The following is a 114526-nucleotide window of genomic DNA, read 5'->3' as shown; positions in this document are numbered from 1 at the left end:
AGTCGTAGTCACGGACGTAGGAAGAGAAGTTGTTCCCCACGATCCCGTCAATGCGCTCGCCGGTCTGTTTGTCGATGATGGTCGTCTGGAGGATTTCGATCAGCGGAAAGGCGTCGTCGCGCTCCGAGCCAAGGCTCATCTCGACCGTGACGATCTGAAGCTCCAGCGCATAGCGATCGCCCCTCGGATTGTCGTGGTGGGCCAAGGAGTTGAAGCGATTGTCGATCATCCGCAGAGTATTGCGCAGATTGTCCCGTCGGCTGTCGCCTCGCGCAAGGTTGGCGAAATTGGTGGTGATCCGCGTCTTCTCGGCGGGACGATAGTCTTCGTCGAGCGCAGTCCGCTTTATCCTGAAGGTGAAGTCGCTGCTCGCCATGGTCTCTGCCGTTGATGCTGTGGCGAGACAGCGGACAGGGGCGCGCGACCGCTCGCGCGCAGTCGTCCCGTCGCGGCGTTCATGCGACCTGACCGGACACCCCGCCGGAGGACGTTATCTGTCGGGGCAGGTCTCCTGGCTCACGGGTCACGGCTTCGGGCCCGGCCTTCCCAACGTCCGAAGACGTCAGTGACACGAAATGGACCTTCGGCTCGCCGCTCACAGTTGCGGGGGCAGCGCCGGCATCACACCGGCTTCCCTCTTAGCTCCGCATCGCCGGGAGGCGACGCGCAGAACCTCGACCTGTTCATGAGGCGCGCACCCGGCGCCGAAGTCAAGAAACACATAAGGATATCCTTATGGCTTCTGTCGGCTTCTACCATCGCTCATGCTGTTCAGCTTTCCGGGGTCATGGCTGCACGAGCCCAGCAAACAGTGAACAGCATCTCTTTTGATCTCGGTCTGCCACAGACGCCGCGGGAATTTCGTCGTCCGACAATACTGAGGCTGCGCGAAGGCACGGGCGAAGCGCACGAGTTGCTAGCTTATGCGCTGATAACGATAACGAATCCTCGACGGTTTGTTGGAGATTAGGCGCCTTAATTCGAGGAGGTTCTGTCAAGCCCGCAGATCGCGCTAGCTCAATCACTTAGGGGCTTGAACCCTCTGGGCGGCGCCCATCGGGCGCGCTGCGCATTGTCCCGACGATGAAGAAGCCTTTCCGATACCCTACGACTCCAGACGTCCGCTACTTCGTGGTGCGAGGCCGGCTTTGGCGATGCGCCAATCCTGCCTTGTCGGCTGCGGCGAGGGACGAACTGGTGCATGATCTGATGTCGGCGCGCCGGGCGGTGCGGACGGCCTTGGCGGCTAAGGATTCAGATGCCCTGGCCGCATCGCGGCGGAGCGTGGACAAGGCCAAGGTGGGACTGGGCGAGCGGGGGGCCGTGTGGTGGAGCGACGACTCACCGGATGTCAATGGGCGCATGGTGCGAAACACTCCGTATGCGGACTGGTTCGCCGGTTCGTCCGAGACGCGCGAATGATGACAGCATTCCATCGTTTTGTTGTGGGTTAGGCCATGCGTACGATACGGCCACGGCCGAAATAGCCGCCGCACAAAGAGATCCTGCGACCTGCTTTTTTAGGGCGGTTCCGTCGCGCTGACGGCTGAAACGACCGGGGGGTACCAGACCGGGCGCAACTCTCGGCCGGCCTTGGGGTTGAGCCAGGATGAAATCGTCACCTGCCGACACCGATCTTTCCGCCACGGGCCAACAGGTCCTCGTTGGAGGGCCAGCGCCCGAGCAGGACGACGGCAAGCGTTGGAAGATGCCGGCGGCGGCTGTGGCGGCCGGACTTGCCGAGATGAAAACAAAGCGATCGCAGGCGGTGGTGTTCATAGCCACCAGCGAACGCCGCGCCGATGAGATTGCGGCGGCGCTCTCACCGATGGTGAAGGACGCCGAGGTGATGGTTCTGCCGCCCTGGGACTGCCTGCCCTACGACCGCGCCGCGCCTTCGCGAGAAAGCATGGGGCGGCGGATGGCCGTCTTAGCCGCCCTGAACGAAGCCAGCGCAAGGCCTGTGTTCTTGGTCGCCTCGCCCGATGCGATCGTGCAACGGACGCCGTCGCGCGAACGGATCAAGGCCCGCTTGTCGCTAGCGGCGGGCGAAGCGCTGGATCGCGAAGCCTTGGAGTCGTTTCTGAAAGATTCGGGCTATGCGGCGGATGAGCGGGTCGATGAACCTGGCGAGTACGCTCTGCTTGGCGCGGTGGTCGACGTCTTCCCGCCCGCGTCTGCCACGCCTTATCGCATCGCCCTGGATGAGGCGGACCGGATCATCGAGATCCACGCCTTCGATCCCGTATCGCAACGCCGGGGCGCCGAGATTGAGACGATCTGTCTGACCCCGGCGGCTGAGTGGAGTGACCGGTCTTCCGAGGATGACGAGGCCGATCATCAGGATACGGGCCCGTCGATCGATGTTGAGACGTCGACGACCCTGTTTGATTTCCTCGACGAGCCGATGATCCTGACCGACGTGGGCGTCGAGGACCGGTTCGAACGCATTCGCGCGCATGTGGCCGAAGCCTATGACACGCGCCTGCGGTTCAGCGAGGGCGCGCGTCCTCCGAAACCCGGCAGCCTCTATTTGACGGAAAAGGACGTTCGGCAGGCGTTGAAAGGCGCCAAACCCCTGAGCGTCGAGGGTTGGGCGCCGACGCCGGCCTTTGCGCTGGAGAAGTCGCCGGGGCGGGCCCTGAAACAGTTCGTTGCTGAGCGGCGCGAGGCGGGCGATCGCATCGTCCTGACGGGATTGCCTCATGAGCACAGGATCATTCTGCGCCTGCTGCGCCGACACGGTATCGATGCGCCCGTGGTGCTGGAGAGCTGGAGCGCGATCGCGACTCTGCAGCACGGGCAGATCGCCGTCGTAACCGCCGATCTGGACACAGGCTTCCGACAGGCGGCCGCCGGTCTAGTCGTCCTGACGCCCTCGGACATTTTCGGCGGCCGGATCGCGCGAGGATCCGGCGATACGATCGATGCGTTCGGAGAGACTGAACTGCGGCTGGACGATGTGGTCATCCATGAAGACCACGGTCTGGGCGTCCTGAAGGCGTTGGAGCGGTTCGCTGCCGATGGTGTGGAGCGCGACGTTCTGCGCATCGAATATCATGGCGGTGGGACCATTCTCGCGCCGATCGAGGAGTTTAGCAAAATCTGGCGTTATGGCTCGGAGCCAGACGCGGTGTCGCTGGATCGGCTGAATACACAGGGATGGCTGAAGCGTCGCGCCAAGGTCAGCACGCAGATCGACGAGGCCGCAGCGGCCTTGTCCGCCCGGGCCGAAGCGCGCGCAGCGCTGAGGACCGAGCCGATCGCCGCGCCGCGTCAGGCGCTGGCCCGGTTCGCCGCCGGGTTCGCCTTCCCCGAAACGGCCGATCAGGCGCGCGCCATCGAGGCGGTCCTGTCGGACCTGGGATCCGGCAAGCCCATGAACCGGCTCGTCTGCGGTGATGTCGGTTTCGGCAAGACCGAGGTCGCCCTGCGCGCTGCGGCGGCCGTGGCCCTTGCCGGCAAACAGGTCATCGTCGTCGCCCCGACCACCGTCCTGGCGCGTCAGCATTTCGAGGTCTTCAAGAGACGGTTCAAGGATACTGACATTCAAATCGGCCACCTGTCGCGCGCCGCAGACAGCGCGGAGGCGCGGGCGGTCAAGGCAGGGCTGGCGGACGGCTCCATGCGCGTCGTGGTGGGCACGCAGGCGCTGGCGTCGAAAGGGTTAGCGTTTTCCAGTCTTGGGCTTGTCATCATCGATGAGGAACACCGCTTCGGCGCGCAGATGAAATCTGCCTTGGCAGAGAAGGCGCCGCATCTGTTGTCGATGTCGGCCACCCCCATCCCGAGGACTCTTCAAAGCGCCATGGTCGGCATTCAGGACGTCAGCCTGATCGCCAGTCCGCCTGCGCGACGTCGGCCAATCCGAACCTTCATGAGCCCGTTCGACGCCGGGGCGGTTCGCCTGTCGCTGATGCGCGAGAAGGCGCGGGGAGGGCAGAGTTTCGTGGTCGTGCCGCGGATCGAGGATATGGAACCCTTGGCGGAACGCCTGAAGACCCTGACGCCCGAGCTGTCGGTGGTCTCGGCGCACGGTGACATGTCCCCATCCGCGATCGACGAGATTATGAGCCGGTTCTCCGACGGCGAGGGGGACGTGCTTTTGGCCACGAACATCATCGAGACCGGCCTGGATGTGCCGAGCGCCAATACGATGTTGATCTGGCGGCCGGACCGGTTCGGCCTGGCGCAGTTGCATCAGCTGCGGGGGCGTGTCGGCCGGGGGCGGCGACAGGGGTTCACCTATCTGCTTTCCGATCCCGAAGCGCCGATGGCGGCGGCGACGGAGGCCCGACTGCAGACGCTGGAGGCGCTGGACCGACTGGGGGCGGGCTTCGCGATCAGCGGGCGCGATCTGGACCTGCGCGGCGGCGGCGATCTGGTGGGCGAGGAACAGGCCGGGCATGTCAGGCTGATCGGCTCGGCCCTTTACCAGGCCGTCCTGGCTCGGGCGCTCGCGGCTGCAAAAGGCGATCCCGATCCAGACAAGGTCTCTCCCAATCTGAACGTCGGCGCGACAGGGCATCTGCCGGCGGACTACATTCCCGACGAAACCGTGCGCATCAATCTGTACGCCCGGTTGGCGCGCGCGGCCACGGCGGAAGATGTCGACGCCCTGCGAGATGAAGCCGAAGATCGGTTCGGTCCCTTACCTGACCTAGCAGAGGATCTGTTCACCGGCCGCCGCCTGGCGGCGCTCGCCCGTGATGCCGGCGTCACGGAAATCGTATCGGGACCGAAGGCGACGGCGTTGCGGATCGCAGCGGCGCGTCGGCCCGGCATGGAAGCGTCCTTGCCGTTGCGCGATGATCGACGCTGGTCCGAGGATCGCATGATCGTCGATGCCGCCAACGATCAACCGCACGACACGGCCTTCATCGAGAAGCTTCTGACCGAATTGGCGGCGGCCTGAGGACAGGGCGTGTTCGAGCCGGTTTCGACGTCCGGTATCTGTTTTGTTGGGAGCAATTCCGCCGCTGGCGCGCTGATCGACGACCGCCGACCGATCACGGCGGAGCCTCGCGTCTTCGCTTTCTAAAAAGCCCCTGCATGCCCACAGACACCCGCCTTACTGTCGTCTTCCTTCATTCCCTGGGCTCGAGCCGCCACGATTGGGACGCGGTGATCGACCGGCTTGGCGATGAGGTGGTGACCGTCGCGATCGATCTTCCAGGGTTCGGGGACAGGGCGGGGGAAGGCTATGGCGATGTCCAAGTCGTGCTCGACGACCTGATCCGCCGCCTTACCGATCTCCATCTCCCGCGCTGGATCCTTGTCGGCCATAGCATGGGCGGCAAGTTTGCGACCTTAATCGCCGCGCGGGCGCGTGACGGGGCGGCGGGCTTGAGCGGGTTGCTGGGCGTGGTGCTGGTCGCCGGATCGCCACCCTCGCCGGAGCCGATGGACGAGAACAGGCGCGCGGATATGCTGACCTGGTTCGACGATTCGGCGAGGATCGAGGATCGGGGGCGCCAGTTCATCGACGCCAATACCGCCGCCGGTCTGCCGCAAGCCGCCTTCGATCAGGCGCTGGCCGATTTCACCCGAACCAGCCCCGACGCCTGGCGCGGATGGCTGGCCGAAGGATCGCGCGAGGACTGGTCCGATCAAGTCGCCGTCCTGCCTTTCCCCGCCCTGATCATCGCCGGCGCAGAGGATGGCGATCTGGGCGAGGGGGCGCAGCGGCGTTTCAACGCCCCCCACTATCGCGCGGCTGACGTGGTGGTCGTGTCGGATGCGGCGCACCTGATCCCTCAGGAACAGCCAGACCGTCTCGCCGGCCTGGTTCTGGAGTTCGTCGAGAAGCTCGGTTCATCTGCGCTGCCTCCACCCTTCGTGGATCTGATGGCGTCCGATCGCGTGTCGGATCGGACGCGACGCGCAATGCTGGATCGTCACTTCGGTCCCACCCAAGCCGAGGGCGGCGTCCTGAACCCGTCCCAGAGCGCCGTCCTGTCGGCGATGATCGCGCGCATTCTGTCTGATGCAGGCGATCCGGATGATCTGACGCGGCGTCTGGATGTGGGGCTCGCCAGCGGACAGGGCGACGGGTGGCGGTTCGCCGATCTTCCCTCGGACGCCGAGGCCTGGCGACGCGGGCTGGATGAGATCGCCGCCACGGCGCCGGAGTTCGCAACCCTGGCCCCCGATCGCCAAGACCACATCCTGCGAACCATTTCACAGGGCGAATGGCCCGAGCCGGGCCGGCTTTCGGCGCACGCCATGAGGCTGTGGTTCGAGGACGTCGTGTCCGAGGCCGCGCGCCTGTGGATGTCGCTGCCGGCCACCTGGGCTCAGATCGGTTACGACGGCTTCGCCACGGGCGGCGAAGGCCGGTTTCAGGGCTACGATCAGACGGCGGCGGACCACACCGAACCTTGGCGTCTGCCGATGGAGGGCGTGGGTTGAGCGCGCCTGCAAGGACGGCCGGCGAAACCGATGTCGTCATCATCGGCAGCGGGGCCGGCGGTGCTCCGATCGCGGCCAGGCTGGCGAAGGCCGGGCTTTCGGTCACGGTGTTGGAGGCAGGGCGGGCTTTCGATCCGGCGGAGCATACGCCCGACGAAACGACGGCCGATCTCTATTGGATGGAGGAGCGCCTGAGCGGAGGGCGCGACCCAACCGCCCTTGGGGCCAACAACTCCGGCCAGGGCGTCGGCGGCTCGCTCCTGCACTGGGGCGCCTTTTGCCCACGACCCGATCCCCGTGATCTGACGCTGGCCTCGGAGACGGGTCGCGGGCGGGACTGGCCGTTCGGCTGGGACGAACTGAAATCCTATGTCGAGACCGTAGAGACGGTGATCGGGGTCTCAGGCCCGGCCGACTATCCGTGGGGCGGGCGACAGTTCGCCTATCCGCCTGTCCCGCGCAACGCCCCGGCGGATGCGATGGCCCGTGGCGCGACGGCCGTCGGGCTGACCGTTACGGATGCGCCGGCAGCCGTTCTGTCCCGCGATCGCGAGGCGGGGGCGACGCCCCACCGCATGGCCTGCGTCAACTGCGGCGCCTGCCATCAGGGATGCAGAACCGGCGCCAAGGGCGGCGCGGACAACAGCTTTCTGCCGATGGCCGCAGCCAATGGCGCCATGATCATCGCCAACGCTCGGGCCATAGGCGTGGAGCGTGACGCCAGCGGGCGGATCAAGTCGGTGATCTATCGTCGCGACGGGCAGGATCATCGACTGAACTGTCGAGCGCTGTTCCTTTGTGCGGGCGGTGTCGAGACGCCGCGCCTGCTGCTGAACTGGGAACTAGGCAACGCCGGCGGCGAGGTCGGCCGCAACTTCATGACGCATGTGGCGACCCAGGTCTGGGGGCGGTTCGACGCCGACATGTCGATGAACCGCGGCTATCCGTCTTCCCTGATCAGCGAAGACATGGTGCGTCCGTCGGACGCGAACTTCGCCGGCGGCTATCTAATCCAAAGCCTTGGCGTCATGCCGGTCACCCTGGCGGGTGGGTTCGCGCGCGGCGCCGGCCTGTGGGGCGCGCCGCTGGTCGATACGCTGCGCAACTATCGCCGGCTCGCCGGGATCGGCATCAATGGAGAGTGTCTGCCGGACGACGACAACCGCCTGACCCTGTCCGATGAGGTCGACGCCGTCGGGCTGCGCAAGGCGCGGATCGACTTCAGCTATGGCGAGAACGAGCGGCAGCTGGACGCCCATGCCCGGCGCGTGATGACGGAGCTTTGGACGGCAGCGGGCGCCGAGGACATCTTCGCGGTGGCCCGGTCGGCGCACACCATCGGCGGCTGCCGGATGGGAGACAAGGCGGACGGGGCGGTCGTCGATGGCGACGGGTGCAGCGTCGAGATCGACAATCTGTACGTCTGCGACAACTCCGTCTTCCCCAGCGCGCTTTCGGCCAACCCGGCCTTGACCCTCATGGCCGTCGCTCTGCGCACGGCCGATCGCTTCCTCGAACGTCAACGAACAGGAGATTTGTGATGGACCTCGGGATCAAGGGGCGTATCGCCCTCATTTCCGGCGCCGATTCCGGCATGGGCAAGGAGACGGCGCGGCTGCTGCTGGAAGCCGGCGTACGGGTCGCCCTGACCGACAAGCCGGACGGCACGCTGGATGAAGCCGTCCAGGAGCTTTCCGCCTTGGGCGAATGCATCGGCGTGACCGGCGACGTGACCAAGGCCGACGATGTCGAAAGACTGTGGTCGGAGGTCCGAGACCGCATGGGCGATCCGGACATCTATGTGAACGCAGCGGGCGTGACCGGCGCGACCGGCGATTTCCTGGATGTCGATGACGCCGGTTGGCTGGAGACGCTCGACATCAATCTGATGGGCGCGGTGAGGATGTGCCGCCAGGCCATTCCGGCCATGCGGCGTTCGGGCTGGGGCCGCATCGTCCTGTTCGCTTCGGAAGATGCGGTCCAGCCCTACGTCGATGAACTGGCCTATTGCGCCTCGAAAGCTGGCATTCTCAGCCTGGCGAAGGGTCTGTCCAAGGCCTACGGCTGCGACAATGTGCTGGTGAACACGGTCTCGCCCGCCTTCATCGCCACCCCGATGACCGACGCCATGATGAAGAAGCGCGCCGAGGAACGCGGCGAAACTTTCGAGGATGCGATCAAGAGCTTCCTGAAAGAAGAACGCCCCGGCATGACCCTGGATCGCCGAGGTAAGGCTGAAGAGGTCGCGGCTGCCGTCGCCTTCCTGTGTTCTGAACGCGCCAGCTTTATCAACGGCGCGGGCATCCGGGTGGATTCCGGCTCCGTCGCCACCATCGCCGGCTAGTCGCCCGGCAGAACGAGAGAGACCGGCGGTGGGACGATCCCGCCGCCGGTTTTTTCTTGTCAGGCGACGCCCATGCCGCCGGTGACGCCGAAAACTTCGCCCGTGATGTAGCTGCCTTCCTGCGAGGCCAGCAGCACATAGACCGGGGCGATCTCGACAGGCTGGCCCGGACGACCCAGCGGCACCTGCTCGCCGAACTTCATCACGGCTTCCTGCGGCTGTCCGCCGGACGACTGCAGCGGCGTCCAGAAGGGGCCGGGCGCCACGACATTGGCGCGTATGCCCTTTTCGATCAGCTGCTTGGACAGGGCCTTCGTATAGGCGACGATCCCGGCCTTGGTGGTGGCGTAGTCCAGCAGGATGGCGGAAGGCTCATAGGCCTGGATCGAGGCGGTGGTGATGACCGAGGCGCCAGCCGGCAGATGCGGGACGGCCGCCTGGGCGATCCAGTGCATGGCATAGAGGTTGGTCTTCAAGGTCTTGTCGAAGTCTTCCGACGTCACCTGAGAGATGTCCTCGCGATACTGTTGGCGGCCGGCGTTGATGACCAGGATGTCCAGTCCGCCCAGCTCCGACACGGCCTGTTCAACCATCTGCCGGCACCAGTTTTCATCGGTGATGTCGCCGGGAAGGTCGATGGCCTTGCGGCCCTCAGCCTCGATCAGGGCGATGACTTCGGCGGCGTCCTTACGCTCGGACGGCAGATAGGACAGCGCCACATCGGCGCCTTCCCGGGCGTAGGCGATGGCGGCCGCCCGGCCGATGCCGCTGTCTGCGCCGGTGATCAGGGCCTTGCGTCCTTTCAGCTTGCCGGAACCCTGATAGCTGTCCTCGCCATGATCGGGTTTGGGGTCCATCTCGCGCGCTTCTCCGGGCACGGGCTGCGGTTGGCGCGGGAAGGGCGGCTTTGGATATTGCTCGCGCGGATCCTGAAGGGTCAGGCGATCAGTCATGGAACGTCTCCGTTTCGGGCTGGGGGGAAGAGGTCTGCGCCTTGCCGACGGCGGTCAGGGCGGTCAGATGCGCGAGGTGGCTGAGCCCCTGCGGCATGTTGCCGAGGTAGGCCCCGGTGTCCGGGTCGATCATCTCGGTCAGCATGCCCCAACGGCCGCTGAGGGCTTCGCGCAGGGCGTCGATGCGGGCGCGCGCCTTGTCCGCTTCGCCTAGCGTCGCCCAGGCTTCGGCGATCCAGAAGGAACAGGCGATGAAACAGCCTTCCTCGTCCTGCATGCCGGAATAGCGATAGTGGAAGACGCCGGCGCCGAGATGGCGGTCGAGCGCCTCAAGGGTTGCGCGTAGCCGCTCTTCGCCATCGAACCGGAACCGCACGGCCAAGGCCAGGGCGGCGTCCAGCTTGTCGCTGCCCGGATACATGACGAAGGCCTGAAGGCTGTCGGACCAGCAATGCGTCTCGACCCAGTCGAAAATCCGGTCGCGCTCGCGCCGCCAGCGATCCCGGCACGTCGTCGGCAGTTGTCCCGCGTCGGCCAGCTCGACCGCACGGGCCAAGGCCTGCCAGCAGCTGATCTTGGACATGGTGTAGTACTGCTGATCCTCCAGCTCCCACATGCCCGCGTCCGGCTGTCTCCAGGCGTCGGCGCACTGGTCCGCCAGTTCCGACAACTGCTGGGCGCTGGCGCTGTCGAGGATGTTGCCGCAGCCGACGAAACGTGAGGCGGTCTCAAAGATGTCGCCGAACACGCCGTGCTGCGCCTGGTCGGCGGCCCGGTTTCCGGTGACCACAGGACGCGAGCCTTTATAGCCCGGCATGTCCCAGTGCGTTTCCGGCGGCACGAATGCGCCGTCCAGGCTGTAGCAGACCTTGGCGCCATGGCGCTTCAGCTGCATCAGCAGCCAGCTGAAAGCGGCCTTGGCCTCCGCCTGCGCGCCGGCCGCCAAAAAGGCTTCGATCGTATAGCCGGCGTCGCGCAGCCAGGCGTAGCGATAGTCCCAGTTCTTGTCGCCGCCCAGACGCTCGGGCAGGGACGTCGTGGCCGCCGCGGCGATGGCGCCCGACGGGGAGTACAGCAGCAACTTCAACGCCAGGGCGCTGCGGATGAAGTCGTCGCGATACAGGCCGGGGCAGTTCAGGCGCGCCGCCCAGTCCCGCCATTCCTGATCCGACAGGTCGATGCGGGCGTCGATCTCTTCGATGGAGGGTACGACCAGCGGCTCGTCCCGCCCGGCGACGATGGCCACCGTGCGCCGCTCGCCTGCGCCGACCACAATGGTTCCGACAATGCCTTCATCGGACCATTCGCATGAGATGCGCGGATCGTGGACGAACAGGCCGAGCACCCGCTCGACGTGGAAGACCGTGTGTTCGCCGATCTTGGAATGATACGGATTGGCCGTGTCGCCCCGACGGCCCAGACGCATGTGCAGGGCGAAGGTCACTTCGCCCACGAGGCCATCGATACGGCGGGCCAGTTCGCACCAGGGCAAACGACCGGCCGTGCCGCTGTTAAGGCTCTCGGTCAGGCGCGCGCGTCCGCTGGCGGTGGTGAACTCCGTCTCCAGCACATTGCTGTCGGGGCGATAGCGGCGGGTCGCCATGAAGGCCTCGGTCGGCGTGATCGAAAACCGGCCGCCCGCCGGATCCAGCAGCCGGTCGAAAAGGGGCGGCGCATCGATCGCCGGGACGCACCACCAATCGATGCCGCCATCCAGCGCTGACAGGGCCACCGTCCGGCCCTCGCCCAGAACGCCATAGTCTTCGAGGGCGACGTATCCGTCGGGACGGAGTGCTTGCGACGAGCGCGCCGGATGGGGCGTGAAGGTCGTCTCGGTCATCGTTTGGGCGATCCGATCGCAAGGCCAGCCGTTACGGCAAGGCCCGCGAGCACGCCGACCGCCGCGACCTTGAGCGCCGCGATCTGGCGGCTGGACACGAAACCGATCAACGGTCTGATCACCCGTTCGGTGTCCGGGCCGTCGATCGCCGCCGGACCGTCTTCGGGTTGATCGAGATTGCCGAGACGCGGCAGTTGCGGGTCGCCCTGTTGTGCCGCGATCATCTTGGCGGCCTGGCGATCCGCCAGCGCCGGTGCGAACTGTTGCGCCAGCGCCATCAGCCATGTCGTGCGACCCACGAAGACCTTGCGGCTGGGCCGCTCCACGGCCGACCAGACGGCGTCTGCACACAGGCGGGGATCGAACAGAGGATCTGGAATGACCTGCGCCCGGTCTGTCCGGTTGCGTGACCACAAAGGCTGGGGCGTGTTGACGGCCGGCAGATAGACGGTGGTCAGGGTGACGTTGGAGGATGAGGCGATCAGTTCGGCCCGAATGGCCTCCGTGAACCCGTCGACGGCCGCCTTGGCGCCGCAGTAGGCGGCCTGCAGCGGGGCAGGGCGCAGCGCCAATCCCGAGGAAATCTGGATCACCGCCCCTTTGTCCGCCGGCCGCATGACCCGAAGCGCCGCGCGCGTTCCGTAGACCTGAGACAGATAGGTCGTCTCGACGACGCGTCGGTAGTCGGCGTCGGTCAGATCTTCATCGCGCCCGATGACCGTGGACATGGCGTTGTTGACCCAGACATCGATGCCGCCGAAAGCGTCCATGACATCGCGGCCCGCCTGCTCGACGAAGGCCGGATCGGACACATCACCCGCCATGCCGATCACTCTGCCGCCCGAACGATTCAGCTGTTCGACGGCGTTGAAAAGCCGCTCAGCCTGTCTGGCGATAACCACGACCTGCCATCCGGCTTGGGCGAACCGCTCGGCGATCGCGAGACCGATGCCGGCGCTGGCGCCTGTGACGACGATGACCGGCATGGCGATCCTTCTGATTTCGATTGCGGAATGACGTTCGCGGTTGCGGCCGAAGGGGAGGAGGCTCTGACAACGACACGTCCGGAGGAAGGTTGCCGTCTTTCCGGCGGCCGACGCTTAAGTCGCTAGTCAGCATTTTGATGCTGGCGCAAAGCTTCGCCCATAGAGATGGACGGGCACGAGCATGCAGGACGGCGGCAAAGACTGTGCAACGTCATTCGCTGTCGTGCGGTGCGGAGCCGCTGGACCAAGCGGCTTAGCTTCGGATAGTTTCTCTCTGCTGAAGGCGGGGTGAAACGATGCGTGCAGCTTGGATCGGTTCGGTTGCTGTCGGCATTTTGGCCGGAACAGCGCCGAACGCCCTTGCGGCGGTCTCCCAAGTCCAGGCCGCGCCCCAGGAGGCGGCCCAGGGCGACGCTATAGTCGCTCTGACCTATGCGGCTGCTCAGCAACGTGTTCGCTCCAACTCCAGTCTCGGTCGCGCTGCGGGCTATGGGATGCAGGCCGCCAGGGCCCAGGCGGATGTGGCTGCCGGGCTAAATCGGCCAACCGTAGCGCTCGATGCTCAGTTGATCCGTTATCGCAAGACATTCGATCTCTCGCTGGGCGACACGCTGGACCGCGCACAGGCCGAGCTCGGCGCCGCCATTCCCGGGCTCATCGCGGACTTGCCCGGTGTGCCGGGTGACGTGTTGCAGAGTGTCGGTCAGCGGCTGGAAGCGGCGCTTCCGGAAATTTTCGCCGCCTTGCCGCAAGACGTCCGACTGCAGGTCAATGACACGACCTTTCGCCCCACGGTGACGGCGTTTCAACCGATCTATACCGGCGGTGCGATTCCAGCTCTCCGACGAGCGGCGGCGGCCAATGTGGATCTGGCGCAGGCGAAGCAGCAGGAAGCTATCAGTCTGGAGGACGTAAATCTGGCGCGGGCTTATTTTGGCCAGGTGCTGGCAGCCGAAGCGCTGAAGATCGCACACGAGACCCGTGACGGCTTTGATCTGCATTTGCGCAATGCTCGACTGTTGGAATCGCAAGGCGTGCTCAGCCACGCCCAGACGCTTCAGGTCGAAGTGGCCCGCGATGCGGCGCAGCGGCAGGTCAACAGGGCCGAACTGGAGCACGACAACGCCGTGGCGTCCCTCGCCAGGGTTGTTGACACCAATGGCGCCGTCGTTCCAACCACGCCCCTATTCGTAAACCGTGACCCAATCGGTCCAGCCGGCGTTTTTCTTGACCAGGCAAGTCAGTCGAATGCTCGCCTTGCGCAGGCTCAAGCCGGGCGCGATCTTGCCGAGGCGGGTGCCGATCTTGCGGCGTCACGAATGAAGCCGTCCGTCTATGCATTTGGAACCTACAATCTGAATCCAGACGACGCTCTGCCGACCGAGCCGGATTGGGCGGTCGGGGTCGGCGCCCGCTACACTCTGATAGCGACGGTGGATCGACGACGCATGCTGGGCGCAGCGCGCGCTCAGGCCTCGGCTGCTGCGGAGGTGGAACGACAGGCCCGAGACGACGCCCGATTGCTGGTCACGCGAGCCTATAATCAGGCGGAGTTGGCGCGCCGTCAGTTTCTGAGCATGGACAGCAGCCTGGAGGCCGCCAGCGAGAATCTTAGAGTTCAGGAGGTTGGGTTCCGTGAAGGCGAGGCCACAGCCGCCTCCGTCGTGGACGCCCGCAATCTTCTGGGGGCCGCGCGTTTGCAACGCGCAGCAGCAGCTTACGAATATGATCTCAGCCTGGCCGCCTTGCTGGCGGCGTCGGGAAGCGATCTGACCTTGAACGACTATCTGCAACGCGAAGACCGGATAAGCGCGCCATGAGCGAGACGCCTCCCTTTGCCGATGCCTCGACAAACGGTGCGCCGACCATCGCGGCCAGTCGTACGTCTGCACGGCGACGTATTCTGCCTGTGATCGTGGGCGTCGGCCTCGTGCTGCTGATCGGCTTCATCATCGTGGGCCTCTTCCTCGCGGCCCGTCCTGTAAGGGATCAGGTTCAGGGCATGGTCGAGGCGGAGACCTTCACTGTTGCGACCAAGGTGCCTAGTCGCGTGGAGCGCTACCTCGCGTCAGAGGGCGATCAGGTGAAGGCAGGTCAAGAGTTGGCTCTGATGAGCAGCCCGGAGGTTGCAGCAAAGGACGCTCAGGCCCGCGCCTTGCTCCAGTCGAGCCAAGCCATTCAGTCAATGAGCCGCGAAGGCGCTCGGCGCGAAGATGTGCAGTCGGTCGAGTCCATCTGGCGCGCCGCCCAGGCGACGGCTCGTTTGGCGGACCAAACTGCGCGGCGGGCGGAGAACCTGTTCGCCGAAGGCGTGATTTCCGCCCAGCGCCGTGACGAAGCCGTGGCCGCTCGCGCTGCTACAGCCTCGCAGACCGAAGCCGCCCGTCAGCAGTACCTGAAGGCATTGGCAGGGACACGGCCACAGGAAAAATCTGTTGCCGACGCCAATGTGCAAGGCGCGCAGGCCGCCGTCGCTGAGGTCCAAAGCCTGCAAGGCGAGACACGACTGCTCGCTCCAAATGACGGCGAGGTTGCGGAGCGTTTCGCCAATGTCGGCGAGCTCGTGCTTACGGGCGTGCCAGTCTTCACAATCGTGGACATCGGCGACCCGTGGGTTACGTTCAGTGTGCGCGAGGATCAGTTTCGCGATCTGAAAATCGGCGCGATCGTGCGTGGCGACGTGCCCGCACTCGGCCTCGCTGACGTGGCCTTCCGGATCACCGCCATCAATCCTCAGGGCGAGTTCGCCACCTGGCGCTCAACCCGGCAGTCCAGCGGCTATGACGTGCGAAGTTTTCAGGTCAAGGCCAAGCCTGTTCGACCTGTCAGCGGCCTGAGGCCTGGCATGAGCGTGCTGTTCGATTGGTCCGCACGGTGAGACGCCTCGCGGCCGTCTTCGTATCGGCCGTTCGGGACGAGGCGCGTGTCCTGATGACCCGACGGTGGGATGCGTTCGTCGCCTTTGGCCTGCCGCTGATCCTGCTGATGGTCATCGCGGCGATGCTGGCCCCTGGAGTGATCCGTCAGGCCCCGGTCGCCGTGGTCGATCAAGACAATTCGGCCTTCAGCCGCGCCGCTATTCGCAACATGGAGGCGAGCGCCGGTGTTCGCGTGACCCATGCTCCGGCGACGATGACGGAGGCCATGGCCTTGATGCGACGGGGCGAGATTTACAGCGTCGCTCATTTTCCAGCAGATTTTTCGGACGGGGCGTTTCGTCGGCCGGAACAGGTGACCGTGTCGTTTAATGGCGCCTTCCAGACGGTCGGCGCCTTGTCGGCCTTGGGGCAGAGCGCGGCCATCGCATCAGCGGCCGGCCAGCAGTTGCAAGAACGCGCGCGCCAGAGAGGATTGCCCGAAACCGCATTGCAACTCCCCGCTGTCCAGGTGTCGATCGTCGGCAATCCGCAGCTCAGCTTCGAGTTTTTTCTCGGCGGACTCCTGGCGCCGGGGGTCCTTCATCTGCTGGCGGCTTGTTCCGCGGTGTTGGCGGTTGGTCGGCAAATGCAGGGCGGCTCCTTCAAACGCTTCGAGGCCGAGACGGGCGGCTTCACGACGACAGCTCTGATCGGGCGACTCATTCCGCACTTCGTGATCTTCAGCCTGTGGGGGTTGGCCTGGATCGCTTGGCTCAGCGGCGTCCGGGGCTGGGGTGTAGCAGGCTCGCTCCCTCTTCTGATCCTTGGCATACTCGCCTTGATGGCGGTGAGCGTTGTCTTGTCGGCTTTTCTGGTCGCCGCGCTTGGCGAGGTGGATATGGCGTTCTCGGCCACCGCCATCTATGCGGGTGCGGCTATCGCCTTTTCCAATGGCACTCTCCCGCTGGACCATGGGCCGCGCTTCGCCCGGATCTGGAGCGATATCCTTCCCTATACGCACTATCTGCGGCTACAGACCGGCCAGCTAGTCACGAGTGCGACTTCCGCATCGGCATGGCGAGACTTGATGATCCTGAGCGGCGTCGCCGTCGTTGGTTTTCTTCTAATGGCGCTTTTCATCCGAGTACGAGCGCGTCTTGTCCCAAAGCCGGAGAATTTGAACTTTCCGCTCCCGCAACAGGGCGTTATCGCCGCCTTCGCCGCGACGTTCCGGAACCTGCCGCGTGCGCGGCCGGTCAGCAGTCTGCTGATCCTGGCCGTCGTCCTTTACGCCTTTTACTATCCGGCCGCCTATGCCGGACAGGCCGCGACGGGACTGCCCATCGCCATAGCGACACCGACGCAGACATCGCTGACGCGCACTCTTGTCGAAGACCTGAATGCGTCGCGCGAGATCGAGGTCGCCGCCGTGATTTCATCCCCTGCTGAGGGCTTTGAACTGATGCGGCGCGGCGTGGTCGACGGGGTCGTCGTCCTGCCTAAGCGTTTTGCGGCCGATCTGTTGAGGGGGGCGCCGACGGGCGTGGCCATCTGGCTGAACGGCGGCTATCTGGTTCGTGTCACGGCTGTCGGCAGAGCCGTCGCCGCCGCAACAGCGCAGGTCGCCGAGGCGCAGTTGAAAGGGCTGCCTGATATCGCCCGCGCCGTCAGATTGGCGCCGACCCTGAAGCAGGTTTCCCTCTTCAACCCGACGGAGGGCTACGGCGGTTACGCCGTGCCGGCGGTTAGTTTGATCATCCTGCAGCAGACGCTATTGCTGGGAGCCGGCGTGATCACAGCCGTGCGTCGAGAAACCGGCGCACCTAGGCTGAAACGCAGCGCGCGCCTGGGTTTGTGGCTGGCGCTTACGGCGATTGGGACAGCCTCCAGCCTCTTCTATTTCGGTTTCGTGTTCTGGTTTCAGGACTATCCCCGCGCAGGCAATCTGATCGGCGTCCTACTGCTGGCGCCCATATTTTCAGCAGCGGTGGCCGCTGTGGGTCTGCTTCTAGGCGCGCTTTTCGATCGCCATGAGCGGGTCCTTCAGGTTCTGGTCGGCACTTCTGCGCCCTTGTTCTTCCTATCCGGTGCTGCGTGGCCCCATTTCATGATGCCTCAAGGCCTCGTTTGGCTCGCGCATATTTCACCATCCACCGCTGCTGTTCAGGCCTTTGTTCGCTTGAACGCCATGGGCGCCAGCCTTTCGGAAGTCTCAGGTTTGGCAGCTATTTTGACAGGCCTCGCCGTCGTCTATGGCGGCTTGTGGGTGGTGCGCGGCTCTCTGCGCGTGACGGCGGGAGCGTCTTCTTCGCAAAGCGCATTGGGAGATTAAGGAGCAATCGAAGCGCAGGGGTGGGTTTGGCTACCGCGGCGTCCACCTCAGCGTCAGGCCGATCGTGCGAGGACGCAAAGGCGTGATGGCCTGGGCGTCGGGGAGGCGGAAAGGGTCGCTGTAGGCGAAGGTGTTGGCTTCGGTGTCGAACAGATTGTCCACGAAGACGGTGGCGGTCCATGCCGACGCCTCGACGCCCAAGGCCAGTCTTCCCGTGCCGTAGTCGCCCATTCGATATTGCTGGCGTCCGTCGAAGGTCAGGCGCGACGCGCCGACGTAGGACAGGCCGCCGTCGGCCAAAAGTTCAAGACGCTCGCTTAGCGGACGCCGCCAGCTGAAGCCGACATTCGCAGAAGCCCGAGGCACCCCAGGCAAGCTCGCGTCGCGACGGGAATCAAACCGCGCGCTGGGCGAGGTGATGCGCGGGTCGGCGACAAGCCCGTTGGCGAACAGCTCAAGCGTCTCGGTGGGACGCCAGTTGGCCTCGACCTCGAAGCCCTTGTCGGCCCCGTCGCCGACGTTGACGACATAGGCCAGGCCGCTGGGCAGAAACTGGTCGCTCTGCACATTACGCCAGCGCGCGGCGTAGACGGCGGCGCGCAGGCGGGTGCGACCGTCCGCCGATCGGTACTTGGCCCCCAACTCGGCGTTCCACAGGCTGTCCGGCTTGTACTGGCGTGCCGGGGAATCGGACAGGCCGCTGAAGTCCTGACCGATGACGCCGGCGGTGTTGAAGCCGCCGGCGCGGTGGCCCTGGCTGATCAGTGCGGACAGGTTCAGGCGATCGCTGGGCTGCCAGGCGAGGGCGATCTTGGGCGTGATGCCGGTGGATTCACCGCGCCCATCGAAGGATCGTGATCGGGTGAACTGTCGAACCAGGGAGGTGGTGTCGTATTCAAGGGCGTAGTAGCGGGCCCCGGCGGTCAGGGTCAGGTCGTGGGGCAGGTCCAGCGACGCCTCGCCGTAGATCGCGGCCTCGTTCAGCCGGTCGCGTCGCGCCTCGGAATAGATGGCGCGAGGCTCGGGCGTCAGGGCGGACAGGACGGGATTGGTGCGTGTGGTGTTGGACGACACCAGACCGCCGGCCAGCCAACGCCAGCGACCAATATCGGGAGAGGCGAAGTTGGCCTCGCCGACGACCAGATGGATGTCCTTGCCTTCGTCCAGCGCGCCGATGCGCCAGCCCGATCCGAAGCGACGAAGGGCGCTGGAGGCGTCATAGCGGCTCTTGAAACCATGCTCGACGACCGAGATCGAGGCGTTCAGCCGGCCCCAGGCGCCGCGACCCTCGATGGAGGCCGAGCCTTGGTCGAAGCGGTTCTGATGGGGTTCGCGAACCAGATTGGCGCGCCTCAGCGGGCCGAGGCCGCGATAGACGTAGTGGGTGTCCTCGGTGACGATGGACTGGTGAACGACGCCGGCGCGCGCCGTCCAGCCGGGCGCAATCTCCAGCGCGGCGGACAGCCGGCCGCCGCGCCGCGTGCCGTCATTGACCCGTCGCAGGTTCAGTTCGACGTCGTTGATATAGCCGCTGTAGGTCTCGCCATAGAGGGCGGCGCGGATCGCGGCGCGGTCGCCGGCGATCGGCAGGTTGGCGACCAGACCATAGTCGGAGTTCCAGCCGCCGCCGTCAGTGCGCGACCGGGTCGCAGAGAGCGACAGGGATTCTTCGCCCATCGCCGGAGCTCGCGTGACGATACGCACGACGCCGCCGATGGGGCCGGTGCCGTACAGCGTGCCTTGCGGTCCGCGCAGCACCTCGACCCGGTCGATGTCGATCAGCTTCAGATCCGGGTCCGGGGCGGCGTATGTCACCGGCGTCAGGTCGAGGTACAGGCCGACCGTCGATTGGGTCAGACCGGTGAAGACGCCGTCCGATATGCCGCGCAGCAGGATCTTGTTCCGGCCGGGGCCGAGATTGGTCACCGTCATGCCGGAGACGAGGCTGTCCAGTCCCTGCATGCCCGTGACCCCAGCACGGGTGATGCGGTCGGCGCCGACCGCCGTCATTGCCGATGACGAAGACTGGATCAGTTCGGGTCGGCGCGGGGCGGTCACGACGACTTCGCTGACTTGAGCCACGTCTTCTGGCGGCGTCACATGAGCGGCCGGGCGTGGGGCGATCAGTCGAACGGGAGCGGGCGCCGCGCTCATTTGCCTGCTGATGATCACAGCGCCGTCCTGGCGGATGGCGTAGCGACATCCGCTGCCCGCCAGCAATCGTGTAAGGGCAGCGTCCAGCGACATCCGGCCGCTGATCGCGGGGCTGACGCCGGCGCACGACGTCAGGCTGCCGCCCAGCGAAACGCGGGCCTGAAGCGCCAGGTCGAGAAGGGCGTCGTCTACGGACTGGCGCGGGATGTAGATGTCGAGCAGGCGCGCATCCGCCTGCGCCGGCGAGCTCAGGGCCGTCGTAGCGAAGAGAAAGAGACTGGGAAGAAGGGCGGCGGCGTGTGGCTTGGACAGGGCGAGGCGTTGGGGCCGCCCGCCCTTAACCGGCCTCACGGGCGTTGACGCGGACTTCGCGCGTCGAGGCGTCCACGCGGACGGGGGCGAAATCCTGCAACTGCTTCAACATCACGGCCTCATCGCCAATGCGAAGGGCGCCGGTGAAACGCAGCGCCCGAGCCGATCTCGATAGCATGACCGGCTTGTCGAGATAACGCGAAAGATCGTCCGCGACATCGGTCATCGGTCGGTTGCGATAAACGAGAACGCCTTGTCGCCAAGGCGAAGTCTGGTCCGGAGACACTTGCGACAGGGCCGGGGTCTGCTCGCCGCTCTGCGCCAGCGCCTGACCGGCGACCAGTCGGACCTTGGGTGCGTTGGCGGGGGTGACGGCGACGACGCCCCGTTCGACGGCGACGGCGAAACGGTCGCCGTGGTTCAAGACGTTAAAGGCAGTGCCTAGCACCTCGACCTGATGATCGCCCGCGGCGACGATGAAAGGGTGGGCCGGGTCGTGAGCGATGTCGAAGGCGGCTTCGCCCGCAGGCAACGACACCGAGCGGTTGTCGCCGTCGAACCGGACGTCCAAGGTGGAATGGCGATTCAGATAGACGTGCGATCCATCTTCCAGCGCGACCGTCAGGGGCGCGTCGGTCGTGGCGTAGATCTGCGAGCCCGGCGTCAGCCACATGAACAGGCCGACCGCCAGCGTCACGCTAGCGGCAATGCCGATCGCCGCGCCCAGCCAGGGCGAACGCGTCTTGGCGAGGCGTGCACGCGCGGCGGCGAGGTCGATGACCGGGGCCTCTGTCAGTGCGGAGGCGGCATGGTCATCCAGATCGACCCACAGGCGCTCGACGGCGTCATAGGCGACGGCGTGGGTCGGCGACGCCTCCAGCCAGTCCTGGAATTCCAGCCAGGCGGATTCGGGCGCCTCGTCGTCACGCAGGACGACGAACCAGTGCAGCGCCTTTTCCTCGATGTCGGTTTGTGCGGTCATCCGATCCCAGCCTGGAGGAACGCCGTGCAACGCGCCTCCTGATAGCAAGACGGCGCCGCCAAGCTTTCACCTTCAGACAAATTCCCCCAGAGCGTGAAAAGAATCGGCATCACGGTTGAACCTTGCGGGAGAGAACGCGAAGCGCGTCCATCATGTGTTTCTCGACGGAACTGCGCGAAATGCCCATTTGGACGGCGACGTCGGCATAGCTGACCCCATCGAACTTGTGCAGACGAAAGACTGTCTGCGTCCTGGGCGGCAGGGTCTCGAGAGCGGTGAGAAGGCGCGCCAGCTTCTCGCGCCCGGCCACGACCGCCTCGGCCGAAGGGGCCGCGTCCAAGTCTTCGGCGGCGCCGGTCTCATGGTTCAGTTGTCGCCATTGGGCGTCGCGGTTCGCCGACCGTTGCCCGGATCGCCAGCGGTCCATCAGCAGGTTGGAGGTCAGGCGAAATAGAAAGGCGCGAGGATTGTCCGGCGGCGGGTCAGGGTCGAGCGTCGAGACCTTCAGATAGATGTCCTGCAGCACGTCATCGACGTCGCCAGACGCGCCGCCCAGCCGCGCGCGGCAAAACCGGGCCAGATCCTCGCGCTGCGCAAGATAGGCGGCGATCAGGGGATGCGCGGCAGGCGCGGTCAAACGGGCGAAGTCCTCTCGTGCAGCCAGACGGGCCAAGACCTTCAATGCCGTGACGATTTTGATGAGGCAAGGGTTGGTCGGCGGCGTCCTTGTCATGAAGGCGCCGTGTCGCGGCGACGAGCAGGACCCAGATGCGCGCGTTTGCAGGACATGACGGCACGACGGCCCCGGTTCTTTCGGTCGGCTAGGGCGTCGTCGTGTTCGATCTCTGGCGCTCGGGCTTTATCCGCCGTCCCTTAAGCAGCTTCATTGACCATGAGCCGCGCGCGGACGAGATCGTCTGGCTGCCAGACTGCGGACCGCATGCCTATGTCGCGGACCCGTTCGGGATCACGCGCGACGGGGTGCTGACCGTCTTCGTCGAGGCGTTCGACTATCACGTGCGCCGCGGCGAGATTCACTATCGCCAGTATGACGCCGACGACCGGCTGGTGGGGCAGGGCGTGGCCCTGTCCGAGCCCTGGCACCTGTCCTATCCGACCCTGATCGATGACGGCGGCGAACTCTACATGCTGCCGGAAGGCTACAAGAGCGGCGGGCTGATCCTGTATCGCTGTGTCCGTTTCCCGGATCAGTGGGAGGCGGTGGCCCGCATCGGCGAGGCGGCTGCGATCGATGCGACGGTGGTCAAGCACGACGGCCGTTGGTGGATGTTCCACGCCCTGCCCGGACCGGACGACCGGGCGATGCGCGAACTGCACATCGCCTGGGCCGACAGCCTGACGGGGCCTTGGACACCGCATCCGGCCAATCCGGTGCTGAGCGGTTTTCAGACCTCGCGTCCGGGCGGCTCGGCGTTCCTGCACGACGGCGCGCTTCATCTGCCGGTGCAGGACTGCGCTGTGACCTATGGCGCGGCGATCAATCTGCTGCGGATCGATGGGTTGTCGCCGGACGCGTTTTCGGCGGTGGTCGTGAAACGGTTTGAGCCGGGGCATCTGCTGGGCGGGTACGGCGACGGCTTGCACACTCTGTCGGGGCACGGCGACGTCACCTTCATCGATGTGAAGGGCATCCGCCAGTCGTCGGCGGAGCCATGGCTGAAGGCCGGCTTCAAGGCGCGTCGGCTGCTGGGCCTGAACGGGCCGCGCGGTCGTCGCGCCACCGGCGCCGCCGTCCATCCCAAGATTTTCGAGACCGCTTCCGTTCGGAAGGAAGGCTAGACCATGCGTATCGCCGTCGTTCTGCCGCGGGGCTGCACCTTTTGTCCGGACAAGACCAACTCGATGGAGACAGTGGTGCGCACGCTGTCGGCGCACAACCGTTTGAACCGGCTGGTGACGCTGATCGCCGATGCCGGCGGGCCGACGCCGGCGGGCGTGCAGATGGTGACGGTGCCGGCCGGGCTGGGCCGCAAGGCGCGAAATGCGGCGGTGATGGACGTTCTGAAGAAACTGTCGCCGGACATCGTGGAATATCATCAACAGCTGAAGGCGGCCTCGGAGTTGGCGAGACAACTGCCTGACGCGATCCACGTTCTTTATCGCCACACGCGGATCAAGCCGTCGCGCAATTTGATCGAACGTCTGCGATATGGTCGACGCCTCGCGCGGTTCGACCGGCTGGTGTTCGTCAGCCGGGCGGCGGGTGAAGAGTTCGCAACGGATTATCCGCGTCTGGCCGGGCGCGTCTCGTCGGTTTGCAATCCGATCGAAAGCGACGCCTGGCGCGCATCGCCCGAGCAGCGCGAGAACCTGATCCTGTTTTCGGGACGGGCGATGAGGGACAAGGGGCTGGACCTGTTCTGCGCAGCCCTGGCCGAGACGTTGGATCGTCATCCCGACTGGCGCGGCGCACTGATGCTGGGCGACTGGGACAAGCATCAGGATTGGGCTGCGCCACAGGTGCGGATGCTGGAGCGGTTCGGCGACCGGGTCGAAATCCACAAGTCGGCGTCGCTGGACACGGTGCGGGCGATGACGCAGCGCGCCGCCATCGCGGTCACGCCGTCGCGCGTGCGCGAAGCCCTAGGTCTGGCCGCGCTGGAGGCCCATGCGGCGGGCGCGGCGCTGATCTCGTCGGGCCGCGGCGGCTTGCGCGAAGCCAGCGGCGAATATGCGCTGTATGTCGATGTCGAGGAGGCCGGCTCTCTGACAAGCGCCATGATGCGTCTGGTCGAAAATCCCGATGAACGTCTGGCCCTGGCGCGTGGCGGGCAGGCCTATGTCGAGCGTGTGCATTCGCCGGCCGCGCGCGCCGCCGAGCTGGACGCCTTGCGCGAGGCCTTGGTCGACAATGCGTTTGTCACGCCGAAGCCGACGCTGCGGAGGCGTCCTCTGTTGGGGCCGGCGGCGTCGCTGACCCGGCTTCAGGGCTAGGCTTCAGCCTCTTCGGATAAAGCTGTCGTAAACGTGGGTGACCGCGTCGAACCGCACGCGCGTCGGCTGATCGCCCAAGGCGGCAGCCTGGAAGTAGAGATCAATGAATCCTGCGGCGACGGGATCGGCGATCTTGTCGGTGTTCCAGCCCAGCAGAAGGCGACCGCCCGGGCGCAGGATGGCCGCCAGAGCCTTCAAGGCGCGCTGCTGCTGGTCGGGACTGTCGACGCCATAACCCAGCACGCCATTGCAGACGACGGCGTCGAAGGTCAGGTCCGAGAACAGCCGATCCGCCTCGCAAACGTCGCCGGTGCGATGACGCCCCTCGCGGCCCCAGCGTGCGGCCGCCGGATCGATGTCTGTGGTCCAGACCTCGCCGCCCTGCGCCTCCAGCAAGGCGTAGTCGTCCAGAGTATACTCGCGGCAACCGACCCACAGGATGCGCCCGCCGTCGGCCGCCAACGCTGGAACATAGCTGTCGGCCATGACCTTGCGATCGGGCAGGGCGCGGATTCGCGCCGCCTTGGCGGATCGTCGCCTGCGGTCGGCGTCCTTGCCTAAGATCAGACCCCTGACAAGCGTCCCCAGACCCACGTGCATCCCCCTCGGACCGTTCGATACGGTTGTTATCGAGGGGGCGGCGATCTGTCTCGCGCTTTTCCGTGCGTTTCCGGCCGCCGGGCTTTGATGTGGCGGAACGACCGCCTACTGACGGCGCATGATCCAGGACGTTCCTCCCCCCGTCACGCCCACCGCCCTGCCCGAGATCGTCGTCACCGCAGCGCGTCTGCCGCCGGCGGCGGCGGACGCCGCGTTTTCCGTTGTGAGGATCGATGAGGCGGTGCTGTCCCGATCGTCGCGTCTCGACGAGGCGTTGCGGTCCGTGCCGGCGGTGTCGCTGTTTCGACGCACCAGCAGCGCGGCGGCCAATCCGACGACCCAAGGGATTTCACTGAGGGCCATCGCGCCGTCTGGAGCGGGGCGGACGCTGGTGCTGCTGGACGGCGTGCCGCTGAACGATCCGTTCGGGGGCTGGGTCATCTGGTCCCAAGCGACGCCGGAATCTCTGGAGAGCCTGGATGTGATCCGGGGGGCGGGCTCGGGCCCCTATGGCGCGGGCGCGCTGACGGGCACGATCACCCTGCGCGAACGCGGGAAAGGCGGCGCGCTGGATGTCTCCGCGTCCGAGCGGGGCGGGTTACGGGCGGCGGGGGCGGCGTCCACGCGCGTGGGGCTGGTAGCGGTGACGTTGATCGGGTTGCGCGAAGTCAGCGACGGCTATGTGCCCGTGCGCGGGCCGGCGGCAGGCGCGGCGGACACGCCGCTGGATCTCGACAGCCGAAGTGCAGCGCTGCGCGTCGATACGGCCTTGGGACAGGCGAACCTGTCCGTCAGGGCGGCGACCTGGGAAGAGGATCGCGGATCGGGGCTGGCCGGAACGCGCGCCAACGCCAGCGGGCACAGCCTGAGCGCCACGGCGGCGCAGACGCCGTTGGCCGACGGCTATGGCTGGCGGCTGCAGACGTGGCGGATCGACAGCAATCTGGCCAATAGCTCGGCCTCGGTGTCGGCCGATCGATCAACCACGACGCCCGCGAACGATCAGTTCAAGACGCCCGCGACGGGATGGGGACTGAATGCGGCGCTGCGCCGACGCATGGCGGATTTCGCGGGTGGACGGCTGGAGTGGGAGCTTGGCGCGGATGCGCGCTTCAACGACGGCGAGACCAACGAACTCTTCAGTAATCCCACGGGCGCGGGTTTCACCCGTATTCGGCGTGCGGGCGGGGAGACGGCTGTGGCCGGCGCCTATGTCGATGCGTCCTGGACCGCGGCCGAATGGCTGGTGGCCGGCGGACTGCGGGTGGATCGATGGGAGAATACCGGCGGATTCCGTCAGGAGAACACGCTGGCGACCGGCGCCGTCCTGCTGAATGAAAGCGATCCGGATCGGTCGGGCGAGGTGGTCAGCGCGCGCCTGGCCGTGCGGCGTGATCTGGGCGGCGGCTATGCGGCGCGGGCGGCGGCCTATTCCGGGTTCAGGCCCGCCACGTTGAACGAACTGCATAGGCCATTCCGCGTCGGCAACGACATCACCGAGGCCAACGCCGCCCTGACGCCGGAAACGTTGAAGGGCGTGGAAACGGGATTGGCCTTCGACCGCGAGGGCGTGCGTTGGGGCGCGTCTGTGTTCTGGAACCAGATCGAGGACGCCATCGTCAATGTGACGCTCGGGTCCGGGCCGGCGACCTTCCCGCGCGCCGGGTTCGTGCCGGCGGGCGGGGTACTGCGCCAGCGCCAGAACGCCGGGACCATCGACGCCTGGGGCGTGGAACTCACGGGGGCGCTGGACCTGTCGTCAGCCGTGTCGCTGAACGCCGCTGCGTCCTGGACCGACGCCGAGATCGACGGCGGATCGTCCGCTGCGCAGCTGACCGGCTTGCGCCCCGCACAGGCGCCGGAGTGGAGCGCCACGGCCGGGCTGGATTGGCGCGCGACCGATCGACTGACCCTGGCCCTGGCGGCACGATATGAATCGAGCCGGTTCGACGACGACCTGAACAGCCGGGTGCTGGACGCCGCCGTGACGCTGGATGTGCGAGCAGAGTGGGCCTTCACGCCAAACGCGACCCTCTGGATGGCGGCGGACAATCTGTTCGACGAGGATGTCGAGGTGTCGGAAACGGGCGCGGGCGTCGCCGGATACGGCCCGCCGCGAACGCTCAGCGTCGGTTTGCGGTTGAGCTATTGAGGGCGCTGACCGGCAGCCTTTTCGACCAAGTTTTTGCGCGACGCACAGATTTCGTCCGCCTGACGGGTGAAAATGACCTTCAACGCTGTTGCGCGAGGCCGCTGGCGCGCTAAGCGCTAAAGGCGGTCGATCCACGGCCGCAGATCCCAACGACGAGCCTGTCATGTCCGAAGAATTCTACCGCATGAAGCGGTTGCCGCCCTATGTCATCGCCGAGACCAATGCGATGCGCGCGGCGGCCCGTGCGGCGGGCGAGGACGTGATCGATCTTGGGATGGGCAACCCCGACCTGCCACCGCCCCAGCATGTGATCGACAAATTGATCGAGGTGGCCAGGAAGCCTGACGCCCACGGCTATTCAGCGTCACGCGGCATCCCCGGCCTGCGCCGCGCCCAGGCCAACTATTACGGCCGCCGCTTCGGCGTCGATGTGGATCCCGAGACCGAGGTGATCGTCACCATGGGCTCCAAGGAGGGGCTGGCCAGCCTGGCCACCGCCATCACCGAGCCGGGCGATGTGATCCTGGCGCCCAATCCGTCCTATCCGATCCATACCTTCGGCTTCATCATCGCCGGCGCCGCGATCCGCAGCGTGCCGACCACGCCGGACGAGAAATATTTCGAGGCGCTGGAGCGGGCCATGGCCTTCACCGTGCCGCGGCCCAAGATCCTGGTGATGAACTATCCGTCGAACCCGACGGCGGAGACGGTCGATCTGGCCTTCTACGAACGCGTCGTGGACTTCGCCAAGGCGAACGATCTGTGGATCATCAGCGATCTGGCCTATTCGGAGCTCTATTACGACGGCAAGCCGACGGTCTCGATCCTGCAGGTGCCGGGGGCCAAGGACGTGGCGATCGAGTTCACCTCTCTGTCGAAGACCTACAGCATGGCGGGCTGGCGCATGGGGTTTGCGGTCGGCAATAAGACGCTGATCGCGGCGATGACGCGGGTGAAATCCTACCTCGACTACGGCGCCTTCACGCCGATCCAGGCGGCGGCGTGCGCCGCGCTGAACGGGCCGCAGGACATCGTCGAGCAAAACCGCAAACTCTATCACCGCCGGCGTGACGTGCTGGTCGAGAGCTTCGGCCGCGCGGGCTGGGAGATTCCCAAACCCGCCGCCTCCATGTTTGCCTGGGCGCCCTTGCCGCCGGCGCTGAAGCACCTGGGCAGTCTGGAGTTCTCCAAGCAGTTGCTGACCCACGCAAAGGTCGCGGTGGCGGCGGGCGTCGGCTATGGCGAGAACGGCGAGGGCTTCGTGCGCATCGCCATGGTCGAGAACGAGCAGCGCATCCGCCAGGCCGCGCGCAACATCAAATCCTATCTGAAATCGCAGGGCGTCAATGTGCCGCCCAGCCGGGAAGACTGACTATGCCGTCTGGACTGATCGCGCTGCTGGACGACGTCGCCGGCATCGCAAAGCTGGCGGCCGCGTCGCTGGATGACGTGGGCGCGGCGGCGGGCAAGGCCTCGACCAAGGCCGCAGGCGTGGTGGTGGACGATGCGGCGGTGACGCCGCGATACGTCATGGGCCTGTCGCCCAGCCGCGAACTGCCGATCATCAGCAAGATCGCGCTCGGGTCGTTTCGCAACAAGCTGATCTTCATCCTGCCGGTGGCCCTGGTGCTCAGCACCTTCGCGCCTTGGGCCATCACCCCGATCCTGATGTGCGGCGGGACCTATCTGTGTTTCGAGGGGGCGGAAAAGCTGCTGGAGGCGATGGGGCATGGCGGGCATGAGGATGCCGCGCCGGTCGCGCGCGATGCAGCGGCGCTGGAGAAGACGACGGTGTCGGGCGCGGTGCGCACCGATTTGATCCTGTCTGCCGAGATTATGGCCATCGCCCTGGCCGATGTCGCGGCGCAGCCGATCCTGACCCAGGCCGCTGTGCTGGCTGTGGTCGGCATCGCCATGACCGTCGTCGTCTATGGCGCGGTCGGATTGATCGTGAAGATGGACGACATCGGCCTGCATCTGGCTCAACGGCCCAATGGCGGGGTGCGCGCTTTGGGGCGGGGTCTGGTCAAGGGCATGCCGATGGTGATGAGCGCCCTGTCGGCGATCGGCACGGCGGCCATGCTGTGGGTCGGCGGCGGCATTCTGCTGCATGGTTCCCATACGCTGGGGCTGCACTGGCCGGCGGTACCGGTCGAGCATCTGTCGCATGCCGTCGGCGAACTGTTCGGGCCCTTGGCCGGCGTGATGAGCTGGCTGACGACGGCCGTGGCCTCGGCCGTGATCGGGCTGATCGTCGGCGGGGTGGTGGTGCTGGTCCTGCATCAGGTCGCGCGCCTGCGGTCCAAGGAATCGCACTAGGAGCGAGCCGGGCTGTCACGCGGGCGCCATCCGCAACAGCTAGAGGCCGCACGGCTGTTCTTGGAGTTGTTCATGTCCTTGTCGCGTCACGTTGCCACCGCGTGTCTGGCCGCCTTGTCGATCGCGGGCGCTGCCTGTGCGGGCGCGCCGGTCGCCCAGCCGCCGGTTCAGGCTGCCGCGCCTCAGGCATCGGCTGCGGCCCTGACGCCGCCCAAACTGCTCGTGACCATCGTGGTGGATCAGTACAGCGCCAACCTCTTTAACCAGTATCGCAGCCGCTACAGCGGCGGCCTGCGCCGGTTGGCTGATCAGGGGCTGGTGTCGATCAACGGCTATCAGACCCACGGTCTGACCGAGACCTGCCCGGGCCACTCCACCGTTCTGACCGGTATGCACCCGGCCGAAACCGGCATTCCCGCCAACGACTGGATCGACGGCAAGACCGGCAAGGAGGTCTATTGTCTGGCCGCGCCGCAGAACCATCTGGCGCACGGGCGCGACGACACCGACAACGGGCCGGTGGGGCCGGATCAGCTGCGTGCGACGACGCTGGGCGATTGGCTGAAGGCCGTCAGTCCGGACAGCAAGGTCATGGCGGTGTCCGGCAAGGATCGCGGGGCGATCAATCTGGCCGGTCATCAGGGGCAGGCCTTCTGGTTCACTGACGGGTTTGGACTGACCACCTATGTCGAGCCGGGACAGACGGCCGAGGCGAAGCTGGCGCCAGTTGCGGCGTTCAACAGCGACTTCAACGCCTGGACGGCGGCGACGCCGACAGCCTGGGACTATCAGAACGCGGACTGCCGGGCGCTGGCGGGCGACTGGACCATTCGCGGCCAGACCTTCCATTCGGTGCTGCCGCCGGCGGGGCTGAAGTTCGACACCTCGCCATTGCTGGACGAGCAGACGCTGAAGGCGGCGGAATATCTGCTGGACAGCCAGAAGCTGGGGCAGGGGACGGCGACCGACATGCTGGGCGTCAGTCTGTCGGCCACCGACCGGATCGGCCATATGTACGGCACCCAGGGGCCGGAGATGTGCGAGCAGATGAACCGGCTGGACGCGGCGCTGGGCGCCTTCCTGGACAAGCTGGCCCAGGTTCCCGGCGGCGCGCTGGTGGTGTTGACGGCCGATCACGGCGGTTCGGACTTCGTCGAGCGGCTGCATGAGAATGGCTATCCGCAGGCGCACCGCGCCGACACCGATGCGATCAAGGGCGTCAACGCCGCGCTGAAGGCGCGCTTCAACCTGGACGCCGATCCGCTGCAGTCCGGCGGAAGCGGCTGGATGGTCGCCGGTGCGGATCACAGGTCGCTGCCCGATCCGTTGCGGACACAGGTGGCGGAGGCGGCGGTCGAGATGCTGCGCGCCCTACCGGACGTGGCCTTCGCCGAGACGCGCGACCGGCTGCTGGCAGAGCCTCTGCCGGACAGCCGTCAGCCGGAGATGATGACGGTGCGCGAGCGGATGCGGCTGTCGACCGTCGCCGAGCGATCGCCCGACATCCAGTTCGCCTGGACCCAGAACACCACCTCGGGCGGCCGCGTGGGCTCGACCCTGGCCGGACACGGAACGCCGTGGGAATATGACCGCCGCGTGCCGATCATCTTCTGGTGGCCAGGCGCCAAGGCCGAGGAGCGGTTCCTGCCGATCCGCACCGTCGATATCGCCCCCACGCTTGCCCATGTGATCGGCGTCGCCGCGCCGCAGGTGGAGGGCCGGTGCATCGATCTGAACGGGTTTGCCGTGGCGACTTGCGGGGCGGCGGCCAGATAAACTCCTGTTTCCGGCCGTCAACTCGTGTTTCCTGAGGGGAAGGCGGCCTTACGCAGCGCGGGTTTCGTTGGCAGAAGAGGGCGAAATCGCCCAGGCGGCCCCGTTTTGCCGTCCGAGAGAGCCAACAGGAAACGTCATGAACCGAGCCCGTCGCGCGCGCATCGTCGCCACCCTGGGACCCGCCAGCCGTGCGCCCAGCACCGTCAAGGCGCTGGCCCAGGCGGGGGTGGACGTCTTCCGCCTGAACTTCAGCCACGGTTCGCATGAGGATCACGCCGCCGCGTTGAAGGCGGTGCGCGGCGCCGAAATGGCCCTGCAGCGTCCGCTGGGCGTGTTGGCCGACCTTCAAGGGCCGAAGCTGCGTTTGGGCCGGTTCAAGGACGTCGAGATCTCGGTCAAGCCGGGCCACACCATGCGTTTCGATCTGGACCCGACGCCCGGCGACGAGACGCGGGTGCAGATGCCGCATCCCGAAATCTTCAAGGCGCTGCGCAAAGGCATGCTGCTGCTGCTGGACGACGGACGGGTGCGGCTGCGTGTGGGCGAGCGGACCGACGAGTGGGCCGATGTGACGGTCGAGAGCGGCTCGAAACTGTCGGACCGCAAGGGCGTGGCGGTGCCGGAGGCGGTGATCCCGGTTTCGGCCCTGACGCCCAAAGACCGCGAGGATCTGGCCTTCGCCCTGCGGATGGGCGTGGACTGGGTGGCGCTCAGCTTCGTGCAGAAGCCCGAGGACATGGCCGAGCTGAAGCGGATCGTGAACGGGCAGGCGGCCTGTCTGGCCAAGATCGAGAAGCCGGCGGCCCTGGCCGATCTCGAAGCCATCCTCGACTATTGCGACGGGGTGATGGTGGCGCGCGGCGATCTGGGCGTCGAACTGGATCCCGAGGACGTGCCTGTGGCGCAAAAGCAGATCGTGCGCGCGGCCCGCAATCGCGGGGTGCCGGTGATCGTGGCGACCCAGATGCTGGAATCCATGACCAGCGCGCCGGCTCCGACACGCGCCGAGGCGACCGATGTGGCCAATGCGGTCTATGAGGGCGCGGACGCCCTGATGCTGTCGGCCGAGACGGCGTCGGGCGACTATCCGCTGGAATCCGTCGGCATCATGAGCCGGATCATCGAGCGGGTCGAACGCGATCCGATGTGGCCCAGCCTGATGGGCGCCGAACACGCCGGCATGGACGAGCATGATGTGGACGCCCTGGTCGGGGCGGCGCGGATGGCGGCGAATGCGCCCTCGACCGGCTGTCTGGTGGTGTTCACGACCCTGGGCGGCACGGCGCGGCGGATGGCGCGCGAGCGGCCGCTGAAGCCGATCCTGGTGCTGACGCCCAATCCCAACACCGCGCGCCGACTGGCCCTGGTCTGGGGGCTGGAGCCGCGTCTGGGCGAGCAGCCGGACTCGCTGGAGGCCGTGACGGACGACGCCGTCAACAGCGCGGTCAAATATGGTCTGGCCGAGCCGGGCCAGCGCATCCTGATCCTGGCGGGCACGCCATTCGGTGCGCCGGGCGCGGCCAATCTGCTGCGATTGGCTCACGCGCCTGCAGCGACGTCGAAGGGCCGCAAGAAGAGCTAGAGCGCGATCTCGCGCCGCTCCGCCCCGCTGCGCAGACCGGCGTCGAGGATGCGCATGACGGTCAAGGCCTGGTCGGCCGGGACAGGCGGCGGGCCCTTGCCGAGGATCGCATCGCGCATGGCGGCGTAGAAGGCGGGATAGTCGCCGCGCTCGGGCGTCGGCGTGATGCAGACGGTTTCGCCATCAATCTGTTTCGTCAGTTCGCCGGGCGAAGGATCGACGCCCCAGTCGGCGTCGCCGGGACGCAGGCCGGCCTTGGACTGGCTCTCCTGGGCGTCGAGGCCGTGTTTGATGAAGCTGCCGCCCGTGCCGTGGACGGCGTAGCGGAGACTGGCCTCGGCGGCGAGGTGGCTCATGTTCAGGATGACCCGCAGACGGTCATAGCGCAGCAGAACGTGGGCGTAGTCGATGGCCGTGGCGCCGAAACGTTGGGCCTGGAGGTCGGCATAGATGGCCAGCGGCGGGCCGAACAGCTGGACCGCCTGGTCGATCAGATGCGGACCCAGGTCGGCCCAGACCCCGCCGTCACGTTTGTCCTTCCAGCGGTCGGTGACGGTCGGACGGAAGCGGTCGTAGTGGCTTTCGAACACGGCGACGTCGCCGAGTTCGCCCTGGTCGATCAGGCCGCGCAAAGTCAGGAAGTCGGCGTCCCAACGGCGGTTCTGGAAGACGCTGAAGACGCCCGGCGATGACGCTGCAACGGCGGCGACGCTTTCCGCGTCAGCCAGGGTCGCCGCGAAGGGTTTGTCCACCACCACCGACTTGCCGGCCCTCAGCGCGGCGATCGACTGTTCGGCGTGCAGGGCGTCGGGGGTGGCGACGACGATCAGGCCGATGTCCTCGCGGGCGAGGGCAGCCTCCAGATCGGGGAGGACCTCGACGTCGGGCAGGTCGGCGTGGACCGCTTCGGGCCGGGACGAGACGACGGCGGCCAGGTGCAGGCCGGGGGTCGCCGCGATCAGGGGGGCGTGGAAGGTCTGGCCCGCCAGGCCGTAGCCGACGACGGCGACGCCGATGGGTGCGTGTGAGGTCATGCCCCGATCAATAGCGGTCGGGGCGCGGGCCATCCAGCACATAGGGCACCACGCCGCGCTCATTCTCCGGCACGTGCAGGGTCCTGTCCAAGGGCGGGAAGGCGCGCTGGGTGCAGTCGGTGCGCTCGCAGATGCGGCAGCTGACGCCGATCCGGGCGGCGGGGCCGTTCAGGTCCAGACCGGCGGCATAGACCAGGGCGCCCGCATGTTCGACCTCGCATCCCAACGACAGGGCGTAGCGTCGGTCGTTGGCGAGGTAGGAGCCGCTGGGCTTGGACACGCTGCGGGCGATGGAGATGTAGCGCGATCCGTCGGGCATCTCGGCCAGCTGCACCCCTATCCGGTCGGGCGCCGCGAAGGCTTCGTGGACGTTCCACAGCGGGCAGGCGCCGCCAAAGCGAGCGAACTGGAAGCGGGTGGCGCTGTGGCGCTTGGTGATGTTGCCGGCCATATCCACGCGAGCGAAATAGAAGGGCACGCCGCGCCAGCCGGGCCGTTGCAGGGTCGAGAGCCGGTGGCAGACCTGTTCGAAACTGACCTGGAAACGGGTGCGCAGCCGATCGATGTCGTGCTTTTCCTCGCGCGCGGCCTCGAGGAAGGCGCGATAGGGCAGCAGCAGGGCGCCGGCCGCATAGTTGGCCAGACCGACCCGGGCCACGTCGCGTGCGGCGTCCGTGCGGAACGCGGCCTGATCCAGCTCGGCCTCAATCAAATCGCGGAAGGACAGCAGGGCCAGCTGGTGCGCCAGCTGGAACGACCGCGTCGCGCCGGGCTGCCAGGCGTCCAGCGTCAGGACGCGGCTGGCGGGATCGTAGCGACGCAGGGCCTCCTGACCGGCGACATAGGCGACGCGGACGCCGTGCGACTGGCTCAGCGCCGCCTCCAGCGCCCGCTCGATCTGGCCGTCCTGCACCAGCGTCGTCGCCAGCGCCTCGGCCGCCGTGTCCAGCGTGTCGATGTAGTTGTCGCGATAGTGGAAGAAGTCGCGCACCTCTTCGTAGGGCAAAAGGGCGACACTGGCGCCGTGTTCGTCCCGGCCCAGGGTGTCGTCCAGCGCCTTCACCCGCTCGTCCAGACGGCGGAAGGTCTGGTGCAGGGCCAGGAATTGACGGGCCAGACGCGGGGTGTTGGCGACGGCCTGTTTCAGCTCGGCGGCCGTGGGCGGTTCGGCCTGACCCGCAATGTCGGTGGTCGCCTCGCGCAAATCGGCGATCAGGCGGGCGTCGCCCTCCAGATCGAACAGACTGGCGTCCACATGAAAGGCGCGGGTCAGGGCGATCAGGACGCGCGCGGTCGCCGGGCGCTGGTTGGTCTCGATCTGCGACAGATAGGACGGCGACAGGCCCAGCCGCTCGGCGCAGGCCTCCAGCGTCCAGCCGCGCGCCTCGCGCAGCTTGCGCAGTTTGGCGCCCAGGAAAAGCTTCTCAGCCATTCGCAACTTTGCAGATCATATCTCTATCCTTTGCAAGCTCGCGCAGTTCCACACTTTTTGCAAAGTTGCGTTTGCCATTTTGCGATGAAGGCGCCACGCGTTCTTTGAACGAGAGGCGAAGATCCATCATGACTCAAGCCATCCTTGAAGAACTGGAGCGCCGTCGCGCCGCCGCCAAACTGGGCGGTGGGGAAAAGCGTATCGCCGCCCAGCACGCCAAGGGCAAGCTGACGGCGCGCGAACGCATCGACGTGCTGCTGGACGAGGGCTCCTTCGAGGAGACCGACATGTTCGTCGAGCACCGCAGCCACGACTTCGGCATGCAGGACCAGCGCATCCCCGGCGACGGGGTGGTGACGGGGCGCGGCACGATTGGCGGACGGCTGGTCTATGTCTTTTCCAAGGACTTCACCGTCTTCGGCGGCAGCCTGTCGGGCGCCCATGCGGCCAAAATCGTCAAGCTGCAGAAGATGGCCCTGACCACCGGGGCGCCGATCGTCGGTCTGTTCGACGCAGGCGGCGCGCGGATCCAGGAAGGCGTGGAAAGTCTGGCGGGTTACGCCGACATCTTCCTGCAGAATACGCTTGCCAGCGGCGTCATTCCCCAGATCAGCGTGATCATGGGGCCGTGCGCGGGCGGCGACGTCTATTCACCGGCCATCACCGACTTCATCTTCATGGTGAAGGACACGAGCTACATGTACGTGACCGGACCCGACGTGGTGAAGACGGTCACCAATGAGGTGGTCAGCCACGAGGACCTGGGCGGCGCGCGGGTCCATGCGGGCAAGTCTGGCGTGGCGGACGGGGCGTTCGAGAACGACCTTGAGGCTCTGTCGGAGGTGCGCCGCCTGATCGGCTTCCTGCCGCTGTCGAACCGTGAAAAGCCGCCGGTGCGCGAAAGCTATGACGAGCCGGAGCGGGACGAGCCGTCGCTGGACACCCTGATCCCGGCCAATCCGAACCAGCCTTACGACATGAAGGAGCTGATCCTGAAGGTGGTGGACGAGGCTGACTTCTTCGAGATCGGGGCCGACTTCGCCAAGAACATCATCACCGGCTTCGGGCGTCTGGACGGCCAGACGGTCGGGATCGTCGCCAACCAGCCCCAGGTGCTGGCGGGCGTGCTGGACATCGATTCAAGCCGCAAGGCCGCGCGGTTCGTGCGCTTCTGCGACGCCTTCGACATTCCGCTGGTGACCTTGGTGGATGTGCCGGGCTTCATGCCTGGGACCAAGCAGGAGTACGGCGCCCTGATCAAACACGGGGCCAAGCTGCTGTTCGCCTATGCTGAGGCAACCGTGCCGAAACTGACCCTGATCACGCGCAAGGCCTATGGCGGCGCCTATGATGTGATGAGTTCCAAACACCTGCGCGGCGACGTCAACTACGCCTGGCCCACCGCCGAGATCGCGGTCATGGGCGCCAAGGGGGCGGTCGAGATCATCTTCCGCAAGGAGGCCGGCGATCCGGCCGCCCTGGCCGCGCGCGAGGCCGAGTACAAGGACCGGTTCGCCAATCCGTTCGTGGCGGCGGGCTTGGGCTATATCGACGACGTCATCATGCCGCACGGTACGCGGCGGCGTCTGGTGAAGGCCCTGCGGACGCTGAAGAACAAGGTCCAGGAGAACCCCTGGAAGAAGCACGACAACATTCCGCTGTAGGCTCAGACATGTTCTCCAAAATCCTCATCGCCAACCGGGGCGAGATCGCGGTTCGGATCATCAAGACCTGCCGCAAGATGGGCATCCAGACGGTGCAGGTCTATTCGGAGGCCGACGCCGGATCGCTGGCGATCGAGATGGCCGACGAGGCGGTGCTGATCGGGCCGGCGCCGGCGGCGCAGTCGTATCTGCTGGCGGACAAGATCGTCGAGGCGGTGCGCCAGACGGGGGCCCAGGCCGTGCATCCGGGCTTTGGCTTCCTGAGCGAGAACGCCGGGTTCGCGCGGCGGCTGAGGGACGAGGGTATCGCCTTCATCGGCCCGAACCCCGAGGCCATCGAGGCTATGGGCGACAAGATCAGCTCCAAGAAGCTGGCGGCCGAGGCGGGGGTCTCGACCGTGCCGGGCCATATGGGGCTGATCGAGACGCCGGACGAGGCGGTCAGGATCGCCAACGAGATCGGCTATCCGATCATGATCAAGGCCTCGGCCGGCGGCGGCGGCAAGGGCATCCGCGTGGCCCATTCGGACGCCGACATGGCCGAGGGGTTTGCGGCGGTGAAGGCCGAGGCGCTGAACGCCTTCGGCGACGACCGCGTCTTCCTCGAAAAGTTCATCGTCGATCCGCGCCATATCGAGATCCAGGTGCTCGGCGACAAGCACGGCCATGTGGTCCATCTGTTCGAGCGCGAATGCTCGATCCAGCGCCGCAACCAGAAGGTCATCGAGGAGGCGCCGAGCCCCTTGCTTGACGAGGCCACCCGCGCCGCCATGGGGGCGCAGGCCGTCGCCCTGGCCCAGGCGGTGAATTATGACTCGGCCGGCACGGTCGAGTTCGTCGCCGGTCAGGACAAGAGCTTCTACTTCCTGGAGATGAACACCCGGCTGCAGGTCGAGCATCCGGTGACGGAGCTGATTACGGGCGTCGATCTGGTCGAACAGATGATCCGTTCGGCCTGGGGTGAGACGCTGGCCTTTGAGCAGAAGGACCTGAAGATCGACGGCTGGGCGATCGAAAGCCGCATTTACGCCGAGGATCCGTATCGCGGCTTCCTGCCGTCCATCGGCAGGCTGGTTCGCTACGAGCAACCCGAAGAAGGCGATCAGGGGGATTATACGGTCAGGAACGATTCCGGTGTCCGCGAGGGCGACGAGATCAGCATGTACTACGATCCCATGATCGCCAAACTGTGCGCCTGGGGCGAGACGCGCGACGCGGCGGTCGAGGGCATGGCCCGCGCGCTGGAGGACACCCACCTGTCGGGCCTGGGCCACAATGTGCCCTTCCTGGCGGCGGTGATGGATCAGGACCGGTTCAAGTCGGGCGAACTGTCGACCAGCTATATCAAGGACGAATTCCCGGACGGCTTTAACGGTCTGAAGCCGACGCAGACACAGGAGCGCATCCTGATCGCCTCGGCCCTGGCCATGCACGAGGTCATCGCCGAACAGGACGGCGATCCGTCGGACCGCACCGACTGGATCGTGATGATCGACAAGACGCCGCACGGCGTCGGCCTGTCCTATGACGAGGACGAGGAGATGATCCTGACCCTGACGGGCAGGGCCGACATCCGCCTGTCGGACATCGACTGGCGGCCGGGTCTGGCCCAGTTCAAGGCCGATCTGGACGGCGAGCCCTTCACCGCCGAGGTCAAACGCGTCGCCGACGGCTTCGACATCCGCCACCGTGCGGCCAAGGCGCGGGTGCGGGTGCTGCGGCCCCACGTCGCCGAACTGTATGCGCGCCTGCCGGAGAAGGTCGCGGCGGACACCTCCAAGATGGTGCTGTCGCCGATGCCGGGTCTGGTGGTCTCGATCCCGGTGGTCGTGGGTCAGGAGGTCAAGACCGGCGAGACGGTGGCCATCATCGAGGCCATGAAGATGCAGAACATCCTGAAGGCGGAGCGCGACGGGGTGGTGAAGGCGGTGGGGGCCAAGGACGGCGATCCGGTGGCGGCGGACGATGTGCTGGTGGAGTTCGGGTGATGCGGCAGAGCCCCTCCGTCTCGCCGCTGCGCGTCGATCCACCTCCCCATTTCATGGGGAGGAGACAGGACGGTGATGCGTCTCCTCCCCGCGAGGCGGGGAGGGGGACCGCGAAGCGGTGGAGGGGCTCTTCACGCCGCACCGGCGGGGAGGGGCTCGCATGAGCTTTCCCATCCCCACTCCCCTCGAATGGCGCGAGGCGGCCCAGAAGGCGCTGAAGGATCGGCCAATCGAGGCGCTGATGCATCTCGACGCCGACCAACTGGTGACGCGGCCGCTGTACGCGGGCGCGACGGGCGTGCAGCCGATCTTCGCCCCGCGCCCGTCCGACTCCGAAGGCCGGGCCTGGGATCTGCGGACGCTGGTGGAGGGCGACGATGCCGAGGCGGTCAACGCCGCCGTCCTGACCGATCTGGAGAACGGCGCGGCCTCGGTGGTGCTAAAGGGCAGGGTGCTGTCGGATTCCGCGCCGCTCAGCCGGGCGCTGGAAGGCGTGGCGCTGGAGCTGGCGCCCGTCGCGCTGGACGCCGGGATCGACGGGCCGGATGCGGCCAACGCCCTGGCGGTCGTCGCCAAGGGCTCGCCGCGCGCCCAGCTGCGGTTTCATATGGACCCGGTCTCGGCCTTCGCCGAGGCGGGCGGCGCCCCGCGTTCTGTGGAAGAGCATCTGAGCCTGGCGGCCAATACGGCGGCGCGTCATGCGGGCGCCTATCCCGACGCGACCTTCTTCCTGGCCAGCGGCCGGGTCGCACACGAGGCGGGTGGATCGGCGGCGCAGGAGCTGGCCTTTGCGGCGTCCAGCGTCGTGGCCCATGCGAAGGCGGCGGTGGAGGCCGGGATGTCGGTCGAGGCGGCTTTGCGCGGCACCGTCGTCGGCCTGTCGGTCGATGCGGAATATTTCGACAGCCTGGTCAAGGTTCGGGCCATGCGGCTGATCTGGGCCAGCCTGGCGAAGGCGTTCGACGTGGACGTTCCGGCTGTGATCGAGGCGCGCTCGTCGCGGCGGATGCTGTCGGCGCGCGATCCCTGGCCCAATCTGCTGCGGCTGACGGCGGCCGGCTTCGCCGGCGCGGTCGGCGGGGCGGACGTGGTGGTGCTGGATGGCTTCACCCGCGCCTCCGGAACGTCAGACGCCTTTGCGCGGCGACAGGCGCGGAACACCCAGCTGGTGTTGATGGAGGAGGCCAATCTGGGCCGGGTCGACGATCCGGCCGCTGGCTCCTGGTATCTGGACGCCCGGACGCGGGACCTGGCGGAGGCCGGCTGGGCCGAGTTCCAGATGATCGAGGCCGAGGGCGGTCTGGTCGAAGCGCTCAAGGGCTCGATCATCCAGCCCCGCATCGCCCGCGCCCGCAAGATCCGCGAGGCCGCGCTGACGAACGGCGCGGCGCAGATCATCGGCGTGACCAAATATGTCGATGCGGACGTGCGGCCGGCGCCGGTCGAGGCGGGCGATGAGGCGGCCGTGGCGGTCGAACGGGTCTGCGAGCCACTAACGCCGATCCGGTTTGCCGCAGCCTTCGAGGAGGCGGCTCAATGACTTTCCCCGACTTCAGCAAGATCGCCCTGAACCTCGATGCGACCGGGCAGGGGCCGACGCGCGATCCTTGGCTGACGCCCGAGGGGCTGACGGTCGAGACCGCATATGGTCCCGACAGCACGGACGCGCTGGATCACCCGCACGGCCTGCCGGGGTTCGCGCCGTTCGTGCGCGGTCCGTATCCGACCATGTATGCGGGCAATCCGTGGACCATCCGGCAATACGCCGGCTTCTCGACCGCCGAGGAGTCCAACGCCTTCTATCGCCGCAACTTGGCGGCCGGTCAGAAGGGGCTGAGCATCGCCTTCGACCTGGCGACGCACCGGGGCTATGACTCGGACCACCCCCGGGTGAAGGGCGACGTCGGCATGGCGGGCGTGGCCATCGACAGCATCTACGACATGCGGACCCTGTTCGACGGGATTCCGCTGGACCAGATGTCGGTGTCGATGACGATGAACGGGGCGGTGCTGCCGATCCTGGCGCTGTATGTCGTCGCGGCGGAAGAACAGGGCGTGCCGCACGCCAAGCTGACCGGGACCATTCAGAACGACATTCTGAAGGAGTTCATGGTTCGCAACACCTACATCTATCCGCCCGAGCCCTCGATGCGGATCATCGCGGACATCTTCGCCTGGACGGCGCAGGAGACGCCGAAGTTCAACTCGATCTCCATCAGCGGCTACCACATGCAGGAGGCGGGAGCCTCGGCGGATATCGAGCTGGCCTACACCCTGGCGGACGGGATCGAGTATCTGCGCGCGGGCGTCGCGGCGGGGATGCCGATCGACCGGTTCGCGCCGCGCCTGAGCTTCTTCTGGGCGATCGGCATGAACTATTTCATGGAGGTGGCCAAGATGCGGGCCGGCCGCCTGCTGTGGGCCGAGGCGGTCAGGAAAGAGGGCGGGGTCGATCCCAAGTCGCTGTCCTTACGCGCCCACTGCCAGACCTCGGGGTGGAGCCTCGCCGCGCAGGACGTGTTCAACAATGTGCCCCGCACCATGGTCGAGGCCATGGCGGCGGCGGGCGGCCAGACGCAGAGCCTGCACACCAATGCGCTGGACGAGGCCCTGGCCCTGCCCACCGACTTCTCGGCACGTATCGCGCGCAACACCCAGATCCTGTTGCAGCAGGAGACGGGGCTGACGCGCGTCATCGACCCCTGGGGCGGCAGCTTCTATGTCGAACGGCTGACGCACGAGCTGGCCGAGCGCGCCCGCGCCCATATGGCCGAGGTCGAGGCCTTGGGCGGCATGGCCAAGGCGATCGAAGCCGGCATCCCCAAGCTGCGGATCGAGGAGTCCGCCGCAAAGACCCAGGCCCGGATCGACACCGGCCAGCAGACGGTGGTGGGGGTGAACAAATATCTGAACCCCGTCGTCGACGACATTCCGATGCTGAAGGTCGACAATGCGGCGGTGCTGGCCGCCCAGATCGACAAGCTGAAGCGCCTGCGCGCCGAGCGGGATCAGGCGGCGACCGATGCGGCGCTGAACGCCCTGACCGAGGGGGCGCGCGGGAATGCCAACCTGCTGGAACTGGCGGTTCAGGCCGCCCGCGCCAAGGCGACGGTAGGTGAAATCTCCGACGCGCTGGAGGCCGCCTTCGGCCGCCACGTGGCGACGGTCCAGACCGTGTCGGGCGTATACGCCAAGGAGGCGGGGGCAGACGCCCGCTTCGCCCGCGCCCGCGAGATGGTGGCGACCTTCGTCGAGAATGACGGCGGGCCGCCGCGCATCCTGATCGCCAAACTGGGGCAGGACGGGCACGACCGGGGCCAGAAGGTCGTCGCGACCGGATACGGCGATCTGGGCTTCGACGTCACGGCCGGCAGCCTGTTCCAGACGCCGTCCGAGGCTGCTCAGGAAGCGGTCGAGAAGGGCGTTCACGCGGTCGGCGCATCATCGCTGGCGGCCGGGCATCTGACGCTGGTGCCCGAGCTGAAGGCCGAGTTGGAGAAACTGGGCCGGCCCGACATCATGATCGTGGTCGGCGGGGTGATCCCGCCGTCCGACGTCCAGCCCCTGCTCGATATGGGCGCGGCCGCCGTCTATCCGCCCGGTTCGGCCATCGCCGATACGGCGGTGGACCTGATCGAGAAGCTGAACCAGCGTCTGGGTTACGCCCAGCCCGCCCCTGACGAGGACAAGTCATGATCGGCGCCCTGAACCACGTCGGCGTCGCCACGCCGTCCATCGCCGACTCGATCAAACTGTATCGCGATATCCTCGGCGCGACGAAGATCGGCGAGCCGTTCGACCTGCCGGCGCAAGGTGTGAAGGTCTGTTTCGTGGATACGCCGACGGCCCAGATCGAGCTGATCGAACCCTATGACGAGACCAGCCCCATCGTCGGCTTCCTGGCCAGGAATCCTAAGGGCGGCCAGCACCACGTCTGTTTCGAGGTCGCCGACATCCAGGCCGCCGTCGCTGAGATGCGGGCCAAGGGCGTGACAATCCTAGGCACGGGCGAGCCGCGCATCGGGGCGCACGGGACGCCGGTCGTCTTCATGCATCCGCGTGACATGGGCGGCGTATTGATCGAGCTGATGGAGACGCCAAAAGCGGGGCATTAAGCGGAGCCTTTGGTCACGTTGGGCCGTTGAAGGCGAAACCAGAGGACATGACATGATGTCGCACCGCCTGACCGCATTCGTTGCCATCGCCGCCCTGACAGGTGCCGCAGCCTGCTCTCGCACCGAGCCGGAACAGCCCGCCGCGCCGGTCGAGCCAGCGGCTGCGCCTGCATCCAATGCGCCCTCGGTCGGCTATGCCTGCGAAAGCGCCGCGACGCTTCAGGTCCAGTACATCGACAGCGACAACGCAAAGCTGACCCATCAGAACCAGACCTATGCCTTGCGTTCGGTGCAGGCCGCCAGCGGCGCGCGCTATGTCGGCGGCGGGGTGGAATGGTGGACGGCGACGCGTGATGGACAGGAGAGCGGCACGCTGAGCCGACTGGGGCCGGACGGCACGACCAGCGTCGCGGTTCTGGAGCGCTGCTCGCGACCGATCCCCGGCGTTGATGCGACGCCCGGACCGCTGCCGACGCCGGGTCAGACGCCGACTGAGGTGACCGGTGGGGTCTTGCCGGCTGCGCTGCCCTGCAAGGGGCCGCAACTGACGCTGGCGGCAGGCGACGGCGATGCGGGTGCGGGAAATCGGGTCAGCAACTTCAGTCTTCAGAATATCGGAACCCAGGCCTGCAGCCTGACCGGCTACCCCACCGTGACCTTACAGGACGCGCGCGGACGCACCTTGTCGTCCATCCGCGCCGAACAGAGTCCCGGAAGCTATTTCCGCCAAGGTCAGACCCCGACGCCCGTCGAGCTGGCACCCCGGGCGAAGGCCTATTTCGAAATGGCCTGGAGCGTCGTGCCCAACGAAGCCATGCAAAAGACCTGTCCCGACGCGGCCACGATAAAGGTCACGGCGCCCAGCGACACCGCCGCCGTCAGCCTGCCGTTCTCGTTCAGCCCCTGCGGCGGCCGCATCCGCGTCAGTCCGATCCGGGCCGAGGCCAACCCGGCACCGGCGACCTGAGGCGGGTGGAAACCGATCGAAAATCGGCGTAGGTCGCGGCTCATGACCCAGAGCTTCTACGACCGCGTCGCCGGCGAACTGTCCGAGATCGACGCCCAGGGCCTGACCAAGCCCGAACGCATCATCGCCTCGCGCCAGGGGCCTGTGATCCAGGTCGCCGGACGCGACGTGCTGAACTTCTGCGCCAACAATTATCTTGGCCTGGCCGGCGACGAGCGCGTCACGCAGGCCGGGATCGCGGCGCAACAGAAGTGGGGGGCGGGTACGGCCTCTGTCCGCTTCATCTGCGGCACGCTGGAGATTCATAAGGAACTGGAAGCGGCCATCGCCAGCTATCTCGGTTTCGAGGACGCCATCCTGTTCGCCGCCGCCTTCGACGCAAACGGCGGTCTGTTCGAGCCGCTGCTGGGCGAGAACGACGCCATCGTCTCCGACAGCCTGAACCACGCCTCGATCATCGACGGGGTGCGGCTGTGCAAGGCCAAACGCTATCGCTTCGCCAACTCCGACATGGACGAGCTGGAGAGCCGTCTGAAGGAGGCCCGCGCGGCGGGCGCGCGCGACATCGTCATCGCCACCGACGGCGCCTTCTCGATGGACGGCTACATCGCCAAGCTGGATGAGATCCGGGCGCTGGCCGACAAATACGACGCCCTGATCATGGTGGACGATTGCCACGCGACGGGCTTCCTGGGCCCGCAAGGCAAGGGCTCGTTCGCCCATCACGGTGTCGAGGTGGATTTCGTCACCGGCACCTTCGGCAAGGCCCTGGGCGGCGCCATGGGCGGCTTCATCTGCGCCAAGAAGTCGGTGGTCGAACTGCTGAAACAGCGGGCGCGGCCCTACCTGTTCTCCAACGCCCTGGCGCCGGCCGTGTGCGGGTCTAGCCTGGAGGCCATCCGCATCGCCCAAGGGTCGGAGGGCGACGCCCTGCGCACCCGCCTGTCGGCCAACGCCCATCGCTATCGCGGGGCCATGTCTGACGCGGGCTTCACCTTGCTGGACGGCGAACATCCGATCATCCCGGTCATGCTGGGCGACGCCAAGCTGGCGCAGGATTTCGCGGCGCGGGCGCTGGAGCTGGGCGTCTATGTGATCGGGTTCTCGTTCCCCGTCGTGCCGCGTGGCCAGGCCCGCATCCGCACACAGATGTCGGCGGCGCATAGCTTCGATCAGATCGACCGGACGGTTGAAGTGTTCACTCAGGCGGGCCGGGAACTGGGCGTCATTTAGCCCCTTTCGCCCGCCATCGACGAAGACCAAGCGGCGAGGAGGCGTGGGGCCTCAGCCGCAGGTTTCGGGATGAACCCGAGGCCACGATTTCAGGGAGTTGAGACTATGACCGACACGATGAAGGCTCTGGCCAAGACCGCGCCCGGCGTCGGCCTGGAACTGATCGACGCCCCGATCCCTGAAGCGGGGCCGGAAGATGTGCTGATCCGCGTCCATCGCACGGCCGTCTGCGGCACCGACATCCACATCTGGAACTGGGACGAATGGTCCCAGAAGAACGTCCCGACCCCGATGATCACCGGCCACGAGTTCGCCGGGGAGATCGTCGCCATCGGCAAGGACGTGGATCGGCCGCTGAAGATCGGCCAGCGCGTCTCGGCCGAGGGCCACGTCATCGACCTGAACTCGGAAGCCGCCCGCGCCGGCCATTTCCACCTGGACCCCAAGACGCGCGGCATTGGCGTGAACCGTCAGGGCGCCTTCGCCGAGTTCGTGGTGGCCCCGGCCTTCAACGTCATCGAGCTGCCGGACGATGTGCCCTATGAGATCGGCTCGATCCTCGATCCGTTCGGCAATGCGGTTCACACGGCCCAGCAGTTCGACCTGCTGGGCGAGGATGTGCTGGTCACCGGCGCCGGCCCGATCGGTATGATGGCCGCCGCTGTTGCCCGCCACGCGGGCGCGCGCACCGTGGTCCTGACCGACATCAACGACTTCCGGCTGGAGCTGGCGCAGAAGGTCGCGCCGGGCGTTCGCACCGTGAATACGACCAAGGAAGACATCCACGATGTCATGAAGGAACTGGGCCTGAAGGTTGGCTTCGACGTGGCGCTGGAGATGTCGGGCTCGCCCATCGCCTTCAAACAGTGCGTCGACACCCTGATCATGGGCGGCGGCATGGCGCTGCTGGGCATTCCCGGCAAGCCGATGGAAACCGACTGGGGCGCGATCATTCTGAAGGCCCTGACCATCAAGGGCGTCTATGGCCGCGAGATGTTCACCACCTGGCGCAAGATGCTGGGCCTGCTGAAAGCCGGCCTGGACCTCAGCCCGCTGATCACGCACCGCCTGGGCTACGCCGACTACCGCGAAGGCTTCGAAGCCATGAAGTCGGGCCAATCGGGCAAGGTCGTGCTGGACTGGGATAAAGCGGCCTGAGAGACGAGTACCGCTGATCAAACAGCGAGCAACTGTTTGATCAGCGCCTTTTCGAACCCCTTGGTTTCCGATCCCGGCAAGGCCCTGCCGATTTCACCGCTTTCGAACAGGGCGAAGACCTTGGGGTGGACGTAAGAGGCGCGGCAGACGGTGGGGGTGTTGCCCAAGAGGCCGGCGACAGCCTTGACGCAGACGGTGATCTTTCGCTTGGCGTCGGTGGGCGAGGTCGGGGCCTCGGTGTCGCGCAGCGCCCGCGCCGCCGAGACGGTGCCGGCCCAGGTGCGGAAGTCCTTGGCCGAGAACTGCTCGCCCATCGCCTCGCGGATGTAGGCGTTCACGTCGTCGGAATCGACCGGGCACAGCGCGCCGTCGGCCGCGCGGTATTTGAAGAGTTGCTGGCCGGGCAGACCTTCCAGCTGCCGCACGACCTTGGCTAGGCGCCGGTCTTTGACGCTGACGCTGTGATCCTTGCCGCTCTTGCCGCGAAACTCAAACGTCAGGGCCGCGCCGTCGACATCAATGTGGCGCTTGTGCAGGGTCGTCAGGCCGTAGCTGCGGTTCTGTTTGGCGTAGATGGAATTGCCGACGCGGATCAGGGTGATCTCCAGCAGGCGTACGGCGGTCGCCAGCACCTTGTCGCGACAGACGCCGCGAAGAGCCAGATCATGTTCGACCTTCTCCCGCAGTTTCGGCAGGTTGCGCGAGAAGGCCGGCAGCTTGTCGAACTTATTCTCGGAGCGGGCCGTGCTCCAGTCGTTGTGATAGCGGTATTGTTTGCGGCCCTTCAAGTCCCGGCCGGTCGCCTGGATATGGCCGTTGGCCTTGGGACAGATCCAGACATCGGTCCAGGCGGGCGGAATGGCCAGGGCGCGAATGCGGGCCAGGGTCTTGGCGTCCGTAACGGTCTTGCCCTTGGCGTCGCGATACGACCAACCCTTGCCGGCGCGGCGCCGGGTCAGGCCCGCGAACTCGTCGCTGCAATAGCTGAGGCCTTGAGGGACTTCGGCGGCGATGTCGAAGGCGTGCGATCCGTCGGCCATCACCCGTTCGCCTTTTCGAGACGGTCATGCAGCCGTTTGATCCAGCGCTCGGCCGGATCGCCACCCCACAGCAGCCAGGCGATATAGCCGGCCGAAGGATCGGTGCGGCTGCCCCAGCCCTTGCCGTCCTTGTCCACGGTGTGGCGGGCGAAGTAGCTGTAGATGTCCTTGATGTCCTTGTCCGAGACGGGCTTCTGATCCGCCAACTGATGGGCGCGGCGCACGCCGACCTCGGTGCCGCCCCGGTCGTGCTTGTCGCGCAGGTCGAGACCACGCTTGGCCTGGGTCGCGACCCCCTTGGGCGGCTTGCGTTGCGCGTCGGTGAGGGTGGTTTTGGCGGCCATCGCATCTTTCCGTACAAGGACTTGGGCCGAACGCCGTGTCTGGCGCGCGAGTTCCGCTTGACCGCGCGGGCCGGGCGCGAGACGAGGCGGCATGAACTATCGCCACAGCTTTCACGCCGGAAACTTCGCCGACCTGGTCAAGCACGCCTTGGTGCTGTGGTTGGTGAAAGCGCGGCAGGCGGCCGGGCCGCTGACGGTCTTCGACACCCATGCTGGGGCGGGGCTGTACGATCTGTCGGGCGACGGCGCGCGGTCCAAGGAGGCCGAGGCCGGCGTGGCGCGGCTGATGTCCGCCGGGGGGCGGACGCCGCTGATGGACGCGCTGGCGGCCGAGGTGGCGGCGCTGAACCCCGATGGGGGCGCGCGGTTCTATCCGGGGTCGCCGTTGCTGATCGCGGACGCGCTGACCCCCGGCGGTCGCTATGTCGGGTTCGAGCTGAACCCGCCGGTTCGGGCCTTGCTGGCTGAGGCGCTGGCGGGGCGAGCGAACGCCGAGGCGCGCGAGGGCGACGGCTATGCGGCAGTGACTGCGGAGGCGGCTAAGGCGCGCGGGCCGCTGGTCCTGATCGACCCGCCGTTCGAAAAGCCCGACGACTATATTCGCTCGGCCGAGACCGCGATTTCGGTGGTGAGGCGCGATCTAACGGCGACGGTGGCCATCTGGACGCCGCTGAAGGATCTGGAGACCTTCGACGGCTTTATCCGGCGGCTGCAGGGCAAGGCGGGGGCGACCCTGGTCGCCGAAGCGCGGCTGAGGCCGCTGACCAATCCCATGAAGATGAACGGCTGCGCCATGGTGGTGGTCAATCCGCCGGCGGGCGCGGAAGCGGCCGCGACCGAGATTTGCGGCTGGGTCGCCGGGGCGCTTGGCGAGGCGGGCGGACGGGCCGAGGTCTGGACCTTCTGACCGCAGTCACTAGGTTGGTGGCATGACGCGCATCGCCATTTTGGAAACCGGGCACCCGCCGGAGCATCTGAAGGACGATTTCGACGACTATCCGGCGCGGTTCCGGGCCCTGCTGGGCGAGGGCGTGCCGACGACGCGGTTCGACGTGCAGTCGGGGCAACTGCCCGAGGATCCGACCGTCTTCCAAGGGGCCATCGTCACGGGGTCGGCGGCGGGGGTCTATGATGACCTGCCGTGGATCCCGCAGCTGATCGACTGGCTGCGGGCGGCGCGAGGGCGGACGCGGCTGGTCGGCATCTGTTTCGGGCATCAGGCGCTGGCCCATGCGTTCGGCGGGGTGGTGGAGAAGTCGCACAAGGGCTGGGGCGTGGGGCTGCACCGCTATGACGTGCGTGAGGATGCGCCGTGGATGCATCCGCGGGCGCGAACGATCGCCATTCCTGTGTCGCACCAGGATCAGGTCGTCGCGGTTTCGGACGACGCGCGGGTGATCGCGTCCAGCGGGTTCACGCCCTACGCCGGCCTGGCCTGGGGCGACGATGCGATCTCGTTCCAGTGCCATCCGGAGTTTCAGCCGGACTATGCGGCGGCCCTGATCGAGGGACGGCGCGGGGCGCGCATCCCGCACGATGTGGCGGATCAGGCGATCGACAGTCTGAAGCGGCCCAACGACCGGGCCGTGCTGACGGCCTGGATCCGCGCCTTCCTGCTGCTGACCCCGCCGCCGGTCGAGGACTACGGCAGCGGGATCTAGAGGCCCAGCAGCCGGATCAGCAGCAGCGCCAGCACCACCAGGGCGCCCAGCGATAGGATGACGGCGGCGACGACGCGGCCGCCGGCACGGGCGACGGCGCGGATGTCGGTCTGCAGACCCAGGGCGGCCATGGCCACGACGGTCAGCAGGCTGGAGGCGGCGGCCATGGGCGCCAGCGCGGCCTGCGGGATCAGGTCAAACGAACGCAGGCCGATCATCAACAGGAAGCCGATGATGAACCAGGGGAGCAGGCGCGACAGCCCGGGCTTTGCGGCGCCGGGCGTGCGGTCGCGGAAGATCAGCGACAGGGCGAGGATGACGGCGCCCAGCATCAGCACCCGCACCAGCTTGACCACCGTGCCGGTTTGAGTGGCCACCGCGCCAAAGGGCGCGGCGGCGGCCAGAACCTGCGGCACCGCATAGACGGTCAGACCGGCCAGGGCGCCGTATTGCAGGCCGTTCAGATGGATCAAGCCGCCCAGCAGGGGCAGGGCCAGAACAACGATCACGCCGAGCACGGCGGTAAAGGCGATGGAGGCGGCGACTTCCTTCCCGTCGGCGTCGATGACGGGGGCGACGGCGGCGATGGCGGAGTTGCCGCAGATGGCGTTGCCGCAGGCGACCAGCAGGGCCATGCGTGGGTTCAGGCCCAGGGCGCGACCGACGCCGAAACTGACGACGATGGCAAGCGCGACCAGGGCGAAGATGCCCAGGACGAAGCCAACGCCGAGCGACGACAGGGTGGCGGCGCTGACCGAGGCGCCGAGCAGCACCACCGCCACCTCCAGCAGGGTCTTCGCGGAGAAGTCGATCCCGGCCTTGAACCGCGCATCGGGCGTCCAGGCGGTGCGGACGGCGGCGCCCAGCAGGATCGCCAGCACCAGCGGCTCCAGCCAGACATGGCCGATCGCGTCGCGCTCGATGCTTGTCAGGCCGATGGCGGCGAGAGTGACCAGCAGGCACAGCATGACGCCGGGCCGGATCGTGCGCCCGAACGCCGTCACCGACGCCAAAGTGGGCGCGTGGAGGGGAGCGGGCAGGGCGGCGGACTTCATCGTCAAGCGTGATGCGCCTGCCCTCGACGGCGGTCCAACGGATAGTTATGGTCGTTTCAATCCGATTTGGAGATCAATCGTGACCTTGGAACGCCTGCGTATCTTCGTCGCTGTCGCCGAGCGTGACCATGTGACGGCGGCGGCGAGGGCTCTGAACCTGACGCAGTCGGCGGTGTCGAACGCTCTGGCAGCTCTGGAAGCCGAGCATGACGTGCGGCTGTTCGACCGGGTCGGGCGTGGCGTGGTGCTGAACGAGACCGGCCGCGCCTTCCTGCCCGAGGCCAAGGCGGTGCTGGCGCGGGCTGCGGCGGCCGAGGCGGCGCTGGCGGACATGAGCGCCCTGCGGCGCGGGCGTCTGGCGGTGTTCGCCAGCCAGACCATCGCCAGCTACTGGCTGCCGCGCCGGCTGGTGGATTTCCACACGGCCTATCCTGGTGTCGAACTGGCCGTCGAGATCGGCAACACGCGCGAGGCGGCTCAGGCGGTGCTGAGCGGCGCCGCCGAGATCGGCCTGGTCGAGGGGGCCGTGGACGAGCCGGCCCTGTCGCAGATCCAGGTGGGGTCGGATCGGCTGGCCGTGCTGGTGACGCCGGACCATCCGTGGGCGACGCGACGTCGGCTGGAGGCGAAGGATCTGGCGGGCCAGCCGTGGGTATTGCGGGAAGTCGGCTCGGGCACGCGATCGACGCTGGAGGCGGCGGTGCGGGACATTGGGGTCGATCCTGCGACGCTGTCGGTATCGATGACCCTGCCGTCGAACGAAGCCGTGCTGGCGGCGGCCGAGGCGGGGGCGGGAGCGACGGCGCTGTCGGAAAGCGTGGCCTATGCGTCGGTGGCGGCCGGACGGCTGGTGACGGCGCCCTTCACCCTGCCCGAGCGGCCGTTCCGCCTGTTACGACACCGCGAACGGTATCGCAGCCGGGCCGGCGACGTGTTCGTCGAGGCGATGGGCTAGGGCCACTTCACCACCGGCGGCATGGACGACAGAATCGAGTCGACGTTGCCTCCCGTCTTCAGCCCGAACATGGTGCCGCGGTCGTAGAGCAGGTTGAACTCAACGTAGCGGCCCCGGCGGATCAACTGTTCCTCGCGCTCCTCGGCCGTCCAGGGCTCGGCCATGCGGCCGGCGACGATGCGGGGATAGACGTCCAGGAAGGCCAGGCCGATGTCGCGGGTGAAGGCGAAGTCGCGGTCATAGTCGCCGCTGTCGTGATGGTCGTAGAAGACGCCGCCGGTGCCGCGCGGCTCCTTGCGGTGGGGCAGATAGAAATACTCGTCGCACCACGCCTTGTATTTGGCGTGCCAGGTCGGGTCGTGGGCGTCGCAGGCGGCCTGCATGGCCGCGTGGAAGGCGACGGTGTCGGGGTGATCCTGACGACGATCCGCCATCAGCACGGGCGTCAGGTCGCCGCCGCCGCCGAACCAGCTCTTGGTCGTGGCGATGAAGCGGGTGTTCATATGCACGGCTGGAATGCGCGGGCTGACGGGGTGGCAGATCAGGCTGATCCCCGTCGCGAAGAAGCGCGGATCGACGTCGGCGCCAGGCACGGTCCTGGCGTAGTCGGGGGGAAAGGCGCCATGCACCGTCGAGACGTGTGCGCCGACCTTTTCGAACAGGCGACCGTGCATCATGCCCATGACGCCGCCGCCGCCCTCGGGCCGCTCCCATGCGGTGCGGACGAAGCGACCGGGCTCGCCAGGGAACAGGTCGGCGGGGGCGGCATCCTCCAACGCCTCGAAGGCGGCATGGATGCGGTCGCGCAGATGTTCGAACCAGGCGCGGGTCTCGACCTTCTTCAGGTCGAGCGGATCGGAGAAGACGGCGTCGCTCATGGCGCGCTTGAACCACGTCGCGGCGGCGGCGTCATCCGGACAGGTTGTCATAAGCAGAATCGCGGGCGCTAATGGCTGTCTGCCGTTTTCAGGAAGCCCGTCCATGATCCGCCGTCTCGTTTCCGTCGCCGTCGCCTCGCTCGCGCTCGGAGGGGCGGCCCACGCTCAGGACGCCGACGAGGCGCGAGTGATGGAGATACTGAAGACCACGCCGCTGATCGACGGGCACAACGACCTGCCGTGGGCGCTGCGACAGCAGTATGGGAATGACGTTTACGCCGTTGATCTGGCGAAGAATCTGGCGGCGTCGACCAAACTGCATACCGATATCGCGCGCCTGCGGGCCGGGGGCGTCGGAGGGCAGTTCTGGTCCGTCTATGTGCCTGCCAGCCTGACGCCGCTGGAGGCGGTCGAGGAAACCTTCGAGCAGATCGACACGGCCAAACGCATCATCGCCGCCCATCCCGACACCTTCGGCCTGGCGACCACGGCGGACGAGGTGGATGCGGTGTTCAAATCGGGCCGGATCGCCAGCCTGATCGGGATGGAGGGCGGCTATTCGATCGACGATTCCCTGGCCCTGTTGCGGGAGTTCTACCGAGCCGGCGCGCGCTACATGACCCTGACCCACTCCAAGACCACGACCTGGGCCGACAGCGCGACGGACGCGCCGAAATGGGGCGGGCTCAGCCCGTTTGGCGAGGCGGTGGTCAAGGAGATGAATCGGCTGGGCATGATGGTCGACCTCAGCCACGTCTCCGAGGAGACGATGCTGGACGCCATGCGCGTGTCCGATGCGCCGGTGATCTTCTCTCATTCGTCGGCGCGGGCGGTCACCGATCATCCGCGCAACGTGCCCGATCGGGTGCTGCGAATGATGCCGCAGGACGGCGGCATCGTGATGATCAACTTGGCGCCCGGTTTCGTGTCCGAGGCGGTGCGGGCCTGGAACGGGGCCAAGGCGGGCGAGGAGGCGCGGCTGAAGACCCTGAACCCCGGCGATCCCGGCGCTGTGGAGGCCGGTCTGACCGCCTGGACCGCCGCCAATCCGACGCCTCAGGCGACTCTGGCCGACGTGGTGGCGCATATTCAGCACGTGCGCGAAGTGGCGGGCATCGACCACGTCGGCCTGGGCGCCGACTTCGACGGCATCGGCAGCCTGCCGGAAGGCATGGGCGGGGTGGACGCCTATCCACGGATCCTGGCGGCCCTGATGGACGCGGGCTGGACCGAGGCCGACATCCGCAAGATCGCCGGCGAGAACCTGCTGCGGGTCATGCGGTCGGTCGAGGCCGTCGCGGCGTCAAAGGCCGGCGAGCGGCCGTCGATGGCGCGGCTGGAGCCCGCGCCGGCTCAGAACTGACCGACCCTGCCGGTCTGGCGCAGGCCTTCCCACAGGGCGATGCCGGCCGTGACTGACAGGTTCAGCGAACGGGCCTCCGGACGCAGCGGCACGACGACACGCGCGTCGGCGGCGGCGTGGACATAGTCGGGGGCGCCGGCGCTTTCCTTGCCGAACAGCAGGGTATCGTCGGGCCGGAAGACGAAATCGGGCAGGGGAGTGGCGCCCTTGGTCGTAAGCAGCACCAGCCGCCCGGCCGGACGATCCGCCTGGAAGGCCTCCCAGTCGGCGTGGCGGGTCATGTGGGACAGAGGGCCGTAGTCGAGGGCCGCGCGCTTCATGGCGCGGTCGTCGAAACGGAAGCCCGTCGGCTCGATCACATGCAGATCGACGCCGAAACAGGCCGACAATCGGATGCAGGCTCCGACGTTCTGAGGAATGTCCGGTTGAAAAAGGGCGAGACGCATTCTAAGGCCTGACATACGCGCGGCGAGGGGGTTTGTCGCGGTCTGTTTGCGAGCGTTTCGCAAGAAACGTCAGCAGCTTGCGTCCAATGCGGCGCAAGTCACGGGCCGTCGGGGATTCCCGGCGTCTTTTGTTGGTTCGTGCCGTGGCTGGGGACGCCCTTGGGGGTCTTCTGCGGCGTTCGAGAGGTGGAAACGTGGCCGAATCGGTCGTGCATACGGAAGACCGTCACAGCCCTGATGGCGGTGATCCCAATCGTCGGGACTTTATCTACATTGCGGCGGGCGCCGCAGCGGTCGGCGCGGGCGCCATGATCGCCTGGCCGCTGATCAACCAGATGAATCCGGCGGCCGATACGCTGGCGCTGGCGTCGATCGAGTTCGACCTGACCAAGGTTCAGGAAGGCCAGCAGGTCGTCATCAAATGGCAGGGCAAGCCGGTGTTCGTGCGTTACCGCACCCCGGCCGAGCTGCAGAAGGTCATCGCGGACGATCACGCCCCGGACCTGAAGCAGCCCCAGACCGACGCCGAGCGCACCAAGCCGGGTCACGAGAAATATCTGGTCGTCATCGGTTCGTGCACGCACCTGGGCTGCGTGCCGACCTTCGGCGCGGGCGATTACGGCGGCTGGTTCTGCCCCTGCCACGGCTCGCACTACGACGCCTCCGGCCGCATTCGTAAGGGGCCGGCACCTCTGAACCTGGTGGTGCCGGAATACGATTATCTGTCCGACACCCGCGTCAAGATCGGCTGAGGACCAAGGGGGAATCATGAGCGATCACGAGAGCACCTACGTCCCGAAGACGGGCGTCGAGAAGTGGCTGGACACCCGGCTGCCGATCATCCGTTTCGGCGCGGACTACATGTCCCTGCCGACGCCGCGGAACCTGAACTACTGGTGGACCTTCGGCGGCATCCTGGCCCTGTGCCTGATGACGCAGATCGTCACCGGCATCGTTCTGGCCATGCATTATACGCCGAACGTCGACCTGGCCTTCGCCTCCGTCGAGCGCATCATGCGCGACGTGAACGGCGGCTGGCTGATCCGTTATGTCCACGCCAACGGCGCGTCGATGTTCTTCATCGCCGTCTATCTGCACATGCTGCGCGGCCTCTACTACGGCTCGTACAAGGCGCCGCGCGAGATGATCTGGATCATCGGCTGCGTGATCTTCTTCCTGATGATCGCCACTGCCTTCCTGGGCTACGTCCTGCCTTGGGGCCAGATGTCGTTCTGGGGTGCGGAGGTCATCACCAACCTGATCGGCGCCATCCCCGTGCTGGGCGAGCCGATCCTGATCTGGCTGCGCGGCGGCCCGGCGATCGACAATGCGACGTTGAACCGCTTCTTCTCGCTGCACTATCTGCTGCCGTTCGCCATCCTGGGCTGCGTCGTGCTGCACCTTTGGGCGCTGCACTCGGCCGGTCAGAACAACCCGGTCGGCATCCTGATCCCGAAGGATCGGGAGAAAAAGGACACGCTGCCCTTCCACCCGTATTTCACGGTCAAGGACGGCTTTGCGATCATCCTGTTCCTGATCCTGTTCGCCATCTTCGTCTTCTATCAGCCGAACGCGCTGGGCCACGCCGACAACTACATCCCGGCCAACCCGCTGCAGACGCCGGCGCACATCGTGCCAGAGTGGTACATGCTTCCCTTCTACGCGATCCTGCGCGCCATCCCGGACAAGTTCGGCGGCGTGGTGGCGATGTTCAGCGCCATCGGCGTGCTGTTCGTCCTGCCCTGGCTGGATACGTCCAAGGTGCGCTCGATGCGCTATCGCCCGACGATGCGGACCTTCTTCATCATCTTCCTGGTGGTGGGCGTGGGCCTGGGCTGGTGCGGTGGTCAGCTGCCTGACGCGCCGGTGATCGGGTCGTTCAAGACCTTCACCCTGATCGACGGCGACCTGAACTCCTACCTGTGGCTGACGCGGGTCTTCACACTCTATTACTTCGTCTTCTTCCTGATCATCATGCCGCTGGTCGGGTTGAAGGAGCAGCCGCTGCCGATCCCGGCGACGATCTCCGAGCCGGTCCTGACCGGCGCCGGCGCCGTCGAGCACAAGGTCTGAAAATCATGACGATTGGAATGAAGACCGTGTCGTTCAAGACGATCATCACCTCGGCCGCGATTGCGCTGGGTCTGTTGAGCGCCGCCGCTCCCGCCATGGCGGCGGGCGCCGCCGCCCATCTGCGCTCGGGCGGGTTCAGCTTCGAAGGGCCGTTCGGCACCTATGACCAGGGCCAGCTGCAACGCGGGTACAAGGTCTATCACGAGGTCTGCGCCGCCTGTCACAGCATGAACCTGATGCACTATCGGAACCTGGGGGACCGTCATGGGCCGTTCTGGAATCCGAAGTACCCGAACCCGAACGACAACCCTGTCGTGAAGGCTCTGGCCAAGGAAAACCAGGTCGGCGACATCGACAGCGAGACCGGCGAGGCGATCCAGCGCGACGCCACGCCCGCCGACAAGTTCCGCGCCCCCTATCCGAACGCTACGGCGGCGGCGGCTGGCAACGGCGGCGCTGCGCCGCCCGACCTTTCGGTCATGGCCAAGGCCCGTCACGACGGCGCCAACTACATCTACTCGCTGCTGTCGGGCTACAAGGCGGCTCCGGCCGGCCTGCAGATCCGCGAGGGTCAGCACTACAACCCCTATATGGCCGGCGACCTGACGCCGTTCTGGACGGGCGACCACAAGGACGTTCCGCCCGGCGGCTTCATCGCCATGCCGCCGCCGCTTCAGAACGGTCAGGTGACCTATGACGACGGCTCGCCTCAGACGGTCGATCAATACGCCAAGGACGTCGCGGCCTTCATCGCCTGGACGTCCGAGCCGAAGATGGTCGAGCGCAAGCAGGCCGGTCTGGGCGTGATGATCTATCTGCTGCTGTTCGCCGGCATCACCTATGTCGCCTACCGCCGCATCTGGAAGGGCGTCGCCCACTAAGGGCATCGCCGCCGGATCGAAATCGTAGGCCTGCCGAGGTTCGCCTCGGCGGGCTTTTTCGTTTGCGGATCATGTTTGGTACGGCCCTAAGCCGTTTTGTGCACTGTCTGAAGTTGATTTTCATCGCCTTGAGGTAGCGCGTGTTTGCAACCTGTGTCTAAATCGCTGACGAACTTCGGGAGGTGACAATGCTTACAACCGTTCTCGGCTTGGCGATGACAGTTTCCGCCGCGCAGCCGACCACCACACCAAGTCCCTCGAACTCTCAGGTCATCTACGCGGTCGGCGGCCTTGCGCGTTTTGAAGACAACGACCGTCGCCTGATTGTCGAAAACGAGCGGCGTGACCAAATCCAGCGTTGGCGGCAGGTGGTCATCAACCAGCGCTTCGAGCTGGCTGACAAACTCGACCGTTTGATCGCCAGCGGCGATTGCGAAGCTGCGAGGAATCTGGCCGTCCGTGGTCGTTATGCCGACATTCGGGAGGCCGTGACAAAAACCTGCGACGCTCGCGAGAGCCCCGTTGCACGCTAACGGAAGGCTCGTTTGTGTCGACAGCTGGATGATCGCCCCCTAGGGTCGCACATCGTTTCCGGCTGTGGGGCCTTCAGTTCATGCGTCTTGTCTCTTCTTTCGCCGCCGTGTTGTTGGCGAGCGCCGCCTTGTCCGCCTGCGCCACGGCGTCCAATCCCGCTGCGGTTCACGCGGTCCCAACTTTCGATGCGGCGCGGATCTCGCAGGACATCAAGACGCTGTCGGACGACAGCTTCGAGGGCAGGGGCATCGCCACGCCGGCCGAGGAAAAGGTCATCCGCTATCTGAGCGAAGGCTACGCTGCCGCCGGGTTCGAGCCGGGCGGGCCGAACGGTCAATGGACGCAGGACGTGATCCTGAACCGCTTCACCCAGTCCAATGTGCGCGCTTCGCTGAAGCTGGGCGACTGGACCCTGCCGATGACGCAAGGGCGCGAGGTCGCCATCTCGACCCGCCGCCCGGCTGAACACGTCAGCCTGAAGGACGCCCCGCTGGTCTTCGTCGGCTATGGCATCAATGCGCCCGAGCGGCAGTGGAACGACTTCAAGGGCCAGGACCTGCGAGGCAAGATCCTGGTCGTGCTGGTCAATGACGCCGACTTCGAGGAGCCAGCGCTGAACACCTTCGGCGGCAAGGCCATGACCTATTACGGCCGCTGGACCTACAAATACGAAGAGGCGGCCAAACAGGGCGCGGCGGGCGTGCTGATCGTGCACGAGACGGCGCCGGCGTCTTACGGCTGGCAGACGGTCGCCAACTCCTGGGGCGTGTCGCAGTTCGACATCCTGCGCCAAAATGCGGCGTCGGAGCGCGTGCCGATGGAGGGCTGGATCCAGCGTGACGTGGCGGTCGACCTGTTCCGTCGCGCGGGTCTGGATTTCGACGCGCTGAAGGTCCAGGCGCGCAGCCGTGACTTCCAGCCGGTCGCCTTGCCCGGCGCATCCTTCTCGACCGAGTTCGACGTGGCCACCAATCAGGTCACCAGCCACAACGTCATCGCCCGCCTGCCGGGCACAACTCATCCGGACGAGACGATCCTCTATACCGCCCACTGGGATCACATCGGCATGGGCGAGCCGGATGCGACCGGTGACCGCATCTTCAACGGGGCGGTGGACAATGCCTCGGGCACGGCGGGTCTGCTGGAGCTGGCGCGCATGTTCGGTCGCGCGCCGCGCACCGAGCGCTCGATCGTGATGATCAGCTTCACCGGCGAGGAAAGCGGCCTGCTGGGCTCGGAATACTATGCGGTGAACCCGGTCTATCCGTTGGCCAAGACGGTGGGCGGGTTCAACATGGACTCCATGAACGTCTATGGCCGCGTCACCGGTCTGGGCGTCACCGGATATGGCCAGTCGGACTTCGACGAACGTCTGGCGGCGGCGGTTCAGCCGCAAGGGCGGTCGCTGGTGCCGGACTACGAGAATGCGGCCGGCACCTATTACCGTTCGGACCACTTCCCGCTGGCCAAGCGCGGCGTACCGATGGCCTACGCCGGCAGCCGGGGCGAATTCCGCGACGAACCGATCGCCGCGCGCGAGGCGGCGCGGTCGGAATACGGCGCCAAACGCTATCACCAGGCGGCGGATGAATGGTCGCCCGACTGGGACTACAGCGGCATGATTGAGGATCTGACGGTCTTCTACGATGTCGGTCGCGCCCTGGCGAACGGTCGCGACTGGCCGCAGTGGAAGTCGGGTTCGGAGTTCGCGCCGGTGCGCGCCACGACCGCGTCCGAACGCCGCTAGTCTTTTCACACATCAAGATGGGGCGGGGAGGAATCTCCGCCCCTTTGCCATTTCGCCTGTCGAGTCAGTTCAATGATCCATCGCCGTTCACCCCTCATCGCCCTTGCGGCGCTTGCGCTCACCGCCTGCGCGACGACGCCGGTCGCATCGCCGGCGCCCAAGCTGGACGCCTTCGCCGTCGCCTCGGCCGCGACGCCTCAGTTCAGCGCCCAGCGCCTGTCGGACCACATCAAATATCTGGCGTCGGACGAGTTAGAGGGACGGTTTCCCGGCCTGATCGGCGAACGGCTGACCCTGGCCTATCTGCAGGCGCAGTATGAGGCGATGGGGCTGGAGCCGGGCGGACGCGACGGATCGTGGCTGCAGCCCGTCGATCTGGTGCGCTTCACGCCGGAGCGGACGCCGACGGCGTCCTGGACCGGGGCGGACGGCGTGTCGCATCCGCTGGTTTCCGGGACGGACATCACCCTGCGCGCCGGGTCGGCGGAACCGGTCGTGACGGCCGAGGCGCCGCTGGTTTTCGGCGGTTACGGCATTTCGGGGCCGACCTGGGACGACTATGGCAATGCGGACCTGACCGGCAAGGTCGTGGTCATTCTGCGCGGCCAGCCGACGGTGATGGGCGAGGATCCCAACTTCTACGGCTCGACCACGCACAAGACCCAGGAGGCGCTGAAGCGCGGAGCCGTGGGCGTCATCACGCTTCAGGACCAGGACAACCGCTGGCGTCGCGCCGTGGGCGGGGCGACCCGGCCGCAGATGACGGTCAAGGGCGCGCAGGACCCGCGGTTCAGCGGATCCATCAACATGGCCACGGCGACAGCGATCGGCGGCGCGCCCCTGGAAGCCGCCGTCGAGCGGGCGAAGACGACCGCTTTGGGGGGCGTTCTGGATCTGGGCGCGCGTCTCAGCGTTGATATCGTCGAGACCACCGAGGTCATCCACTCCAACAACCTGCTGGCCAAGATCCCCGGCACCGAGCGGCCTGACGAATACGTCTTCTATTCCGCCCACTGGGATCACGTCGGCAAGGCCCGGACGCCCAATGCCGAGGGCGACGACATCTTCAACGGCGCCTGGGACAATGCGTCGGGGACGGCCGGTCTGATCGAGATGGCGCGGGCGTTCAAGGCTGGACCGGCGCCGAAGCGCACCGTGGTCTTCCTGCACGTCACGGCCGAGGAGCAGGGGCTGCTGGGGTCGGAGGCCTATGCGGCCGATCCGGTCTATCCGCTGGCCAAGACGGCGGCGGACATCAACATCGACATGCTGCCTTTTACGCCCGCAACGCGTGACGTGGCGGTGTTCGGCGTCGGCAAGTCTGAGCTGGAGGATATTCTGGGCCGGTTTGCGGCCGTGCAGAGGCGGGTGGTGACGGGCGACGGCTATCCGGAGGAAGGTTTCTACTACCGCTCCGACCACTTCAACTTCGCGGCCGGAGGGGTGCCGGCCCTGATGCCGTGGACGGGCCGCGATTTCGTGGAGGGCGGAATCGAGGCGGGCAAGCCCTATTACGAGGGCGCGATGGCCAAATATTATCACAAGCTGACCGACGAATGGCGGGCCGACTATGACTTCACGGCCGCCTTGCAGAACCTGGATCTGCTGTATCGGCTGGGGCTGACGGTGGCCGACAGCGAGAGCTGGCCTGCGTGGAAGCCGACGGCCGAGTTCAACGCCATCCGCGACCGCACGGCCGATCAGAGGCGCTAGACCTCAGGCCGCGCCGAACGGATAGGGGCTGACGGACTTGGACCAGTCATCGACCGCAAGCGGGCGGTCGATGGGGGCGGCGGCGCGTTCGGCGCACGGGTGGCGGTGGCACAGGCGGCAGGCCGGGCCGATGGGCGTGACCTCGGGGTTCTGCAGGTCGATGCCGTGAGCGTAGGCCAGACGATGCGCATGACGCAGTTCGCAGCCCAGGCCGACGGCCAGGTCGTGGCGCTCGCCATAGCCGTCGTGGCCTTGCCGCTCGACCGTGCGAGCGAAGGTGAACCAGCGGCCGCCGTCTGGAGTCTCGATGATCTGGGTGACGATGCGGCCGGGCGTGCGGAAGGCCGAATGCAGCCGCCAGCGCGGGCAGGCGCCGCCGAAACGCGAGAAGGGAAAGGCGCCCGCCGCATAGCGTTTGGAGATGTTGCCCGCCTGATCGACCCGCATCAGGAAGAAGGGCACGCCGCGCGCGGTGGGGCGTGACAGGGTGGTCAGGCGGTGCGCGGCCTGTTCGTAGCTGACGCCGAACCGGGCCTGGAGCCGAGCCAAGTCATAGCGCGTCTCTTCCGCCGCCCGCTGGAAGGCGGCGTAGGGCATCAGGGTCGCGGCGGCGAGGGTGTTGGTCAGGGCGACCTGCAGCAGGGAGCGAGTCGGCCCGTCCGGGGCGCCGGCGGCCTCTGCCAGCGCGTTGAGCGCCGGCCCTTGCTCGGCCAGGGCCAGTTGGTAGGCGATGGCGAAGGCGCGCGAGGACGGCCCCAGGGTTTCTGACAGCAGCAGACGGCGGCGGTGCAGGTCGTAGCGGCGGGTCCATTCCACCATGACCTCGGCCGGCAGGGTGCGGACGCCCAGATCGTGCCTGGCCGCCAGCCGATGACGGGCGGCGGGTTCGAAGCCGTCGGCGTGGGCGGGCGCCTCGGCGGACAGGGCGTCGGACAGGGCCTCGCCCATCTGGTCCAGTTCAGGGAAATGGTTGCCGCGCGACTGGATGTATTCGCGCACCCATTCGGCCGGGCTGGTCTCGATCGGGCTTTCGCCCGTCTCGGCGGCGGCGCGGGCGCGCGTGCGGCCGTCGTCGAAGGCCTGATAGAGGCGCAGCAGGGCGTCGGCGACACCGGGCGCCTCTTCCAGCAGTTGCACCAGTTCGTGCCGGGGCGCGGATAGACCCTTGAATAGGGGATCGGTCAGGATTTCCGTGAGACGCGCCTCGTCCGCCGCGCCGCCCTGATTCAGCGCGCGCAAATCCACGTCATAGGTGTCCGCCAGTCGCAGCAGGAGCTGGGCAGAAACCGGGCGTTGGTTACGCTCTATGTGATTGAGATAGCTTGGAGAAACGTCCAGATCGGCGGCCATGGCGGTCTGGGTCAGCCCCAGATCGCGCCGCAGCCGCTTGAGCCGGGCGCCCAGAAACAGCTTGCGGTCAGCGGCGGTGTTCATCACCGCACGATGTCACAACGTGACCGAATAGGCAAAGTCATAGTATGACAAGATGACTTCGTTGATGGGGTTCGGTCTGTATCAGTTTTGACCGGTGCGTGTTCTTGTCTCCGAGACGGCGGCTGCGGCCGCGCCCTTCAGAGACCGAGTTTGACCATGACCACCTTCGCCGATCTGGTGCCTTCGCCCGTCGGCCGTTTCGACGGCATCGAGCGCCCCTACACCCCTGAGGACGTCCTGCGCCTGCGCGGCTCGGTGCCGATCACCCATACGCTGGCCGAGCGGGGCGCCAACCGCCTGTGGCAATTGCTGCACGACGAGCCCTTCATCAATGCGCTGGGCGCCGTGACCGGCAACCAGGCCATGCAGATGGTCCGCGCGGGCCTGAAGGCCATCTATCTGTCAGGCTGGCAGGTCGCGGCGGACGCCAATACGGCCGGCGCCATGTACCCCGACCAGTCGCTGTACCCGGCCAACGCCGCGCCGGAACTGTGCCGCCGCATCAACCGCACCCTGCAACGCGCCGATCAGATCGAGCATGCCGAGGGCGGCGCCAAGCGTGACTGGTTCGTTCCCATCGTCGCCGACGCGGAAGCCGGTTTCGGCGGGCCGCTGAACAGCTTCGAGATCATGAAGGCCTTCATCGAGGCGGGCGCGGCCGGCGTTCACTTCGAGGACCAGCTGGCGTCGGAAAAGAAGTGCGGCCACCTGGGCGGCAAGGTTCTGATCCCGACCCAGGCGCATGAGCGCAATCTGGTCGCCGCGCGTCTGGCCGCCGACGTCATGGGCACGCCGACCATCACGGTCGCGCGCACGGACGCCGAAAGCGCGCAACTGATCACCTCGGACATCGACGAGCGGGACCAGGCCTTTATCGATCGCGACAACCGCACGCCTGAAGGCTTCTTCCGCCTGAAGGAGGGCACGGGTCTGGATCACTGCATCGCGCGCGGCCTGTCCTACGCCAATATCGCCGACCTGCTGTGGTGGGAGACATCGCATCCGGATCTAGACGACGCCAAGAAGTTCGCGGAAGCCGTGCAGAAGAAGCATCCGGGCAAGCTGATGGCCTACAACTGCTCGCCGTCCTTCAACTGGAAGGCCAAGCTGGATGACGCGACCATCGCCAAGTTCCAGCGCGAGCTGGGCGCAATGGGCTACAAGTTCCAGTTCGTGACCCTGGCCGGCTTCCACAGCCTGAACAACTCCATGTTCGAGCTGGCGGACGGCTATCGCGATCGCGGCATGGCGGCCTATTCGGAGCTGCAACAGCGCGAGTTCGCCAACGAGGCCATCGGCTACACCGCCACGCGTCACCAACGCGAAGTCGGCACCGGCTATTTCGACCAGATCGCCACGGTCATCTCCAACGGTACGTCCTCGACGACGGCGCTGAAGGACTCGACCGAGACCGCCCAGTTCACCCACGCGGCTTAACCCGGAAAGGAAACCGCAAATGGAACCGCTGACCCGAACCGAAGCCATCATCGACTTCTGCCTGGCGCCCCTGGCGCTCGACACCGGCACGGAGGCCGAGCGTGAGGTGCGTCGTCGTCTGACGCACGTGCTGAGGACCTATCAATCCAAGACCGCGACGCCCGTCGCCGTGGACTTCTCGTCCATGCCGTCACAAGTCATCAACGAAGCGGCGCACGGTTACGAATAGGCCGATGGCCCAAGAAAAAGGCCCGCTCCGATCGCTCGGAGCGGGCCCTGCTCTGTTCGAAGTGTCGCTTAGCGCGACGGCGTCGTGTTCAGCGATTGGGTGGTCGCAACCGCCGGGGTCGGAACAGGCGTCGCTTGCGGGACGGTGACGGAGATAGGCGTGCGCGCCGGCGCGGCCCCGGTTTCCTGAGGGTCGCCGACGACGATGGTGGTGATCTGCGTCGCCTCGGTGGTGCAGGTCGCCAGGTCGCGGGTGATGTGACGGCCCAGGCAGAAGATGTCTTCGTAGCTGGGGCGCGAGGCGGCCAGGCACTGGAACAGCATCAGCTTGGACATATCCATGCAGAACTCGCTGTTCGGCTCGTGCGTCAGAGCCTCGGTATTGACCCGGGCCTCGTCGCCGCCGGCGCCGAGCGCGCCCAGAGCCGCGATGGCCAGAGAGCGTACGACGGCGGGGGTGTAGGGCGGGCCCTTGCGCGAAGGCTCCAGTCCCAAACCTGCGCCGCTGTTGGCGGCGGCGAACAGGCGGCTCGACTCCTCCGGCGACGGCAGCATCTTCACGGCCGACAGGGTCTTTGCGCTTTCCAGCCGCACTTCGCGGTTCGGAATCGGCGTGATGGCCCAACGGCGGCGGGGATCGCTGCGGCCCTGGATGGTGTAGGCGTCCTGCTCAATCGCCTCGGCGATGGCGCGCATGGCGATGGCGTCCTTGCCGACGGTCGCCGAGATCAGGCCGGCGGCCGCATCGGCGCCGGGCAGGGTGGCGGCATAGGCCGGATCGGCGACGATCTGGGCCACCATGCGCTGACGCTGGGCCGGATCGATCGCATACTGCTGCACACCGGCGACGAACTCGGGTGACTGCAGGGCGATGATGGCGCCGTAAGCGATCAGCCCGCGCGACAGCTGGTCGGCGTCATAGGCAGAACCCTTGCGCAGGGCGGCCTGGATCGATTCCGCATCGGGGAAGCCGCCCGGCTGGATCGTCTGGGCTTCGCGCAGGAAGGCGACGTAGATTGAGGCGGCGTCCGCCACGCCTTGGTTCAGGGACACGGGGGGCGGCTTGCGGGCGGCAAGTTCCGCCGCCAGACGCTGGGCTTCGAGCTCGGCCTTTGAGGGTCCGCTCTCGCAACTGGCGAGCAGGACAGCGGCGGCGAGGGCGGCGGCCGACAGACCGCGGCTCAGTAGGGCCGTTTTCATGGAGACTTCCTCAGGCGAATACGCGCGCAAAAAGCGCCAATACTGTTGGCGCTTATAAGGCGGGCCTTATGGTTATCCGAAGGTTAATCGAACAGTTTCGATACCGATTCTTCGTTCGCGATCCGTCGGATAGCCTCTCCGACCAGCGGAGCCACGGAAACCGCTCGGATTTTCGGGCAGTTCAAAACTTCGTGGGGTTGCTCGATGGAGTTGGTGATCACCAACTCCTTCAGCGGGCCGTCGGTGATGCGCTGGACGGCGGGGCCGGACAAGACGCCGTGGCTGATATAGGCCGAAACCTCGGTCGCGCCCTGGTCGATCAGGGCCTTGGCGGCGTTGACCAGGGTGCCGCCCGAATCGACGATGTCGTCGAACAGGATGCAGCGGCGGCCCTGAACGTCGCCGATGATGTTCATGACCTCGCTCTCACCGGCCTTGGGCCGGCGCTTATCGACGATGGCGAGATCGGCGTCCAGGCGGCTGGCCAGCGAACGCGCGCGCACCACGCCGCCGACGTCGGGCGAGACGATCATCAGGTCGTCGCCGCGGGCGTAGTTTTCCTTGATGTCCTGCGCCAGCACGGGGGTCGCGACCAGATTGTCGGTCGGAATGTCGAAGAAACCCTGGATCTGACCGGCGTGCAGATCCATCGTCAGGACGCGGTCGGCGCCGGCGCGGGTGATCAGATTGGCGACCAGTTTGGCCGAGATCGGCGTACGGCCACCGGTCTTACGATCCTGACGCGCATAGCCGAAATAGGGGATGACGGCCGTGATCCGTTTCGCCGATGCCCGCACCAGGGCGTCGGTGATGATCAGCAGCTCCATCAGGTTGTCGTTGGCCGGATAGGAGGTCGACTGCAGGATGAAGACGTCCTCGCCACGAACGTTTTCCTCGATGATGGCGAAGACCTCGTTGTCGGCGAACCGCTTGACCTGGGCCTTGGTCAGGGGCGCATCCAGGTGGTCGGCGATCGCCTGGGACAGTGCGCGGTTGGAGTTGCCTGAGAGCAGCTTCATCGGCCGGTCATCCTTTCGCCGTCATCCGCCCCCCATGAACGGCGGTCGGTTGGCGCGCTCTTTACCAGTGGAGCCGGGCAGGGCAAGTCGTATGCTGAGTTTTCCTCGGCATGGCGCGGCTCGGTTGCGGGTGCTAGAGGTCGCCGCGTTGGTTTCCGGGGAACGGCTTCAGGGCTGTCCTTCACACGTCATGGGGTCGTCCTTGTCCGCTTCTAAGTTCCGTTCCGGCATGGTGCTGATGGCCGCGGCGCTCGCCGCAGTGACGATTTCAGGCTGCTCAGGCACCAAGCGTCCCAAGCTGGCCTATGAGGAACGTCCGGTCGAGGCGCTCTACAACACCGGCTATGATCGGCTGCAGCAGCGCCGCTGGTCCGACGCCGTGGACTATTTCCAGGAAGTCGAACGCCAGCATCCCTATTCGGACTGGGCGCGTCGTTCGATCCTGATGCAGATCTACGCCTACTATCAGAACAACGCCTATGCCGACGCCATCGCGGCGGCCGACCGGTTCATCCAGCTGTTCCCCGGCAATCCGTCGGCGTCCTACGCCTTCTACATGAAGGCGGTCTGCAACTTCGAGCAGATCACCGATGTGGGGCGCGATCAGGGTTACGCCACCGCCGCCCTGGCCGGTCTGAAGGATGTCTCGCGCCGCTATCCGGGCACCCCCTATGCCTCGGACGCCGCCGTCAAGATCGACATGGTCAACGACCAGCTGGCCGGCAAGGAAATGAACATCGGCCGCTACTATCAGCGCGCCAACCAGCCGCTGGCGGCCCTGAACCGCTACAAGGCCGTGATCGCCAACCCGGACTTCCAGCGCACCTCGCATACGCCCGAAGCCCTGTATCGCCTGGTCGAGGTCAACCTTCAGCTGGGTCTGAAGGAAGAGGCGACGCGCAACGGCGCAGTGCTGGGCTACAACTATCCGGGCAGCCCCTGGTACGCCGAGGCCTATGCGCTGCTGACCGAAAATGGTCAGACGCCGGACAAGGCGCCCGAGGGCAAGCGCGAGAGCTGGCTGCAGCGGATCATTCCGGGCTGATCACGCGACGGCTTGTGCAATCCGGCGCGGATCGGGATTCTGTCGGTCATGATTCGTTCCGCCGGCGCCTGACGCGATGCTGACCGCCCTTTCCATTCGTGACGTCGTCCTGGTGGACGTGCTCGATCTTGAGGTCGAGAGCGGCCTGACCGTGCTGACCGGCGAAACCGGGGCCGGCAAGTCGATCATTCTGGACGCGCTCGGGCTGGCGCTCGGCGGGCGCGGCGATGCGGGCCTGGTGCGCAATGGCGCCAAACAGGCTGTGGCCACCGCCGTCTTCTCCGCCCCCGACGATCCCGATCTGCTGGCCCTGATCGCCGACAAGGGATTTGATGTGCAGCCAGGGGAGGATTTGATCCTGCGACGGGTGTTGGGCGCCGACGGTCGCAGCCGGGCCTATGTCAATGATCAGCCGGCCGGTGTGACCGCCGTGCGCGAGATCGGCGCGGCCTTGGTCGAGGTGCATGGACAGCATGAGACGGTGGGCCTGCTGGACTGGCGAACGCATCGCGCGTCACTGGACGCCTATGGCGGACTGCAGCCTCAGTTGTCGGCGGTGGCGTCGGCCTCCGCGAGGCTCAAGGCCGCCGAGGCGAAGCTGGCGGAGCTGAAGGCGCAGGCGGCGGACGCCGATGCGCGGCGCGAAGAAATCAGCCTGAACCTCTCCGAACTGGATACGCTGGATCCGCGCGCCGACGAAGAGACGGAACTGGCAGGCGAACGCGCCATGCTGGGCGCCGCCGAAAAGGCCATCGCCGATTTGGGCGACGCCCGCACCCAGCTGGGCGGCGACAAGCTGAGCCAGAAGCTGGGCGCGGCGCTGAGGGCCGTCGAACATGCGCGCCAGAGGGCCGGTCAGGCGGGCGCCGAGGGAGATCATCCGGTCATCGTCAAACTGTCGGCCGCTGTGGAGGCGATCGACCGCACCATGGTCGAGGCGGCGGAAGCCCTCGCCGCCGTGGACGCCGCCGCCGACGCCTTCGACTATGAGCCCGGCCGTCTGGACAAGGCCGAGGAGCGATTGTTCGCCCTGCGCGCTGCCGCTCGCAAGCTGCACACCACCGTCGACGCCCTGCCGACCCTGCGTATTCGCCTGCGCGAGCAGCTTCGGTTGATCGAGGATGGCGAGGAGGCGCTGACAAACGCCGGGCGCGAGGCGGCCGAGGCGGCGGAAGCCTATGATCTCGCGGCCACCTTCCTGACCTCGGCGCGGGAAGCCGCCGCCGAGCGGCTGACCGCCGCCGTCATGGGAGAACTGGGCCCGCTGAAGCTGGAGCGCGCGCGGTTCCGCGTGGCGCTGGAGCCGATCAATGGCCGACGCGGGCCGGACGGCGTCGAAACGGTGCGCTTCCAGATCGCCACCAACGCCGGAACCGACTTCGGCCCGCTGGACGCCATCGCTTCAGGGGGCGAACTGGCGCGTTTCGCCCTGGCGATGAAGGCGGCCCTCGCCAGCCGCGAGGACATGCGCCAGCCCGTGATGATCTTCGACGAGGTGGATCAGGGCGTCGGCGGCGCGGTGGCCGAGGCTGTGGGGTTGCGCCTGAAACGCCTGTCGAACGGCGCCCAGGTCCTGGTCGTGACCCACAGTCCGCAAGTCGCCGCGCGCGGCCATGCCCACTGGAAGGTGATGAAGGCCGACCGCGACGGCCTGACGACCACCACCGTCGTCGCCCTGGACGACCAGCGCCGTCAGGAGGAAATCGCCCGAATGCTGTCCGGCGCCGAGATCACCGACGAAGCACGCGCAGCGGCGCGGGCCTTGATCGGCTGACTGAACTTTTTAGACGCCCAGGATCCAGCCTTCTTCCTGTTCGACCTGGGCGATCAGCTCGGGCGTGGCGTCCTTGGGCGGGGCGAACGCCTTGGCCAGGTCGCCGACCTCGTCCATCCGGGCGAGCGCCTCGGCCGTGGAGCGGACCTGGGCCTGGTCCTTGAACTCACCGGGTTGAGGTTTGGTCTCGTGCATCGACGGCCAGACCTCGACAACCAGGGCCGACAAGGGTTCCACGTCATCGGGGGTCAGCGCGCGCCAGCCGGTGCCGAACGGCCAGACGGCGCCTGACGGGCCGAGGCTTTCCAGAAGCCGCCGCACAGCCGGGATGCCGACCAGGGTCTGGCCGCCCACGGCGCCGGCGCCGTGCATCTGCCACACGCTCTTGGGCTGAAGCCGGCCCTTGCGAGCCGCGTTTTCGGTGGCGCGGAACTCAGGAATGTCGGCGCCGGAGCCTGCGGGCGGTTTGGTCGTGGTCAACCAGCGCTGGGCCTGTTTGGCGGGCGCGCCCCACAGAGGCCAGGCCTCGTCGGTCATCAGCCGGTTCATCTTGGCCGCGACCTGATAGCGGTTGTTGGTGTTGTCGGACTTGTCCACGATGTTGGAGGCGATGAATTTCCACATGGCTTGCCACGGGCTTCCGTCCAGCTTCAGCCGCGCGGCCGTGCCGACGGGATAACCGAAGTTGAAGTCCAGCCCGACCAGCACCCGGTCGCCGCGCTTCCTGTGGTCCGCCAGAATCGAGGCCAGCAGGGCTTCGCCTTCGGCCCGGGTCGCGACATTGTGCGTCTCAGTATAGAGGCGGAAACGCACGTCGCGCTTGGCCACGCCGATCCACAGCGAGGTGTCGCCGAGCTTCTTGGTTTCGGCGGCGGTCCAGTCGGCGACGATATAGGCGTCGAAAAGGCGGGCCAAGGCGGCCTCCCTGATAAAGGCGTGTCGGTTAGGAGTGAGCCCGGCTTCTAACGCCGCATCGCGGCGACTGAAAGGCCCATGCGGCGCCTCAGCCCTTCAGCAGGGCCTCCAGATGCGACAACCAGCGGCGGCCGAGACGAAGCGCCTCGCCCGGCGAGCCGGTCTGGACGGGCAGGGCGGCGTCCCAAAGGGCCAGCTCGAACTCCGGGTGGCGGGCATCGGCGAACATCAGGCGCAGCACGACCTGTTCGGCGTCGGGGGCCAGCACGTCCAGCGACTTGCGCGCCTCGCCCCGGCGAATGCGGGCGACGACGTGGCCGTCCACGATGATCTCTCCCCCCTCGACCTCGTCGAAGGCGTAGACCAGGCCATGGGCGCCGTTGGCCCACAGCACGACGACCTGTTCGACGTCGAAGTTCAAGGCGCAGGCGCGACCTTCGCCCGGCGACAAGGCCTCGACCTCTGGCGCGGCGCCCAGGGTCTTGAGCATGGCGCGGTGCAGGCGGCGCGGCGGCTCCATCCACCACGACAGCGCCAGGGCCAGGGTCGTCAGCAGGGCCGCCGCGAGGGCGATCAGCAGCACCACCCGCAAGACGTCGGCCATGGTCGTCAGGCCTCTAGATCAATGTCGACCACCACGGGAACGTGGTCGCTAGGTTTTTCCATGTCGCGGGCGTCGCGGTGGGTCTCGATCCCCCGCAACCGGTCGGCGGCCTGGGGCGACAACAGGGCGAAGTCGATGCGGATTCCGTGATCGCGCTGCCAGGCGCCGGCCTGATAGTCCCAGAAGGTGTAGGTGCCAGCGGGTTCGCCGCCGATCTCATGCGCGTCGGCCAGACCCAGGTTCTTCAATGCGCGGAAGGCTTGGCGGCTCTGGGGCTGGAACAGGGCGTCGTCGGTCCAGGCGGTCGGATCCTTGGCGTCCTCCGCTTCGGGAATGACGTTGTAGTCGCCGCACAGGGCCAGCGGCTCCTCGAACGCCAGCAGATCCTGGGCATGGCGGTTCAACCGATCGAACCAGGACAGCTTGTAGGCGAACTTCTCGGTCCCGATCGGATTGCCGTTCGGCAGATAGATGGCGCCGACGCGAATGGGTCGGGGCGCCTCGACCAGCGCCTCGATGTAGCGCGCCTGTTCGTCAGTCTCGTCGCCAGGCAGGCCGCGTCGGATGTCGGACAGCGGGTATTTCGACAGCAGTGCGACGCCGTTGTAGCTCTTCTGCCCGTGGGTCTCGACGTTGTAGCCCAGGCTCTCGAAGGCCTCTCGCGGGAACTTCTCGTCCACGCATTTGATCTCCTGGAAACAGGCGACGTCGGGGGCGGCCTGCTCCAGCCACGCCAGCACGGTGGGCAGGCGGGCGTTGACGGAGTTCACGTTCCAGGTGGCGATGCGCATGACCGCGACGCTAGGCTACGTCTCGGTTTTGGAAAAGAGGGCGCAAAAGAAAAGGGCCGCCGGATCGCTCCGACGGCCCTTCGATCAGTCTTTTGACTGGCTTAGAGGCGACCGCCGGCTGGCGCCGTAGCAGCGGCAGGCGCTGTTGTCAGCTTGCAGCCCCCGCCGATCCGCTGGGCGGTGGCGCAAGGGTAGATTTGCTGAACCGCGTTTTCGGCGTTCACGCGGGCGATGACGCCATCAGCACCGTCGCACTTGGCTTCGTAGAACATGCCGTTTGCGTTCTGCCCCATCAGACGGGCTTCGACGACGTTGCAGGATGCGGCTTCCGAGCCAGCGAGGAGCGTTTTTACGAAGGTGGCGTTTTCGGCCGTGGTCGTGAACTCGCAGGCGCCGTTCTCGGCCAGGACTTGAAGGCACGGCGTTTTGCTCCAAACGCCGGCGTCTTGCCTGATCCAGAAGCCCGGACCGTCGGAGCACCCGATTTCGTAGACGACAACACCGCCGTTGGACTGTCCCAGCACCTTGGTCTGATCGACCGCACAAGGAACGCCGGCCTGTTGGGCGTATTCGCGCAAGAACTTGTCGGTGTCGGTGTTGGCGGCGATCGTGCATTGCAGGCCGACATCGGCGGCGGGATCGCGTTCACGTGCTACGCGCGCCGAATAGGCGAGTGCAATGCAGCTGGTCGCGGACGGTGGTGTCTTGGATTCTAGGATGAAGCCAGGACCCGTGGCGCAGGCTACTTCATACACCGACGTCTTGTCGGCGGTTTGCCCAAGCAGCTTGGCTTCACTGACCTGACAGTTGGCGCTGGCCAAGGTGGCTTGTTGCTGCGCGGCCGCCAAAATCTCTTCTGCCGTGGGCGGTGCCGGTTGACGCTCGCGTCGCGGTTGGTTGTTGCTGGGGCGCTGAACACGCGAGGGTGTCACCCGTTCGCTGGGGGCTTCGATCCCGTTTCGAGATCCTGCAGGCCCATACCCCGTTGACGGCGTCGTTTGGGCAAAGGCAGACACGGAAATCGCGCTGAAAACGAGCGCTGTCGCTGCGGCGAATATTCGAGCTTTCATATCAACACCCAGATTTGTCACTACCGACTACGTGACCTCGTATTCACACGCGGTCAAGGCGGGTGTGGACGGCGGCGAGGCACACAGGCTAAGTATCTGCGCGTTTCGATTGGAGACTGACTTGGCTGATGGAACGGCGCCGACGACGGCCGCGAAGGATGGGCGGGGGCTGACCTATCCGTTCGACGCCGTGCCCGGCGCGGGCGAGGCGATCGAGGTCGCGCCCGGCGTGCTGTGGCTGAGGTTCGCCCTGCCGTTTCAGTTGGATCATGTGAATGCTTATGCGATCCGGGACGGCGACGGCTGGGTCGTCGTCGATACGGGTTTGAAGATATCGGCGACCGTTGATGCGTGGGAGACGGCGTTGGATGGCGCGCTTGGCGGCAGGCCCGTGACGCGATTGATCTGCACCCATATGCATCCCGATCACATCGGACTGGCGGGCTGGCTATGTGAGCGGTCGGGCGCGCCGCTGCTGATGTCGCGACTGGAGTATGTGACCGCGAGGATGCTGATGGCCGAGGAGGCAGGCGATGCGCCGGCGGACGGCGAGCGATACTATCGCGCCGCAGGCTGGAGCGATGAGCAGATCGCGCGCTGGCGGGCCGACTACGGCGGGTTCGGCAAGGGCGTGGCGACAATGCCGCGCAGCTATCTGCGACTGTCGGACGGCGACATCGTTCAGATCGACGGAGACGATTGGACGGTGGTCGTCGGGTCAGGCCACAGCCCGGAACATGTCTGCCTGTGGCGGCGGTCGGACGACGTCTTCATCGCCGGGGATCAAATCCTGCCACGCATTTCCTCTAATGTCTCGGTCTGGTCGACGGAGCCTGAAGCCGACCCTCTGGGCGACTGGATGGACTCGCTGGACAAGCTGAGGGCGCTGTTGCCGGAGGGCGCATTCGTCCTGCCGGCGCATGGCGAGCCTTTCTACGGCGTCCACGCGCGGCTCGATGCACTGAAGCGGGGGCATGAGGTCGCGCTGAAACGGCTTGAGCGGACGTTGCGTCAACCGGCTAGAGTGATCGACGGCTTCTCCGCCGTCTTCGGTCGAGCGGTCGGGGACGGGGTGCTGGGCATGGCCACAGGCGAGGCCCAGGCGCACCTGAACTATCTGGAACGACGCGGCCGCGCTCGACGGACGCGCGACGAGAGTGGCGTCGATTGGTGGAGCGCCGTCGCACAGGACGAGGAAACGACGTGAGCGAACATATCCGCAGCGAACTGGCCGACGGCGTCCTGACCGTCACCCTGGATCGGGCCGACAAGAAGAACGCCATCACCCAGGCCATGTATTCGGCCCTGGCCGAGGCGACTGAGCGGGCGCGGACCGACGATGCGGTGCGGGTGCTGCTGCTGCGCGCCGAGGGGGACAGTTTCTCGGCCGGCAATGACATTCAGGACTTCATCGCCCTGGGCTCGCAAGGGGCGGGGCCGGGCGATATGCCGGTGTTTCGTTTCCTGAAGGCGCTGGCGGACCTGGACAAGCCGGCTGTGGCCGCCGTGAAGGGGCGGGCGGTCGGGATCGGCCTAACCATGCTGCTGCACTGCGATCTGGTGGTGGTGGCCGAGGATGCGCTGCTGTCCGTGCCCTTCGTCAATCTGGCCCTGGCGCCCGAGGCGGCGTCCAGCCTGCTGTTGCCGGCCGTGATCGGTCATCAGCGGGCCTTCGAACTGTTTGCGCTGGGCGAGCCGCTGGATGGCCGGACAGCCCTGGCGTGGGGTATCGCCAATCGCGCGGTCACGGCCGATCAGGTCGAGGCGACGGCGGCGGACCTGGCGGCCAAAGTGGCGGCCCGCGCGCCCAACTCGATCCGCAAGACCAAGCGACTGATGCGTGATGCAGAAGGTCTGTGGGCGCTGATGCAGCGGGAGGGCGAGGCCTTCGGCTCTCAGATGAAGAGCCCAGAAGCGATGGAGGCTTTCATGGCCTTTACACAGAAGCGAGCGCCGGACTTTTCGAAGGCGGGGTAAGCGGTCGTCGCAAGGCCTTGCCTTGATTTGGCGCAGCTTTGCTTCTAGGTGCGCGCCGATGTCGCACGCCCTTTCCATACCTCCGGCCGTAAGCCGTATCGAAGCCGAGACTGCGGCCGACGCCGAAGGCGTGGATGCGCTGGTCATGGCCGCCTTCGGGCCAGGACGGTTCGCCAAGACGGCCGAGCGGTTGCGTGAAGATTCGAAGCCAAGCGCGGGCTTTGTCGTGAAGCGCGATGGGGAAGTGGTGGGGGCGGTGCGGCTATGGCCGGTCGTGGTCGGAGACACCCCCGCTCTGTTTTTGGGACCGATCGCGGTGGACGCCGGCCGCCGGAGCGACGGTCTGGGCGCCGAATTGGTTCAGGCGTGCGTGGATCAGGCACGGACGCTGGACGTCGGCGGCGTACTGCTGGTCGGGGACGCGGCCTATTTCGCGCGGTTCGGATTCGCCCATGCGCCCAACGCGATCCTGCCCGGACCTGTGGATCGTCGCCGTGTTCTGTGGCTGGCGACCGGCGTGGATCAGGTTTCGGGTTCGGTTCGCATTGGCTGACCCTTTCCCGCGCGGTTCGCGGGGCCTAAGTCAGGGGAATGGATAATCCCAGGTCAGGACTGAACGCCGTCGCCGAGGCGGCCCAACAGGCGCCCGGCAAGGGGTTGCCGCCGGTCCACCTGTGGCATCCCGAGCATTGCGGCGACATCGATATCGTCATCCGGACGAACGGCGTCTGGATGCATGAAGGCTCGCCTATTGGCCGTAAGGAGTTGGTGCGGCTATTCTCGACGGTGCTGAGGAAGGACCCGGACGGCTATCACCTCGTCACGCCGCTCGAAAAGCTGAAGATCAGCGTCGAGGATTTGCCGTTCCGGGCTGTCGCGATGCGTCGGGAGGGCGACGCCCTCGTTTTCACCACCGATGTCGGTGATGAGGTGAGGGCGAGCGAAGCCGATCCCATCGTCGTCGAAACCGATCCCGCGACGGGTGAGCCGGCGCCGCGCATCCATGTGCGCGGTGATCTGTGGGCGCGGATCGCACGGTCGGTCTTCTATGAGATGGTCGAAATGGCCCAAGAGATCGACGGACGACTGGTCGTTCGGTCGAGCGGCCAGGTCTTCTCGCTGGGCGCGGTGACGTGAGCCTGGAGACCCTGAGGGCGCGGCTGGTCGATCGGCTGGCGCCGGTCGAGACGTGGCGGCCAGAACTGGTCGCGGCGCGGTCGGACTTCGACCTGAACCCGCAGGCGACACGGACAGCCAAGGAGCTTCGGCCGGCGGCGGTGCTGATCCCCATCGTGGCGCGGCCCGAGGGGGCGACCGTGCTGCTGACGCGGCGCGCGGACACCCTGGCGCGCCACACGGGGCAGATCGCCTTCCCGGGCGGCCGGCTCGACGCCGGCGAGACCGCAGTTCAGGCGGCGCTGCGTGAGGCTGACGAGGAGGTGGCGCTGGACCCGGCGGCGGTCGAGGTGCTGGGCCTGTCGGACGCCTATGAGACGGGGACCGGATTTCTGGTCACGCCGGTGATCGGCTGGCTGCGCGAGGCGCCGGTCACGACGCCGTCGCCGGACGAGGTCGCCGAGGTGTTCGAGACGCCGTGGGACTTTCTGATGGACGCCGCCAACCATCGTCGCGACTTTTACGATCTGGATGAAGGCTTGCGGCGCTGGTTCTGGGCCATGCCCTGGGGCGAGCGCTACATCTGGGGCGTGACGGCGGGGATCCTGAAGGCGTTGCACGTACGGCTTTACGGCGACGAGGCTGCGCCAGAAGCGGCGGCCGACGAGGATGCGGCATGAGCGTCTCTGTGAAGGGACAGCCCTGGCTGGAAAGCCAAGCGACGCGGGCGGTGATGCGGGCGCTGGAAACGGCGGGCGGTCCGGGCTGCGCGCGGTTCGTGGGCGGCTGCGTGAGAAACAGTCTGTTGGGCCAGCCGGTCGACGACATCGACATCGCCACGCGCTTGCGGCCCGAACAAACGTTGGCGGCGCTGAAGGCGGCGGGGCTGAAAGCCGTGCCGACGGGCGTCGAGCACGGCACGGTGACGGGCGTGTCGGAGCGGCGTCCCTATGAGATCACGACCCTGCGTCGCGATGTGGAGACGGACGGACGCCGTGCGGTGGTCGCCTTCACTGAGGACTGGGCCGAGGACGCGGCGCGGCGGGATTTCCGACTGAACGCCCTTTACGCCGATGCGGCAGGGACGGTGTTCGATCCGACGGGCGGCGGGCTGGAGGATGCGGCGGCGGGACGCATCGTTTTCGTCGGAGAGGCGGAGACGCGCATCCGCGAGGACTACTTACGCATCCTGCGCTTCTTCCGGTTCTACGCCTGGTACGGGCGGGGTGAGCCGGACGCGATCGGACTGGCGGCGTGCGCGGCGCTGAAGGCCGGGATGGCGCAGCTGTCGGCCGAGCGGGTGTCCAAGGAGATGTTGAAACTGCTGGCGGCGCCTGACCCGCGTGCGGCGGTGCGGGCGATGGCCGAGACCGGCGTGCTGGCTCAAGTGCTGCTGCAGGCGCAGCCGCTAGCGCTGTTCGATGCGATGTGTGACCTGACCGACGATCCTGTGATGCGGCTGTCGGCCTTGGTGCCCGCAGATGCGGCAGGTGTGACGGAGATCGCGGGTGGTCTGAGATTGTCGAACGCGGTGCGAGATCGGTTGGCGGCGGCGGTCGCGGACGGGCCTGCGGTTTCGCCGACGATGAGCGACGCCGAGGCGCGAGCGGCGATCTATCGTTTGGGACGCAGGGCGTTCGAGGATCGGCTGATGCGCGCCCAGGCGGCCGGTGCGGGCGTCGGCGCGCGATTGCAGGCGCTGGCCGCCGATTGGACGCCGCCCAAGATGCCGATCGGGGGGCGCGATCTGGATCGTCTGGGCCTGAAGCCGGGGCCGAAGACAGGGCGGGTGTTGAAGGCGTTCGAGGACGGTTGGGTCGATGACGATTTCCCTGCCGAGGGGCATGAGGCGCGGCTGAAGATTCTTATCGCGGCGGCTGAGCGCGGGTGAACTCGGTGATGACGGGGCGGTGGTCGGATCCCGTTGGCTGGCCCAGGCGGCGCGTGATCAGGGCCAGATCTGGCGAACGATAGACCTGGTCGATGGTGATGCCGGCGAAGGCGGGAATCTGGCTGGGCCATGTGCCGGGCCAGCCGGGCGCGGGGATCAGGCCCAGGTCGGACTGGATTTGTTTGCCGATGCGAGCGCTGGAGACGCTGTTGAAATCCCCGGCGGCGATGACGGGATGGTCTGGCGCGGCCTTCATCCGCTCGGCCAGGGCCATGACCTGGCTGATCTGACCCCACTGATATTGATAGGGCCAGGGTCGGGTCAGGTGGACGCCGAAGACGTTGATCGGGCCGATGGGGGTCTGAACCGTCGCCCCCACGGCGCTGAGGCCGTCGGGACGTTCGGGCAGGCGTTGCAGGATCGGATAGCGCGAGGCGATGATCGAGCGTGCGTGGTCGCCGGCGCGCGCCTGGCCGATCAGAACACGGTGCGGATAGTCCGGCAGCAGTTGGTCCAGCCGCGACGCCGGGGCCTGCCCCAACTCGACCAGCACCAGGATGTCGGCGTCGGCGGCCGCGATGGACCGGCGCATGGCTGCGACATCGGTGTTGAACACATACAGATTGGCCGAATAGACCCGCACGATCGGCTGGTCGGGAACCGGCGCGCCCTTCGTCGGCGTCCATTGCGGCCAGACCGACAGGGTCAGCATTACGCACGCCAGTCCACCGACGATCGAAGCCGGCCATAGGCGAAAGAGCAGACACGCCACGGTCACGCCGACGGCCGCCAGCAATACCGGCGATGTGAACTGCGCCAGGATATCCACCCAGCGATGGCCGATGCCGCTAAGCGCCGCCACGCCGAAAGCCGCAAAGCCCAGCAGCAGGGCGCTCGCCGTCACATTCGCCGCCAGCTTGATCAGGGTCATCGAAGACGTATCTCTCGGATTGAACAGGAAGCCTCGCCCAGCGTTAAGGCGACGCTTTGGAGGGCGACATGGCCAGACGGTCGATCCGGGATATCGAGAACATCTGGTCCAATGTCGAGGGCGTCAAGAAACTGTCGGACCGGGTCATCGGCATCGGCCCTTTCGGCATGGGGCTGGACGCCATGCTGACCTGGGTGCCGGTTGTCGGCACGGCATACACGGTCGGGACGGGCGGTTGGCTGATGCTTCAGGCCGTGCGGGCCAAGGCGACGCCGGCGACCCTGGCGCGCATGGGGGCCTATATGGCCATCGACACCGCCACTGGGACGGTGCCCATCGCGGGCGACATCGTCGACACCTTCTTTCCCGGACAGCTGATGGCGGCGCGGGCGCTGCAAAAACATATCGAAAGCACCCACTGGGTCGAGGACACCGAGGCCAATGCGCGCGCCACGGGCGACCACGAGATGCACGAGGCCCGCGTGCATAACGACAAGACGCTGAAGCGGATCATCTATCTGCACGATTGAGATGCGCTGGCTGAGGCGGCCTAGCCATCGTTTTCTCCGCAACGAATCTGCCTGAAATCAAGGACCTGATCCAAATGACCGCCTGTCTTCCGGCCTGAGGAAGGGCTGCGCCCAGACTGATCTCCACGACAACGGAGAGAAGAATGAGCGACGATTTCAGCGCGCGTCTGAACCTGCCCTATCTGGCGGCGGGGCAGATGCAGAAGCATGTGACCCTGAATTCGGCCCTGACCCGGCTGGACGCCCTGTTGCAGACGGCGGTGGTCAGTCGCACGACGGTCATCCAGCCGGCCGATGCGTCGGATGGCGATCTTTATATTCTCCCCGAAGAGGCGGAAGGCGCAGCCTGGGCCGGGCGGGCGGCCGGCGCCCTGATGCGGTTCGAGCGCGGCGGCTGGACCGTCGTGACGACGCCGGACGGCATGATCGTCGGCGTTCTGGACGAAGGCGTCATGGTGGTGCGAGCCGATGAGGGCTGGATCGCGCTGGGAGAGCGACTGGGCGAGGTGCAGGGGCTAACGCGGCTGGGTCTCGGGACGACCGCCGACGACGCCAATCCCCTGGCGGCCAAGATCAACGCCGCCTTGTTCACGGCGCGCGGCGAGGCGGAAGGCGGCGACGGCGATTTGCGCCTGACGCTGAACAAGACGACGGCGGGCGATGTCCTGTCGCTGCTGTTCCAGAGCGGATATGCCGCCCGCGCAGAGCTGGGTCTGATCGGCGACGACGACCTGAGCCTCAAGGCCTGCGACGACGCCGGGATATGGCGGTCGGTGTGGCGCGTGGATCGCGCGACGGGGCGTATCGGCTTCGATCAAGGCGCGGTCCGGCGCGAGACGACGCTGTTCACCAGCGATGACGACTATGCCCTGCCGGCCTGGGCGCGCTGGGTCGAGGCGACCTGCGTGGGCGGTGGTGGCGGTGGGGGTGCAGGGCTTGCGGGCCCGGCTGGTGCGTCGCGTCTCGGCGGCGGCGGAGGCGGCGCCGGCGGGCTGAGCCTCGGGCGTTGGGCAGTCGATGATCTGGACGGCGTCCTGACGATCACGGTCGGCGCCGGCGGGATCAGCGGCGTTTGGGGCGGAGATAGTGAGGTCGCGACGGGTGACACGGTGCTGTTGCGCGCGACGGGCGGGACCGCAGGCAACTTGGGCCTCGGTGGAGCAGGCGGTATTGGCCATCGGGGCGCCAATCCCGGCGGCAGCTCTTCGACAACCGCAACGGCGGCGACGGGCGCAGAAACCGTCTGCGCGGACGGGCCGGGTGCCGGCGGAGCAGGGGGTGGTCTGAGCGCGGCGGATGTCGCCCATGCCGGAGGTGTGGGCGGCGTGGGCGGCTGGTCGGGCCTTCGCGCGGCCGGCGGTGTCGCGGGAGCTGCGGGACAGGCTTCGCCCAAGCCGCTCTTGTCTGTTGTCGGCGGGGGCGGCGGCGGCGGCGATGCATCAACGAGCGGAGCGGGCGGTACTGGCGGCTCAGGCGCGCTGTTCGGGGCCGGGGGCGGGGGAGGCGGCGCGGGCCTGACCTTCGGCGGCCAAGGCGGTTCGGGCGGTTCGGGCGCGGTTCTTATCACGGTCGTCGGATGACCCGGCGCGGACATCCGGCTGAGCCGGTCGAAGTGCTGGAGGCCGAGGCGTGGGAAGCACCCGACAGCCTCAGCGACGGGGAATGGCGCGCCCAGTCCGGATGGGACGGCCGCTGCGCCGTCGAAACCTATGACGAGGAGGACGAACGATGACCCGACACAAACAGGGGGCGGTCCCGTTGGCGGAGGGGCGGTGGCTGTTTCGTCGCCTCTACGCATTCGCCGTCAGCGCGGGGCTTTGGGTGCTGTTGATGCGCACGGTCGGGCGGACGCCGGCTGAGATGCTGCCCAGGATCACGGACGGGCTGATGGGCCTGCTGGCCTTGATCTTGGTGCTCTATCTGGTGGCGCCGACCGCTCAGCATTTGATCACCCTGATCGCCACCGCAAGGCTGCGGATCAGCGGAGGTCGACCATGAGCTTTCGTCTGTCCAGCCGGTCGCGGGCACGGCTCGTCGGCGTGCATCCGGCCCTGATTGCGGTGGTCGAGGCGGCCATCACCCGCACGCCCGTGGATTTCATGATCACCGAGGGGCTGCGCACGGCCGAACGTCAGGCCGCCCTGGTCAAGGCGGGCGCCAGCCGCACCGCGCGCTCGCGCCATCTGACGGGCCATGCCGTCGATGTCGCCGCCCTGGTCGAAGGGCAGGTGCGCTGGGACTGGCCGCTGTATGGCCGGATCGCTCAGGCGTTCAAGGCGGCGGCGCGGGATCTCAAGACGCCGCTGATCTGGGGCGGCGACTGGAAGACGTTGCGGGACGGTCCGCATTTCGAGCTGGATCGAAAGGCCTTTCCATGAGCGCGGGATCGATACTGCGGGCGCTGACGCCGCTCGGCTGGCTGGTGGTGGGTGCAACAGCGTTGGCGCTGGGGTTCGTCCTGCTGGGCGGGCTCAGCTTCCGCTGGGACCCGCTGAACCTGCAGCACAAGCGTCTGGAGGCCGCGCGCAATCAGGCGCGGGATGCGACTGCCGTGGCGGCGGCGCAGGCTGACGCCCGACGCATCGAAATCGAAGGCGCTGCGGCTCAGGCCCAGCGCGTCGATCACTATCACCACATGACCGGGGCGGCGGACCGGGCGACCACGGCCGCCGTCGCCCAGAGCAGGAGCGCCGACGATGCCGACCATCCCTTGGAGAACCGCCGCGCTGATCGCCTGCGCGACCATGACGGCGAACTGTGCCGCGTCGCCCCCGATCTCGACGGTTGCGCCGGCGCGACTGGTCTTGCCGGAGGCGGCGACACGTCCGTGCGCGCTGGCCACCCTGCCGGCTGAACCGACGGCCGGCGATCTGGACGCAGCCTATCTGCTGCGCGGCGCCCAGATCGTGGCCTGCGACGGGGCGCGGCGGCTGGCGGTCGAGACCCTGTTGGCTGAACGCGCGATGCAGGACGCGCAGGTGCGACGCCGCGACTGACGCCCTGCAAAAACGACTCGGCAACTTCTGCCGCCTCGTGTGCAGGCTTGCCGGGTCGTTTCGCAAACCGCCGAGATAAGTTAAATGAAATCAATGTGGGCGTCTGGCTGGCGTCGCATTTTGGACTGGCCCCGCCCTTGCTCTCCTGAAGACCGAGCAAAACGCTCCTGACGCTAAAATGGCGTCGGACATCACACGAAGTGAACAGGACAGCCAAAATGGCTACGAGCATCAATACGAACTACGGCGCCGCTGTCGCGCTGCAAAACCTCAATGCGACCAACGCTATGTTGGAGCGCACGCAAAACCGTGTCTCGACGGGCCTAAAAGTTGGCAGCGCCAAGGATAGCGGCGCCATCTACGCCATCGCCACCGGACAACGCGCCAACATGGGCGCTATGGATTCCGTGCGCGCCTCGCTGCAACGTGGCCAATCGATCGTCGATGTGTCCCTCGCGGCCGGCGATACAGTGACGGCGGCTTTGGAAGAAATGAAGGGTCTGGCCGTCAGCATCGCCGGTTCGACCGGCGCGACCCAGACCTCCTACCTGACCGAATTCCGCGCCTTGGGCGCCGAAATCACCTCCGCCCTGGCCGGCGCATCGTTCGACGGCGTGAACCTCTGGACCAACGCTGCTGCGACCAATGTGATCAAGGATGTCAGCGGCGGCACCACGTCTGTCGGCTTCACGGTCGCGGGCGGCATGGCTGGCGACACCGCCATCACCACCATCACCAACCAGTCCATCGCCGCCGGCGCGGCGACGACTGGTGCCGTCGACGCCGCCATCGCCAAGGTGACGGACGCTTTGTCGACCCTCGGCACGCAATCCAAGTCGGTCAGCCGCCAGGTGACCTTCCTGAACAAGCTTCAGGATGCGACCGAAGCGGGCATCGGCAATCTGGTGGATGCCGACCTGGCCAAGGAAAGCGCCAAGCTGACCGCCCTGCAAACCAAGCAACAGCTGGGCGTGCAGGCGCTGTCGATCGCCAACCAGAGCAGCCAGACGCTGCTGAGCCTGTTCCGGAACTAAGCGACCGCGAGCGCAGGCCCGGGTGATCCGCCGATCACGCGTTCGATCTCGTTTTCACGCCGCCCGGCAAAATATGCCTAGCCACGCCAGCGGGTGGGCAGCCTTTGCCGAGTCCTGAAGAGGGTAAATCAATAGTAAATCATATACATCAATAACTTATCACGTTATCCGCTTGGCCGTTTTGGCCCGGCAATTGCTTCACACCAACCGAGCAAAAAGCTCCCGTCGCCAAAAGGGCGCCGGAACTCACGAAGTGAAAAGGAGGGCCAGAAATGCCCAGCATCAACACGAACTACGGCGCCGCAGTCGCTCTGCAGAGCCTGAACAAGACCAACAGCGAGTTGGAGCGGACCCAGAACCGCATCAACACCGGCATGAAGGTGTCGTCGGCCAAGGACAGCGGCGCGATCTTCTCCATCGCCACGGCCCAACGGGCGAACGCCTCTTCGCAAGACGCCGTCCGCGCCGGCTTGCAGCGCACCCAGTCAATCACCGACGTGGCCCTGGCCGCCGGCGACACGATCACGAGCGCTCTGGAAGAAATGAAGGGCCTGGCTGTCAGCATCGCCGGAACGACGGCGGGTTCGGCGGCTGAAACCTCCTACTTGGCCGAATACAATGCGCTGGGCCTGGAAATCACGTCAGCGATCGCCGGCGCGTCCTTCGACGGCGTCAACAGCCTGACCACGCCTCTGGGCGTGGCCGGCGTTACGGATGTCAGCGGCGGCGGCAAGGCGCGAGCCGACGCCACCACCGCCAAGGTCGACACCGCTATCGCCACCGTGACCGGCGCCCTGTCGACCCTGGGCACCCAGTCCAAGTCGCTGGGCCGTCAGATCACCTTCGTCAACAAGCTTCAGGACGCTCTTGAAGCCGGCGTGGGCAATCTGGTGGACGCCGATCTGGCCAAGGAAAGCGCCAAGCTGACCGCCCTGCAGACCAAGCAACAGCTGGGCGTGCAGGCGCTGTCGATCGCCAACCAGGGCAGCTCGATCCTGCTGAGCCTCTTCCGCTAAGGCCCGGAGACCTCGTCGCCTCGGCGGCGGGGTCATGGTCTTGAAACCCTGAGCAAAACGCTCCCGTCGCCAAAACGGCGTCGGCTGTCACGAAGTGAAAAGGAACGCCAAAATGGCGAGTGTAAACACAAACTACGGGGCTGCAGTCGCGCTGCAGAGCCTGAACAAGACCAACAGCGAGTTGGAGCGGACCCAAAATCGCATCAACACCGGGATGAAGGTGTCGTCGGCGAAGGACAGCGGGGCGATCTTCGCCATCGCCACGTCCCAGCGGGCGAACGCCAGCGCTCAGGACTCGGTTCGCGGCTCGATCCAGCGCGGTCAATCCATCGTCGACGTGGCCCTGGCCGCCGGCGATACGATCACGTCCGCTCTGGAAGAGATGAAGGGCCTGGCCGTCAGCATCGCCGGTTCCACCGGCGCGGCAAAGACGTCCTATGAAAACGAGTTCGCGGCCCTGGGTCAGGAAATCAAGAGCGCGCTGGACGGCGCCAGCTTCGACGGGGTCAACCTGCTGAAGACGGCGTCCACGGGCGGTACGGCGGTCAACGTCCGTATCGGCACCGGCGCGACCGACACCAAGACCATCGGCATCGCCACCGACCTGAGCGCCAACACCGACCTGGCCAAGTTCACGGCTGCGTCGCCGACGGTCGCCGACTTCACCTCGGCGAACGTCGATCTTGTCATGACGGCCGTCACCTCGGCGCTGTCGACCTTGGGCACCCAGTCCAAGTCGCTGGGCCGCACCGTCAGCTTCGTCAACAAGCTTCAGGACTCTCTTGAAGCCGGCGTTGGCAATCTGGTGGACGCCGACCTGGCCAAGGAAAGCGCCCGACTGACCGCTCTGCAAACCAAGCAACAGCTGGGCGTGCAGGCGCTGTCGATCGCCAACCAAGGCAGCTCGATCCTGCTGAGCCTCTTCCGCTAAGGCCCGGAGACCTCGCCGTTGCGGCGGCGGGGTCGTGGCCTTGAACCCCGAGCAAAACGCTCACCCCGGCAAAACGCCGGGGCTCTCACGAAGTGAAAAGGAGGGCTAGAAATGCCCAGCATCAATACGAACTACGGCGCCGCAGTCGCTCTGCAGAGCCTGAACAAGACCAACGGCGAGTTGGAGCGGACCCAAAACCGCATCAACACCGGCATGAAGGTGTCGTCGGCCAAGGACAGCGGGGCGATCTTCGCCATCGCTACGTCCCAGCGCGCCGCGGCCGCTTCGCAAGACGCGGTTCGCGCCGGCTTGCAGCGCACTCAATCGATCACCGACGTGGCCCTGGCCGCCGGCGACACGATCACGAGCGCGCTGGAAGAAATGAAGGGCCTGGCCGTCAGCATCGCCGGTTCCACCGGCGCGGCTCAGACGTCCTACCTGGCTGAATACAACGCTCTAGGCACGGAAATCGCCTCGGCGATCTCCGGCGCATCGTTCGACGGCGTCAACAGCCTGACAACGCTGGGATCCAATGCGGCCATCACCGCAGTGAACACCGGCAGCGTCATCAATACCAATGCGACCGTCGCGAATGTCGATGCGGCCATCACCGCCACGACTGCCGCTCTGGCGACCCTGGGCACCCAGTCCAAGTCGCTGGGCCGTCAGATCACCTTCGTCAACAAGCTTCAGGACGCTCTTGAAGCCGGCGTGGGCAATCTGGTGGACGCCGATCTGGCCAAGGAAAGCGCCAAGCTGACCGCCCTGCAAACCAAGCAACAGCTGGGCGTGCAGGCGTTGTCGATCGCCAACCAGGGCAGCTCGATCCTGCTGGGCCTGTTCCGCTAAGACGCGCGGCCGGAGCGGTTTAATGACCGCTCCGGCTGATCGTTCGTTATTCTAGAGGGCGTGGGACGACCTGCGCGTGGAGCCATGACAGACAATGTCGCGAGATCAGTAAGCGTACCTCAAATTCCTGCCTTCGCTCCGGTCGACGCTCAGCCCGCAGCGCCGGCGCCGGTAGCGAAAAACGATAACCACGACGCCAGCCGCTTTCGCCTCACCATCGAGGCCGTGGGCGACAACCGCTTCGTCTACAAGGTCCTGGACCGGGTGACGGGGGAGGTGATCCGTCAGTTGCCGCGCGAGGATGTCGAAAAGCTGAACAGCGACCCGACCTATCGTGGCGGTCGTCTGGTCGATACCGCCGTCTGACGACAGGCGAGGGCTCAAACTCCTTGACGCCGCCGGCTTGCCGGGCGGCGCAATCATGGTTTCCGGCGCGTTAACCATGTGATTACGACTCATGGTTAATCCTGTAGCCCACAGAACGTCCGGGGGCTTGAAGCCATGACCACCAGCATCCACACCAACACCTCGGCGATGATCGCCCTGCAGAATCTGAACCGCACCAACGACCAGTTGGCGGCGACGCAGAGCCGGGTGAACACGGGGCTGAAGGTTCAAGGTGCGCGCGACAACGCCGCGGTCTGGGCGGTGGCTCAGGGGCAGCGCGCCGACCGGGGATCGCTCGAAGCCGTCACCACCAGCCTGAACCGCGCGACGTCCATCGCCGACGTGTCGCTGGCGGCCGGCGAGCAAATCTCGGACATCCTTCTGGAGCTGAAGCAGAAGGCGACCGCGGCAGCGGACCCGAGCGCCAGCACCGCTACACGCACGTCCTACAATGATGAGTTTCAGGCGCTGTTGAGTTCGATCGACTCGTTTGCCAACAACGCCATCTTCGACGGCGCCAACATCCTAGACGGTTCGGCGACGACGACGCTGAACTTCCTGGCCAGCGCCGATGGCGCCGAGACCATCGCGCTGGACCGCCAAAACCTGACCGTCGCCGGCTTGTCGCTGACCGGCACGACCCTGACCAGCCAGGCCAACGCCAATACGGCCCTGGCCGCCGTCAACGCCGCCATCACCACCAGCAGCGCGCGTCTGGCCGAACTGGGGGCGCAATCCAAGCAAATCGAGCGCCACACCACCTATGTCGGCAAGCTGTCGGATGCGCTGGAAGCCGGCATCGGCAATCTGGTGGATGCGGATCTGGCCAAGGAAAGCGCACGCCTTCAAGCCCTGCAGGTTCAGCAGCAACTCGGCGTTCAGGCCTTGTCGATCGCCAACCAGGCGCCGCAGGTCATCCTGTCGCTATTCAAGGGCTGATCCGACAGCTTAACGGTTCCTTATCGACGCCCGCCGCACGATAGGGTCGGAGCCGTCTGAATGATCAACAACAGCTATCTGCTTGGTCTTTTCGGAACGACGACGGGGACGTCGTCGTCTGGCGCGACCACGACCGCCAGCCCGGCCGTCAAAACCAAGAAGACCCAACCGACGGCCCCCTGGTCGTCCACGGCGACACCGGCGAAGGCCAGCGACCTGGTCCGTGCGGCCCTGGGCGGCCGTCGCCTGATCGACGAGGGCAATGTCAGCCTGGATTTGGCCGGCGCTTCCACCGATTACCGCAAGATGTTCGCCCTGTATCAGGGCCTGAACACGCTGGGCGCCCTGGCCGACCGTGCTGGAGTCAAGGGGCTGAGCGCGTCGGAAGCGGCCTTGGTCTCCAAACGGTTCGGCGAGGGCCTGGCCGAACTGTCGACCTATTTGAGCACCGCCAGTTTCGAAGACATGCGGCTGGTGCAGGGCGTGGCCCAGACTTCGATCAAGAGCACCTTTGCGCTGGAACGGGCGCCGACCAGTTTCGTCACCGCCCCCATCCACGATGGCGACCCCACCGCCTCGGTCAAGGCGTTCGAGGGCGACGTGAAGTTCTCCGTTACCGTCAAGACGGCGGCGGGGGAGCAGGCGATTGCCATGGACTTGTCTGAGATGGGTGCGACCGATCGGTCGTTGGCCAATGTCACCGCCTATATGAACGGCATGCTGGAGGACGCGGGCGTCGCGACGCGCATCAGCGCTCAGTTGATCCCCGCCGAGCCGAAGACCGTCAAAAGCGGAACCAAGACCATCACCCTGCCGGCCGGACCGGATCAGTGGGCGTTGAAGGTCAATGGCGGGACCGGCGAAGCCATCAGCTTCCAGGCCGTCGACACCTCCGACGCCGTCTATGTGACGCAAGGGGTCGGAAAGACCGGTACGGCGGGCCAACTACTGAAGTTCCAGGCCGACGGCGGCGCGGCGCCGGCCGCCCAGCAGGGCGTGGACGATCCGTTCTGGGTCGAGGGGAGGGTGGGGCACGCTGACCTTCCCGACGGGGTCGCTGCGGTTAAGGCCAGCGCCGTGGCGCCGGACGGCTCCGTCTGGGTCGTCGCCGAACTGACGGCGGGCGACGCCAGCCAACCTATCAAGGGTGCGCGCGATGTCGCCCTGATGAAATATGATTCCGCCGGCAATCTGATGCAGACCAAGCTGCTCGGCGCCGCCTCCAGCGCCAACGGCTTCTCCATCGCCATCGACGATGACGGCCGGGTCGCCTTGGCCGGATCGGTGACCGGGGCGCTGGAACCCGGCAAGAGCGGCGACAACGCGGCCGTGGCCGACAGTTTCGTCTCGGTGTTCGACAGTTCGGGCCAGGAGTTGTGGACCCAGCGGCGCGGCGCCAAGGCGGCCGATGAGGCGACCGAGGTTCGCTTCGGCGCCGACGGCATGGTCTATGTCGCCGGCCGGTCGAAATCGGCCATGCCGGGCAATGCGGCCCTGGGCGGCTGGGATTCCTATCTTCAGGCCTTCCAGGAAAAGCCGATCAAGATCAACGGCCCGGACGTGGGCGTGAACGTCGCGACCGTGCAGTTCGGCACCAGCGGGGACGATTCCGTTCAGGCCATGACGGTGTCAGGAAACGACCTCTATACGGCCGGCGTCGAGAACGGGAAGGCGGTCGTGCGCCGCTTCACCCTGGACGCCGACGGCGTGCCGAGCCTGGCTTCGACGCGTGACCTTGGCTACGCCAGCGGCGCGATCGCCGGCATATCGGTCGAGAACGGCAAGGTGGTCGTGACCGGCCATACCGAAAACACCGCCCTCGATATCGCCACGGTGACCAACGCGCATGCCGGCGGCAGCGATGTCTTCATCGCCACCTTGTCGACAGACCTTCAGGCCTCGGCCAGTGACCAACTGACCTATTTCGGCGGGGCGGGCGCGGACACCGCCGCCGACGTCGCCATCAAGGACGGCAAGGTCTGGATCACCGGCACGAACCGGGCGGAAGGCGCCGGCAAGGACGACCCCACATCCGGCTATCTCGCGCAGATCGATCTGGCCACGGGGCAGGTTCAATCGAACCGAACCTGGCGCGCGGACGGTGATCAGGCCAAGCCAACCAGCCTGAGCATCGCAGCGGGCGGGGCCAGCGTGCTCGACCGCCTCGGCCTGCCTCAAGGCCAGATCATGCAGGCGGATTCCAAGCTGCTGACCGTCGCCACCTCGGCCCGCGTCGGCGATCAGTTTTCGATCAGCCCCGCAGCCGGCAGCCGCGCCGTTACCGTGACCATCGACGCCAAGGACACGCTGGAAAGCCTGGCCAAGAAGATCAACGCCGCCTCTGGCCGCCAGTTGGAAGCCAAGGTCATCACCGATCTGAAGGCCAAACCCATCGTCCAGCGCCTGGAAATCAAGACGGCGGCCAACAAGGACGGCGCCGTTATCTCTGCTGGCGCGATCGGCAAGGACGCTCTGGGCGCGCTGGGCCTGACGCCCGGTTTCGTCGGTCCGGTGAAGCCGGACAAGGACGCGATCAAGACCTATGGGCTGAATCTGTCGAACAAGCTGAACCTGAACGATCCCGCCTCGATAAAGGCGGCCATCGAATCGCTGGCTCAGGCGATGACGGCGGTCCGGTCCTCCTACCGCGCCCTGGCGCCCTCGACCGGCGGCATAACCAACACCCAGACCGGCAATGGCTCCTCGACCGCCTATCAGCAGACGCAACTGGCCAACTATCAGGCTGCGCTGAGCCGCCTGACGGCTTGATCGCGGTCGTGACCGGTCAAGGCGGTTGACGCCCGAGGCCGGGTCGGAGTTATTGACCTCCTCATCCGCGAAAGCCCGTTCATGGCCCTTCCGAAAGACAACCGCGTCATCCTCTTGGTCGGCGCCGGCGTGGCGATCGTCATCGCCGTCGTGCTCGCCCTGATCTTTACGGGCGGCGGCGACAAGACGACCGAAGCGCCGCCGGCGTCCAAGGGCGGGCTGGTGGTCAACCTGGCCGAGGCGCCCACGCTGGAACCGACGCGGGAACTGCGCTGCTTCGTCGATGGCCAGTTCGTTGGTATGGCGACCCTGGCGGTCTGCGCCCAGCGCAATGGCCTGGCGACGGACGCTCTGGACGTGGGGCTGGACGCTACGGGCGCCTTGGCCGCCGCGCCGACCGCCGCCTTCGCACCGCCGCCCGAACTGCCCGCGGTCGAGATGGCCCCGACCCCGCCGCCGGCCTCCGTCGAACAGACGCCTGCGCCGCGCCCTACACCCGTGGCCAGCGGCAGCCCCTGCCTGCGCCACACCGGCTCCGACTGGCGGACCCTGTCGCCAAGCATGAGCCTGAACGCCTGCGTTCAGGCGCTTTACGCCGGAACCTGCGTCGGGCCGGGCGACGCCCAATACGGCCGCTGGGGCGATACGACCCTGCGTCTGGTGCCGCGCCGGGTGGAACAGTCGAATGACAACAACCGTTTCAGGACCCTGGCCGAGCAGGATCGCAACTGCCAATTCACGGGAATGAACTGATGCGTTTCGTCGCCCTCGCCGCCGTCGCCGGGATCGCTCTGCTGGGCGCCTGCTCCAACGAACCCAAGTATGAGTTCGCCGAGGGCGCCTGCTACTTCGTGGCGACGCCGGACAATGCGCCGCCTCGTTTGCAGAAAATCGCCGACGACCAGCCCCAGCTCGAACAATGCGCCGCACGGCTGGAGGAGATGCGCCTTCGCTTCCTGCGCATGGGCGGTTCGAACCAGGAAATCGCCGGCGCCTATCAGGGCCGCTTCATTTTCGTCGACCGCGAAGGGGTCAAGATCGGCAAGAGCCTGACCGGCAGCCGCTTCTTCGCCATGGCCCGCACAGGCGACGGTCGTCTGGCCATCCCCGGCGCCATCCAGCGCGACGAGACGGGCCGTCCCATCGCCATCGCAGCCGACCCTGCCGCCAAGTAGGGCTTGCGCAGCCAGAACGAAAGTGGAACATTCGGTTAATGCTTATCCACTGATTTAGCGGGTTTGCTGTCGAAAGGGCTGGCGATGAGCCGTCGCGCCGGTCAGACATCGGACTGAATTGACGGGGCGGGCGAAGTCGTCGCTGCCTCACAAAAGAAGGAAGTTTCTATGGCGGGCAGCGTCAACAAGGTCATTCTGGTCGGCAATCTGGGGCGCGACCCCGAAATCCGCTCCATGCCCAACGGCGACCGCATCGCCAACCTGTCCATCGCCACCTCGGAAACCTGGCGCGACAAGTCTTCGGGCGAGCGCAAGGAAAAGACCGAGTGGCACCGGGTCGTCATCTTCAACGACAACATCGTCAAGGTGGTCGAGAACTATGTGAAGAAGGGCTCGACGGTCTACATCGAGGGCGCGCTCCAGACCCGCAAATGGACCGACCAGCAGGGCGTTGAAAAGTATTCGACCGAGATCGTCGTCAGCCGCTTCAAAGGTGAACTGACCATGCTGGGCGGCCGTTCGGAAGGCGGCTCGTCGGGCGGCGGTTACGGCAGCGGCGGTGGTCGCGGCGATGACGACTATTCCTCGGGCTTCTCCACCGGCGGCGCCAACAAGCCAAGCGGCCCCAAGGAAAGCTACGACCTGAACGACGACATCCCGTTCTGAGACTGAGTGCCTGACTTGGCGATCGTTGCCAGCGGTCGCCAAGCCGGATTTCTGAGCGGAAACCTGAGGTCATCCAAAGTGAGCCGACGCGGCAGTCGCACCGTGCCATAGGGCGGTCATGACCGACGTCCGTTCCAAAGTTGCGGCTGCGCCCGCGCCCCTGCCCAAGAGGCCTCACGCCCTGACAGGGCTGGAGATCGCCGCCATCGTGGCGATCATCGTGGTGTGGGGCGTCAACAACGCCGGGGCCAAGCTGGCGACGCAGGAGTTGTCGCCGCTGCTGGTCGGCGCCATCCGGTTCGGCATCGCCACCGCCTGTCTGATCGCCTTCGTGCGGCCGCCGTTTCCGGACTGGAAGAGCCTGATGCTGATCGTGATCATCGGCGGGCCGATCCAGTATGGCCTGGCCTACACCGCCTACTGGCTGGCGACGGACGTCAGCCCGGTGACGGTGGCCAACCAATTGTGGATTCCCTTCACCACCCTGTTCGCCTTCCTGATCCTGGGCGAGCGGCTGTCCAAGGCGGCCTTGGTCGGTATGGGCGTGGCCTTCGTCGGCGTGGCGTGGATGACGTTGGACGCCCATGCGCTGCAGGACTGGAAAGCCATTCTGGTCGCCATCGCGGCCGGCGCCGCCTGGGGCGTGACCACGGTGGTCGCGCGTCGCACCACCTCCATCCCGCCGCTGAAGATGCAGGGTCTGCTGGCGCTGGGCGCCTTTCCCGTCATGGCCTTCGGCTCGGCGGTGTTCGAGCATGGCCAGTGGGAGGCGGTGAAGCGCGCCACGCCCATGGTCTGGGCCTCATTGCTGTGGGCGGGCGTCGTGTCGTCCGTGCTGGCGACGACCCTGCTGTTTTGGTTGGTCCAGCGGCGCGAGGCGGGACGGGTGACGCCCTATCTGCTGGTCACGCCCGTGGTGTCGATGTTCATCGGCTGGAGCTTCATGGGCGACATCCTGACGCCGCAGATTCTGACGGGATCGGCCATCACCATGGGCGGGGTGGCCCTGGTGGCCCTGGCCGAACGGGGCTTGCGTGCGGGGGCCGCCAAGGCTTGATCTGTTCCTGATCGTATCAGGAGCCCGTCATGCACCACGCCCCCCTCGACGCCGACCACGTTTCCCGCCGCTGGCTGGGCAAGGCGAAGCACGATCTTCCGGCGAACGAAGCCGTCGTCGTTCAGAGCACCGCCGATCGTCGCCCTGTGTCCGAAGACATCAACGAGACCTTCGACGACCGCCAAACCTTTGGAGAGCGGCTGGCCGATCGGGTTGCGGCGTTCGGCGGTTCGTGGCCGTTCATCATCGCGTTCGGCGTCTTCCTGGCGATCTGGACCGGGCTGAACCTGCTGCTGCGCAAGGAAGCTTTCGACCCCTATCCCTTCATCTTCCTGAACCTGGTCTTGTCGATGCTGGCGGCGATCCAGGCGCCGGTCATCATGATGAGCCAGAACCGCCAGGCGTCAAAGGATCGGCTGGACGCGGGCAATGACTATCAGGTCAATCTGAAGGCCGAGATCGAGATCATGGCCCTGCTGGAAAAGGTCGAACACCTGACCGCCCGGCAGGAGGAGCAGACCGAGCTGATCCGCCGTCTGCTCGCACAAAAAGAGACCCGCTGAACGCTGTCCAGCGGGCCATGTTCCGTATCGTAGAAAGACTTAGCTTGCGCTGAGCGCCGCGCAGGCCACCCGGTCGCCGGCGCCGCCGATGGGCTGGGTCGAATGGTCGTCGGGGTTGGCGTGGATGATGATGGCCGAGCCGTCGGCGTCCCACAGCCATTGGCCGGGGCCTTCGGACGAGATCCGGGCGCGGGTCGTAAACAGCTCAGCGTTCACCTTGCCGTCCGCACCAGCCCAGACGTTGGGCAGGTCGCCGTCGTCCGGCCCGGCGGCGTTCAACAGGCCGTGCGGGGCCTTGGGCTCGCCGTGGTTGATGTGGGCTCCGGACGAGGTGAAGGGCGCGGCGCATTCGCCGGTCGCATGGATGTGGATGCCGTGCCAGCCGGGCGTCAGGCCCGATGCCTCGATCTTCATCAGCAGGCCGGTCGGCCCCTGACGCAGGTCGACGCGGCCGATATTGGCGCCCGAGGCGTTGATCAGAACGGCCTGTCCCGTCGCGCCGACGGGCGCGCGTTCGACGGCCGCCTGGGGCGCGTTTCCGGTCGCGGCGCAGGCGGTTGTCAGGGCCAAGGGGGAGGCGAGGAGAAGGGCGGCGGCGAGGCGGGTGGCGCGCATGTCGAAAGTCCTTTCAGAGACGGGCTTTCACGGCGACGTCGCTTTGCCACCGAGGCCCTGGAATGCTAGAAATCGTCACAGCGGATCACGTTCCGATTCCGGCCGCATAAAGCCACGCTTCATTGACCGACGACAGCTACGAAAACGCCGCATCTCCGATCGTTCCGGGAGGCGGCGGCTCCGACATTTCCACGATCACGATCGAGGACGAACTGAAGCGTTCGTACCTCGATTACGCCATGAGCGTTATCGTCTCGCGCGCCCTGCCTGACGCCCGGGACGGGCTGAAGCCGGTTCACCGTCGCATCCTGTATTCGATGCACGACCTGAACATGACGCCCGAGCGCAGCTATTCGAAATGTGCTCGTGTGGTCGGTGACGTGCTGGGCCGGTTCCACCCCCATGGCGACGCCTCGGTCTATATGGCCCTGGTGCGGATGGCGCAGCCGTTCTCGATGGGGCTGATGCTGGTCGACGGCCAGGGCAACTTCGGTTCGGTCGACGGCGATATGCCCGCCTCGATGCGTTACACCGAAGCCCGGATGGCCCCGGCCGCCGTCGCCCTGATGGCCGACATCGACAAGGACACGGTCGATTTCCAGCCGAACTACGACGAGAAGGAGCTGGAGCCGGTCGTTCTGCCGAGCCGGATTCCCAATCTGCTGGTCAACGGGGCGGGCGGCATCGCCGTCGGCATGGCGACCAACATCCCGCCGCACAATCTGGGCGAGGTCGTGGATGCGGCCCTGGCCCTGCTGGATGATCCCAACGTCTACGACGACGCCCTGCTGGATATCGTGCCCGGTCCGGACTTCCCGACCGGCGGCGAGATCATGGGCCGCACAGCCCCGCGCAACGCCCTGCGCGACGGTCGCGGCTCGGTCGTCGTGCGCGGCCGCGCCTCGGTGGAGGAGATCCGCAAGGACCGCGAGGCCATCGTCGTCACCGAACTGCCCTATCAGGTCAACAAACAGACCCTGATCGAACGCATCGCCGAAATGGTGCGCGAGAAGCGGCTGGAAGGCATTTCCGACGTTCGCGACGAATCCGACCGCCAAGGCATGCGGATCGTCATCGAGCTGAAGCGCGACGCGTCCGGCGACGTGATCCTGAACCAGCTGTGGCGCTATACCGCGATGCAGAGCTCGTTCGGCGTCAACATGCTGGCGCTGAACCATGGCCGGCCCGAGCAGATGGGCCTGCGCCAACTGCTGCAGATCTTCCTCGACTTCCGCGAGGAGGTCGTGGTTCGCCGCGTCAAGTTCGAGCTGAACAAGGCCCGTGATCGCGGCCACGTCCTGGTCGGTCTGGCCGTCGCCGTCGCCAATATCGACGAGGTGATCCACATCATCCGCTCGTCGGCCGATCCGACCGAGGCGCGCGAGCGGCTGCAGGCCAAGGCCTGGCCTGTCGGCGACATGATGGCCCTGGTCGAGCTGATCGCCGATCCGCGCAGCGTCGTGATCAATGGCGACAGCCTGAAACTGACCGACGAACAGGCCCGCGCCATCCTGGCCCTGACCTTGTCGCGTCTGACCGGCCTGGGCCGCGACGACATCTTCGGCGAGGCGCACGGCCTGGCCGACACCATCCAGGGCCACCTGACCATCCTGTCGGACCGCAAGAACGTCCTGGCCATCATCCGCGACGACCTGATCGACGTGAAGGATCGGTTCGCCGTTCCGCGCCGCACCCTGATCGGGGAAGGCGACGGCGAGATGGAGGATGAGGACCTGATCCCGCGCGAGGACATGGTCGTCACCGTCACCCATGGCGGCTACGTCAAGCGCGTGGCCCTGAACGCCTATCGGACCCAGCATCGCGGCGGCAAGGGTCGCAGCGGCATGTCGATGAAGGACGAGGACGCCATTACCGGCGTGTTCAGCGCCTCGACCCACACCCCGGTCCTGTTCTTCGCCACCAACGGCAAGGCCTACAAGCTGAAGACCTGGCGTCTGCCGCTGGGCAATCCGCAATCGCGGGGCAAGGCCTTCGTCAATCTGCTGCCCATCGAGCCGGGCGACAGCATCATGAACGTCCTGCCTCTGCCCGAGGACGAGACGACCTGGGGCGACTACGACATCATGTTCGCCACCTCGAGCGGCGACGTGCGGCGCAACAAGCTGTCGGACTTCGCCACCGTGAACCGCGCCGGCAAGATCGCCATGAAGCTGGAAGGCTCTGACCGCATGGTCGGCGTCGGCCTGTGCACGGCCGACGACGATGTGCTGCTGACGACGGCACTGGGCCGCGCGATCCGGTTCAAGGCCGACGACGTGCGCGTGTTCAAGGGACGGGATTCGACCGGCGTCCGGGGCGTGCGGCTGCAGGACGGCGACGAGGTCATCTCCATGGCCATCCTGGGCCGTGTGGATGCGACACCGGAAGAACGCGCCGCCTACGTCAAACACGCCAACGCCATGCGTAAGGCCCTGGCCGGCGCGGATGCGGATGAGGATGCCGCAGCTCCAGTCGAGGCTGAAGACGAGGTCGCGGATGCGGCTCTGACCGTGGAGCGGATCGCCGAACTGGGCGCCGCCGAACAGTTCATCCTGACGGTCACCGAGACCGGCTTCGGCAAGCGATCCTCGGCCTACGAGTATCGCCGCACCGGTCGCGGCGGTCAGGGGCTGACGGCCCACGGCCTGGGCGGTCGCGCCGGCACGCGCCTGGCGGCGGCCTTCCCGGTCGAGGAAACCGACGACCTGCTGCTGGTCACCTCGGGTGGGCAAATGATCCGTACGCGGATGGATCAGGTCCGCATCGTCGGCCGCTCCAGCCAGGGCGTCACCATCTTCCGCACCGGCAAGGATGAAAAGGTTGTCTCGGTTGAACGTCTGCCGGAAAGTGGCGGCGCGGATGACGCCGATGTCGGCGGAGAAGACGGCGGCGACGCCTGATCCGCCTTCGCCCAGCGGGCAATGGGAGGGTCGTTTGAGCGCGACGATTCTGATCGACGGCCTTCCCGCCACGCCTGACGACCTGGCCCATCAGGCCTTGGTGAACTACGGCGCCTACACCTCCTTCCGCGTCGAGAACGGCGCCGCGCGCGGCCTCGACCTCCACCTCGCCCGTCTGGAGCAGGCCGCCGTCGAACTGTTCGGCGAAAGCCCCGGCGAGGCGGAGTTTCGGCGTCTGATGGCGGTGGCCGTCGCCGGCCGAGACGCCTGCTGGCTGCGTGTCAGCCTGTTCTCGCCCGACATCGGTCATCGCGACCCGAGCTACGTCGGCCGACCGAAGGTGATGACCAGTGTCTCCCCAGCGCCGCCGCCGCTGGCGCACCGGGTGCGGATCACCGCCATGCCCTATCAGCGCGAGGCGCCGCATCTGAAGCATCTCGCCACCTTCGGCCTGATTCGCGCGCGCCGCGCCGCGCGCGCCGCCGGCTTTGACGACGCCCTGTTTGTCGATGGCGAAGGGCGGGTCACCGAAGGCACGCTGTGGAACATCGGCTTTGTCCAGGGCGACCGGATCGTCTGGCTGCAGTCCCCGATGCTGGCGGGCGTGACCCAGGCCTTGATCGCGCGCGGGCTGCCCCAGGTCGGGCTGACCAGTGAAACGCGACCAATTCGGTTCGACGAGGTCGGCGCGTTCGACGGCGCCTTCCTGTGCAACAGCGCCACGCCCGTCTGTCCGATCACCGTCATCGACGATGTCGCCTTCGCCAATGACCCGGCCCTGCTCGCCAAGGTCGAAGCGGCTTGGAGCGTCCAGGCAGCCCAGCCCATCTTGGATCATGACGATGACGAAGGCGTCAGCCGGCTAGGCCGCTGATTTCGCACCTGCTAAACGACGCTGACGCCACGCGACAGGCCGGGGAGACACGCATGCGCATCGGACTTTATCCGGGCACCTTCGACCCGGTGACGAACGGGCATACCGACATCATCAAGCGTGCGCTGAAGCTGGTGGACCGACTGGTCATCGGCGTCGCCCAGAACGACGACAAGGGGCCGCTGTTCTCGACCGCCGAACGGGTCGAGATGCTGAAGGCCGAGATGGCGCCCCTCGGCGGCGACATCGTGGTCCAGCCGTTCTCGACCCTGCTGATGCATTTCGCCGAAGAGCTGGACGCCAGCGTCATCATCCGGGGTCTGCGCGCCGTCGCCGACTTTGAATACGAGTTCCAGATGACGGCCATGAACCAGCGCCTCAATCAGGACATCGAGACCGTATTCCTGATGGCCGATCCGCGCCATCAGGCGATCGCCTCGCGGCTCGTCAAGGAGATCGCCCGGCTGGACGGCGCGATCGACAGTTTCGTCAGCCCCGCCATCGCCGAGCGCGTGCGGGCCAAGGTCAAGAACGGTTAGGGTAGACAAGACCATGCGTAAGGCCATCATCGCAGCAACTGTCGCCGCTCTTCTCGCGGCTGGCGCGGCCCAGGCGCCGGCTGTGGCGCAAACGGCGCCGGCGGCGTCCGACTGGCGCGCCATCGCGCCGGAAAACCTGCTGGTTATCGATACGTCCAAGGGGCGGGTGCTGGTCGAACTGATCCCCCTCGCCGCGCCCAACCATGCGGAACGCATCCGCATCCTGGCCAACCAAGGCTTCTACGATGGTCTGAAGTTCCATCGCGTCATCCCTGATTTCATGGCGCAAACCGGCGATCCGAAGGGCACGGGTGAGGGCGGCAGCGAGCTGCCGGACCTGAAGGCCGAATTCAGTTTCCGTCGTGGACGCGGCGCCGGCTTCGTCGCGGTGCCCAGCGTCGGCGCGGGCGTGCGCGGTCTGGTCGGCGATCTGCCGGTCCAGACCCAACCCGACGCCCAAATGATGATCACCGCCGACTTCAAGGTCGACGCCCACGGCCTGTTCTGTCCCGGCGTGCTGGGCATGGCCCGCTCGGGTTCGCCGGATAGCGCCAACAGCCAATTCTTCCTGATGATGGGTGCGCGCGAGCAGCTGGACGGCATCTACACCGCCTTCGGCCGCGTGGTGTCCGGCCTGGATGTGGTCGGCAAGCTGAAGAAGGGTTCGGACGCCGAGGACGGCAAGGTGACCGATCCCGACACCATGACCCGCGTCCGCATGGCCTCGGCCCTGCCAGAAGCCGAACGTCCGACCGTGCGCGTTCTGAACGCCGGCAGCGCCGCCTTCGCAGAACGGATCGCCACGGCGCGCGCCGGGCGCGGCGCCGCCTTCAGCGTCTGCGATGTTCAGCCGGTCGCCGAAGTGACAGGCGGCTGAGGCTTTCGCAAACGAGGGAGGGGACGATGACGATACGAACGATGGCGATGGCGGCGGCCGTGCTGGCTGCCACGGCGGGCGCCGCCCTGGCGCAAGACGCGACCGCCGTTCCCGCGCCTCCGCCGCCGCCCGGTGAATGGAGGACCATCGCGCCCGAGAACCTGCTGGTCATCGACACCAACAAGGGGCGGGTTCTGGTCGAACTGGCGCCCGAGATCGCGCCCGCCCATGTCGAACGCATCAAGTTGCTGGCGTCGCGCGGGTTCTTCGACAACCTGGTCTGGCACCGGGTGATCGACTGGTTCATGGCCCAGACCGGCGATCCGCTGGGCACGGGCGAGGGGCAGAGCTGGTATCCCGACCTGAAGGCCGAGTTCACCTTCCGCCGTGGCGCGGACATGGCCTTCACTCCGGTGGCGGCCCCGGTCGGCGCCCTGGTCGGCTTTGTCGATTCCATCCCCGTCCAGACCCAGCCCGACGCCCTGATGTCCGGCACCAGCGACAAGAAGGTCCACGGTTGGGCCCTGTATTGCTCGGGCGTCGCGGGCATGGCGCGAGACGAGGGCAACGACACCGCCAACAGCCAGTTCTTCCTGATGCGTCAGGCCTATCCGGCCCTGGACAAGCGCTACACCGTCTGGGGCCGGGTCGTGTCCGGCCTGGACGTCGTGCGATCGCTGAAGGCCAGCGACACGCCGGATGGTCTGGTCCAGGGACCGGACCAGATGACCCGCGTTCGCGTGGCGTCGGATCTGCCCGAAGCCGAACGTCCGACGGCGGCCGTCCTGAACACCAACTCCGCCACCTTCCAGACCCTGGCGCAGCAGGCGCGTCAGGCGCGTGGCGCGGATTTCTCGGTCTGCGACATCGAACTGCCGGTGCGCGTCACGCCCGCCGCCTGATCAGGCGGCGGAGGCCGGCCGCCCCCGTCCGCGCCGACGACGCCGTCCCCTCGGCGGCTTCTTGTCTTCGCGCATTCGTTGCAGCAGCAGGCCTTCGCGCAAGCCCCGATCCGCGACCCGCACCCGTTCCGACGGCCAGGCGCGCTGCACCGCCTCCAGGATGGCGGCGCCCGCCAAAACGAGGTCAGCCCGATCGGGACCGATGCAGGCCTCGCGCGCCCGGCCGTCCGGGCCCAAGGCCTTCAGGCGATCCGCCGCCGCCTCGCAGTCGGCGCGCGTCATCCACAAGCCATCGACCCGGTCGCGATTGTAGCGCGGCAGATTCAGGTGAATGCCGGCCAGGCTGGTGATCGCGCCCGATGTGCCGACCAGATGCGCCCGGTTCTGCCGGAACAGGTCCAGCATCGGTTCGTCGACGATCCCACCCGCTGCAATGGCCGCCCCCATGTCGGCGACCATCGCCTCGTACCAGGCCTCGCCGGAGTTCGGCGGCTCGGGATGCCGCTCGGCCAAGGTCACGACCCCCACCGGCGCCGACATCCAGGCGGTGGTCGTCCAGTCGGTTCCGCTGCGTTTCAGCCACGACATCTCGGTCGAGCCGCCGCCGACATCGATGACCAGCACCGCCTCGGCCTTGGGGTCGATCAGGTTCAGGCATCCCTCGACCGCCAGCCGCGCCTCTTCGGCGGGATCGATGATCCGCAGGCGCAGGCCCGTGCCCTTGCGTACACGGTCTATGAAGTCGGCGCCGTTCTCGGCCGCGCGGCAGGCCTGGGTGGCGACGGCGCTCAGTCGCGCCGAATCGACGCCCTTACGCACGATCCGCTCGGCGCACAGGGCCAGGGCGTCATACGCCCGGTCCATGGCGCGCGGGTCCAAAAGGCCCGTCCGCGACAGCCCTTCGCCCAGCCGCACGATGCGGCTGAAGCTGTCGACCACGCGAAAGCCTTCGCGTGACGGCCGCGCGATCAGCAGCCGGCAATTGTTGGTCCCCAGATCGAGCGCGCCATACAGCGGCGCATCTCGACCCGACGCATCCCGCGAACGGGAAGGCTGGGACCGCTCGTCGCGCCGTCGGGGCGCGCCGTGGGTCTCCGGCATGGGCCGTCATCCGTTGTGGGCGGTCCAAAGCGGCGCCCGTCTTGGTCAGCCTAACCCGTCAAGATCGTCCGCGCCAAGCCATTCTGTCAGGAAGATGAACAGACCGGCAGGCATTAGGGTCATGCGCTGAATCGTATGAAGTGCGATGACCCGCATTCAGACCGCACGTTTCGCCATCGGCCAGATTGTCCGCCACCGCGACGATGCCTTTCGTGGCGTCGTGATGGATGTGGATCACGCCTATGAGGGACCGGCCGGTGAAAGCGGCTTGGTCAGACCGGACCAGCCCTTCTACCGCGTCTTCGCCTTGGGCGAGGACGGCGGCTTTGTCGCCTACGCCGCCGAAGGCGCTTTGGAAGACGGCGATTCCGTGCTGCTGCCCGACGACGCCGAGCGGTGGTTCACCACCGACGGCATGGGCCACCACGCACCGCTGGATGAACGTCTGCACTGACGGTTGGAAGCCATGGCGGCTCCGGGCTAGGATGGCGGCAAAAGAGGAATACGCCATGTCCGACTTCGAACACGTCTTCGAAAAGCCGCCCGAGGGCGCGGCCGCCGACTGGACCATTCCCCAGAACTGGGCCGCCTATACCGAGGTCGAGCACCAGACCTGGGACACGCTTTACGCCCGGCAGATGAAGATCCTGCCCGGTCGCGCCTGCGACGCCTTCATGCGGGGACTGGACGCGCTTGATCTGAACGCGGGCGGCATTCCAGACTTCGACGTGATCAATCCCAAGCTTCAGGCCCTGACGGGCTGGACCGTCGTCTGCGTGCCCGGTTTGGTGCCGGACGAGGTTTTCTTCGACCACCTGGCCAACCGCCGCTTCGTCTCGGGCCAGTTCATCAGGAAGCCGGACCAACTGGATTACCTCCAGGAACCCGACATCTTCCACGACGTCTTCGGCCATGTGCCGATGCTGACCGACCCCGATTTCGCCGCCTATATGGAGGCCTATGGCAAGGGCGGTCAGCGCGCGGCCGGCCTGGGCATGCTGCCCAACCTGGCGCGCCTGTACTGGTACACGGTCGAGTTCGGCCTGATGAAGGACACCGACGGCCTGCGCATCTACGGCGCCGGCATCGTCTCCTCGGCGACCGAGAGTGTCTTTGCGCTGGACGACCCGTCGCCCAACCGCCTGGGCTTCGACCTGGAGCGGGTGATGCGCACCCTGTACCGGATCGACGACTTCCAGCAGGTCTATTTCGTCATCGACAGCATCGAGTCCCTGAAGGACGAGACGCTCAAGGACTTCGGCCCTGTCTATGCGGCGCTGAAGGGCCAGGACGACCTGCCGATCGAGACCGTTCTGCCGTCCGATAAAGTCTTCACGCGCGGCACCCAGGCCTACGCCCAGCGCGGCGGGCGGTTCGCGGCGTGATCGCCGTCAGGTGTGCGTGATCAGGCTGTTGTGCTTGGTTTCGCGCATGCGGATGAAGGTCAGCAGCGACAGCCCGATCATCCCGGTTACGTACCAGAAGAAGACGCTCTCGACGCCCGCGCCCTTCAGCCACAGCGCCACATATTCTGCCGTGCCTCCGAACACCGCATTGGCAATGGCGTAGGGCAGCGCGACGCCGAGGGCGCGGATGTGGGCGGGAAACAGCTCGGCCTTCACCACCGCATTGATCGCGGTGTAGCCCGACACGATCACCAGCCCGGCCAGCGCCAAGAGGAAGGCGATAAACGGGCTCTCGACCGTCGATAGGGTTGTCATGATCGGCACAGTGCACAACACCCCCAGCACGCCGAAAGCGATCATCACGGGACGCCGTCCCACCCTGTCGGAAAGCGCGCCGACCGCCGGCTGAAGCAGCATGAAGATGAACAAGGCCGCCGCGCTGATTTCAGTCGCCGTGTTCTTGGAAAACCCGCTCGTGTTGACCAGGAACTTCTGGAGGTAGGTCGTGTAGGTGTAGAAGGCCAAGGTGCCGCCGGCCGTCAGGCCCAGCACCATCAACGCCTCTTTCGGGTGTTTCAGGATCAACTGCACAGCGCTGGATTTAGGGGCGTCCTTGGCCTCGGTCGCCTTATGCGTCTCGTCCAGCCGGCGACGCAGCCAGAAGACGACGACCGCCAGGCCCGCGCCGACGAAGAAGGGAATGCGCCAGCCCCACGAGGCCAGCGCCGTCTCGCTCAGCGTGTTCTGCAGCACGATCAACAGCAGCAGGGCGATCAATTGACCCGAGATCAGGGTGACGTACTGGAAGCTGGACCAGAAGCCTCGGCGATGCGGCTCGGCCATTTCGGACAGATAGGTGGCGCTGGATCCGTATTCTCCGCCGACGCTCAGCCCCTGCAACAGCCGCGCGAACAGCAGCAGCGCCGGCGCCGCCAGGCCGATGGAAGCATAGCCGGGCGTCACGCCGATGATCAGTGAACCCGTGCACATCAGGGTCACCGAAAGGGTCAGCCCCGCCTTGCGACCCTTTCGGTCGGCATAGACCCCCATGATCCATGCCCCGATAGGCCGCATCAAAAAGCCCACCGCAAAGACGGCGGCGGCGCTCAGCAGTTGCGCCGTCGGGTCTTCGCTGGGGAAGAAGACCGGCGCGAAATACAGGGTGAAGGCCGCATAGGCGTACCAGTCGAACCACTCCACCAGATTGCCGGCCGATCCGCCGACGATATTTCTCAATCGGCGGGCGGGGCTCATGGGCGCTGCGGTCATCATGGCCGGATCAGCCTCTCTGGAAGGGGTAGAAGTCGGTTCCGAGGTTCAGGATCGTCGTCAACTCGTCCAGCGCGCTGCGGCTTTCCGTGAGCAGGTGAGGATCGGCCAGATCGGCGGGGCGCAGTTCATCGCGGTACCAGCGCCCGGCCCAGTCCGACAGACGTGCATGCAGATCGTCGCTCAGGCGCATGGCCGGGTTGGTCGCAGCCAGTTCGGCCTCGGTCAGCACGACACGCAGGCGCAGGCAAGCCGGTCCGCCGCCATTGCGCATCGACTGGCGCACGTCGACATACTGCACCTTGCCGATCGGACCGTTGGAGGCGGCCAAGGCTTGCGCCACCGCATGGCTGCGCGGGTTGTCGCGGGTCTCGGTCGGACAGATCAGGGTCAGGCGATCCTCGCCCGGAACCTGGATCAGCATGGAGTTGAACAGATAGCTCGAAATCGCATCGGCCAACGGCAGGTCGGCGGAGGAGACCTCGACGAAGATCGGCTCGAACAGACCATCGGCCGCGCGGCGGATGGCGGCCTGGGTTGCGGCCGTGTCCTCGAACGCCAACTCGTGGAAGAACAGGGTTTCCAGCGCCCCGACGCAGACCACGTCGTTGTGGAAGGCGCCGCCGGCGATGGCGGCGCGGGATTGCTGGGCCAGGATCGGCCGTCCGGCTTCGTGGCGGCGCACGATGGCTTCCGACGCTTCGCGCGTCTGGCGGGCGGGGAAGGGGCCGTCCCACGGCTCGAACGCCTCGCGACCCCAGACCAGCAGATTGACGCCGCGACCACCATGTTGGGCGCACAGGCGAACGTGGTTTGCGGCGCCCTCGTCGGCCAGATGCGCGACCGCGGACAGGGCGTCATGGACGGCGAACCGGCTGGCGTCGGGAAACAGGGCGTCCAAGGCGCGCTTCGTTTGCCGGTGCTCCAAGCTGCGGTGCAGATTGGTGTGCAGATTGGCCGGCGTGAAATGCACCCGGCCGTCCGCGGCGTCGGCGCTGGGCGTTACGGTCGCGGCGTTGGCGGCCCACATCGGCGAGGCCGAACAGGCGGCGGCGGCGAACGACGGCGCGCTCCGCCAGGCCCGCTCCAGGACCTGGGCGTCCGAGCCGATGAACCCCAGGGTCCGTAGGAAGGGGATATTCGGTCGCTCATGCGGCGGCAGGACGAACTGGGGCAGGCCCAGGTCCGCCAGGGTCTTCATCTTGTCGAGGCCCTGAAGCACGGCCGCGCGGGGATTGGACGCCTCGCCCTTGTTCAGGCTGGACGCCAGGTTGCCTGGCGACAGACCGGCGTAGGAATGGGTCGGCCCGATCAGACCATCGGCGTTGGCCTCGACAGCGCTGATCATCGCAATCCCTTGATCTCGCCTTCGATGTTGGCGACGGCGTCGGCCTCGAAACTGGCGACCGGATAGGCGCAATAGTCGGCGGCGTAATAGGCGCTGGGCCGGTGGTTGCCGCTGGCCCCCAGGCCGCCGAACGGCATGTCGCCGGCGGCGCCGGTGGTCGGGCGGTTGAAGTTGACCACGCCGGCGCGAATGCGGCGGATGAAGTGGTCCCAGTTCTTCGGATCATCGCTGACCAGACCGGCGGACAGGCCGTAGCGGGTCGCATTCGCCGCCTGGATCGCCGCGTCGAACGAGGCGACGCGCGTTACCGACAGGAAGGGGGCGAACATCTCTTCGTCCGGCACGTCGATCCCGGTCACGTCGATAATGGCCGGCTTGACGAAGGCGCCGGGCAGATTGGCGACCGGTCCAGAGGCGCGGATGACTTTGGCCCCGCTGTTGATCCTGTCCTGCAACGCCTTCAGCGCCGCCTCGGCCGCACGCGCCGAGATCAGCGGCCCGGCATAGGGTTCGGGATCGCTGTCCCACGGGCCGAAGATCAGCCGGTCGGACAGGGCGGCGATGGCTTCGATGATCGCATCGCCTTGCGGTCCTTCCGGCACGATCAGGCGACGCGCGCACGAGCAACGCTGGCCGGTGGTGATGAAGGCGGATTGAACTGCGATGCCCGCGACGGCCTCGGCGTCCGCTGCGTCCCACACAACCAGCGGGTTATTGCCGCCCAGCTCCAGCGCCAGGATGACATGAGGGTCGTCGGCGAACTTCCTGCGGAAATGCGCGCCCGCCGCGCCCGAGCCGGTGAACATCAGGGCGTCGATACCGGCGTCCAGCAGGGCCGCGCCCGTCTCGCGCCCCCCCTGGACCACATTGACCACGCCGGTGGGCAGATCGGCGGCGGCGAAGGCTTCGGCCATCACCTGACCGACCAGGGGCGTTTCTTCCGACGGCTTGAAGACGACCGTGTCGCCCGCCAGCAGGGCGGGGACGATATGGCCGTTCGGCAGATGGCCGGGGAAGTTGAACGGGCCAAGCACCGCCGCCACGCCGTGCGGACGGTGCCGCAGGGTCGCGCGGCCGAACGCCGTGTCGCTGGTCCGTTCGCCGGTGCGCTCGTCATAGGCGCGGATCGAGATGTCCACCTTGCCGATCATGGCGGCGGCCTCGGTCTTGGTCTCCCACAGCGGCTTGCCGGTCTCGCGCGCAATGGCCTCTGCGATCTGGGGCGCGCGGTCTTTCAGGACGGCCTGATAGCGTTTTACGCCCTCGATACGGTCGGCGCGCGGCGCATCGGCCCAAGCGGGGAAGGCGGTGCGGGCGGCGTCGACGGCGGCCTGAACCTGAGCCGGGCTGGCGGCCTCGCCCTCCCAGTTGGTCGCTTCGGTGGCGGGATCGGTGGAGGTGAAACAGGTCATGATTTTACTCGCACAGTGTCTCCGCTGCGCACCTTGAGCGAGGCGGCGGTTTCGGCGGTCAGGCGAACGGCGTCGCCATCGATGTCGGCCTTGGCGCGAACGGCGCGGAAGGCGGCGACGCTGTCGGTCGAGATCAGGGCCGGCAATTCGGCCTCAATGCCCTCGACGATCTGGACCATCAGGCGCCGGGCATCGCGCACGGTCCGGATATTGTCACGGCCGCAGGCGACGGTCGGACCGGCGTCGAAGATGTCGACCAGGCCATTGGGCCGGAAGCCCTCGCTTTCCAGCAGAGCCATGGCCGGCACGCCTTGCGGATGGACCTTGCCGATCACCGCGCGGGCCGGTTCGGGCAGCAACTCGGTATAGATCGGGTGGCGCGGCGCCAGGTCGAGGATGAACTGCTTGTCCGTCGAGCCGGTCATCCGGTCGGCGTGGTCGAACTCCATCGGGAAGAACTTGTGCGCCACATGGTCCCAGAAAGGGCAGGCCCCGTCGGGCGTGAAGACCCCGCGCAACTCCGCCAACACGTTGTCGGCGAACAGCTCGGGCTGGGCGCCGATCAGCATATATCGCGACTGGCTGAGCAGACGGCCCGCGCCGCCCTTTCTCCGATCCGCCTTCAGAAACAGCGAACCGACCTCGGTCCAACCCGTGCATTCATTGACCAGAACCAGCGTCTGATGATCCAGCTTCACCCCCAGCGAGGGCGACTGGACGGTGTTGTTGACGACGCGGAACGAGAAGAAGGGGCGTTTCAGCCCCACCGTCGCCTTGACCGAGCCGACGCCGTCGATGTCCCCCGTGTCGCCGTCTTCCAGCATCAGGGTGTACCAAGCCTCTTGCCAGGGCACGCGACCTTCGAAGCTCGCCTGGCTCAGCTCCAGCCGATCGGCCAGGGCGTCGGGGTCCTCAGGCAGGCTGGTGAAGCCGGGGCCGGACAGGATAGCCAGTTCCAGCAGATGATCGAGGTCGGCGGGGCCGGCGGGACGGACGACAAGCATTCTACAGGGTTTCCATCCGCAGGGATTTCAGTTCGGCCGCATCGATTTCACCCGATGCGATCTTGCACAGGATCAGGGCGCTCAGCTGGGCGCGTTCGACGAAGCTGTCGGGCCAAGCAAACTCCTGATCCGAATGGATGTCGCCGCCGCGCACCCCCAGGGTGTCGATATTGGGCAGGCCGGCGGCGTGCAGATTGTTGCCCTCGCACACTCCGCCCGACGGTTTCCAGGCGATGGGTTGGCCCAGCAGGGCGCCGGCTTCCTTGACCGCTTCGAACAGGGCGGTCTGGGCGGCGTCCATAGGTTTGGGCGCACGGGTGAAGCCACCGTGCAGATCCAGCGTCAGGCCCTCGAACGGCGGCGTCGCGGCGATGGCCCGCACGGATGCGTCGATCCAGTCGGCGGCGGCCTTGTCCGGCACCCGGACGTTGAACCGCACCACGGCGTTGTCGGCGACGACGTTCAACGCGCCCCCGCCCGAAATCTTGGCGACGTTGACGGTGACGCCCTCGTGCTGACCGTTCAGTCCGTGCAGGGCGGCTGCGATGATGGCGGCGCCGGCTACCGCATTGCGGCCTTCGTCGAAGGCGCGGCCGGCGTGGGCGGCGCGGCCGGTCACGATCAGATGATAGTTGCCGCTGCCCTTTCGCGCGCCCGCCAGCGTGCCGTCCGCGAGCGCCGGCTCGTAGGTCAGGCCGACATGGCCGCGCGCGCCCAGTTCGGCCAGCAGCGGGGCGGACGCCGGCGAGCCGATTTCTTCGTCGGGGCTCAGCAGCACGGTCCAGCCGACGCCGTGTTTGTCTGAATGGGTCTCGAACGCCTCCAGCGCGGCCAGAAGCACGCTGATCCCGCCCTTCATGTCGGCGACGCCCGGCCCGTTCAGGGCGCCGTCGGCCCGCGTGGTCACGGTCTGGAACCGGCTGTCGGCGGGGAAGACGGTGTCATAGTGGCCGGTCAGCACGACCTGGATCGGCGCATCCGGCCGGGCGGTGATCTTCAAGGCGTCGGCATGGGCCTCGGTCCGCACCGATCCGTCGTCGGCGACGGTGGTTGAACCCTGCGTCGGGAGGCGTTCGACGGTGGCGGCCAAGGCGCCCGCCGCCGCTTCCAGAACATCCAGCACAGCATTCAGTCCGGCGGCGTTGCGGCTGCCGGAGTTGATGTTCGCCCAATCGATGGTGCGGCCGATGATCGTCTCGCGTCGCGCGGCGACGTGGTCGAGGACGGCCTGGTCCGAGGTCAGAATCCGCATCGGCCGGACCCTAGACGCCTCGACCCCAAAGGTGAAGGTCGGGGCCTGTAAGTCATCGCCGATCACCGCTAGGTTCCGCTCGAAGCGAAGGCCCCATGACACGCAACAAGATCGATCTCTGGCTCCGCGCCATGAACCCGCTGAAGCTGCCGCGCGGCATGGCCGAGGCCCAGCGTTCGGCGCGCGCCATGGTGATCGGCCTGGTCATAGCCCTGATCGTCGGCCTGATCCCGACCTGGTGGATGTTCACTTCGGGCTGGTTCGAGACGGCGATGAGCGCGGAGTACGCCAAGATGGGTCTGTCGGCCGATCAGTTGGCCATGCAGCAGGAGATGATGAAGGTCATGTGGCCCTTCGCCATCGCCTCGGGCGCGATCTTCTCCGTCCTGTTCTACGGCGTCGTGGCGGTGGTTCAGTGGCGCATGATGACGCGCGCCATCCCGATCATCATGCTGGCGCTGATCGCCTACAGCGTGGTGGCCAATCTTGGGATGCGGCTGCTGGGGACCCTGCCGTCGCCGGACCTGCCGCTGTGGATCAACCTGACGACCTGGCCCGCCATGATCGTGTCGGGCGTGATCTATGTCGCGTCGCTGCAGGGCGCCATGCTGCTGCATCGCCTGAAGCAGGAGGCGTGATGTCGGTCGTCCTCTACCACAACCCGAAATGCAGCACGTCGCGCAACGCCCTCGCCCTGCTGCGCGAGCAAGGCGTCGAGCCGACGGTCGTCGAATATCTGCAGACCGGATGGGACCGCGAGACGCTGGAGCGATTGGCGTCCAGAACCGGCCTCGGCTTGTCTGGTCTGCTCCGCAGGAAGGAGGCCGACGCCAAGGTTCTGCTGGACACCGGCGCGGATGACGAAGCCGTATTGGCTGCAGCGATCGCTCAGCCGATCCTGATCGAACGTCCGATGGTCGAGACCGACAAAGGCGCCGTCATCGGCCGACCCGTCGAGCGGGTGCTGGAGGTTCTCTAGCGACAGATCCGACGGGGCGGCCTAGCGGTTCCGGCCGCCCCGGTTCGGACGACGGTCGCCCGCCTCGCGGCTTTCGTGACGCCAGCGGATCGACAGGCTGGTCTGGCCCTGGCCGCCGAACTGCGAGGCGATGGCGACGTTGCGCCGAGGCTGCCATTCGACCTTGACCGCCGCACCATTCTGACCGCCGCCGATGACCTCCAGATAGACGTCGTCGGTGATGTAGCGACCGCCTGCAACCGTGACCGCTGACGCGTCGCCGCCGAAGGACAGCCGATCCAGCCCCGCCAGTTCGCGCAGGTTGCCGATCACGTCGAACCCGCCGCCGCCCGCCAGGGCCGCGACCCCGGCCGCCAACTGCGCCGCCTCGAAGGCCGACAGCTGCGACGCGGACCGTCCGAACAGCACTTGCGACAGGATTTCGTCCTGGGGCAGGGACGGGGTGGAGGTCAGGGCGATCTTCGGCTCGGCGGCCGTTCCGGTGACGTTGATCGAGGCGGTCAGGGCCGCGTCCTCACGCGTCGCCGCCAGGTTCAGACGGATCTGCTTGGGATCGGTCGACAGGGTGACGCGTCCGGTGTCGTCGAACACGAACCGCTTGCCCGCGAACTCATAATCCCCGCGCACCACATTGGCCGTGCCGGTCAGCTGCGGCTGGGCGATGGTGCCGCGCACCCGGGCGTTCACGTCCAGGATCACGTTCAGGCCGCGACCGTTGACCCGCACCTTGCCGCCGCTGGATCGCAGGACGATGTCCATGCCGATCTGCGGTCCGCGCGCCTTCTGCTCGGTCTCCTCCGGATCGCCGCCGGGACGGTTGATCTCGACCACATCCATCGAGACGATGCCGGTCGCGCCGGGCAGTTCCGGTTCGATCTTGGCCTCGTCGATGTCGATGCGGCCGCCCAGCTGGATATTGCCGTCGGCGCCGCGAACGATGGTGATCGGGCCCGAGGCGCGCGCCTCGGCGATATCGTTGTCGATGACCCGGAAGCGGTTCAGCATCAGTTGCGCGTTCGATCCGGAGCCTTGACGCAGACCGATGCGGCCCTGGCCGGACACCGTTCCGCCCTTGCCGTCGTTGGCCGTGAAGGTCTCGATCTGGGCGGCTGTGTCGTCGAACCGGGTCCGCAGCGTGAGGTCGCTGAGCACCAGACCGACCGCATTCTCGCGATAGGAGCCTTGGCTCAGATCAAACCGGCCATTCAGGCGCGGCGCGTTCAGCGTCCCGCCGATCGTCGCCTGACCGGCCACCTGGCCCGCCAGGCTGCGGTCGCCGCCCAGGAACAGGTCCCAGATCGGCTGGATCTGACCGTTGATCGACACCCGGCCCGACATCTCGCGCGTCCGGGCGATGGCGAGGCGCAGCGGCGCGGCCGAGGTCTCGACCGGCAGGACGACGTCAGCCGAGGCCTGAACCGCGCCCTCGTCGACGGCCGTCGCCTTGATGCTCAGCCGGTCGCCCGCCAGGGTCGCGTCCACCCGTCCATCAACGGCCAGGCCGCGCGGCGCGTCGATGCTGCGCACATTTTGAAGCGCGATATTGGCCGTGCCCGACAGATCGCCGCCGGCGCCGCGCAGGGCGACCTGACCCGTCACGCTGCCGCGCAGTTCGGGCGAGATGGAGCCCAGATCGACCCGCGTCAGGTCGGCCTGGATCGCGGCGCCGCGCGCATCCTGACGCAGGTCGGCCAGCAGCACGCCGCCGCCCACGCCCAGATCCAGATGCGCCGTGCGCGTGGCCCCGTTCAGAGTGATCGAGGCCGGGCTGCGGGTCGTGAACGCCACCTCGCGCACCCGTCCGCCGCCGCGCAGCGTCAGACCGTGGGTCGTGTTCTGCCGCGAATAGACGCCCGTGCCGTTGAACTGGGCCGGGTTGGGGCCGCCCACGTCCAGCGCCAGGGTGAAGGGCAGGTTGTTCAGCGTGCCGCGCCCGTCCAGATCCAGCTTGCGAATGATCCAGCTCTGACCCGCCAGCCGGACATTGCGACCGCTGACGTCCAGAATGGCGCTGTCCAATCCGCCGCCGTCGGTCAGCCGCACTCGTCCGTTGGCTTCGCCCGAAGCCAGGAAGGCCCCTGCGCGCGCCGAGAAGGTCAGATCCGCGCTGGAGGGAATGCTGTCGGACAGGGCGATGGCGCCCCTGGCCGTCACGCCGCCGGCGTCCACGTCCAGATCGCTGAGCCGAATGCGCTTGCCGCCCAGGAAGAAGTTGCCCGAGGCGCGCGCCGGCCCATAGTTCGAGCCGCTGATCACCGAAATCCGGCCGTCCGACGCATCCGCGCCCTTGCGGAAGCTCAGCGTCAGGTCGGCGTTGTTCAGCGTAAGCGCGCCGGCCGTCACCTGCTGGAAGCCAGCGGTCAGATCGACGCGCGGCTGGGCCAGTGTGCCGGTCAGGGCGCCGCGTCCGTTCATGTCGCCGCCGATCTCGACCGGCCCGGCCGCGAACGGGCCACGCGCGTTCCAGTCCAGCGCCAGCCTCAGCTTGCCGGCGGTTTCGATGATGCCCTTGGCCCCCGCGCGCCCGGCCGCGCCGGTCAGTTCGCCGCGCTCGACCTCGATGCGTCCGCCGTTCAGTTTGCCGGCCAGTTGCAGGCGCGGGGTCTTGCCGAGCAGGCGATCCAGCTCGTCCAGACCCACCGTCAGATTGCGGCCCCGTCCGTCGAAGTTCAGCACCCACGGCGCGCCGGCCCGCGCCGACGAGGCCCGGATGGGGCCGCCGAAGGCGCCGCGCGCGTCGGGCAGCACCCGTCTGGCGTCGGTCAGTTGCGCCTCGCCGCGGAAGTTCATCCCGCCCAGCAGATTGCGCGAGCCCGAACCGTTCAGCGTCAGGCCTTGGCCCTGCAGATCGACCTTGGTCAGCAGGATGGCCCCGTCCTTCATCCGCGCCGCCTTCATCTGCACGCGCGGGGCGGGACCCAAGAGGCCGCCGATGATGCCTTCGCCCGATCCGCCGTTCGCGCGAATGTCGCCGTCGAGATCAATCCGGCCGTTCTTGACCGCGACGTTCAGCGGTCCGGCGATGCGCGTGGCGCGATAGCTGGCGACATTGGCGTTCAGCAGGGTGACCTGGCCATCGAGCGTCCAGGTCTGGGCGTCACCCTTGAACAGGCCGGAATAGGCCGCTGGTCCCGCCACATCGGACCCGACCAGCCGGCTCAACGAGGCCGTCTGAATATTGAGGCTGATTCCGTCCGGTGAGCTGCGGTCGGAGTTGCGGATCAGGCCGCGCGCCTCGGACTGGACGTTGTCGGAAATCAGCTTCCACGCCACGCCTTGGCTCGCCTTGTCCGGCGTCGGGACCATGGCGAAGCCGAACCGCGCGGTGCGGCCGATCTTGGTGACGAAGGGCGCCAGCAGGTCCGAGTTGCTGAAGTCGGCGAAGCCCGCGACGCGAGAGCCCTTGTCGCCGAAATGGCCCTGGACGATCAGGGGGACCAACTGTCCCGTCTGAACCCGCGCATTGACGACGTCGGCGTTCAGAACCGCAACCGCCGAGAAGGGCTGATCCGGCGAATAGCCCAAGGCCCCCGCCAGCGGTCCGCCCTGAGCCTCATTGGCGCGCAGATTCAGGCGCGTGTCTTCCAGCTTGCCGCCGAAGGTCGCCGCCAGACGCAGGAAGTCGCCCGGCCGGTTCAGGCTGTCGGCGTTGATCGTCGCGCTCTTGGCCCCGGCGCGCGGCAGGCTGGCGTTCCCCGACAGGCTCCAACGGCCGTATTCCTTGGAAAAACCTTCCATCAGTTCGATGTTGGCCGCGAACTTGTCGATGCGGACCGAGATCGGCTGAGGGCTGGGCGGTTCGCCAGTGGGCGGCTCGACCACAGGACGGCGTAGGACGCGAATGGTCTCGGCCTTGATGTCGTTCGCATGGAAACTGCGGCCCAGCAGGGCCAGATACGACCAGTCCATGCTGAGGTTGTTCGCCTCCAGCCAGATGCCCTGACTGTCGGCCAATGTGATGCGATCGATGGTGAAGTCGCTGAGCAGATCGCCCTTCAGCCCATAGACCTTCAGCCGGCCGTAGCGGCTGATCTTCAGGTCCTGAAGCCGTTGCAGCACCATGTCGCGACCGCCGTCCGAGGCGATGTAGTAACGCCCTCCGACCAGGGCGGCGGCGATTAGCACCAGCAGTCCGGCCAGCACGACGCCCGCGCCCAGGGCGATGCGTCTGATCAGCCCGCGACGCGGTTTTGCAGGCCGCGAAGCCTTGGCCGGCGTCGTCGCGTCTTCAGGCGTGGCTTCGGGCGGTGTATCGGTCAAAACGCCTGCCCGATGCTGATGTAGATTTGGAAGGCCGAGTCGCCCTCACGCTTGTTGAGCGGCATGGCGACATCCGCCCGGATCGGCCCGAACGGCAGCATGTAGCGCACGCCCACGCCCGCGCCGTAGCGCATGTTGGTCAGGTTCGGCGTCTCCTGGAAGCCCACGGACCCGGCGTCGACGAAGGCGACGGCCTGGAAACTCTGACCGATCGACTGGCGCACCTCGAACGAGGATTCGAACAGCGACAGACCGCCCCGCGGCGTGCCGTCTGGCAGCTGCGGATTGACGTTCTGGTACGAATAGCCCCGCACCGAACCTCCGCCGCCGGAATAGAACAGACGGTCGGCCGGCACGTTCAGCTCGCTGCCGCCGACGATGGAGCCGATCTTCATGCGCCCGGCCAGGATGGTGCGATCACCCGCGACGGGGAAATAGGCGGTGCCTTGCGTTTCGGTGCGCAGGAACAGGATGTTGCTCTCGCCGGTCACCGCCGTCGGCTGAACCGCCAGATTGACCCGCCAGCCCTTGGTCGGGTTCAGCGGATCATTGGAGCGGTCGATATAGGCGCTGGTCCGCGCGGTGATGATCGCTAGATCGCGGTCGA

General features: G+C 66.8%; 104 protein-coding genes and 1 riboswitch (2 of these 105 cut by a window edge). Of the genes, 71 read left to right on the top strand and 33 right to left on the bottom strand.

Going from position 1 to position 114526, the window contains the following annotated elements; translation table 11 throughout:
• Positions 1-376, bottom strand: partial view of a DUF1852 domain-containing protein gene (locus tag E4341_RS12065; protein WP_165117555.1) — the 5' portion only. 611 nt of this gene lie to the left of the window's left edge; the window shows 376 of its 987 coding nt (coding positions 1-376); the start codon lies at positions 374-376; its stop codon lies off the left edge, out of view.
• A gap of 107 nt (positions 377-483) precedes the next feature.
• A riboswitch (cobalamin riboswitch) is annotated at positions 484-692 on the bottom strand.
• A gap of 505 nt (positions 693-1197) precedes the next feature.
• Between E4341_RS12065 and E4341_RS12060 the strand changes: the two genes are divergently transcribed.
• The 5 genes from E4341_RS12060 to E4341_RS12040 all read left to right on the top strand — a co-directional run bounded on the left by E4341_RS12060 (position 1198) and on the right by E4341_RS12040 (position 8755).
• Positions 1198-1422: a hypothetical protein gene (locus E4341_RS12060; protein ID WP_240893540.1), complete on the top strand. Its 225-nt coding sequence runs from the start codon at positions 1198-1200 to the stop codon at positions 1420-1422.
• A gap of 187 nt (positions 1423-1609) precedes the next feature.
• Positions 1610-4915, top strand: coding sequence for a DEAD/DEAH box helicase (locus tag E4341_RS12055; protein ID WP_165117551.1), 3306 nt, complete (start codon positions 1610-1612; stop codon positions 4913-4915).
• Positions 4916-5052: 137 nt separating this feature from the next.
• The gene (locus E4341_RS12050) at positions 5053-6411 is read left to right on the top strand and encodes an alpha/beta hydrolase (protein WP_165117549.1); all 1359 of its coding nucleotides are present in this window, start codon (positions 5053-5055) and stop codon (positions 6409-6411) included.
• Complete coding sequence (locus E4341_RS12045) at positions 6408-7952, top strand: GMC family oxidoreductase (RefSeq protein ID WP_165117547.1); 1545 nt, start codon at positions 6408-6410, stop codon at positions 7950-7952. Before E4341_RS12050 ends, E4341_RS12045 begins: the two co-directional genes overlap by 4 nt.
• Positions 7952-8755: an SDR family NAD(P)-dependent oxidoreductase gene (locus E4341_RS12040; protein ID WP_165117545.1), complete on the top strand. Its 804-nt coding sequence runs from the start codon at positions 7952-7954 to the stop codon at positions 8753-8755. Before E4341_RS12045 ends, E4341_RS12040 begins: the two co-directional genes overlap by 1 nt.
• Positions 8756-8814: 59 nt before the next feature.
• Here the strand turns inward: E4341_RS12040 and E4341_RS12035 are convergent, their stop codons facing one another.
• From E4341_RS12035 to E4341_RS12025, 3 genes are read right to left on the bottom strand one after another with little or no spacing between them, the layout of a single operon-like run.
• Positions 8815-9708 carry an SDR family oxidoreductase gene (locus tag E4341_RS12035; protein ID WP_091745758.1) on the bottom strand — a complete coding sequence of 298 codons (894 nt, stop codon included), beginning with the start codon at positions 9706-9708 and terminating at the stop codon, positions 8815-8817.
• Positions 9701-11548: a glycoside hydrolase family 15 protein gene (locus tag E4341_RS12030; protein ID WP_165117543.1), complete on the bottom strand. Its 1848-nt coding sequence runs from the start codon at positions 11546-11548 to the stop codon at positions 9701-9703. Before E4341_RS12030 ends, E4341_RS12035 begins: the two co-directional genes overlap by 8 nt.
• The gene (locus tag E4341_RS12025; RefSeq protein WP_165117541.1) at positions 11545-12534 is read right to left on the bottom strand and encodes an SDR family oxidoreductase; all 990 of its coding nucleotides are present in this window, start codon (positions 12532-12534) and stop codon (positions 11545-11547) included. The genes E4341_RS12030 and E4341_RS12025 overlap by 4 nt, the downstream gene beginning before the upstream one ends.
• A gap of 296 nt (positions 12535-12830) precedes the next feature.
• Between E4341_RS12025 and E4341_RS12020 the strand changes: the two genes are divergently transcribed.
• The 3 genes from E4341_RS12020 to E4341_RS12010 are packed head-to-tail and all read left to right on the top strand — an operon-like array spanning position 12831 to position 17724.
• Positions 12831-14354 carry a TolC family protein gene (locus tag E4341_RS12020; protein ID WP_165117539.1) on the top strand — a complete coding sequence of 508 codons (1524 nt, stop codon included), beginning with the start codon at positions 12831-12833 and terminating at the stop codon, positions 14352-14354.
• Positions 14351-15412, top strand: coding sequence for an HlyD family secretion protein (locus E4341_RS12015; RefSeq protein ID WP_240893539.1), 1062 nt, complete (start codon positions 14351-14353; stop codon positions 15410-15412). The genes E4341_RS12020 and E4341_RS12015 overlap by 4 nt, the downstream gene beginning before the upstream one ends.
• The gene (locus tag E4341_RS12010) at positions 15397-17724 is read left to right on the top strand and encodes an ABC transporter permease (protein WP_240893538.1); all 2328 of its coding nucleotides are present in this window, start codon (positions 15397-15399) and stop codon (positions 17722-17724) included. The genes E4341_RS12015 and E4341_RS12010 overlap by 16 nt, the downstream gene beginning before the upstream one ends.
• Before the next feature lie 30 nt (positions 17725-17754).
• Here the strand turns inward: E4341_RS12010 and E4341_RS12005 are convergent, their stop codons facing one another.
• The 3 genes from E4341_RS12005 to E4341_RS11995 all read right to left on the bottom strand — a co-directional run bounded on the left by E4341_RS12005 (position 17755) and on the right by E4341_RS11995 (position 21809).
• Complete coding sequence (locus tag E4341_RS12005; RefSeq protein WP_165117537.1) at positions 17755-20229, bottom strand: TonB-dependent receptor; 2475 nt, start codon at positions 20227-20229, stop codon at positions 17755-17757.
• Positions 20216-21172, bottom strand: a complete 957-nt coding sequence (locus E4341_RS12000) for a FecR domain-containing protein (RefSeq protein WP_165117535.1) — start codon at positions 21170-21172, stop codon at positions 20216-20218. Before E4341_RS12000 ends, E4341_RS12005 begins: the two co-directional genes overlap by 14 nt.
• 109 nt (positions 21173-21281) lie before the next feature.
• Entirely contained in the window at positions 21282-21809 is a 528-nt protein-coding gene (locus E4341_RS11995; RefSeq protein WP_240893537.1) for an RNA polymerase sigma factor, read from the bottom strand.
• Between the two features lie 197 nt (positions 21810-22006).
• Here E4341_RS11995 and E4341_RS11990 point away from each other — a divergent pair, with 197 nt between their 5' ends.
• Both E4341_RS11990 and E4341_RS11985 read left to right on the top strand, forming a co-directional pair.
• Positions 22007-22972: a glycoside hydrolase family 43 protein gene (locus E4341_RS11990; RefSeq protein WP_165117531.1), complete on the top strand. Its 966-nt coding sequence runs from the start codon at positions 22007-22009 to the stop codon at positions 22970-22972.
• Between the two features lie 3 nt (positions 22973-22975).
• Positions 22976-24127 carry a glycosyltransferase family 4 protein gene (locus tag E4341_RS11985; protein ID WP_165117529.1) on the top strand — a complete coding sequence of 384 codons (1152 nt, stop codon included), beginning with the start codon at positions 22976-22978 and terminating at the stop codon, positions 24125-24127.
• Positions 24128-24130: 3 nt separating this feature from the next.
• Here E4341_RS11985 and E4341_RS11980 read toward each other — a convergent pair whose 3' ends face one another.
• Positions 24131-24721: a bifunctional 2-polyprenyl-6-hydroxyphenol methylase/3-demethylubiquinol 3-O-methyltransferase UbiG gene (locus E4341_RS11980; RefSeq protein WP_240893536.1), complete on the bottom strand. Its 591-nt coding sequence runs from the start codon at positions 24719-24721 to the stop codon at positions 24131-24133.
• A gap of 124 nt (positions 24722-24845) precedes the next feature.
• Here E4341_RS11980 and E4341_RS11975 point away from each other — a divergent pair, with 124 nt between their 5' ends.
• The 5 genes from E4341_RS11975 to pyk all read left to right on the top strand — a co-directional run bounded on the left by E4341_RS11975 (position 24846) and on the right by pyk (position 32556).
• Positions 24846-26879, top strand: a complete 2034-nt coding sequence (locus E4341_RS11975; RefSeq protein ID WP_165117525.1) for a TonB-dependent receptor — start codon at positions 24846-24848, stop codon at positions 26877-26879.
• Between the two features lie 163 nt (positions 26880-27042).
• Positions 27043-28251, top strand: a complete 1209-nt coding sequence (locus E4341_RS11970; RefSeq protein WP_055808442.1) for an LL-diaminopimelate aminotransferase — start codon at positions 27043-27045, stop codon at positions 28249-28251.
• A gap of 2 nt (positions 28252-28253) precedes the next feature.
• A complete protein-coding gene (locus tag E4341_RS11965) occupies positions 28254-29198 on the top strand; it encodes a DUF808 domain-containing protein (protein WP_165117523.1) in 945 nt (314 codons plus the stop codon).
• 72 nt (positions 29199-29270) lie between these two features.
• Positions 29271-30974 (top strand): alkaline phosphatase family protein, encoded by a 1704-nt coding sequence (locus tag E4341_RS11960; RefSeq protein ID WP_165117521.1) that lies wholly within the window; start codon positions 29271-29273, stop codon positions 30972-30974.
• 136 nt (positions 30975-31110) lie between these two features.
• The gene (gene pyk / locus E4341_RS11955) at positions 31111-32556 is read left to right on the top strand and encodes a pyruvate kinase (protein WP_055753148.1); all 1446 of its coding nucleotides are present in this window, start codon (positions 31111-31113) and stop codon (positions 32554-32556) included.
• Here pyk and E4341_RS11950 read toward each other — a convergent pair.
• Genes E4341_RS11950 through E4341_RS11940 form a run of 3 tightly spaced genes read right to left on the bottom strand, consistent with a single transcriptional unit; the run spans position 32553 to position 35152 of the window.
• The gene (locus E4341_RS11950) at positions 32553-33590 is read right to left on the bottom strand and encodes an oxidoreductase (RefSeq protein WP_165117520.1); all 1038 of its coding nucleotides are present in this window, start codon (positions 33588-33590) and stop codon (positions 32553-32555) included. The two genes, pyk and E4341_RS11950, sit on opposite strands and share 4 nt — an antisense overlap.
• Before the next feature lie 7 nt (positions 33591-33597).
• Entirely contained in the window at positions 33598-35022 is a 1425-nt protein-coding gene (locus E4341_RS11945; protein WP_165117518.1) for a short-chain fatty acyl-CoA regulator family protein, read from the bottom strand.
• Positions 35015-35152 (bottom strand): hypothetical protein, encoded by a 138-nt coding sequence (locus E4341_RS11940; RefSeq protein WP_165117516.1) that lies wholly within the window; start codon positions 35150-35152, stop codon positions 35015-35017. Before E4341_RS11940 ends, E4341_RS11945 begins: the two co-directional genes overlap by 8 nt.
• On the opposite strand from E4341_RS11940, the gene E4341_RS11935 reads away from it, so the two are divergent.
• The 8 genes from E4341_RS11935 (at position 35151) to tdh (ending at position 46147) form a co-directional block, all read left to right on the top strand.
• A complete protein-coding gene (locus E4341_RS11935; RefSeq protein WP_165117514.1) occupies positions 35151-36686 on the top strand; it encodes an acyl-CoA carboxylase subunit beta in 1536 nt (511 codons plus the stop codon). The genes E4341_RS11940 and E4341_RS11935 overlap by 2 nt on opposite strands.
• Before the next feature lie 8 nt (positions 36687-36694).
• Positions 36695-38674: an acetyl/propionyl/methylcrotonyl-CoA carboxylase subunit alpha gene (locus E4341_RS11930; RefSeq protein ID WP_165117512.1), complete on the top strand. Its 1980-nt coding sequence runs from the start codon at positions 36695-36697 to the stop codon at positions 38672-38674.
• Between the two features lie 160 nt (positions 38675-38834).
• Positions 38835-40214 carry a methylmalonyl-CoA mutase family protein gene (locus E4341_RS11925; protein ID WP_165117510.1) on the top strand — a complete coding sequence of 460 codons (1380 nt, stop codon included), beginning with the start codon at positions 38835-38837 and terminating at the stop codon, positions 40212-40214.
• On the top strand, positions 40211-42370 hold the full coding sequence (scpA, locus tag E4341_RS11920; protein WP_165117508.1) for a methylmalonyl-CoA mutase: 2160 nt from the start codon (positions 40211-40213) through the stop codon (positions 42368-42370). Before E4341_RS11925 ends, scpA begins: the two co-directional genes overlap by 4 nt.
• On the top strand, positions 42367-42789 hold the full coding sequence (mce, locus tag E4341_RS11915; protein ID WP_165117506.1) for a methylmalonyl-CoA epimerase: 423 nt from the start codon (positions 42367-42369) through the stop codon (positions 42787-42789). Before scpA ends, mce begins: the two co-directional genes overlap by 4 nt.
• 52 nt (positions 42790-42841) lie before the next feature.
• On the top strand, positions 42842-43756 hold the full coding sequence (locus tag E4341_RS11910) for a DUF4232 domain-containing protein (RefSeq protein WP_165117504.1): 915 nt from the start codon (positions 42842-42844) through the stop codon (positions 43754-43756).
• Between the two features lie 42 nt (positions 43757-43798).
• The gene (locus E4341_RS11905; protein ID WP_165117502.1) at positions 43799-44989 is read left to right on the top strand and encodes a glycine C-acetyltransferase; all 1191 of its coding nucleotides are present in this window, start codon (positions 43799-43801) and stop codon (positions 44987-44989) included.
• Between the two features lie 117 nt (positions 44990-45106).
• Positions 45107-46147 carry an L-threonine 3-dehydrogenase gene (gene tdh / locus E4341_RS11900; protein WP_199059180.1) on the top strand — a complete coding sequence of 347 codons (1041 nt, stop codon included), beginning with the start codon at positions 45107-45109 and terminating at the stop codon, positions 46145-46147.
• 17 nt (positions 46148-46164) lie between these two features.
• Here the strand turns inward: tdh and E4341_RS11895 are convergent, their stop codons facing one another.
• Both E4341_RS11895 and E4341_RS11890 read right to left on the bottom strand, forming a co-directional pair.
• Positions 46165-47187 (bottom strand): DNA topoisomerase IB, encoded by a 1023-nt coding sequence (locus E4341_RS11895; RefSeq protein WP_165117500.1) that lies wholly within the window; start codon positions 47185-47187, stop codon positions 46165-46167.
• Positions 47187-47531: a hypothetical protein gene (locus E4341_RS11890; protein WP_066550731.1), complete on the bottom strand. Its 345-nt coding sequence runs from the start codon at positions 47529-47531 to the stop codon at positions 47187-47189. Before E4341_RS11890 ends, E4341_RS11895 begins: the two co-directional genes overlap by 1 nt.
• A gap of 91 nt (positions 47532-47622) precedes the next feature.
• Here E4341_RS11890 and rlmJ point away from each other — a divergent pair, with 91 nt between their 5' ends.
• Together rlmJ and E4341_RS11880 are read left to right on the top strand one after the other, a co-directional pair.
• Positions 47623-48438 (top strand): 23S rRNA (adenine(2030)-N(6))-methyltransferase RlmJ, encoded by an 816-nt coding sequence (gene rlmJ / locus E4341_RS11885; RefSeq protein WP_165117498.1) that lies wholly within the window; start codon positions 47623-47625, stop codon positions 48436-48438.
• A 22-nt stretch (positions 48439-48460) separates the two neighbouring features.
• Complete coding sequence (locus tag E4341_RS11880; protein WP_165117496.1) at positions 48461-49192, top strand: type 1 glutamine amidotransferase; 732 nt, start codon at positions 48461-48463, stop codon at positions 49190-49192.
• Here the strand turns inward: E4341_RS11880 and E4341_RS11875 are convergent.
• Positions 49189-50247 (bottom strand): YeiH family protein, encoded by a 1059-nt coding sequence (locus tag E4341_RS11875; RefSeq protein ID WP_240893673.1) that lies wholly within the window; start codon positions 50245-50247, stop codon positions 49189-49191. The genes E4341_RS11880 and E4341_RS11875 overlap by 4 nt on opposite strands.
• A 79-nt stretch (positions 50248-50326) precedes the next feature.
• Between E4341_RS11875 and E4341_RS11870 the strand changes: the two genes are divergently transcribed.
• Positions 50327-51202 (top strand): LysR family transcriptional regulator, encoded by an 876-nt coding sequence (locus E4341_RS11870; RefSeq protein ID WP_165117494.1) that lies wholly within the window; start codon positions 50327-50329, stop codon positions 51200-51202.
• Here E4341_RS11870 and hemF read toward each other — a convergent pair.
• A complete protein-coding gene (hemF, locus tag E4341_RS11865) occupies positions 51199-52080 on the bottom strand; it encodes an oxygen-dependent coproporphyrinogen oxidase (RefSeq protein ID WP_165118733.1) in 882 nt (293 codons plus the stop codon). The two genes, E4341_RS11870 and hemF, sit on opposite strands and share 4 nt — an antisense overlap.
• A gap of 103 nt (positions 52081-52183) precedes the next feature.
• Between hemF and E4341_RS11860 the strand changes: the two genes are divergently transcribed.
• Positions 52184-53443 (top strand): dipeptidase, encoded by a 1260-nt coding sequence (locus tag E4341_RS11860; protein WP_165117492.1) that lies wholly within the window; start codon positions 52184-52186, stop codon positions 53441-53443.
• On the opposite strand, the gene E4341_RS11855 is transcribed toward E4341_RS11860, so the two are convergent.
• Positions 53434-53889, bottom strand: a complete 456-nt coding sequence (locus E4341_RS11855) for a tRNA (cytidine(34)-2'-O)-methyltransferase (RefSeq protein ID WP_165117490.1) — start codon at positions 53887-53889, stop codon at positions 53434-53436. The genes E4341_RS11860 and E4341_RS11855 overlap by 10 nt on opposite strands.
• A 194-nt stretch (positions 53890-54083) precedes the next feature.
• On the opposite strand from E4341_RS11855, the gene petA reads away from it, so the two are divergent.
• From petA to E4341_RS11825, 6 genes are all read left to right on the top strand, one after another.
• Entirely contained in the window at positions 54084-54641 is a 558-nt protein-coding gene (gene petA, locus E4341_RS11850; protein ID WP_165117488.1) for a ubiquinol-cytochrome c reductase iron-sulfur subunit, read from the top strand.
• Positions 54642-54657: 16 nt separating this feature from the next.
• Positions 54658-55962 (top strand): cytochrome b N-terminal domain-containing protein, encoded by a 1305-nt coding sequence (locus E4341_RS11845; protein ID WP_039245598.1) that lies wholly within the window; start codon positions 54658-54660, stop codon positions 55960-55962.
• Between the two features lie 17 nt (positions 55963-55979).
• Complete coding sequence (locus E4341_RS11840; RefSeq protein WP_205751286.1) at positions 55980-56843, top strand: cytochrome c1; 864 nt, start codon at positions 55980-55982, stop codon at positions 56841-56843.
• Positions 56844-57031: 188 nt separating this feature from the next.
• Positions 57032-57376 carry a hypothetical protein gene (locus E4341_RS11835; protein WP_165117486.1) on the top strand — a complete coding sequence of 115 codons (345 nt, stop codon included), beginning with the start codon at positions 57032-57034 and terminating at the stop codon, positions 57374-57376.
• Positions 57377-57456: 80 nt separating this feature from the next.
• On the top strand, positions 57457-59124 hold the full coding sequence (locus tag E4341_RS11830) for a M28 family metallopeptidase (RefSeq protein ID WP_165117484.1): 1668 nt from the start codon (positions 57457-57459) through the stop codon (positions 59122-59124).
• A gap of 72 nt (positions 59125-59196) precedes the next feature.
• Positions 59197-60837 (top strand): M28 family peptidase, encoded by a 1641-nt coding sequence (locus E4341_RS11825; RefSeq protein WP_165117482.1) that lies wholly within the window; start codon positions 59197-59199, stop codon positions 60835-60837.
• Between the two features lie 3 nt (positions 60838-60840).
• Here the strand turns inward: E4341_RS11825 and E4341_RS11820 are convergent, their stop codons facing one another.
• Complete coding sequence (locus tag E4341_RS11820; RefSeq protein ID WP_165117480.1) at positions 60841-62271, bottom strand: short-chain fatty acyl-CoA regulator family protein; 1431 nt, start codon at positions 62269-62271, stop codon at positions 60841-60843.
• Positions 62272-62427: 156 nt separating this feature from the next.
• Here E4341_RS11820 and aceA point away from each other — a divergent pair, with 156 nt between their 5' ends.
• Together aceA and E4341_RS11810 are read left to right on the top strand one after the other, a co-directional pair.
• Complete coding sequence (aceA, locus tag E4341_RS11815; RefSeq protein ID WP_165117478.1) at positions 62428-63708, top strand: isocitrate lyase; 1281 nt, start codon at positions 62428-62430, stop codon at positions 63706-63708.
• A gap of 19 nt (positions 63709-63727) precedes the next feature.
• Positions 63728-63937, top strand: coding sequence for a hypothetical protein (locus E4341_RS11810; protein ID WP_045810109.1), 210 nt, complete (start codon positions 63728-63730; stop codon positions 63935-63937).
• Between the two features lie 68 nt (positions 63938-64005).
• Here the strand turns inward: E4341_RS11810 and E4341_RS11805 are convergent, their stop codons facing one another.
• Entirely contained in the window at positions 64006-65136 is a 1131-nt protein-coding gene (locus tag E4341_RS11805; protein WP_165117476.1) for a hypothetical protein, read from the bottom strand.
• Positions 65137-65219: 83 nt separating this feature from the next.
• On the bottom strand, positions 65220-66155 hold the full coding sequence (locus E4341_RS11800; protein WP_039245590.1) for a ribose-phosphate pyrophosphokinase: 936 nt from the start codon (positions 66153-66155) through the stop codon (positions 65220-65222).
• Between the two features lie 190 nt (positions 66156-66345).
• Here E4341_RS11800 and E4341_RS11795 point away from each other — a divergent pair, with 190 nt between their 5' ends.
• Entirely contained in the window at positions 66346-67200 is an 855-nt protein-coding gene (locus tag E4341_RS11795; RefSeq protein ID WP_039245588.1) for an outer membrane protein assembly factor BamD, read from the top strand.
• Positions 67201-67276: 76 nt separating this feature from the next.
• Positions 67277-68974 (top strand): DNA repair protein RecN, encoded by a 1698-nt coding sequence (gene recN / locus E4341_RS11790; RefSeq protein ID WP_165117474.1) that lies wholly within the window; start codon positions 67277-67279, stop codon positions 68972-68974.
• Between the two features lie 9 nt (positions 68975-68983).
• Here recN and E4341_RS11785 read toward each other — a convergent pair whose 3' ends face one another.
• From E4341_RS11785 to E4341_RS11770, 4 genes are all read right to left on the bottom strand, one after another.
• Positions 68984-69889, bottom strand: a complete 906-nt coding sequence (locus E4341_RS11785; RefSeq protein WP_165117472.1) for a cobalamin biosynthesis protein CbiG — start codon at positions 69887-69889, stop codon at positions 68984-68986.
• Between the two features lie 88 nt (positions 69890-69977).
• On the bottom strand, positions 69978-70493 hold the full coding sequence (locus E4341_RS11780; protein ID WP_055753176.1) for a hypothetical protein: 516 nt from the start codon (positions 70491-70493) through the stop codon (positions 69978-69980).
• A gap of 5 nt (positions 70494-70498) precedes the next feature.
• Positions 70499-71284: an exodeoxyribonuclease III gene (xth, locus tag E4341_RS11775; RefSeq protein WP_165117470.1), complete on the bottom strand. Its 786-nt coding sequence runs from the start codon at positions 71282-71284 to the stop codon at positions 70499-70501.
• Between the two features lie 101 nt (positions 71285-71385).
• Positions 71386-72375 carry a hypothetical protein gene (locus E4341_RS11770; protein ID WP_240893535.1) on the bottom strand — a complete coding sequence of 330 codons (990 nt, stop codon included), beginning with the start codon at positions 72373-72375 and terminating at the stop codon, positions 71386-71388.
• A 100-nt stretch (positions 72376-72475) separates the two neighbouring features.
• Here E4341_RS11770 and E4341_RS11765 point away from each other — a divergent pair, with 100 nt between their 5' ends.
• From E4341_RS11765 to E4341_RS11740, 6 genes are read left to right on the top strand one after another with little or no spacing between them, the layout of a single operon-like run.
• A complete protein-coding gene (locus tag E4341_RS11765) occupies positions 72476-73561 on the top strand; it encodes an MBL fold metallo-hydrolase (protein ID WP_165117468.1) in 1086 nt (361 codons plus the stop codon).
• On the top strand, positions 73558-74331 hold the full coding sequence (locus E4341_RS11760) for an enoyl-CoA hydratase (RefSeq protein WP_165117465.1): 774 nt from the start codon (positions 73558-73560) through the stop codon (positions 74329-74331). The genes E4341_RS11765 and E4341_RS11760 overlap by 4 nt, the downstream gene beginning before the upstream one ends.
• A 58-nt stretch (positions 74332-74389) precedes the next feature.
• Positions 74390-74884, top strand: a complete 495-nt coding sequence (locus E4341_RS11755; protein ID WP_165117463.1) for a GNAT family N-acetyltransferase — start codon at positions 74390-74392, stop codon at positions 74882-74884.
• A gap of 38 nt (positions 74885-74922) precedes the next feature.
• A complete protein-coding gene (locus E4341_RS11750) occupies positions 74923-75468 on the top strand; it encodes a DUF1285 domain-containing protein (protein ID WP_165117461.1) in 546 nt (181 codons plus the stop codon).
• Entirely contained in the window at positions 75465-76127 is a 663-nt protein-coding gene (locus tag E4341_RS11745) for a CoA pyrophosphatase (RefSeq protein ID WP_165117459.1), read from the top strand. The genes E4341_RS11750 and E4341_RS11745 overlap by 4 nt, the downstream gene beginning before the upstream one ends.
• Positions 76124-77338, top strand: a complete 1215-nt coding sequence (locus E4341_RS11740) for a CCA tRNA nucleotidyltransferase (RefSeq protein WP_165117457.1) — start codon at positions 76124-76126, stop codon at positions 77336-77338. The genes E4341_RS11745 and E4341_RS11740 overlap by 4 nt, the downstream gene beginning before the upstream one ends.
• On the opposite strand, the gene E4341_RS11735 is transcribed toward E4341_RS11740, so the two are convergent.
• On the bottom strand, positions 77313-78269 hold the full coding sequence (locus tag E4341_RS11735; RefSeq protein WP_165117455.1) for an endonuclease/exonuclease/phosphatase family protein: 957 nt from the start codon (positions 78267-78269) through the stop codon (positions 77313-77315). The genes E4341_RS11740 and E4341_RS11735 overlap by 26 nt on opposite strands.
• Positions 78270-78337: 68 nt before the next feature.
• Between E4341_RS11735 and E4341_RS11730 the strand changes: the two genes are divergently transcribed.
• The 19 genes from E4341_RS11730 to E4341_RS11640 all read left to right on the top strand — a co-directional run bounded on the left by E4341_RS11730 (position 78338) and on the right by E4341_RS11640 (position 93181).
• Complete coding sequence (locus E4341_RS11730; protein WP_165117453.1) at positions 78338-78799, top strand: DUF4112 domain-containing protein; 462 nt, start codon at positions 78338-78340, stop codon at positions 78797-78799.
• Between the two features lie 143 nt (positions 78800-78942).
• Entirely contained in the window at positions 78943-80379 is a 1437-nt protein-coding gene (locus E4341_RS15725; protein ID WP_165117451.1) for a DUF2793 domain-containing protein, read from the top strand.
• Entirely contained in the window at positions 80376-80531 is a 156-nt protein-coding gene (locus tag E4341_RS11720; protein ID WP_165117449.1) for a hypothetical protein, read from the top strand. Before E4341_RS15725 ends, E4341_RS11720 begins: the two co-directional genes overlap by 4 nt.
• A complete protein-coding gene (locus tag E4341_RS11715) occupies positions 80528-80797 on the top strand; it encodes a hypothetical protein (RefSeq protein ID WP_165117447.1) in 270 nt (89 codons plus the stop codon). Before E4341_RS11720 ends, E4341_RS11715 begins: the two co-directional genes overlap by 4 nt.
• Entirely contained in the window at positions 80794-81177 is a 384-nt protein-coding gene (locus E4341_RS11710) for a M15 family metallopeptidase (protein ID WP_165117445.1), read from the top strand. The genes E4341_RS11715 and E4341_RS11710 overlap by 4 nt, the downstream gene beginning before the upstream one ends.
• Positions 81174-81653 carry a hypothetical protein gene (locus tag E4341_RS11705; protein WP_165117443.1) on the top strand — a complete coding sequence of 160 codons (480 nt, stop codon included), beginning with the start codon at positions 81174-81176 and terminating at the stop codon, positions 81651-81653. Before E4341_RS11710 ends, E4341_RS11705 begins: the two co-directional genes overlap by 4 nt.
• Positions 81604-81795 carry a hypothetical protein gene (locus tag E4341_RS11700; RefSeq protein ID WP_165117441.1) on the top strand — a complete coding sequence of 64 codons (192 nt, stop codon included), beginning with the start codon at positions 81604-81606 and terminating at the stop codon, positions 81793-81795. The genes E4341_RS11705 and E4341_RS11700 overlap by 50 nt, the downstream gene beginning before the upstream one ends.
• Positions 81796-82013: 218 nt before the next feature.
• Positions 82014-82829: a flagellin gene (locus E4341_RS11695; protein WP_017504133.1), complete on the top strand. Its 816-nt coding sequence runs from the start codon at positions 82014-82016 to the stop codon at positions 82827-82829.
• Between the two features lie 272 nt (positions 82830-83101).
• Positions 83102-83845: a flagellin gene (locus E4341_RS11690; RefSeq protein WP_112862421.1), complete on the top strand. Its 744-nt coding sequence runs from the start codon at positions 83102-83104 to the stop codon at positions 83843-83845.
• A gap of 112 nt (positions 83846-83957) precedes the next feature.
• Complete coding sequence (locus E4341_RS11685) at positions 83958-84776, top strand: flagellin (RefSeq protein WP_165117439.1); 819 nt, start codon at positions 83958-83960, stop codon at positions 84774-84776.
• Positions 84777-84887: 111 nt separating this feature from the next.
• On the top strand, positions 84888-85625 hold the full coding sequence (locus tag E4341_RS11680) for a flagellin (protein ID WP_165117437.1): 738 nt from the start codon (positions 84888-84890) through the stop codon (positions 85623-85625).
• 84 nt (positions 85626-85709) lie between these two features.
• A complete protein-coding gene (locus E4341_RS11675) occupies positions 85710-85991 on the top strand; it encodes a hypothetical protein (RefSeq protein ID WP_205751285.1) in 282 nt (93 codons plus the stop codon).
• 135 nt (positions 85992-86126) lie between these two features.
• Complete coding sequence (locus tag E4341_RS11670; protein WP_066626172.1) at positions 86127-86951, top strand: flagellin; 825 nt, start codon at positions 86127-86129, stop codon at positions 86949-86951.
• Positions 86952-87011: 60 nt separating this feature from the next.
• Complete coding sequence (locus E4341_RS11665; protein ID WP_165117435.1) at positions 87012-89720, top strand: glycoside hydrolase family 43 protein; 2709 nt, start codon at positions 87012-87014, stop codon at positions 89718-89720.
• 81 nt (positions 89721-89801) lie between these two features.
• Entirely contained in the window at positions 89802-90473 is a 672-nt protein-coding gene (locus E4341_RS11660; RefSeq protein WP_165117433.1) for a hypothetical protein, read from the top strand.
• Complete coding sequence (locus tag E4341_RS11655) at positions 90473-90895, top strand: hypothetical protein (RefSeq protein WP_165117431.1); 423 nt, start codon at positions 90473-90475, stop codon at positions 90893-90895. The genes E4341_RS11660 and E4341_RS11655 overlap by 1 nt, the downstream gene beginning before the upstream one ends.
• A 168-nt stretch (positions 90896-91063) precedes the next feature.
• Positions 91064-91561 (top strand): single-stranded DNA-binding protein, encoded by a 498-nt coding sequence (ssb, locus tag E4341_RS11650; protein WP_066626160.1) that lies wholly within the window; start codon positions 91064-91066, stop codon positions 91559-91561.
• A gap of 118 nt (positions 91562-91679) precedes the next feature.
• Positions 91680-92618, top strand: coding sequence for a DMT family transporter (locus E4341_RS11645; protein ID WP_066626153.1), 939 nt, complete (start codon positions 91680-91682; stop codon positions 92616-92618).
• A gap of 29 nt (positions 92619-92647) precedes the next feature.
• Positions 92648-93181, top strand: a complete 534-nt coding sequence (locus tag E4341_RS11640) for a DUF1003 domain-containing protein (RefSeq protein WP_165117429.1) — start codon at positions 92648-92650, stop codon at positions 93179-93181.
• 39 nt (positions 93182-93220) lie between these two features.
• Here the strand turns inward: E4341_RS11640 and E4341_RS11635 are convergent, their stop codons facing one another.
• Positions 93221-93796: a superoxide dismutase family protein gene (locus E4341_RS11635; protein WP_045810201.1), complete on the bottom strand. Its 576-nt coding sequence runs from the start codon at positions 93794-93796 to the stop codon at positions 93221-93223.
• 122 nt (positions 93797-93918) lie between these two features.
• On the opposite strand from E4341_RS11635, the gene gyrA reads away from it, so the two are divergent.
• From gyrA to E4341_RS11610, 5 genes are read left to right on the top strand one after another with little or no spacing between them, the layout of a single operon-like run.
• Complete coding sequence (gene gyrA, locus E4341_RS11630; RefSeq protein ID WP_165117427.1) at positions 93919-96696, top strand: DNA gyrase subunit A; 2778 nt, start codon at positions 93919-93921, stop codon at positions 96694-96696.
• 34 nt (positions 96697-96730) lie between these two features.
• Complete coding sequence (locus E4341_RS11625) at positions 96731-97570, top strand: aminotransferase class IV (protein WP_165117425.1); 840 nt, start codon at positions 96731-96733, stop codon at positions 97568-97570.
• A gap of 53 nt (positions 97571-97623) precedes the next feature.
• Entirely contained in the window at positions 97624-98109 is a 486-nt protein-coding gene (coaD, locus tag E4341_RS11620) for a pantetheine-phosphate adenylyltransferase (RefSeq protein ID WP_017504115.1), read from the top strand.
• 13 nt (positions 98110-98122) lie between these two features.
• On the top strand, positions 98123-98986 hold the full coding sequence (locus tag E4341_RS11615; protein WP_165117423.1) for a peptidylprolyl isomerase: 864 nt from the start codon (positions 98123-98125) through the stop codon (positions 98984-98986).
• A gap of 26 nt (positions 98987-99012) precedes the next feature.
• On the top strand, positions 99013-99888 hold the full coding sequence (locus tag E4341_RS11610) for a peptidylprolyl isomerase (protein ID WP_205751284.1): 876 nt from the start codon (positions 99013-99015) through the stop codon (positions 99886-99888).
• Here the strand turns inward: E4341_RS11610 and E4341_RS11605 are convergent, their stop codons facing one another.
• On the bottom strand, positions 99889-100989 hold the full coding sequence (locus E4341_RS11605) for a Ppx/GppA phosphatase family protein (protein ID WP_165117421.1): 1101 nt from the start codon (positions 100987-100989) through the stop codon (positions 99889-99891).
• Positions 100990-101134: 145 nt separating this feature from the next.
• On the opposite strand from E4341_RS11605, the gene hspQ reads away from it, so the two are divergent.
• Both hspQ and phhA read left to right on the top strand, forming a co-directional pair.
• Entirely contained in the window at positions 101135-101443 is a 309-nt protein-coding gene (hspQ, locus tag E4341_RS11600) for a heat shock protein HspQ (RefSeq protein WP_017504111.1), read from the top strand.
• A gap of 55 nt (positions 101444-101498) precedes the next feature.
• The gene (gene phhA / locus E4341_RS11595) at positions 101499-102374 is read left to right on the top strand and encodes a phenylalanine 4-monooxygenase (RefSeq protein WP_165117419.1); all 876 of its coding nucleotides are present in this window, start codon (positions 101499-101501) and stop codon (positions 102372-102374) included.
• Positions 102375-102380: 6 nt separating this feature from the next.
• Here phhA and E4341_RS11590 read toward each other — a convergent pair whose 3' ends face one another.
• From E4341_RS11590 to E4341_RS11570, 5 genes are read right to left on the bottom strand one after another with little or no spacing between them, the layout of a single operon-like run.
• Positions 102381-103664 carry an MFS transporter gene (locus tag E4341_RS11590; protein WP_205751439.1) on the bottom strand — a complete coding sequence of 428 codons (1284 nt, stop codon included), beginning with the start codon at positions 103662-103664 and terminating at the stop codon, positions 102381-102383.
• A 10-nt stretch (positions 103665-103674) separates the two neighbouring features.
• Positions 103675-105012, bottom strand: a complete 1338-nt coding sequence (gene astB / locus E4341_RS11585; RefSeq protein ID WP_165117415.1) for an N-succinylarginine dihydrolase — start codon at positions 105010-105012, stop codon at positions 103675-103677.
• Positions 105009-106424, bottom strand: coding sequence for a succinylglutamate-semialdehyde dehydrogenase (gene astD, locus E4341_RS11580; protein ID WP_165117413.1), 1416 nt, complete (start codon positions 106422-106424; stop codon positions 105009-105011). The genes astB and astD overlap by 4 nt, the downstream gene beginning before the upstream one ends.
• The gene (locus E4341_RS11575) at positions 106421-107428 is read right to left on the bottom strand and encodes an arginine N-succinyltransferase (protein WP_165117411.1); all 1008 of its coding nucleotides are present in this window, start codon (positions 107426-107428) and stop codon (positions 106421-106423) included. The genes astD and E4341_RS11575 overlap by 4 nt, the downstream gene beginning before the upstream one ends.
• Position 107429: 1 nt before the next feature.
• The gene (locus E4341_RS11570; protein WP_165117409.1) at positions 107430-108680 is read right to left on the bottom strand and encodes a hydrolase; all 1251 of its coding nucleotides are present in this window, start codon (positions 108678-108680) and stop codon (positions 107430-107432) included.
• Between the two features lie 95 nt (positions 108681-108775).
• On the opposite strand from E4341_RS11570, the gene E4341_RS11565 reads away from it, so the two are divergent.
• The gene (locus E4341_RS11565) at positions 108776-109318 is read left to right on the top strand and encodes a hypothetical protein (RefSeq protein WP_165117407.1); all 543 of its coding nucleotides are present in this window, start codon (positions 108776-108778) and stop codon (positions 109316-109318) included.
• Complete coding sequence (gene arsC / locus E4341_RS11560) at positions 109318-109659, top strand: arsenate reductase (glutaredoxin) (protein ID WP_165117405.1); 342 nt, start codon at positions 109318-109320, stop codon at positions 109657-109659. The genes E4341_RS11565 and arsC overlap by 1 nt, the downstream gene beginning before the upstream one ends.
• Before the next feature lie 21 nt (positions 109660-109680).
• On the opposite strand, the gene E4341_RS11555 is transcribed toward arsC, so the two are convergent.
• On the bottom strand, positions 109681-113919 hold the full coding sequence (locus tag E4341_RS11555; protein WP_165117403.1) for a translocation/assembly module TamB domain-containing protein: 4239 nt from the start codon (positions 113917-113919) through the stop codon (positions 109681-109683).
• Positions 113916-114526: the 3' portion of an autotransporter assembly complex family protein gene (locus tag E4341_RS11550; protein ID WP_165117401.1), read on the bottom strand. Its footprint extends 1180 nt past the window's final position; the window shows 611 of its 1791 coding nt (coding positions 1181-1791); the start codon falls outside the window, past its right edge; it ends in the stop codon at positions 113916-113918. Before E4341_RS11550 ends, E4341_RS11555 begins: the two co-directional genes overlap by 4 nt.

It is taken from the genome of Brevundimonas sp. 'scallop' (assembly GCF_011045535.1).
Taxonomy (GTDB): domain Bacteria; phylum Pseudomonadota; class Alphaproteobacteria; order Caulobacterales; family Caulobacteraceae; genus Brevundimonas; species Brevundimonas vesicularis.
The sequence above is the reverse complement of the archived record's forward strand: the minus strand, read 5'-3'. Positions and strand labels throughout refer to the sequence as shown.

Bases quoted from the DNA above. Each gene is read 5' to 3' on its own strand.
- E4341_RS12055 (WP_165117551.1), top strand. From the start codon at position 1,610: ATGAAATCGTCACCTGCCGACACCGATCTTTCCGCCACGGGCCAACAG.
- E4341_RS12050 (WP_165117549.1), top strand. From the start codon at position 5,053: ATGCCCACAGACACCCGCCTTACTGTCGTCTTCCTTCATTCCCTGGGC.
- E4341_RS12040 (WP_165117545.1), top strand. From the start codon at position 7,952: ATGGACCTCGGGATCAAGGGGCGTATCGCCCTCATTTCCGGCGCCGAT.
- E4341_RS12035 (WP_091745758.1), bottom strand. From the start codon at position 9,708: ATGACTGATCGCCTGACCCTTCAGGATCCGCGCGAGCAATATCCAAAG.
- E4341_RS12030 (WP_165117543.1), bottom strand. From the start codon at position 11,548: ATGACCGAGACGACCTTCACGCCCCATCCGGCGCGCTCGTCGCAAGCA.
- E4341_RS12025 (WP_165117541.1), bottom strand. From the start codon at position 12,534: ATGCCGGTCATCGTCGTCACAGGCGCCAGCGCCGGCATCGGTCTCGCG.
- E4341_RS12020 (WP_165117539.1), top strand. From the start codon at position 12,831: ATGCGTGCAGCTTGGATCGGTTCGGTTGCTGTCGGCATTTTGGCCGGA.
- E4341_RS12015 (WP_240893539.1), top strand. From the start codon at position 14,351: ATGAGCGAGACGCCTCCCTTTGCCGATGCCTCGACAAACGGTGCGCCG.
- E4341_RS12000 (WP_165117535.1), bottom strand. From the start codon at position 21,172: ATGACCGCACAAACCGACATCGAGGAAAAGGCGCTGCACTGGTTCGTC.
- E4341_RS11985 (WP_165117529.1), top strand. From the start codon at position 22,976: ATGCGTATCGCCGTCGTTCTGCCGCGGGGCTGCACCTTTTGTCCGGAC.
- E4341_RS11975 (WP_165117525.1), top strand. From the start codon at position 24,846: ATGATCCAGGACGTTCCTCCCCCCGTCACGCCCACCGCCCTGCCCGAG.
- E4341_RS11970 (WP_055808442.1), top strand. From the start codon at position 27,043: ATGTCCGAAGAATTCTACCGCATGAAGCGGTTGCCGCCCTATGTCATC.
- E4341_RS11965 (WP_165117523.1), top strand. From the start codon at position 28,254: ATGCCGTCTGGACTGATCGCGCTGCTGGACGACGTCGCCGGCATCGCA.
- E4341_RS11960 (WP_165117521.1), top strand. From the start codon at position 29,271: ATGTCCTTGTCGCGTCACGTTGCCACCGCGTGTCTGGCCGCCTTGTCG.
- pyk (WP_055753148.1), top strand. From the start codon at position 31,111: ATGAACCGAGCCCGTCGCGCGCGCATCGTCGCCACCCTGGGACCCGCC.
- E4341_RS11950 (WP_165117520.1), bottom strand. From the start codon at position 33,590: ATGACCTCACACGCACCCATCGGCGTCGCCGTCGTCGGCTACGGCCTG.
- E4341_RS11945 (WP_165117518.1), bottom strand. From the start codon at position 35,022: ATGGCTGAGAAGCTTTTCCTGGGCGCCAAACTGCGCAAGCTGCGCGAG.
- E4341_RS11935 (WP_165117514.1), top strand. From the start codon at position 35,151: ATGACTCAAGCCATCCTTGAAGAACTGGAGCGCCGTCGCGCCGCCGCC.
- E4341_RS11940 (WP_165117516.1), bottom strand. From the start codon at position 35,152: ATGATGGATCTTCGCCTCTCGTTCAAAGAACGCGTGGCGCCTTCATCG.
- E4341_RS11930 (WP_165117512.1), top strand. From the start codon at position 36,695: ATGTTCTCCAAAATCCTCATCGCCAACCGGGGCGAGATCGCGGTTCGG.
- E4341_RS11925 (WP_165117510.1), top strand. From the start codon at position 38,835: ATGAGCTTTCCCATCCCCACTCCCCTCGAATGGCGCGAGGCGGCCCAG.
- scpA (WP_165117508.1), top strand. From the start codon at position 40,211: ATGACTTTCCCCGACTTCAGCAAGATCGCCCTGAACCTCGATGCGACC.
- mce (WP_165117506.1), top strand. From the start codon at position 42,367: ATGATCGGCGCCCTGAACCACGTCGGCGTCGCCACGCCGTCCATCGCC.
- E4341_RS11910 (WP_165117504.1), top strand. From the start codon at position 42,842: ATGATGTCGCACCGCCTGACCGCATTCGTTGCCATCGCCGCCCTGACA.
- E4341_RS11905 (WP_165117502.1), top strand. From the start codon at position 43,799: ATGACCCAGAGCTTCTACGACCGCGTCGCCGGCGAACTGTCCGAGATC.
- tdh (WP_199059180.1), top strand. From the start codon at position 45,107: ATGAAGGCTCTGGCCAAGACCGCGCCCGGCGTCGGCCTGGAACTGATC.
- E4341_RS11895 (WP_165117500.1), bottom strand. From the start codon at position 47,187: ATGGCCGACGGATCGCACGCCTTCGACATCGCCGCCGAAGTCCCTCAA.
- E4341_RS11890 (WP_066550731.1), bottom strand. From the start codon at position 47,531: ATGGCCGCCAAAACCACCCTCACCGACGCGCAACGCAAGCCGCCCAAG.
- rlmJ (WP_165117498.1), top strand. From the start codon at position 47,623: ATGAACTATCGCCACAGCTTTCACGCCGGAAACTTCGCCGACCTGGTC.
- E4341_RS11880 (WP_165117496.1), top strand. From the start codon at position 48,461: ATGACGCGCATCGCCATTTTGGAAACCGGGCACCCGCCGGAGCATCTG.
- E4341_RS11875 (WP_240893673.1), bottom strand. From the start codon at position 50,247: ATGAAGTCCGCCGCCCTGCCCGCTCCCCTCCACGCGCCCACTTTGGCG.
- hemF (WP_165118733.1), bottom strand. From the start codon at position 52,080: ATGAGCGACGCCGTCTTCTCCGATCCGCTCGACCTGAAGAAGGTCGAG.
- E4341_RS11860 (WP_165117492.1), top strand. From the start codon at position 52,184: ATGATCCGCCGTCTCGTTTCCGTCGCCGTCGCCTCGCTCGCGCTCGGA.
- E4341_RS11855 (WP_165117490.1), bottom strand. From the start codon at position 53,889: ATGCGTCTCGCCCTTTTTCAACCGGACATTCCTCAGAACGTCGGAGCC.
- E4341_RS11845 (WP_039245598.1), top strand. From the start codon at position 54,658: ATGAGCGATCACGAGAGCACCTACGTCCCGAAGACGGGCGTCGAGAAG.
- E4341_RS11840 (WP_205751286.1), top strand. From the start codon at position 55,980: ATGAAGACCGTGTCGTTCAAGACGATCATCACCTCGGCCGCGATTGCG.
- E4341_RS11835 (WP_165117486.1), top strand. From the start codon at position 57,032: ATGCTTACAACCGTTCTCGGCTTGGCGATGACAGTTTCCGCCGCGCAG.
- E4341_RS11830 (WP_165117484.1), top strand. From the start codon at position 57,457: ATGCGTCTTGTCTCTTCTTTCGCCGCCGTGTTGTTGGCGAGCGCCGCC.
- E4341_RS11825 (WP_165117482.1), top strand. From the start codon at position 59,197: ATGATCCATCGCCGTTCACCCCTCATCGCCCTTGCGGCGCTTGCGCTC.
- E4341_RS11820 (WP_165117480.1), bottom strand. From the start codon at position 62,271: ATGAACACCGCCGCTGACCGCAAGCTGTTTCTGGGCGCCCGGCTCAAG.
- aceA (WP_165117478.1), top strand. From the start codon at position 62,428: ATGACCACCTTCGCCGATCTGGTGCCTTCGCCCGTCGGCCGTTTCGAC.
- E4341_RS11810 (WP_045810109.1), top strand. From the start codon at position 63,728: ATGGAACCGCTGACCCGAACCGAAGCCATCATCGACTTCTGCCTGGCG.
- E4341_RS11805 (WP_165117476.1), bottom strand. From the start codon at position 65,136: ATGAAAACGGCCCTACTGAGCCGCGGTCTGTCGGCCGCCGCCCTCGCC.
- E4341_RS11800 (WP_039245590.1), bottom strand. From the start codon at position 66,155: ATGAAGCTGCTCTCAGGCAACTCCAACCGCGCACTGTCCCAGGCGATC.
- E4341_RS11795 (WP_039245588.1), top strand. From the start codon at position 66,346: ATGGGGTCGTCCTTGTCCGCTTCTAAGTTCCGTTCCGGCATGGTGCTG.
- recN (WP_165117474.1), top strand. From the start codon at position 67,277: ATGCTGACCGCCCTTTCCATTCGTGACGTCGTCCTGGTGGACGTGCTC.
- E4341_RS11780 (WP_055753176.1), bottom strand. From the start codon at position 70,493: ATGGCCGACGTCTTGCGGGTGGTGCTGCTGATCGCCCTCGCGGCGGCC.
- xth (WP_165117470.1), bottom strand. From the start codon at position 71,284: ATGCGCATCGCCACCTGGAACGTGAACTCCGTCAACGCCCGCCTGCCC.
- E4341_RS11755 (WP_165117463.1), top strand. From the start codon at position 74,390: ATGTCGCACGCCCTTTCCATACCTCCGGCCGTAAGCCGTATCGAAGCC.
- E4341_RS11750 (WP_165117461.1), top strand. From the start codon at position 74,923: ATGGATAATCCCAGGTCAGGACTGAACGCCGTCGCCGAGGCGGCCCAA.
- E4341_RS11740 (WP_165117457.1), top strand. From the start codon at position 76,124: ATGAGCGTCTCTGTGAAGGGACAGCCCTGGCTGGAAAGCCAAGCGACG.
- E4341_RS11735 (WP_165117455.1), bottom strand. From the start codon at position 78,269: ATGACCCTGATCAAGCTGGCGGCGAATGTGACGGCGAGCGCCCTGCTG.
- E4341_RS11730 (WP_165117453.1), top strand. From the start codon at position 78,338: ATGGCCAGACGGTCGATCCGGGATATCGAGAACATCTGGTCCAATGTC.
- E4341_RS15725 (WP_165117451.1), top strand. From the start codon at position 78,943: ATGAGCGACGATTTCAGCGCGCGTCTGAACCTGCCCTATCTGGCGGCG.
- E4341_RS11720 (WP_165117449.1), top strand. From the start codon at position 80,376: ATGACCCGGCGCGGACATCCGGCTGAGCCGGTCGAAGTGCTGGAGGCC.
- E4341_RS11715 (WP_165117447.1), top strand. From the start codon at position 80,528: ATGACCCGACACAAACAGGGGGCGGTCCCGTTGGCGGAGGGGCGGTGG.
- E4341_RS11710 (WP_165117445.1), top strand. From the start codon at position 80,794: ATGAGCTTTCGTCTGTCCAGCCGGTCGCGGGCACGGCTCGTCGGCGTG.
- E4341_RS11705 (WP_165117443.1), top strand. From the start codon at position 81,174: ATGAGCGCGGGATCGATACTGCGGGCGCTGACGCCGCTCGGCTGGCTG.
- E4341_RS11695 (WP_017504133.1), top strand. From the start codon at position 82,014: ATGGCTACGAGCATCAATACGAACTACGGCGCCGCTGTCGCGCTGCAA.
- E4341_RS11690 (WP_112862421.1), top strand. From the start codon at position 83,102: ATGCCCAGCATCAACACGAACTACGGCGCCGCAGTCGCTCTGCAGAGC.
- E4341_RS11685 (WP_165117439.1), top strand. From the start codon at position 83,958: ATGGCGAGTGTAAACACAAACTACGGGGCTGCAGTCGCGCTGCAGAGC.
- E4341_RS11680 (WP_165117437.1), top strand. From the start codon at position 84,888: ATGCCCAGCATCAATACGAACTACGGCGCCGCAGTCGCTCTGCAGAGC.
- E4341_RS11675 (WP_205751285.1), top strand. From the start codon at position 85,710: ATGACAGACAATGTCGCGAGATCAGTAAGCGTACCTCAAATTCCTGCC.
- E4341_RS11670 (WP_066626172.1), top strand. From the start codon at position 86,127: ATGACCACCAGCATCCACACCAACACCTCGGCGATGATCGCCCTGCAG.
- E4341_RS11665 (WP_165117435.1), top strand. From the start codon at position 87,012: ATGATCAACAACAGCTATCTGCTTGGTCTTTTCGGAACGACGACGGGG.
- E4341_RS11660 (WP_165117433.1), top strand. From the start codon at position 89,802: ATGGCCCTTCCGAAAGACAACCGCGTCATCCTCTTGGTCGGCGCCGGC.
- E4341_RS11655 (WP_165117431.1), top strand. From the start codon at position 90,473: ATGCGTTTCGTCGCCCTCGCCGCCGTCGCCGGGATCGCTCTGCTGGGC.
- ssb (WP_066626160.1), top strand. From the start codon at position 91,064: ATGGCGGGCAGCGTCAACAAGGTCATTCTGGTCGGCAATCTGGGGCGC.
- E4341_RS11645 (WP_066626153.1), top strand. From the start codon at position 91,680: ATGACCGACGTCCGTTCCAAAGTTGCGGCTGCGCCCGCGCCCCTGCCC.
- E4341_RS11640 (WP_165117429.1), top strand. From the start codon at position 92,648: ATGCACCACGCCCCCCTCGACGCCGACCACGTTTCCCGCCGCTGGCTG.
- E4341_RS11635 (WP_045810201.1), bottom strand. From the start codon at position 93,796: ATGCGCGCCACCCGCCTCGCCGCCGCCCTTCTCCTCGCCTCCCCCTTG.
- coaD (WP_017504115.1), top strand. From the start codon at position 97,624: ATGCGCATCGGACTTTATCCGGGCACCTTCGACCCGGTGACGAACGGG.
- E4341_RS11615 (WP_165117423.1), top strand. From the start codon at position 98,123: ATGCGTAAGGCCATCATCGCAGCAACTGTCGCCGCTCTTCTCGCGGCT.
- E4341_RS11610 (WP_205751284.1), top strand. From the start codon at position 99,013: ATGACGATACGAACGATGGCGATGGCGGCGGCCGTGCTGGCTGCCACG.
- E4341_RS11605 (WP_165117421.1), bottom strand. From the start codon at position 100,989: ATGCCGGAGACCCACGGCGCGCCCCGACGGCGCGACGAGCGGTCCCAG.
- hspQ (WP_017504111.1), top strand. From the start codon at position 101,135: ATGACCCGCATTCAGACCGCACGTTTCGCCATCGGCCAGATTGTCCGC.
- phhA (WP_165117419.1), top strand. From the start codon at position 101,499: ATGTCCGACTTCGAACACGTCTTCGAAAAGCCGCCCGAGGGCGCGGCC.
- E4341_RS11590 (WP_205751439.1), bottom strand. From the start codon at position 103,664: ATGACCGCAGCGCCCATGAGCCCCGCCCGCCGATTGAGAAATATCGTC.
- astB (WP_165117415.1), bottom strand. From the start codon at position 105,012: ATGATCAGCGCTGTCGAGGCCAACGCCGATGGTCTGATCGGGCCGACC.
- astD (WP_165117413.1), bottom strand. From the start codon at position 106,424: ATGACCTGTTTCACCTCCACCGATCCCGCCACCGAAGCGACCAACTGG.
- E4341_RS11575 (WP_165117411.1), bottom strand. From the start codon at position 107,428: ATGCTTGTCGTCCGTCCCGCCGGCCCCGCCGACCTCGATCATCTGCTG.
- E4341_RS11570 (WP_165117409.1), bottom strand. From the start codon at position 108,680: ATGCGGATTCTGACCTCGGACCAGGCCGTCCTCGACCACGTCGCCGCG.
- E4341_RS11565 (WP_165117407.1), top strand. From the start codon at position 108,776: ATGACACGCAACAAGATCGATCTCTGGCTCCGCGCCATGAACCCGCTG.
- arsC (WP_165117405.1), top strand. From the start codon at position 109,318: ATGTCGGTCGTCCTCTACCACAACCCGAAATGCAGCACGTCGCGCAAC.